Origin of the sequence: Thiomicrorhabdus xiamenensis, assembly GCF_013282625.1 — a bacterium.
GTDB classification, from domain to species: domain Bacteria; phylum Pseudomonadota; class Gammaproteobacteria; order Thiomicrospirales; family Thiomicrospiraceae; genus Thiomicrorhabdus; species Thiomicrorhabdus xiamenensis.
Genome location: NZ_CP054020.1, coordinates 1 through 115,343 on the forward strand (window position 1 = coordinate 1; position 115,343 = coordinate 115,343).

A 115,343-nucleotide genomic window follows, 5' to 3' on the forward strand; every position below is an offset into this window, starting at 1 on the left:
AAAACAGGTCGGCGAAAATCGCACAACCGCCTCCCGACCCGCTTAACGAATCTTAACCACTTTAAGGCCGCTCAATCACCTCCGTGTTTTTGAGCGTTCTGCACTTGTAAGGAACCTAACATTGTCTTCACTTTGGGCTCAGAGTCTTAAAATTCTTGAAGATGATCTTAACGATCAACAATTTCATACCTGGATTTTGCCGCTACGGGCAATCGAAGAGGCTGACACAATTCGCCTGATCGCGCCTTCCAGCTTTATTCTGGATTGGGTAAATAAGCGCCTGATGGAAAATGTTCGCCAGGCAGTCAGTCGCGTTGCTCCGATCAACACCCCGCAGGTGGTGATCGAAATGGGCGATTACGCAATGAACGATATCGAAGACGACGATCAACCAACCGTTCCTCAACCGCTGAAAAACAAAACCGAGAAAAGCAAACCGGCGCCGGTCAAAAAAGAAGGCGGGAAATCGAAAATTCAGCATAACCTGAACACGAACTTTACCTTCGACACCTTCGTACAGGGTAAAGCCAACCAGCTGGCCGCCGCTGCGGCGCGTCAGGTTGCGGAAAATCCGGGCGGCAGCTATAACCCGTTCTTTATCTATGGCGGCGTCGGACTTGGTAAAACCCACTTGATGCACGCCATCGGTAATCAGCTTCTGGCCGACAATCCGGATGCCCGCGTCGTTTACCTGCACTCCGAGCGTTTCGTTCAGGACATGGTTAACGCTTTGCGTCACAATAAAATTGACGACTTCAAACGCTTCTACCGCTCTCTGGACGCTCTGCTGATCGATGATATTCAGTTCTTTGCCAATAAAGAGCAGTCTCAGGAAGAGTTTTTCCATACGTTCAACACCTTGCTGGAAGGCAATAAGCAGGTTATTCTGACTTCTGACCGCTTCCCGAAAGAGGTGGAAGGGCTTGAAGACCGTCTGAAGTCCCGTTTCGGCTGGGGTCTGACGATTGCCGTCGAACCGCCGGAATTTGAAATGCGTGTCGCAATCCTGCTGCGCAAGGCATCTGAATACAATATTACCCTGAGCGAAGAAGTCGCTTTCTTTATTGCCAAGCGCCTGCGCGGTAATGTTCGTGATCTGGAAGGCGCGCTTAAGCGTGTAGATGCCTACGCTCAGTTCAGTAACAGCCGTGCCATTACCGTCGAGACGGTTAAAGAAGCGCTGAAAGATCTGCTGGCACTGCAGCAGAAGATGGTCACCCTCGATAATATCCAGAAAACGGTCGCCGACTTTTACAAAATCCGCGTCGCGGATCTGCACTCCAAACGCCGTTCGCGCAATGTTGCCCGTCCGCGTCAGATCGCCATGGCGATCGCCAAGGAGTTGACCAACCACAGCTTACCGGAAATCGGCGACGCCTTCGGCGGCCGTGACCATACCACCGTTTTGCATGCAGTGCGTAAAGTGAAAGAGCTGCGCGAAACCGAACACCAACTGGACGATGACTACAACAGTTTAGTTCGTATAATTACCAATTAGTTCTGACAAGGAATGAGAAAGGCATTGGCATGAAAATCACCATTACCCGTGAAAACCTTCTAAAAGTTCTGCAAACGGTCGGCAGCGTTGTTGAAAAACGGCATACCATGCCGATCCTAAGCAACTTGCTGTTTCAGGTAAATAATAATGTGCTGACGGTAACGGCTTCCGACTCCGAAATCGAGACCCGTGCCCAGACCGAGCTGGAATCCTGCGATCTGGAGCATTTCGCGATCACACTGCCGGCTTTGAAACTAATCAATATCGTACGTTCCCTGCCGGACGGCCTGACGATCGTTCTGGACTTCGACGAAACCCGATGCAATCTGTCTGCCGGTCGTTCACGTTTTAAACTGTCCACTCTGCCGGCGGAAAACTTCCCCGTGATCGACCTGACGCAAAGCGACCTGAGCTTTTCCCTGTCGCAAAATCAGCTTAAGCAGCTTATTACTCACTCAAGCTTTGCCATGGCAAGTCAGGATGTCCGCTTCTATCTGAACGGTATGTTGTTTGATATCAGTAATCAGACCTTGCGCGTAGTCGCCACCGACGGTCACCGTTTATCGACCTGTTCTACCGAACTGGCGATTCAAGGCCTTCCGGCAACTCAGGCTATCCTGCCGCGCAAAGGGGTTCTGGAAATCTCCAAATTGATTACCGACGAAGACACCTTGATCCAGGTTTCACTGGCGAAAAACTACCTGACCATGGAAATGGACTCGACGGTTTTCACCTGTAAACTGGTCGACGGTCGTTTCCCGGATTACCGTCGCGTTATTCCGCAAGACAACGATCAGATCGTACAGACCGACCGCGAGCTGCTACGCAGCCTGCTGCAACGTGCATCGATTCTATCGAACGACAAGTTCAAAGGGATCCGTCTTAACCTGAGCCAGAATTTGCTGGCAGTTAACGCTTCCAACAACGAGCAGGACGAGTCGCATGAAGATATGGCGATCGACTATGCCGGTGCGGAAATGGAAATCGGTTTTAATGTCAGCTACCTGCTGGATGTGTTGAATTCGATGCACGAAGACTGCGTCAACCTGCAGTTCAAAGACGCCAATAGCAGCTGTCTGATTTCGGCCAATACCGGCAGCTGCAGTTGTCAGCATGTCATTATGCCGATGCGCCTGTAGTGTGCCGACAGAGTGCATCCAAAAGGGGGCTTATGCCCCCTTTTTTATTTGCGCTTGCCCGCATCATTACTGATTGACCCGACGGCTATCCTCACCCAAAGATTTACTATAAAATGATGTTCGTTTTTAAATCTCAATATGCAGTGGTTCAACTATGAGCAATGCACAACTTGTTAGACTGGCAACCCTTGCTTCGGTATCCGTCGCGATCACTCTGCTGATTGTTAAGTTCTATGCCTGGGTACAGACCGATTCGGTCAGTATTCTTGCTTCGTTGCTTGATTCTGCATTCGATATTATCGCTTCGCTGATGATTATGCTCGCTGTCTACATCGCGCAAATACCGGCCGATAGAGAACATCGTTTCGGTCACGGCAAAGCAGAGCCACTGGCGGCTCTGGCGCAAAGTGTTTTTATCGCCGGCTCCGCGCTCTATCTTATTCTATACTCGATAGAACGAATCTGGACCAACGCCGAAGTCGAAAAAGTCAGTATCGGTCTGAGCGTGATGTTGCTCTCACTGTTTTTGACCGTCACACTGGTCTCTTTCCAAAAATACGTCATTCGTAAAACGCACTCGACCGCCATTGCAGCCGATGCTCTACATTATCTTTCCGATATTCTGGCGACTCTGCTGGTTATCGTCAGTCTGATTTTCAGCCACCTGAACTGGGTTGACCCGATTCTGGCCATTGTGATCGCAGTTTGGATTTTGCACAGCGCCTACCAGATTGCCAAGGACGCCATCAACCAACTTCTGGACAGAGAACTCCCGGAAGAGATGCGACAACAAATTGCCGACATCATTTTGCAGACACCGGAAGTCCTCGGATTAAACGACCTGCGAACCTATCAGTCGGGACCGAACCGTTTTGTACAATTCGACCTCGAACTCGACGACCACCTGACATTGCAGGAGGCGCATCATATTGCCGAAGAGGTCACGGATCGATTGCATAAGAATTTTGAAAACCTTGATGTCGTAGTTCATCAGGAGCCTGTCAGCCTGAAAAACGACCACGACCACCACACCTGGGGCAAAGAATAAACACCCATGACCCAGCTTAATCGCCTGCAGCTGCAACATTTTCGCAATGCGGCGCATATCCACTGCCAGCTCAGCCCGGGGCTGAATTTGTTTGTCGGCGACAATGCCGCAGGCAAGACTTCCCTCATTGAAGCGATCTGGCTGCTGGCAACCGGGCGTTCTTTTCGAACCCGGCAAGCCCAACACCTGATTCAGCACAGTCAAACTGAGACAACCATTTTTGCCGAAGTGTGCAGCAGTCTGCACCCGGAAAGGATCAACCGAATCGGAATGCAACGCCAAAACGGTGCTATGAGCCTGCGTCTGAATGGGGAGAGCGTCCGCTCGCAAAGCGAAATTGCCCAGCAGATCCCGGTTCAGCTACTGACGCCGGAGAGCCATCGTTTACTTGAAGAGGGGCCGAAAGCGCGCCGCCAATTTATGGATTGGGGCTGTTTTTATCAGTTTCCGGAATTTATTCAATACTGGCGCCAACACAAACGGATTCTCAAGCAGCGTAATCACGCCTTGAAGAAACGCCTTCCGGCGGATCAGGTACAGCTCTGGGATCAACATCTGGTCGCCACCTCCGAGCATATTGACCAAATGCGTCGCAACTATCTTCAGGCGCTGACGCCTTATCTTGAAGAATTCTGCCTTGCTCTGATGCCAGAACTGAGCGAAAGCGTGCATTGCCATTACCGTTCCGGCTGGCCGAAAGCGACCGAAGACCTGTTACAACTGATGCAGCAGAATTTTGCCAAAGATCTTCAGCTGGGCCATACCCAGTACGGCTCACACCGTGCCGATATCCGTTTTAAATTCGGTACACAGGAAGCAATGCAGATCCTATCCCGCGGCCAACAGAAACTCTTTGTCTGCGCCCTGATGCTGGCGCAAGCCAAACTGCACCAGCAAGTCGCTGAAGAGCCGGTGATTATGTTGATCGACGACCTGCCGGCGGAGTTGGATGAATTTCACCGTCTTAAACTGCTACAGTTACTGCGCGAGCTCGGCATTCAACACCTGGTCACCAGCACCGCACTCGGACTGATTCCGGTTTTGGATAAAAACACCAGCAAAGCGTGGAAAATAGATCAGGGGGCACTCAACGAACTGGAGATATAAGCAATGAATAATACATTTTTATCTCCTACCAATCAGGGTATACTCTTTAGTCATTCCACAGGATTCAAACGACGTAATTTACGCCTGAATCCGCACAAGTGTCCAAACAACCATCATTCAAAAGAGGCCCTGCATGGAAGAGTTACAGCCAACTCCGGAAAACCCCGTTTCCACAACCATTCCAAGTATTATCTACGTCCTTTATCTGCTCAATATTGTCATCCCTTTTACCGGATTGGTCGCGGTCATTATGGCCTACGTCAATAAAGGCGAAAGTAATTTCCTGCAAAGCCATTATCAGTTTCAGATCAGAACTTTCTGGATCGGTTTGCTGTACGGCGTTATAGCGGTTCTCTTAACGACAGTACTTATCGGTTGGGTGCTGTTATTGTTGTTTGTGATCTGGCTGATTGTGCGCTGCGCCATCGGACTGAAACACCTTGGCAAACAGCAGGAAGTTCCCAACCCGACCAGTTGGGGCTTTGGCAGCTAAATTTATCGATTAGCCGCAGCCAAACAGGGGTTTGTCGCGACAAACAAACCCCCAAACCCCTACCCTCTTTCCAGCCACCTGTAACCCGTTGATTTAAAACCCTTTTACCACTCCTTTTCAGCAGGAATTTTGTTGCTACCTTCACCCCTAAAATGTGCTAAAATCAGTGGATAATTTTTGCACTGAAAATAATAATAAAGACGTTGGATTCTATGACTCAAGAAACGCAATACGACTCTTCCTCGATTAAGGTACTCAAAGGGCTTGACGCCGTTCGTAAACGCCCCGGAATGTATATCGGCGACACCGATGACGGAACCGGTCTGCACCACATGGTTTTCGAGGTCGTCGATAACGGTATCGATGAGGCTCTGGCAGGACATTGCGACAAGGTCGTCGTAACCATTCACACTGACGGTTCGGTATCGATCAGCGATAACGGACGCGGGATTCCAGTCGGTCTGCACCCTGAAGAAGGGGTTTCCGCCGCCGAAGTCATTATGACCGTACTGCACGCCGGTGGTAAGTTCGACGATAACTCCTATAAGGTTTCCGGCGGTCTGCACGGGGTTGGTGTTTCGGTTGTAAACGCCCTTTCCGAAAAGCTCTATCTGACCATCAAGCGTGAAGGCAAAGTCTGGAAACAGTCTTATACCCACGGTGTACCGGATGCGCCTTTAGAAGCGGTCGAAGATACCGACGAAACCGGAACGGAAATCCGTTTCCTGCCAAGCAAACTGACGTTCACCAATGTCACCGACTTCGACTTCGACTATCTGCTTAAGCGTCTGCGCGAACTCTCTTTCCTGAACTCCGGCGTTCATATTGAGCTGCTGGATAAGCGTGACGATCGCCATGAAATCTTTGAATTCGAGGGTGGAATTAAGGCGTTTGTTGATTATCTGAACACTAATAAGACCGCAATTCACGAAAAAGTGTTCTATTTTTCGACGGTTAAGGACGACATTACCGTCGAGGTCGCCATGCAATGGTCGGAAGCCTATAAAGAATCCATCTACTGCTTTACCAACAATATTCCGCAGCGTGACGGGGGAACTCACCTTTCCGGTTTCCGCGCCTCTCTGACCCGAACGCTGAACAGCTATGCCGAATCCGAAGGCTTGGCGAAAAAGTATAAGATCAACGTCTCCGGCGATGATGCCCGTGAAGGTTTAGCGGCCGTCATCTCGGTTAAGGTTCCGGATCCTAAATTCTCCTCGCAGACCAAAGACAAACTGGTTTCTTCGGAAGTCAAAGGGGCGGTGGAATCGGCAATGAACGAAAAGTTTGCCGAGTTCCTGCTGGAAAACCCGAAAGATGCCCAATCGGTATTCGCTAAGATCGTCGATGCCGCGCGCGCGCGCGAAGCGGCGCGCAAGGCACGCGAAATGACCCGCCGTAAAGGGGCTCTGGACATTGCCGGACTCCCTGGAAAACTAGCCGACTGTCAGGAAAAAGACCCAGCGCTTTCTGAATTGTATCTGGTGGAGGGTGACTCCGCGGGCGGCTCCGCCAAACAGGGCCGCGACCGCCGTACTCAGGCGATCCTACCGCTGAAAGGTAAGATTCTTAATGTCGAAAAAGCGCGTTTTGACAAAATGCTCTCCTCGGCGGAAGTCGGAACCCTGATCACCGCACTGGGTTGCGGTATCGGCGAAGAAGAATTCAACATCGAGAAACTGCGTTATCACCGCATTATTATCATGACCGATGCCGATGTCGACGGATCGCACATCCGTACCCTGTTGCTGACCTTCTTCTATCGTCAGTACCCTGATCTGGTCGAAAAAGGCTATATCTACATTGCCCAGCCGCCTCTATACAAAGTGAAGAAAGGTAAACAGGAAAACTACCTGAAAGACGATCTGGAGTTGGAAGCCTATCTGCTGCAAAACGCCATTGACGGTGCTCAGCTGAATGTCTCCAAAAACTCGCCGGCTGTGACCGGTGTCGGTCTGGAAAGCCTGGCCAAGGAATACTTTAAAACAACGCATGTTATCAACCGTTTGAGCCGTCGTTACAACAGTACCCTGCTGGAAATGATGATTGACCAGCCGGAAATCGATGGCGCCATGCTGAACGATTTCGATGCGCTTAACGCATGGGTCAATCAGGTCTTGCCGCAGCTGAAAGCCAACGGCGAAATCAATAAGGTTGACTACCAACTGGCCGTTGAGCCGGCCAGCGACATCAGCGGTTCGGCACAGTTCCAGATCCGTCTGACGCAGCGTGAGCACGGTACACCGAGCACTCAGGTTTACGACAGTGATTTCTTTGCTTCCAAGGATTATCAGCAGCTGGTTGCACTCGGTAAACAGCTGCAAGGACTGCTAAGCAACGATGCCTTTATTCAGCGCGGAGAAAAAACGCAGAACGTCAGTAGCTTCAAGGAAGCAATCGAATGGCTGTTAAGCGAAGCCAAACGCGGACAGAACATTCAGCGCTATAAAGGTTTGGGTGAAATGAACCCGGAACAGCTTTGGGAAACGACGATGAATCCGGAAGCGCGCCGCCTGATGCAGGTCACGATTCGTGATGCCATGATGGCCGATCAGATCTTCACAACCCTGATGGGGGATGAGGTGGAACCACGTCGTGATTTCATCGAATCCAACGCATTACAGGTCGAAAATCTGGATGTTTAATGGAGTTTCATTAAACCTTAATAAGCCAGCTAAACCATTAAAAATAGAATTATTTTTTTGAAAATACGAGGCATTTAGTTTCTAATATCCGCCATTAGTCTAAAGCTATAAGAAATTAAAAAGTGAAAAAGCCTCGTTTCCAAACCTGATTTTGGAAATGATTTTGATAAATTAGGAGACATTTATGTCAGTAGAACATCCAATTGTTACGGTTACTGGATCATCTGGTGCCGGTACTTCTTTCGTTAAACGCGCTGTAGAAAAAATCTTTGACCGCGAAAACCTAAACGTAGCTATCGTTGAAGGTGACAGCTACCACAAGTACAACCGCGCAGAAATGAAAGAGAAAGTTGCCGAGTCTAAAGCGAACGGTGGTCCTGTTCTAACTCACTTCTCTGAAAAAGCTAACGAATTCGCTGAGCTAGAAGCACTTTTCAAAGAGTACAAAGAAAGCGCAACCGGTAAACGTCGTTACTACATCCACTCTGACGAAGAAGCGGCTGAGCACAACGCTCGTCTAGGCACTAACTTCTCTTCTGGTGAGTTCACTCCTTGGGAGCCGATTCCTGAAGGAACGGATGTTCTATTCTACGAAGGTCTTCACGGTATGGTTAAGCGTAAAGACCACGGTCCTGAAGAAGGTATGCACGATGTAGCGCAGTATGTTGATCTTGGTATCGGTGTTGCTCCATCTATCAACATCGAGTGGATGCAGAAAATCTACCGTGATACTTCTGAGCGTCCATATTCTGTTCAGCAGGTTCGTGACGTCATTCTAGAGCGTATGCCGGACTACATCGAGACGATCGTACCTCAGTTCCACCGTACACACATCAACTTCCACCGTGTACCGCTGATCGATACATCTGATCCGTTCTCAACTATGTCTCCAGATGCGCCTATGGGTCCAGCTCCTGAAGATTCATTGATCATCTGCCACGTTCGTCATCAAGACATCGATCTTGAAGCGATCAAGGCACAGATTCCAGATGCTTTCCTGCAAAACGATGAAACTTTGGTTTGTAACGGTAAGTATATGGTAGACGCTATGGACCTGATGATGACTCCGATCATCCAGAACCTGATCGCCAAAAAACGTGCAGCACTTGCTGCAATGGGTCAATAATTAAGTCATCGACTTAACTTTACCCAATAAAAAGCCCGCTTAAGCGGGCTTTTTGCTTTTCGGAACACACGTAACAAATCGCGAACGATTTTCGATTCCTTAACGGCTTCCAAACCATAAAGCCTGATAAAATAGTTCGAACAGTAAACAAACAGCTCTGCCTGCCCCATCAAAAGCCGAATTGACAAGCGTTTCGGGATGCGAAATATTGACTTACTCCGAACTTTTGATAGCCTTAGGCACTTATTAAATATTTTAATCTGGGTGCGACTTGCATGAATCTTCTGGCGTTCAACCTTCCTATTGTTGTCCTGCTGCCTTTTATCGCAGCGGCAGCCGCGGCTTATTCCGCGAAATTTAACCGTCTTGCCGCCGCCTGGGTAAGTGGAATCGCCACTATCATCAGTTTAGCTCTGCTTATACCGGCAGCGGCAGCCGTTTTTGGCGGCGAAACCATCATCCAGAGCTGGAACTGGCTGCACCAAGCCGGATTGCAGTTCGCTTTCCGTTTAGACGGGCTGGCGATGCTGTTCTCGTTCCTGATTCTGATTATCGGGCTGCTGGTGATTATTTATGCCCGCTGGTATCTGGCCGCCAAAGACAGTATGGGGCGTTTCTTTGCCTACCTGATGATGTTTATGGGCTCGATGCTGGGTATCGTCATGTCAGAAAACCTGATCCAGCTGGTGGTCTTCTGGGAGCTGACTTCCATTACCTCCTTCCTGCTGATCAGTTACTGGCAGCACCGTAAAGACGCGCGTGAAGGTGCACGTATGGCTCTGGCCATTACCGGTGCCGGCGGTCTCGCTTTGCTCGGTGGCGTTATTCTGCTTGGGCATATCGTCGGCAGCTATCAGCTAAGCGATGTTCTCGCCAGTGGCGACCTGATCCGCAATCATGAACTCTATCTACCCACTCTGATTCTGATTCTGCTTGCAGTCTTTACCAAATCGGCCCAGTTCCCGTTTCATTTCTGGCTGCCGCATGCCATGGCAGCACCGACACCGGTATCAGCGTACCTGCACTCGGCCACCATGGTTAAGGCAGGGATTTTCCTGCTGGCCCGCTTCTTCCCGGCTCTGTCCGGAACCGATGCGTGGATGTGGCTGGTCGGCGGCGCCGGTATGGCGACGCTGCTGATCGGTGCCTATACCGCTCTCTTCAAACATGATTTGAAAGGACTGCTTGCCTACTCGACCATCAGTCATCTGGGGCTGATTACCCTGCTGTTCGGCTTCAGTAGCCAGTTTGCGACGGTGGCGGCGATCTTCCACATTATCAACCATGCGACCTTCAAAGCATCGCTGTTTATGGTGGCGGGGATTATCGACCATGAAACCGGCAGCCGCGATATGCGCAAACTCAACGGCCTGCTGAAATATATGCCGCATACCGCCGCCCTGGCGATTATCGCTTCGCTGGCCATGGCTGGTGTACCGCTATTGAACGGCTTCCTCAGTAAAGAGATGTTCTTTGCCGAAGCGGTTTCTTTCTCGCAGGGGAACAGCTTCGCGTGGATCATTCCGGTACTGGTGACCATCGCAGGCGTTTTCTCGGTCGCTTACTCGCTGCGCTTTGTGCATGACGTCTTCTTCAATGGCGAACCGATTGACCTGCCTCGTACACCGCATGAACCGCCTCGCTTTATGAAAATCCCGGTCGATCTGCTGGTAATCGTCTGTCTCGCGGTCGGGATTCTGCCGATGTATACGGTCGCACCGATCCTCGATATCGCGGTAACCGCAAGTTTGCAATCTACGCCTCCGGAATACAGTCTGGCGCTCTGGCACGGGGTTAACCTGCCGCTGATTATGAGCGCTATCGCTCTCGGTGTCGGTGCGCTGGTGTATTTCCGCCGCAAACCATTAATCGCCAACTATGAGCGCCATGAGCACATTAACGCCAAACAGTATTTCCAGAAGATTCTGGCGGCGGTAATCCGCTTCTCGGAATGGCTCAGCGCCCGTTTTGACAAAGGTTCACTGCAAAATGCCGCCGCCTGGACGCTGTTTGCGACTCTGGTGATTTCCGCTTCCGGATTTATCAGTTTTAACAGTCCACTTCTGGGAGACAGAACCCTATTGCCGATGGAACCGGTCAGTATCATTGCCGCAGCAGTCATTATCGTCGCCAGTATCTTAACGCTGGCCTGGCACCGCCAGCGACTGCAGAGTCTGATTGTCATCGGCGTTGTCGGCCTGATTACCTCGCTGGTATTTGTGAAATTTTCCGCCCCCGATCTGGCGCTTACCCAGCTGTCGGTTGAAGTGGTTACCATTGTCCTGTTACTGCTGGCTCTGTACTTCCTGCCGCAAACCACACCGAAAGAAACCGGTATGTCTCGTCTTGGCCGAGACGCTCTGCTGGCGATCGCTTCCGGTATCGGCGTCTTTCTGTTTACCCTGATGGTTCTCAGTCGAGACTTCAGCAGTATTTCCGAATACTTCCTGGCCAATAGCGTACCGGGCGGTGGCGGAACCAATGTGGTCAACGTCATTCTGGTCGATTTCCGTGGTTTCGATACTCTGGGTGAAATTATCGTACTGGCACTGGCCGGTCTGGGGATTTACGCCATGCTGCAAGGACTGAACATTAACCCGCACAGCCGCTTCAGACTTAATGCCGACGCCCACCCGGTCATACTGCAGACATTCAGCCGCCTGATGCTGCCTCTGATGCTGCTGGTTGCGGTCTTTATCTTCCTGCGCGGACATAACCTCCCCGGCGGTGGTTTTATCGCCGGTCTGATTGCTTCGGTAGCACTGATCGTCGTCTATCTCTCCAACGGCATTGAATGGACGCAATCAAGGCTTCGTGTCGATATGCATATGGTCATCGGCTTCGGTCTGCTGATCGCCACCACGACAGGGCTTGCGGCAATGCTGGTCGGTTATCCGTTCCTGACTTCCGCTTTCAGTCATATCCACTGGCCGGTGGTTGGTGATTTCGAACTCGCCAGCGCCATAGCCTTTGATCTGGGGGTCTTCCTGGTCGTAGTCGGTTCAAGCGTCATCAGTCTGGTTCAACTGGGACAATTGAGCCATAAACCTGAAAATCCGGAGGGTGTGTAATGGAAATTCTGCTGGCATTAAGCATCTCAGTCATGACCGCTGCGGGAGTTTTTCTCACCTTGCGGGCGCGTACCTTTCCTGTGGTTCTCGGATTAACCCTTCTGGCTTATGCGGTTAACCTGTTCCTGTTTTCAATGGGTCGCCTGCAGATCGGCCTGCCTTCGGTGATTGACCCGCAACAGGGCGGTTATACGGATCCATTGCCTCAGGCACTGGTTCTGACCGCAATTGTCATCGCTTTCGGTATGACCGCTTTCCTGATTGTTCTCGCTTTGAAAGCGCGTGCAGAGCTCGGTAACGATCATGTCGACGGACTGCATCTGGCCGCGGACGAAGTTGACGAAAGCGCGGAAAAACCTAAAACCAGACACAGTTCAAACCGAAAAAAATTCACTAAACGAGACAAAAGAAGATGACCCACACTCCTTTTCTGCCACTCATTCTGCCTCTGATTGCGGGGATTCTGATACTGCTGGCAAAACCGGGCGGCATCAAACTTCAGAGAACACTGGCGATAACGGCCACGACTATTCTGGTCGCCGCCAGCCTGTATGTGATGCAGAGTGCATTACAGAACCCTCCGCAGATCTATGCTTTAGGGAACTGGAAAGCACCTTTCGGGATCGTTCTGGTACTGGATCAGTTATCCGCTTTTATGGTCTTGATTACCTCACTTCTGGCCGCTGCGGCACTATGGTTCGCGATTCGCCAGAATACGGATAAAGAAGGTGCGCACTTCCATGTGCTGTTCCAAATCCAGCTGTTCGGGATTAACGGTGCCTTCCTGACCGGCGATTTGTTCAACCTGTTCGTTTTCTTTGAAGTCTTACTGTTAGCCTCCTACGGGCTACTGCTGCACGGAGGCGGTCGTCTGAAAACGCGTGCCGGTCTGCATTATGTCGCCATCAACCTGATCGGATCGACCCTGTTTCTGTTTGCGGTCGGCGCACTGTACGGCATTCTCGGAACCTTGAATATGGCCGATCTGGCACAGAAAATTGCCCTGCTTCCGGCCAGCGAACAGGGTGTAGTCGCAACAGCCGGTTTAATGCTGTTTGTCGTTTTTGGCGTTAAAGCCGCCATGTTCCCACTTTATCTCTGGTTGCCGCAGGCCTATGCCAACACTTCCGCCCCCGTCGCAGCACTGTTCGCCATTATGACCAAAGTCGGTATTTATGCGATTTTACGTGTCCACGGACTGCTGTTCGGCGATACCGCAGGAGATCTGGCCGGATTGCATATTGATTGGCTGCTCTGGCTGGGATTGGTGAGCATGGCTTTCGCAGCCTTCGGCGTGATCGCTGCCAAAAACCTGCGCCAGCAGGTCGCTTATTTGGTTCTGGCCTCGGTCGCAACCTTATTGGTCGCTATCGGCATTAACACCGAACAGGCGCTATCCGCAGCCCTGTTTTATTTGATCCACTCCACCTTTATCGCCGGCGGCCTGTTCCTTCTGGCCGACTATATCCGTCAGGGACGCGGCCATGTCGAAGACGCTTTTGTCCGAGCCCATGCCATGCCGAGCGCTATTCTAATCGGATCGGTGTTTATCTTTGCCGCGCTGGCAATCAGCGGTATGCCGCCGCTTTCCGGTTTTTTAGGTAAATTTCTGATACTTCAATCAGCGCTTGATCATCCGGCCTTCTGGTGGATTCTCGGCGTGGTTCTAACCTCCAGCCTGCTGATTATTATCGCGCTGGCGCGTAGCGGTTCGCTGCTGTTCTACAATATCCTGCCTCAGGAAGAGAGCCATGCGCCCGATAACACCCAGCAAAACAACACCGGCAAGATCAATATGCAAGGCTGCGGTTCGATTATCGGCCTGCTTTCAGTCGGCGCGATTCTGGTACTGTTTGCTCAGCCGATTTACAATGTCACCGATTCGATCGCTCAGCAGCTTAATCAGCCGCAGATATATCTGCAAAATGTACTGCAATTTACGCCGGTGGAGAATACACATAAGGAGCTAGTGGAATGAATAAGACCCGATCAAGCTGGCTGCCACATCCGTTCTTGAGTCTCAGTTTATGGCTGATATGGTTGTTGTTAAATAACACCCTTTCTGCCGGACATATGCTTCTCGGTGCGATTCTCGCACTGGTGATTCCTCTTCTGACACGTGGTTTCTGGCCGGAAACACTGTGTCTGAGCAAGCCTAAGACTCTGTTTAAATTCATACTGGTGGTATTGTGGGACATACTGGTCGCAAACCTGATCGTGGCACGTCTGATTGTCGGCAAACGTGATCATTTGCAACCGTCTTTCCTAGCCATCCCTCTTGAACTGGACAGCCCCTTGGCGATCGGAATCCTCGCCAACACCATTTCACTGACTCCGGGAACCGTCAGCTGCGACCTCAGTACAGATCGTAAAACGCTTCTGGTACACGCACTGGACGCCAAAGAGCCTCAGGCTATCATTGACGAAATTAAAGAGCGCTACGAGCGCCCACTGAAAGAGGTGTTTGAATCATGCTCGAAATAAGTCTGAAAATCGCTCTGCTGCTGGTATCCATCGCCCTGATAATGAGTTTTTTCCGTTTATACGCCGGGCCAAGCGCACCGGATCGGATTCTGGCTCTGGATACCTTATACGTCAACACCATCGGCCTGCTGGTCATCGCCGGTATTCTGCTGGACAGCGCTTTGTTTTTCGAAGCAGCGCTGTTGATTGCGGTGATGGGCTTTGTCGGTACGGTTGCGCTCAGTAAATATCTGCTGCGCGGCGATATTATGGAATAACGAGGAATAATTATGCCTTTCGCCTTTGAGCTAATTTTATCCGCTCTGGTTCTTGCCGGCGCCGTATTGACTTTAATCGGCTCTCTTGGACTGGTTAAGCTGCCGGATTTCTATATGCGTCTGCATGGGCCGACCAAAGCGACCACCCTTGGCGGCGGCGCAATCCTGTTGGTCTCGGTTCTGTATTTCAGCCAGAAAAGCGGCGACATCAGTCTGCATGAGATTCTGATCACCCTGTTTCTGTTTATTACCGCCCCGGTCGGTGCACACTTAATGGCCAAGGCCGCCCTGCACCTGAAAACCAAAAAAGTAAAACGCACCGGTGACTATCGCGGTGAATAATGCAGTTTCCCTTATCGCATACAACAAAAAAGCCCGCAATATGCGGGCTTTTCAGCATTTAAGGCAAGCTATGATCGTTTAAAAACGATAGGTTGCACCCAAACGCAGAATCGGCAACAGATCGTAATCCTTCACCTCATCCTGAAGGTTTTGCTCTTCATCGCGGATAACATTGTTATTATCGTCAGCAAGATCATAGGTGACCAGGCCGCCATTCGTGCTTACCGTCCCGTAACCGTCCAGTCTTACACCGGCCGAACCGGTAAAGACCGCACCGGCTTCAAATAAAAAGCCCCAACCCTGCTCAGGACTGTGCCCCCAACCCAGACTCAACGTCGGCGCGCTATCCCAGTCTAATTTACCGTTCAGACCCGCAGTAGCCGATTCAACCGTATAAGTTGTTCCGTTAACATCAAAACTGTCGCCATTGTTATAGGAAGCAGACGGTTTTATTTTGAAATCACTCAATCCGTAACCGGCCGATACGAAAAAACCGTTCTGAAAAGGATGGATATCCACTGCCAGTCGGTTGATGGCTCCGTCACTCTCGACGTTATAATCGATATCACTGTCCTGAATATCTTCATCGATCGACCAGCCTGTCGACAAGGTTCCGCGCAGGGTCAGATAGCCGTTAAGTGGATAGCTGACTTCCAGCGTCGGGCCGGAAATAATATCGATACCGATCCCGACTGCGACTGGAGACAGAGTTGTCGCACTGTCCTGTGCCAGAACAGCCTGGGAACTGATCGCTGTGAAGCTTAAAGCGACACCACCAATAAGCAATTTTTTCATTACGTATCCTTGTACTTAGATTCAATCGAATAGGAAAAAACGGAAGTATAGAAAATAGTAAAAGCGTTAAATTAAATTTTTTTGAAACCGCACGCTCTTAGTGGGAGAAACTGTCGATCTTGCGACGGTCGCGTTTGGTCGGACGACCGGCACCTTTTTCTCGGTAGCCAAGCAAAGCCATATCCGCACTCGGCTTACGCTGATTTAAAATTTCGCTGTCGATCCGGTAAAGCGTCTGCGCATGTTCTGCATTGCCCCGTTTATCGCTGAGCGCCAATACTGTAATTTCTACCTGACGGTGAGGCTGAGTAATTTTCATTTTATCCCCGACATGCACCGTTTTGCTCGGTTTCGGTTTATGGCCGTTTAACTCGATTTTTCCACCTTTAACAGCCTCTGAGGCCACGCCACGGGTTTTGAAAAAGCGCGCCGCCCACAACCACTTATCAACGCGTAATGTATCCATATTGACCTTTTATTCCGTATTTATTGTCAGTTTAAACAAGCATACAAAATTTATCCAAAAAACCTGTTGCCTCTTTTAAATGACAGACAAGCCATAAAAACAAAAAAGCCCCTATTCGGGGCTTTTCGGAGGATTTTACAATTAAACCCAATCTCGCGGAGAGAGGTAGTCGTAGATACGCGCTTCTTCGCTGCCCGCTTCCGGTTGATAAGCATATTTCCATGTCACTTCCGGTGGCATGGACATCAGAATCGACTCGGTACGTCCACCGGTCTGCAGTCCGAAAATGGTACCGCGGTCGAACGCCAGGTTGAATTCGGCATAACGCCCGCGACGATAAAGCTGGAAATCTTTCTGACGTTCACCGTATTCGGTATCTTTGCGTTTAGCGACAATCGGACGATATGCCTTGATATAACTGTCGCCCACGGCGCGCAGGAACGCAAAACAACGCTCAAAATCCCATCCGAATGTTTCTTCATTCAAGTCGTCGAAAAACAGACCACCGACTCCACGGGTTTCATCGCGGTGTTTCAGGTAAAAGTAGTCATCGCACCACTGTTTATATTTCGGATAAACCTCTTCACCGAAAGGATCGCAGGCGTCTTTGGCCACCTGATGCCAGTGGACGCAGTCTTCGTCGAAAGGGTAATAAGGCGTCAGATCGTAACCGCCGCCAAACCACCACACCGGTTCTTCTCCCTCTTTTTCTGCAACAAACAGACGGATATTGGCGTGCGAAGTCGGAACATAAGGGTTGCGCGGGTGGATAACCAAAGAGACGCCCAGCGCCTGAAAAGAACGACCGGCCAGCTCAGGACGATGAGCGGTCGCCGAAGCGGGCAGGGTTTTGCCGTGAACATGCGAAAAGTTTACGCCGCCTTTCTCAATCACGTCGCCACCTTCCATAACCCGGGTACGACCGCCACCGGTCAGTCCCATTACGCCTTCTTCACCTTCACGCTGCCACTCGTCGATAATGAACTCCATGGAGCCATCCTCTTCGGCTAATTGCGCGCAGATGTCCGCCTGTAGATTGAGTAGATACGCTTTAACTGCTGCAATATCAACTTCCTGACCAGCCATGTTCTGTTCCTTTCGTTTAATTCTTATCGATAAAGGCCATATTCTATCAATCGCAATTTAGAATGACTTAATAATTTGTCATAAGGTTGCTTATTGCCGTTTCGGCCCTTCGGCAGTATGCTTTTAATTCATAACCGAAAACAATACAAAGCAGGTTGATCATGTTGTACAAACACTCAATGCTACTCTTAGCGCTCGGTATCACTTTCAGCACGCCATCTCATGCCGGCAGCGACTGGTGGAATAAAGGAATTGAGTATATTAAAGACGCTCAGGCAGCTTCCAAAGTGCCGGAACCGAGCGAAACCGCGGAAAAAGGATCAACTTCAACAACAACGGCAAGTTTCACATCCACCGAATTGGAAAAAGCTTTCCGTCAGGCACTCAATATCGGCGCTGAAAATGTCGTGTCTCAGTTGGGAGTGACCGACGGTTTTAACCTCGATCCGAAAATCCATATCAATCTGCCGAGCAGTCTGCAAAATGTAGACCGGATTCTCAGCCGCTTCGGCTACGGCAACCTGACCAAAGAACTGGAACTCAAACTGAACCGTGCTGCAGAAGAAGCGACTCCTCAGGCAAAAGCCCTGTTTATTGAAAGCATCAAGCAGATGACGTTTAATGATGTAGAGAAAATTTACAACGGCGGGCAGGACTCGGCAACACAATATCTGAAAAGCAAAACCGAAGATAAAATCCGTGAAAAAATGGCGCCTATCGTGGCCGGTAAGCTGCAGGAAGTCGGGGCCATTCAACTTTACGATAAAATGATGGCGCAATATATGAGTTACCCTCTGGTACCGAATATCAGCGCCAACCTTCAGGAACATGTTTTGGATAAAAGCGTTGACGGCATCTTTTATTATCTGGCCGAAGAAGAGAAAGCGATTCGCCAGGATCCCGTAAAACAGACAACCGAACTATTGAAAAAAGTCTTCCAGCAATGAATTTAAAACTCAGCAAACCCTTACTTTTCAGCCTGGCGATCTTTGTCGGCGCCGGCCAACTGTCCGGATGCGGGACGACGACCACCAAAAAAGGCGAAGTTGGCGTCGAACGCAAACAGATTCTTCTGGTCTCCGAAGAGCAGATGGTCGCCAGCAGTGAAAAAGCCTACAGCAATGTGATCGGCGAGGCGGAAAAAGAACGCAAACTCAACACCAACGCCAAGCTGACGCAACGCGTCCGTTTAATAGCCAACCGCCTGATACCGCAGACGGCTGTATTCAGAGCGGATGCGCCGCGATGGAACTGGGAAGTGAATGTACTGGAGTCGGATCAGCTGAATGCCTGGTGCATGCCGGGCGGCAAGATCGCTTTCTATACCGGTATTATCGAAAAACTGAATCTGACCGATGCCGAAATCGCCGCCATTATGGGCCATGAAATGGCGCATGCCCTGCGCGAACATGGTCGCGAACGCGCTTCGCAACAGGTTTTGCAGAATACCGGATTGAATATTCTCGGTGCCGCAACCGGAATGGGACAGGTCGGAATGGATTTAACCGCTCTGGCTATGCAGGTAACACTGACTTTGCCTAACAGCCGGACGCATGAAACCGAATCGGACCGTATCGGTGTGGAACTGGCCGCCAGAGGCGGTTATGACCCTTACGCGGCAATAACGCTGTGGCAGAAAATGGATAAAGCGACGCAAGGCGGGAAAACACCGGAACTGTTGAGTACCCACCCTTCGCACAGCACGCGAATTCAGGATTTACAGAAATACGCCAAGAAAGTCTATCCACTGTACCTTTCGGCGAAAAAACGTTACCGCTAGAGCGGACTGTCAGCGCAGTCTGCGGCCACTGACAGCTTCAAAGATCTGCGTCGGCTGTGAAAGCTCCCCTAAAGCGCCGTCCAGACAGTCAACGTGGCCGGAAAAAATCTGATCAATCTCCTGACAGGAACGCGCCGGTTCGCCACCGCTGAGATTAGCGCTGGTTGAAATCAACGGCCCGGCAAATTCATTGCACAGTGCCCCTACCAGAGGGTGTGAGGAGACTCTGACCGCCACTGAATCACGCCCACCGGTAATCCATTCCGGCAATTCATTTTTAACCGGCAGCACCCAGGTTACCGGGCCCGGCCAGCTTGCTTCCACCCGTGCTTGCCAAGGCTCATTCTGAAGCTTTACCAAAGGCAAAATCTGCTCGATTTCGGAAGCAATCAGAATAACCCCCTTCTCCAGAGGGCGTTGCTTCACGTGAAGCAGTTTCTCAACCGCCTGCGGATTAAAAGGATCGCACCCCAAACCGAACACCGCCTCGGTCGGATAAGCGATCACCTCGCCGGCCTTTAGCTTCGAAACCGCCTGCTCTAGGGTTAATTTCTGCATAGTGCTTTATGCGTCGCGATGCAGTTTAAGCACCGCCTTAAAGACATCCGGATCTTTAATCTGAGTCATCTCACCTTCTCGAGGCATATGCTTGTCTTTCAGGCGCGAAAGGAAGAAGCGTAACGCCGCCAGACGCAATGCCGCAGGCCAGGCCGCTTCTTCGGCATCGGTCAACGGACGCTGCGAACGATAGGCGTTCAGCATGGCGGTAACTTTTACTTCGTCAAAGCGAATCGCTTCGGCTGTATCGGCATTGATACGGCACCAGTCGTTTACCATTACCGCCAAATCGTATAGGAAAGGCGCATTACACGCATAATACAGATCAATAATGCCGGACAGTTCATTTCCGGAAAACAGCGCATTATCGCAGAAGAGATCGGCATGAATCACGCCCTGCGGCAAATGCGCCCAGTCGATCGCCTTTTGAAAGACCAACTCTTCCTCGATCAAACATTTTTCATCTTTCGGCAGAAAATCGTTAATCAGGTTGATCGTCGACTGCATCCAGTCCAGGCCGCGATCATTCGGACGAAAATCACTGAAGTCTTTGCCTGCGAGATGGAAGCGCGCCAGATTTTCACCCATTACTGCACATTGTGCTTCATTCGGAATCTCTACGCCGCCGCCTTTCAGGCGCTCGACCAATGCGGCCGGTTTACCTAACAACTCTTTCAAATAACCGTTGGAAATCGATTTAACCGGATGGGCTGTCGGAATTTCATGTTCGGCCATAAAAGCCATAATATTCAGAAAATACGGTAATTCGTCAAAACTGTGATGTTCGAAAATGGTCAAAACGAACTGCTGGCGCTGTCCGTCTTTCACGGTATTGACAAAATAATTGGTATTTTCAATCCCCGCACTGATGCCCTCAAAAGACGCCAGTTCACCGACTTCGTAATCCTGTAAAAATTCGACTAAATCGTCCTGTTCCACAACGGTATAGACAGACATAGAGTAATATCTCGTAATTCGCTAAAATGATTCGGCAAATTTTACCATAACGAGTATTTCAATGACTGCTTCCAATGATTTCCCGGTTAATCCGAATAGCCCTTTTATTTTAGTGGATGGTTCTTCGTACCTTTTTCGTGCTTTCCATGCCATGCCGCCCCTCTCCAATTCGAAAGGTCAGGCAACCGGAGCTATTTTCGGCGTTATCAATATGCTGGGAAAACTTCTGGTGCAATACCAGCCGGAAAAAATGGCCGTCATTTTCGATGCCAAAGGCCCGACCTTCCGACATGAGATGTACAAAGAGTATAAATCCCATCGTCCGCCGATGCCGGACGAATTGCGTTCTCAGATCGAGCCGATTCACGAAATCGTCAAAGCGCTCGGATTACCTCTGCTGGTGATCGACGGCGTCGAAGCGGATGACGTTATGGGGACTTTGGCGCGCCAGGCGACCGAAGCCAAACATGATACCCTGATCTCGACCGGAGACAAAGATCTGGCGCAACTGGTCAACGAGCATATCACCCTTATCAACACCATGAACGATACGCTTATGACACCGGAAAGCGTACAGGAAAAATTCGGCGTCCGTGCCGATCAGATCATCGATTATCTGGCTCTGGTCGGCGACAGTGCCGACAATATTCCGGGCATTCCGAAATGCGGTCCGAAAACCGCCGTTAAATGGCTCAATTCCTTCGGCAATATCGATAATCTGATTGCCAATGCGCCAATGATTTCAGGAAAGATCGGCGAAAATCTACGCAATAACCTCGAACAACTCGAACTTTCGCGACAGTTAACCACCATTAAACTCGATTGCGAACTTCCGATAGGGCTTGCGGATATTAATCGCCACGCTCCGGATATGGACAAACTCAAAGAACTGTTTGCCGAATATGAACTTCGCACCTGGCTCGGTCAGGTCGTTAAAGGCGAGATGCCGTTTACTCAGAATAACGGCGCTAAAGCGCATAGCCAGACTCTACAGAAGAAATCGGCGCAGCCACAAACAGAGCAGCAACCAACAACGAACAGCACAGTCTCGGCAGAGCCCTACCAAACCGTCTTTAGCGAAGAAGAATTCACGCAATGGCTAGAATGGATTCAGGAAGCCGATCTGTTCGCCATCGATACCGAAACTACCTCTTTGAATCAGATGCGTGCCGAAGTCGTCGGTATCTGTCTGGCGGTTCAACGCAAAGAGAAAATCCACGCCTGTTATATCCCTCTGGCACATGATTACAAAGGTGCCCCTGAGCAAATTAGTCGAGAAAAAGCATTAAATGCTTTGAAACCTATTCTTGAAGACGAGAAAATCGCTAAAGTTGGTCAAAACTTAAAATACGACTGGCATGTTCTGAAAAATCATTCTATTGAAATGCGCGGTATGCGTTTCGATACCATGCTTGAGTCCTACACCTTAAACAGTGTTGCTACCCGTCACAATATGGATGATCTGGCGCTTAAATACCTAAGCCGCCGTACGATCCATTTTGAAGAACTGGCCGGTAAAGGTAAAAAACAGCTCACTTTCAATCAGATCGAAATCGATAAGGCTGCGGAATACGCCGCCGAAGATGCCGAAATCACGCTACAACTGCATCAGGCTTTATGGCCGCAACTGCAGCAGGAAGCGGACTTGCAGAAGGTTTTCAGCGAAATTGAAATGCCGCTAATGCCAGTATTGGCCAAGATCGAATATAACGGCGTACTGGTCGATACCGATATGCTTGCCAAACAGAGCCAGGAATTGTCGGAAAAACTCGATGACCTTGAACAGAAAGCGCACCTGCTTGCCGGCGAGAAATTCAATCTGAATTCCTCCAAACAGCTGCAAACCATCCTGTTCGAAAATCAGGAGTTGCCAATTATCAAAAAAACCCCGAAAGGCGCCCCTTCTACAGCGGAGCCGGTATTGGTCGAACTGGCCGAACAGGGGCATGAAATGCCGAATCTGATTTTGGAATACCGCAGTCTGGCAAAATTGAAATCGACCTATACCGATTCTCTGCCGAAACAGATCAACCCGGATACAGGACGAATCCATACCTCCTATCAGCAGGCAGTCGCCTCTACCGGCCGCCTCTCATCCACCGAGCCGAACTTGCAGAATATTCCGGTTCGCAGTGCCGAAGGCCGCCGTATCCGTCAAGCCTTTATCGCCAGACCGGGCTACAAGCTAATGGCTGCCGACTACTCGCAGATCGAACTGAGAATTATGGCCCACCTTTCCGGTGACCAGGGGCTTCTTGATGCCTTTGCCCACGGCAAGGACATTCACCGAGCGACTGCAGCAGAAATTTTCGGCGTCTCGCTTGAAGAAGTGACTAACGAACAGCGCCGCAGCGCTAAGGCTGTCAATTTCGGTCTGATTTACGGCATGTCAGCTTTTGGTCTTGCCAAACAACTGAATGTCGCACGCAATATCGCCCAAGATTACATTAATCTGTACTTTGCACGTTATCCGGGCGTATTGCATTACATGGAAAAAACCAAAGAAAACGCCAAACAGCACGGTTTTGTCGAAACACTGGCCGGACGCCGTCTGTATCTTCCGGACATCAACTCCCGTAACGGACAGCTACGCCAATATGCGGAACGTACCGCCATTAATGCACCGATGCAGGGAACCGCGGCGGATATCATCAAAACCGCGATGATTCAGATCGATCAATGGTTGGATAGCTGCGATCTGGATATTCAGATGATTATGCAGGTGCACGATGAACTGGTATTCGAAGTCGCCGAAAAAGACCTTGAAAAAGCGCAACAGCAGATCATAAGCATGATGGAATCGGCTATGACGCTGGAAGTTCCTCTGGTCGTCGAAGCCGGGGTCGGCGATAATTGGGATCAAGCCCATTGATGAGGCTGATAAAAAGAAAAAATATAATCAAAGATTATAATTACAGACTTTTATCGCAACAAAAAAAGATTTAAATCTATGGCAGTGAAGTTTCACTTTATTAATGCCATAAATTAAAAATATAATACGTTGTTATAAATTTCGATATTCTTTGTTAAAAAAAGAAAAATATTCCGTACTGATTTTTTGGGGTTACATTATGTTCGTTCGCAGATTTCTCACACCGGCTGTACTTATCAGCTCTATCTTCAGCGGTAGCGCTTTTGCCGGTGATAATGACATCAACAGCATATCTCTGACCTCACAAAAAGAGTTTTCCAACTTTGCGGAAAGCGTGACGAATGTTTTTGCCTATAAAACCATGCTGCCGGGCGAACCGCTTGGCGTCCTGGGTTTTGATATCGGGATCGGTGCAATTTCTTCGGAATCGCAGTTCAAATTGAATTCCCAGTCGCCGGATAACAACCACCGCGTTAATATCCTCAGCGTACACGCGCAAAAAGGTCTTCCGGGCGGCTTTGACCTCGGACTGCAATACAATATGCTGACCGACAGCGACGCTTCGACCATTAGCGGTGAATTGCGCTATGCGATCGTTGAGGGCGGAACTTTGCACCCTAGCCTGTCGGTAGGCGGACAATACACTAAGGCCTCCGGTATGGATGCTCTGGATTACCAATCTTTCGGTGTCGATCTGGGCGTCTCTAAAGGATTCGCAAACTTTACGCCTTACGCCAATATCGGAATGGTTTCTTCGATTGTCGATCCGACGCTAAATACCGACTTGAAAGAAGAAAAACCGACGCTGGTTAAAGTCTCGGCCGGTTTGAACATCAACCTATTCGCTTTCGACGTTCTGGTCGGTTACGATCAGGTCGGTGATAACAATAACTTTATCCTGAAAGCCGGTTACCGCTTCTAAACTTAAATTATGCACAATAAAAAAGCCGACTTAATGTCGGCTTTTTTTATCAATTTATAAACTTCCTGCAAACTTACTCTTTGGAAACTTCTTCCGGTAACCGATACTCTTTAAATATCTCTTTTCCTATATCAACAATAATCTTATCTCTCTGCGCCAATGTCAGGCGGGTTTGCGTCAGATAAACAGCGATAATCAAAGGCTTCTGCCTATCCCTCCAGATCACCGCTGTAATAGCTCTTGAACCGTTTCCTCCGGCACCGGAGCGATCGGCAATCGAAATATCCGCCGGCAAAATCGAACGCAAAAGGGAGTCGGAAACTCTGTTTTTTAGCATCCAGTTCTTTAGCTTCGCCCTCGAAGCCTTTTCAAGCACACGACCATACAGAAGCCTTCTTAAGGTGCCGACAATTGCGACAGGCGTAGTGGTATCCCTTAAATCACCTTCAAGCGCTTGATTCAGTTCCGGTTCGATTCGATCAAGCCGGGTGGAACGATCGCCATTCTGGCGTAAAAAAGCGGTAACCTCCTGAGGCCCGCCAATAGACTTCAGAACCAGGTTTATCGCAGTATTATCGCTATACACCATAGAAGCCCTACATAGCTTTTCCAAAGTGAGTTTTTTACCGGTATATTGTTCGGTCACCGGGGACCAGGCAAGCAGGTTTGAAGCTTTGACTCTATGCTCCTGTTGCAGATCAACCTTGCCTTTATCCGAATCAAACAGCAGTTTGGCACAGGCAAGCGTTTTAAAAGTACTCATTAAAGGAAAAGGCTCTGAACCGCGATAATCCCATAACTGCTGCGTTGCCGTATCTAATACAGCAACGCCGATTCTACCGCCGCTTTCCTGTTCCAGAAGCTTAATCCGCTCATGCAGAGAAGAGTTCGCGCAGCCAGTGGTCGATAAAAAGGTCAAAAAGACCGCAAAAAACCACTTTGCCACTCTATTCTCCAAGAACGATAACTATCTAGCTTTGATTTTCTTTTGGCTTTTTGACCGGACGTTCATATTCCATCCATTCGTCCAGCTTATTCCAGACTTCAACCAGGCCTTCACGTTTAAGAGAGGAGAAAAGCTGAGCCGTCGCATGCGGATATTCTTCCTTAAGCAGCTTTTTCAACTTAAGCAGATTTGCTTTGGCCGGCCCTTTCTTCAGCTTGTCGGATTTGGTCAAAAGGATATGTACCGGAAGCTCTAAATGCTGAGTCCAATCAAGCATTGTGATATCGATGTCGGTCGGCGGCATGCGCGAGTCCATTAAAAGCACAACACCTTTAAGTTGCGGGCGCTTTTCGATGTATTCGCTTAATCCCGCTTCCCAGGCACGCTTGACCTTAACATTGACCTTGGCAAAACCGTAGCCCGGCAAATCGACCAAAGCACGCTCCTCATCCAGAACAAAGAAATTAATCAACTGGGTACGACCCGGCGTTTTACTGGTGCGAGCCAGACTTTTTTGCGAAGTGATAACATTCAGCGCGCTGGATTTACCGGCGTTGGAACGTCCGGCAAAAGCCACTTCGTATTTCAAATCTTCCGGACAAAGGTCCAGAGTCGGCACACTCTTTAAATATTGGGCTTTCTGATATAGGGGATGCTGCATGGTTAGAGAACTTTAAGACTTTATCAATTGTTTACAAAATTATATACTCTATCCTATTTTGAATTGAATCTATCCATCAGAAAACTGATGTTTACACGATAAAAATGCATGATTAACCCACAAAAACAGTAGGTTATTTTTTAACGCAACAAAGTTAATCAAAATTGAACTTTTAATATTGCGAAAAAGCATTGAATCGAAGCATAGGCGTAAAAGCTTATAACGTAGTTTTGTAGATGGGTTAAGGGCAAACACCGAAACATGAACAGCAAAAATCAAACTGGCGCAAAAGTTATTAAGAAGCCAAGCATATTAATGAATTTTCTGGGTTCGATGAACCTGGCGGTAACACTGTTGGTCATGCTTTCGATCGCTTCGGTGATCGGAACCGTTTTACAGCAGAACCAGGCTTTTCAGGACTATATTATTAAGTTCGGACCTTTCTGGACCGAAGTTTTCAACAGTCTTGGACTGTTCCATGTTTATGGTGCCGCCTGGTTTATTCTGGTGCTGGTTTTTCTGCTGCTCTCAACCTCTGTCTGCGTGGTTCGCAACGGTCCCGGATTCATTAAGGATATGAAGCAGTTCAGCGAAAAACTTTCGCCGACCGCTTTAAAACACCAACCGAATCAAACCACGCTGGAAACCGACATCAGCGCCGAAGACCAGCAGAAAATCGCCTCCGTCGTTCTGCAGAAACACGGTTATAAAACCAAGATTCATCAGCGTGATGACGGCTCTGTCACCATTGCCGGCTTGAAAGGAAAATGGAACCGTCTGGGTTATATCTTTACCCACGTTTCGATCATTATTATCTGCTTCGGCGGACTTCTCGACAGCAACCTGCTGCTTAAATACCGCGAACTGACCGGCGACCTGCTTCCTGAAACCCGTACCGTAAGTCTGGATCAGGTTAATCAAAAATCCTGGGTCGGCACGGAAAACCTCTCTTTCCGTGGTACCGTTAATATTGCCGAAAACCAGAAATCCGACGTGCTTTTCCTACCTTATGAAAACGGTTATCTGGTTCAAAAACTGCCGTTTACCATCGTAAACAAGGATTTCCGTATCCAGTATTACGATACCGGTATGCCAAAAAATTACGAAAGTGATCTGGAACTCTATATTCCGGGTCAGGAAGAGCCGATCCGCCAGACAATCGAAGTGAATAAGCCGCTGTATTATGAAAACTACGCGATTTATCAATCTTCGTTCGGAGACGGCGGTACCGAACTGAAAATTAACGTTTACCCTTTGCTGTCGCCGATGGTTAATCCACTGGCGCTGGAAACGGCCGTCAACAAGGTCGAACCTCTAAAAACGCCGGTCGGCCGATTCCGTGTGGAATTCAACGATTTCCGCAACTTCAATATGGTGCCTCTGAGCGAAGAAGAACAGGAAAAAACCGGGCATAAATTCCATAATAACGGCCCTACCGTCACCTTTAAGGTACGTAACGAACAAGGTAAAGCGTGGGAATACGAAAATTACGTGATTCCTAACGAACAGGAAGGCCGCTGGTTCTTTATGACCGGTGTGCGCAACTCCCCGGCCGAACCTTACCGCTATCTGTTTATTCCGGCGGACGCTAAACGTTCGAAAAAACGTTTCTTCAATTACTTAGCGATTCTTAATGACCCGCAAAAAGTCCGTCGCATTTTCCAGCAGCAGTATCCTATGGCGGAAGGCATGGATCAGCGTACTTATCAGCTGCAAATGCGCCTGATCGAGCAGTTGATGACTTTGTTCCGCCAGACAGGTTTTGCCGGAATTTCCGATTTTGTTAAAAAGAGCGTACCGGAAGCTGAACAGGCAAAAGTTTCCGACTACTATTTCACACAAACAACCTTTGCTTTGCAGAGCGCTTATCTTGAGCTTCTGAAAGAAGAAGGCGTGATTAAATCGCATCAGGAAGATATTCCGGATTTCGATAAAACCTGGTTTGAAGATGCGTTAACCGTTGTTTCCAGTCTGTCGAAATATGGGCCACCGATGTACTTTGATATCACCAGTTTCAGAGAGATTCAGGCGACCGGTCTTCAGATCACCAAATCTCCCGGTAAGGATGTGGTTTACTTCGGAAGCGCCCTGCTGACAATCGGTGTCTTCTTTATGTTCTACGTTCGTCAGAGACGACTGTGGATCAATATCAAACCGGAAAACGAGCGACTTGAACTGACTCTGGCAGGTAAAGACAATAAAAACCTGCCGGAAGCAAAAACCGAATTTGACAAAATTGTCGAACAAATTCAAAACATTAGTAAACAAGCATAAGTAGGTAACGAATATGCAGACTCAAACGATTATGGACTCGCTCCAAGAAGAAGAAAAAAGACCTTACGGAATTAAAGACTTCATCTGGATTGCCTTTGTTATTCTAGGCAGCGTCTACTCCTATATGCAGTACGGCAGCCTGATGGATGTGTATGAAGTAGGAATTCTGGCCGGAACGGCCGTTGCAATGATCTGGCTGGGGCGCTTCTGGCCGAGTCTGATGCAGATGACCTACTGGGTGGCCGGTATGACACTGGTCGCGCTGTGGAGTTACCACAATCACGGCAATGTTATTACCGCGAATGAACAGGCGTTTTTCCTGAAGTTCCTGGTTTCCAGCCAGTCTGCGATTATGTGGATGAGCGCCCTGTTTGTCCTCGCCACCGCGACCTATTTTTTCGCGCTGGTCAATAAGTCGCAATTTACCGCAAAAACCGCTACCACACTGGTCTGGTCCGGTGTGGTTTTCGGTCTGGTCGGCATGATGGTACGTTGGCGTGAATCCTACATTATTAATGTCGATTACGGCCATATCCCGGTCAGTAGTCTGTACGAAGTCTTTATTCTGTTTATCGTACTGACCGGTCTGATCTATCTGTACTACGAGCAGAAATACAAAACCCGTGCTCTGGGTGGTTTTGTCATGTTAGTTATCAGTTCTGCCGTGGCTTTCCTGCTTTGGTACCACTTCGATCGCGGTGCGCATGAAATCCAACCACTGGTGCCAGCCTTGAAGAGTTACTGGATGAAGATCCATGTTCCGGCTAACTTTATCGGTTACGGCGCTTTCTCAATTGCCGCTATGATCGGGATCGCTTACCTGCTTACCAACCGCTCTCTGCAGAAGAACCCGAACAGCTCCTTTGCCGCCAAGATGCCGTCTCTGGAAATGATGGACGACCTGATGTACAAAGTCATCTCGCTTGGTTTCGCTTTCTTCACGATCGCCACGATTCTGGGCGCCATGTGGGCGGCGGAAGCTTGGGGTGGCTACTGGTCATGGGACCCTAAAGAGACCTGGGCACTGATCGTCTGGCTAAACTACGCAGCCTGGCTGCATATTCGTATGAGTAAAGGCTGGCGCGGAACACCGATGGCCTGGTGGGCATTTATCGGTTTGCTGATTACCACCTTCGCTTTCCTCGGTGTAAACATGTTCCTGTCCGGTCTGCATTCTTACGGTGAGCTATAAGGAGATTGGCATGAATCGTCGTCTATTCCTGCAATCAATCGGCCTGAGCGGCCTGGCGCTACTGGCGCCGAACTCCTGGGCACAAACGGAATTAATGACCGGTGTTCACTACAAGGTATTGAAAAAACCGCAGCCAATTGCGCCGGCCAAAAAGAAAGTCGTCGAAGTATTCGGTTACGGTTGCCCGCACTGCTACCATCTGGAAGACAGTCTGAACGAATGGCTTAAAAATAAGCCGGAAGATGTCGAGTTTGAGCGCATGCCGGTGGTATTCAACAACCCGAACTGGATTTTTATGGCGCGAGTCTTCTACACGGCGCAGGAGCTGGGTATTCTGGAACAGTCTCATGAGGCCTTTTTCCATGCCATTCACCGCGACCGTAAGCCGCTGTTCAGTGTTGACGCTCTGGCCGATTTCTATACCCAGTTCGGTGTTGAAAAACAGAAGTTTATCGATACCTACACCGGCTTCAGCGTCGATCAGAAAATTCGCCAGGCCGGAAAACTGACTCGGGATTATGAAGTCGAAGGCGTTCCGGCTCTGATCGTCAACGGTAAATATCTGACCGATGTACCGATGGCCGGCAGCCGTAAAGAGTTATGGCAAGTTGTCGACCAACTGGTCGAAATGTAAATTTACGCAAGCCCCTTCAACGAAGAACCTTATTAAAGAGACTAAAACTTACGCAGATTTTTAGTCTCTTTTTTTGTACTCCTTTACCGATATCCGTGACAAATCAAGAAAACTTCAGGAATATCGCATCCGCCCTAGTCATTTACATTTGAAAACCTGATAATAAAACCTCAATTTCACTGCAACTCGAAATTAATCGAATTAAGCCCTGCGGGCCCGAACCACCTTTCTGGAAGCCATAATGAAAGCCGCTAAACTGTTTGTCGAATGTTTGGAAAATGAAGAAGTCGAATATATTTTCGGAATTCCCGGAGAAGAAAACCTGGATCTGATGGACAGTCTTCTCGACTCCGAAATCGAATTCATTACCACCCGACATGAACAGGGTGCAGCATTTATGGCCGATGTATACGGACGTCTGACCGGAAAGCCCGGAGTCTGTCTGTCAACGCTCGGACCAGGAGCCACCAACCTGGTAACCGGTGTCGCCGACGCCAATATGGATAACGCCCCCTTGGTTGCCATTGCCGGACAGGCGGCTACGACCCGTATGCATAAGGAATCGCACCAGGTAGTCGATCTGGTGAGCATGTTTAAACCGATTACCAAATACGCGACTCAGGTTTTGGAGCCGGAAACCATTCCGGAAGTTGTCCGTAAAGCCTTTAAACTGGCGCAGGCGGAAAAACCGGGGGCGACCTTTATCGACCTTCCGGAAAATATCACCGAAATGGAAACCTCCGAGCGCCCTCTGCCGTTTTCGGAAAACCGCCTGACATTTGCCGACCGAGAACTGCTGGCCAAAGCGGCCGATCTGGTCAAACAGGCAAAATGCCCCCTGATTTTGGTCGGTAACGGCGCGGTACGCGGACAAGCCACCGACGACATCCTGCACTTCGTAGAACGCCATAAGATCCCCGTGGTAAACACTTTCATGGCCAAGGGAGCCATCCCCTTCTATAACCCGATGGCGGTCGGTACCGCCGGCCTGCAGAAAGGCGATTATGAGAACGGCGGATTTGCCAAAGCCGACCTGATTATCTGCGTCGGCTTCGATATGGTCGAATACCACCCGCACCTATGGAACCCAAATCGCTCTCATACCATTATCCATATCGATACCAAAAAGGCTGAGGTCGATAACAGCTATATTCCGGCGGTCGAACTGATTGGAAATGTCGGTGCCAACCTGAAAGCGCTCGGTAATGCGATCAGCGAACCGATCACCGACACCGAAATCAATTTTTCCCTGCGCGAAGCGATGATTGATGAGATGAACCGCTGCTCGCGTAGCGACGCCTGGCCGATGCTGCCACAGAAGATTATCTGGGATCTGCGTACAGCCATGAATTCGGAAGATATCGCCATCAGCGATGTCGGCGCCCATAAAATGTGGATGGCACGTATGTTCCGCTGCGATTTGCCAAATACCTGTATTATTTCCAACGGCTTTGCCGGCATGGGAATCGCCGTTCCTGGCGCAATTGCCGCCAAACTGGCTTACCCGAACCGTGCGGTTGTCGCCGTAACCGGCGATGCCGGTTTTATGATGAATTCACAGGAAATCGAAACCGCGCTACGCTGCCAAACCCCGATCGTTATACTGATCTGGAACGACAGCCAGTATGGCTTGATCGAATGGAAACAGCAGAGACGTTACGGTCGTTCGGCCTATATCGATTTCAAAAACCCGAACTTTGTGGATTATGCAAAATCCTTCGGTGCCGAAGGCGTTCGAATCAATTCCGCCGAAGAGTTACTGCCGAGTCTGAAAAAAGCGCTTAAAACGCCGACAGTGACCGTAATTGACTGTCCGGTAGATTACTCGGAGAATGACCGCTTAACGACCCTGTTGGGTAATGTCCTATCTGAAATCGAAGACTAAAAAATAATAGACTGTCAGGTATTTAAAATTGACGGCAAAGGATAATCTTATGCTCTATGTGAAAAAAGACGCTTCGGGAAATATTACCGATATTGAATTTCATCCAAAAGAAGGGTTTGAGGAGATTAGCCTTAACGACCCGCAGGTCAGTCATTTCATCGCCCAATCCGAGAACTCTCAGGAGCTGATCCAGGAACTTCTGGAAACCCTTGATCTTAAAATGATTCGTTCCATCGAGGATATTATTCAGATTTTGATCGATCGCGATGTAATGCTGATTACCGACTTGCCGGAACCGGTACAGAATATCATGCTGTTCAAAAAGAAATTGCGTCACATGAATCAGAATAATTCACCGGTCTTCGAAGACGAGGACATGATCAAGCTGTAATTCGCCGGTTGGTCAAAAACCGACGCCGATACAGTCATATCACAGTTAAAGGGGACGGCTCTTGATCCAACCTTAAGAGTTTAAACTTTAAGGTAACCAGCGGCTAACCTCTTCAACCGGTTTGCGTTTAGCATTTTGAGTGTTACAGTCCCCTTTCAGGTAACCCATATAGAGCGCACCGATCAATTCCACGTTGTCTCTGGACTCTCCCAACATACGATAAGTGACATCCGACTGTAAAATCGGTCCTGTACTCCACTGTACGCCAATCCCCTGCTGCCAGGCGATCAGCTGCAGATTCTGAATCGCACAGGCGCAGGCCGCGTAATCTTCTTTTCGCCGTACTTCGTCTTCATCCAAAACCTGCCCGACCAGAACGATTCGCGGAAACTTGTGAAATTTTTCAATCGCCGCCTGATAAATCGATTGATGCGCTTCGCTTTGCGGCTGTGCACGCTTGTCCGCTCGTAGCTGCGCATAGACCTCGGCTAATTCTGACTGGCTCTGAGCGCCTAAAACCCAAAAACGCCACGGCTGGGTTAACTTATGATTTGGTGCCCAGATAGCGGCATTTAAACAACGATAAACGGCATCGTCCAGTAACGGCATGGTTTCTTTCGGGTTAAACAGATAACAAGTTCTGCGCGAAGCGATCAAATTCTGTAACTCTTCGGTATCCATACTCATTCCATCTCCTCCAATCCGTTTTAATCTTCTCTAAAAAATTTCTAGCAATTAATGACCGCCCATTCTAATGAATTCGGCCAAAAGTAACAGAAGCAGGCGAATTTTTTACCAGCGGAAATGCAAAAATCCGTCTTTCAAAGTATCATGGCAGGCGAAAACTCACAATTTAGCAACCAACCCTCTGGATAAAATGTGTCTTTTTGTGGATAAATATGAATTTTTTTCAAATTCAAAATTTTATCCCCAATTCACCCACTTTTACTCACAAGGGTTATGAAAAAGGCTTTACACAGCTTAATCACCGGTTAAACCCATGATTAAAAAGCTTTTTTTGTTTTTATCTACAGATATCTTCTTCATAAGAGTAAAGATAATAAGGAATATATATTCAAATCTATCTTTTAATAACACTCTTGGTTTATTCACAAGTTTCCGTCTAGATAGGCTCATATAGGATAAAAATCGGACTTATGACATTAAGCGAATTGAAATACATTATTGCTGTCGCCAAAGAAAAGCATTTTCGTAAAGCATCGGAAACCTGTTTTGTCAGTCAGCCTACTTTAAGCGTCGCTGTTAAGAAGCTTGAAGAAGAATTAGGCGTTACACTTTTTGAAAGACGCAAACAGGATGTCATAGTCACGCCGGTAGGAAAAAAGATTATCAGTCTGGCTGAAGAGATCATCGAACGTACTCAGGATATCAAGACAATTGCTCAGGAATCGCACGGAGATCTTTCAACACAGTTGAAAATCGGGGCAATCTATACAGTGGCACCCTATTTATTGCCTCAGTTCATTCCTGAATTCAGCAAGCAGTTTCCAAGCGTACCTTTGATGATTGAAGAGAACTATACGCACGTATTGGCAGATAAACTTCAATCCGGAGACTTAGACATTGCGATTCTGTCATTGCCGTTTCAGGAACCGAATATTGAAACCATGCCGCTGTATCGTGAACCCTTTAAAGTCGTGGTTCCAAATTCACACCCATTAGCTGAAAAAGAAGGCAAAATCGCAATTCATCAGATTAAAAACGAAACCGTACTGCTGCTTGGTGCTGGTCACTGTTTCAGAGATCAGGTCGTTGAAACCTACCCTAATCTGATGCATATGAATTATCAAAGCGATCGTTTACAGAAAACTTTCGAAGGCAGTTCTCTGGAAACAATCCGCTATATGGTTGCTTCAGGAGCCGGAATTTCCATTTTTCCTTGTACCTCTTTATCCGAAAGAGATGAAAACCTATTTCAGATTCGTGAATTGGCGCATAAAGACCAAGCCAGTCGTGTTGTCGCTCTAGCCTGGCGTAAAACATTTCCGCGTACTCAGGTTTTGGAAGTTTTTAGAAAAATTATTAAAAACATCAGTCTTCCCTGTACCACACCAATTGAATAAAAAAGTATTTTGAATTATGAAAAAAACCATACTTTTTGCATTAATCGCGTTTATTTTCACCTCTAAAGTCTATGCGGATCAAAACCCGTCGCCCGAGGTTTCTGTAACATCCGAACAGCAGCAAGGAACACAGTCCGAAGCTGTGGCGATCAGTTCGTTGGATCCATATGAATCCTTCAACCGCTCCATGTTCGATTTCAATATGGCTTTTCACGATGCTATAGGACGCCCGTTAGCTAATGCCTATAGAGAGATCCCTCAACCAGCGCGTACAGGGGTAGAAAACTTTTTAAATAACCTCAAGGAGCCTCTATCGGCTTTAAATAGCTTTTTACAAGGCAATATAGAGGATGGTCTTGGTGGAATTATGCGTTTTGCCCTCAATAGTACCCTGGGTTTATTCGGGATTCTGGATATTGCGACCGAGGCAGGATTGCCTTCAAAGAATGAGGATTTCGGACAAACGCTTTATGTCTGGGGTGTTTGGGATAATGCCAATTATCTGGTCCTTCCTTTACTGGGACCGACGACGACGAGAAACCTGTTCGGTGATGTGACCGAGAGCGTTACCGATCCGACTCAGGTATATGATGCCGCCGATTTAGAGACTGAAGAAAGAATGGTGATCTTTGCCACTTCCGGTTTCGTCGAATACACCAAAATCGCCCCGCTGCTGGATGATCTGCAAAATCAACCGGATCCATATTATTTTTCCAGAGAGAGTTATATTCAGTACCGTATCGGGCAGATTTATAACGGTAAACCGCCTACACCGGATCTGGACGATTTTGATATCGATTAGAACAATTTCTGTTTAAGCGATCGGAATCATGGCATCACTGACCACTTTTCTCAGGACAAAACTGGTGTGGACGCCGCTGACGCCGGGAATTTGCGTTAATTGGTTGAGCAGAAGTTCCTGATAGGCGTCCAGATCTCTGACCAGCACTTTTAATTGATAGTCGGCGGTCTGGCCGGTTAACAGTAAACATTCGACCACGTTCGGCAGTCTGACGATCGCATCCTCAAACTGCTGAAATCGTTCCGGAGTGTGTTTATCCATCGAAATATGCACCAGCGCCATCAGATCCAAATCCAGTTTTTTACGATCCAGCAGGGTGCGGTATCCCTGAATCACACCCGATTCTTCCAATGCCTTAAAACGGCGCAGGCAGGCTGACGGAGAAAGTCCGATCTGGTCGGCAATTTCCTGGTTGCTCAGACGACCGTTCTTTTGCAGCGCATTTAGAATCTGCTTATCGTATTGATCAAGTTTCATCACGCTTTCCCTGTTTTTAAGAATATTATTCTAATTATAGTTTTAAATTGAAATTTAATTGCATAATTAATTATTTTGTTTGCATAGGTTGCAATAAAAATGCGCGATCTTGGCAGTAAAATATCCTCAACATTAAAAATTAATGAGAATATTGTCATGTCGATCAACGCCGCAATGCAGCCAGAAAAATACCGCCGTAACCCGACTCCGAATTTAGCGGATCGTCAGTGGCCGAATAATCAGCTTGAGAAAGCACCTATCTGGGTCAGTGTCGATTTGCGCGATGGAAATCAGGCTCTGGCCAACCCGATGACGGTGGATCAGAAACTGAAATTGTGGCACGAGTTGGTCGACATCGGTTTTAAAACCATTGAAATCGGTTTTCCATCGGCTTCCCAGCCGGAGTTCGACTTTACCCGTCGTTTAATCGAAGAGAACCGGATTCCTGACGATGTAACGGTTCAGGTTCTGGTTCAGGCTCGCGAACATTTGATCGAGCGCACCTATGAAGCTCTGGAAGGCGTCAAGAAGGCTGTGATTCATGTGTACAACACAACTTCGGTAGTGCAGCGCGAAAACGTTTTCGAGAAATCGAAAGATGAAATTAAAGCTATGGCAGTGCAGGGGGCGAAATGGGTGCAGGAATATGCGCAAAAAGCGTCCATAGCGCATCCAGAGTCGGAATGGGTCTTCCAATACTCGCCGGAGAGTTTTTCGCAGACCGAAACAGATTATGCGGTAGAGGTGTGCAAGGCGGTAATGGATGTCTGGCAGCCAACGGTCGATAATAAATGCATTTTGAACCTTCCGGCGACGGTTGAAAGCAACTCGCCGAACCGTTTTGCCGATCAGGTCGAGTATTTTATTCGCAATTTGCCGAACCGCGAAGCAGCGATTATTTCCATTCATACTCATAACGATCGCGGCTGTGCGGTTGCGGCCGCCGAACTGTCGCTTTTAGCGGGTGCGGATCGCATCGAAGGAACACTTTTAGGAAACGGCGAACGTACCGGGAATATGGATATTGTCACGCTGGCAATGAATCTGTACTCGGAAGGAATCGATCCTGAGTTGGATTTCACCAGTCCGAAAAAATGGATCGAAGTGGTTGAGGAAGTTACCCAGATTACCACGCATCCGCGCCATCCTTGGGTGGGCGATGTGGTTTATACCGCTTATTCGGGAAGTCATCAGGATGCGATCCGTAAATGTCTGCTAAAACAGAAAAACGGCCAGCCATGGAACGTCGCTTATCTGCCGATTGACCCGAAAGATATCGGTCGTGACTATGAAGCGATTATCCGCGTCAACTCGCAATCCGGTAAAGCCGGTTCCGCTTTTGTATTGGCGCAGGAGTATGGATTGAATTTGCCGAAATGGGTACAGTTGGATTTTGCACCGGTCGCACAGAAACTGGCTGAAGAAAAGGGCGGTGTAGTCAGTCATATCGATTTGTTCGAGGCATTTAAAGCGCATTATGCCTTAGGCGAAAATAATGATCAGTTGGAAAACTACAAGGTGGATCGCAATGGGGAGTCCGAGACGGTTCAGCTGGAAATTTCCGGTGAAATCTGGGCAGGACAGGGTCAGGGAACCCTAAGCGCTCTGTGTGATGCTTATCAGAAGAAAACCGGCGCCAGTATCGATGTGATCGACTATTCCGAGCATGCCATGCACCAAAATGCCATGCCGGACGGTAAGGATGCTCAGGCGATCGCTTATGTTTATCTGGATACGCCACAAGGAAAAACCGTAGGCATTGCCATGGCTCAGGATACGGTGTCGGCAATGATTCTAGCGGCTCTGAGCGGACTTCAGCGTTAACGCTATCTTTATTTGATCGGTAATTCAACTGACCGGTAGCCGAATAACGGATACCGGTTTTTTTTGTTGAAAAGAAAAGGGAGTGTGCCGGATCTGTTTTTGGCACAGGATGGAGTTGCCAGTGTGGTTGGCATTATTTCATTGGGCTAAAAAGAATAAGCCGCCAATAGATGGATTCTACTGGCGGTTTTTTTATTGGTGAAAAGTGTCACGGTTTTTGCTGAATTTCCTTTTATAAACAAAATTTAAACGTTTTAGTCTGATAATCGCTTTTAAATAAAGACTCCAATTGCACCAAATTGGTGAAATTTCGAGTTAAATCTCTTTGAAATAAAGATTTATTGAATTAATCAATTAAAAATCCTTTATTTTTTTATGTTTTTTAGGCAATTTAGATAATGGCTTTAGCGTATTTTTAGGTTGGCATTTAGGAGGCTTCTATGGCACAGCAGGCGGATATCGCTTTAATTGGATTAGCGGTTATGGGTCAGAACCTGGTTTTGAATATGACCGATCACGGTTTTAAAGTCGCGGTCTATAACCGTTCGCGCCAGAAGACGGACGAATTTCTGGCGGCTGAGCCGGATAATGCCAACCTGATTGGTTGTTTTTCAATTGAAGAACTGGTGAATTCTCTGAGTTCGCCGCGCAAGATAATGCTGATGGTCAAGGCCGGGGAAGTGGTTGATCTGTTTATCGAACAGCTTCTACCGTATCTGGAAGCGGGTGATATCGTTATTGATGGTGGTAACTCCCTGTATACCGATTCGCAAAGACGCACGGAATCCTTGGCAGAAAAGGGCATTCAGTTTATCGGAACCGGGGTTTCCGGCGGTGAAGAGGGGGCTCGTCACGGTCCGTCGATTATGCCGGGCGGCAATCCATCCGCATGGCCTTCGGTCAAACCGATTTTTCAGGCCATTTCTGCCAAAGCGGACGGCGCTCCATGTTGTGACTGGGTAGGCGATGGCGGTGCCGGGCATTATGTCAAAATGGTGCACAACGGTATTGAATACGGTGATATGCAGTTGATCGCCGAATCCTATCATTTGATGCGTTACGGACTGGGACTGAGTGCCGACGAATGTCAGCAGGTTTTTGCCGAATGGAATCAAGGCGTTCTGGACAGCTACCTGATTGAAATTACCGCCGAAATCCTGAAATTCAAGGATCAGGACGGCGAACCGCTGGTTGATAAAATTCTCGATGCTGCCGGTCAGAAAGGAACCGGTAAATGGACCGGTATCAGTTCTTTGGAGTTGGGTATTCCGGTTACCTTGATTACCGAATCGGTGTATGCGCGCTGCCTTTCCGCGCTTAAAGAGGAACGAATCAAGGCGGAAGCGAATTTTGGCGCATCGGCCGAGCCACCAATCCTGAATGAGTCAGAGAAATCGGAGATGCTGCAGGCGATCCATGATGCCTTATACGCTTCGAAAATCGTCTCTTATGCGCAAGGTTATATGCTGATGCGCGAAGCCGCTAAAGAATTTGGCTGGGAGCTGAATTACGGTGGTATCGCTTTGATGTGGCGCGGCGGCTGTATTATCCGCAGTACTTTCCTTGGAGAGATTAAAAAAGCTTACGAAAACGACCCGGAATTAAGTAATTTATTGCTGGCGGATTTCTTCAGTTCGGCACTTAAAAACAGTGCTGATAACTGGCGCAAAGCGGTGATTTTTGCCATTCAGCAGCAGGTTCCGACCCCGGCTTTGAGTTCCGCTCTGGCATTTTTTGACGGTTACAAGACGGCTAAACTGCCGGCCAATCTTCTCCAGGCGCAACGGGATTATTTCGGAGCCCACACTTATGAACGAGTCGACGCGGCGCGCGGCGAGTTTTTCCATACCGACTGGATCCAGTCCGGCGGTCGAATCAGTTCGACGACCTACGAGGTGTAACTATGCCTGAAGCTTGTACTTATGTGGTTTTCGGTGCGACCGGAAACCTTTCCATGACCAAATTAATGCCGGCGTTTTATCACCTTGAAAAGCACAACCGTTTAACCGATGAAGTGAAGATTCTTGCAATCGGCCGTCGCGACTGGGATCGCGACGAATGGATCGAAACCGTCAAGGAAGCGGTTATGCCCAAAGCGCGTGGCGGGATAACCGACGAGGTCTGCGATCGCTTCTGCAGCCGCCTGGACTATTTCAAAATGGATATTCTCAATGCGCAGGATTATTTGAAACTGAAAGAACATATCGAAGCCAATAACTGGCCGAATAATATGGCTTTTTACCTCTCCTTGGGGCCTGATCAGTTTGCCCCGGCCGTCGAGCATCTCGGAGAAGCCAAATTGCTCAGAGAAGATTCAGGCTGGCGTCGTGTCGTATTGGAAAAACCGTTCGGCTACGATGCCGAAAGCGCCAAGCAGTTGCAGAAACGGCTCAATAAATATCTTGATGAAGAACAAACCTATCGTATCGATCACTATCTCGGTAAAGGAATGGTACAGAATCTGATGGTATTCCGCTTTGCCAACCTGATGATGGAACCTTTATGGAACCGTAATTACATCGATCATATTCAAATTACCCACGCCGAGGACAAGCCGGTCGGAACCCGCGCCGGATACTACGATACCAGCGGTGCCATGCGCGATATGATTCAATCGCATCTGCTACAGCTTCTGGCGTTGGTGGCAATGGAACCGCCTGCATCGATGGAAGCCGAAGCTCTGCGTAATGAGAAAGTTAAGCTGTTGCAGTCGGTCAGACCGATTCTCAAGAAAAATGTCCATAATCAGGCTTATCGGGCGCAGTATGCGGAAGGGTCGGTGAATGGTGAGCAGGTTCCTGCTTATCTGCAAGAACCCGGAGTGGATAAAAACAGTGTTACCGAAACTTATGCCGCTTTGAAACTGTATATCGATAACTGGCGCTGGGCCGGTGTGCCTTTTTACATTCAGACCGGTAAGAATATGCCGAAAAACCGTACCATTGTCGCGATTCGTTTCAAACATCCGCCGAAACAGTTTTTCCGTGATTCCCAGGTCAAGAAAATGGAGCCGAACTGGATTGTTTTCGGCATTCAGCCGGAAGAGTCGATTCGTATCGAATTGACCGCTAAACAGCCCGGTCTGGAAATCATGACCGAGCAAACCAGTCTGGATGCGACTTTGAAAGGGGATGTGGATACTTCCTATGATGCCTACGAAGAATTGTTATTGGATGTCATTAAAGGCGACCGCTCGCTGTTTTTGCGTTATGACGAGGTGAAAGCAGCCTGGACAGTAGTTGATCCGATTCTTCAGGCTTGGAGCTCAGAAACTGCTTATATCGATACTTATCCTTCCGGAAGTTGGGGACCGGAGGGGGCTAAAAAGCTATTTGATCACCCGGAACAGTGTTGGCGTTATCACTATACGCCTGAATGCGCTTAACAGGATCTGAAGCAGGGGGATCGATGGCAAATACGGAAATAGAGTTTATTCAAAGCCCCGAGCAATGGCAGTTATATCAGGAAGCCGACGAACTGGTCGAAGTTGCGACCAGATATATTCTGGATTGTGCTGAGAAGGCCATAGAAGCTCGTGGCGCTTTTAATCTGGTTCTGGCGGGGGGAACAACTCCCTTGGCTATTTATGAGCGCCTACTCCAGTTTAGTGAACAGCAGGCGCAGTTTTCTAAATGGTATCTCTATTTAGGAGACGAAAGGGTGTTGCCAATCGATGATCCGCAGAGAAACAGTGTTGCAATATGTACCCATTGGCTGGATAAATCACCGATACCGCCCGCTCAGGTCTTTATGATGCCTACGGAGTTAGGGCTTGAAGAGTCGGCCAGGGTTTATCAGGATATGATCGACGGCGTTGAATTTGATCTGGTTCTGCTCGGGATGGGAGAAGACGGGCATACAGCCAGTCTGTTTCCGGAACATCATCTGCAAGAGCATAAAGGACTGATCTGTGAATACGACTCCCCTAAGCCGCCGTCCAAACGCTTAAGTCTCTCTTATTCGCGTCTGGCTTCGGCGGTTTGTGTCTTGAAATTGATTACCGGTGCGGCGAAATACGATGTCACTCAGATGTGGTATCAGAGCCTGAAAATGGGAAGAGTTCCTGATCTGCCGATTGCCAAAATATTCGGCCGTAAAGAGACTTTAGTGATGCTGGACCAAAGTGCTTTTAGCATGGGAGAGTAATGAGACGGTAAAGTATTCATTCATTAAACTTCGATGCTTCTACTATGGAAAGCTTTTATAAATAAGAAAACCGGCAAATGAAGTGATTTCATTTAGCCGGTTTTTTATTGAAAAATAAATCGGGAATTATTTTTCCAGGTAAGCGTTTTTGGTATCGATTTTATAAGTCCAGGTATCGACCGGGTTGTTTACTTTCCAACCGGCTTTCATACGCCACTGTTTGTGTTCACCTTTCTTAACTTTACCGCCTTCGAAGCCGTCAGTCATAATGTAAACGTTTTTGTAACCGTATTGGTCAAGCATTTTCGCTGCAGGTTGCGCACGAGTAGCGCCTGAACGGCACATAACGACAAAAGGTGTATTCTTGTCTGCGCCAAGATCAAAAAGTTTTTCTTCAAATTCTGAGATGAATTTTTCATTGATAATTGATTTGTAACGCGGTTTTTTAGTATCTACTTCGTTATATTTAAACAATACCGACGGAATCATAATCTGCGCCATTGGAGTATAACCGACAAACTGCCACTCAGCCGGAGTACGAACGTCAACCAGAATCACGCTATCGTCTTCTTTCATCCATTTGTAGGTATTTTCGGCCGTGATATAAAGACCTTGAGGTGTGTGGCGTTCCGCTTTTGCTGGTGCTTCAGTTGCCCATTTGCTCGCTTCCACAGCAAAAGATGCAGAAGAGAAAGCGAAGGTCGCAGCCAGTGTGCTGGCAAGAAGTAGTGTCTTTTTCATTAAGTAATCTCCATTGATTTAGTTTATATTTCTAAGAAACATGGTAAACAATTTTACATAAGAATTTGCTTAATATTTACTGTTGTCAATATAAAGTTTTTATGAAATGAAAAGAATAATGTATTAACTGCAATTTAAAGTCATAACTATCTATGCTAAATAAATTTCAAACAAAATCAGGTAATAAAGCAATTTTGAGTTTTTTAATTGTTTTTATTTTTCTAGTGGTCTCTTTTAATGCTTTTTCTGCGAATGAGATGGTTGCTGTTGAGCTGCAGAACGGAGTCGAACTTGATTGGTTTCAGATGACGATGGGGCTGGCAGGTGGGCTGGCTCTTTTTCTATACGGCATGGATTTGATGGTTCGCTCCTTGATGATGGTCGCCGGTGACAAGATGAAAGGGCTCCTGGCTAAGCTGACAACCAATCGCGTGATGGGCGCACTGACCGGTGCGGGAATTACCGCTGTCATTCAATCGTCTTCGATTACCACCGTTTTGACGGTTGGTTTTGTTTCCGCCGGTTTAATGACTTTGACGCAGGCGGCCGGAGTCATTATGGGGGCGAATCTCGGGACGACCGTTACCGCTCAGATTGTTGCTTTCAAAGTGACCAATTTTGCATTGCTGATGATCGCTGTTGGTTTTTTAATGAATTTTGCCGGGAAACTCAATAAGACCCGAGCTTTGGGACAACTGATTCTCGGATTGGGTCTGATCTTTTTCGGCATGAATCTGATGAGTCAGGGAATGGCTCCGCTGCGTTCTTACCAGCCATTTCTGGATTTGATGCTGGAGATGCAAAATCCGTTTCTGGCGATTTTGGTCGGTGCGTTTTTTACCGCTTTGATTCAGTCGTCATCGGCTACCATCGGGATTATTATTGTCATGGCCAGCAACGGCTTTCTGACCCTGCCGGCCGGTATCGCTTTGGCGATGGGGGCGCACATAGGTACCACCATTACCGCATTGCTGGCCAGTATCGGAAAATCCCGAGATGCGCTCAGAACGGCCTTGGTGCATACCTTGTTTAATGTTTTAGTGACGCTTATATGGTTGCCTCTGATTCCCGATTTGGCGCAATGGGCGGTGTGGATGTCGTCGCATGACCCTGGCGTTAACGGTTCCATGGCGGTTCTGGCACAAAATGTACCGCGCGAGATCGCGAATGCCAACACCTTGATGGTGGCCATCGCTTTAATTGTTTTGCTGCCTTTTGCGCCGGTTTTTGTCTGGGCGGTCAACCGACTGGTTCCCAAGATAGAAGAAGAAAAGGTTTCGATGGACCTTAAGCCGGATCATCTGGATGAAAGTTTTATTTCCACTCCGAGTGTTGCGATTCAGGCGGTTACTCTGGAGATCCAGTCCTATCAGAAGCAACAGTCGTTGTTCTATAAACGCATGGTTGCACTGATTTCCGATCCGGATATCAATAAACTCAGTAAAGAGATGGTAAATCTGCAGAAATTCAAAAGTTATCAGCAGCAGATTTTAAGTTATCTGGCGCGAACCGCCCAAGGGCCTCTGAGTGACTCGGAACATACTACTTATACCGAATTGATGCTGATCGTACACGGTTTTGAATCAATGCGAACCGCGATGGAGGATCATATCGTTAAGGTAATCGATCGCATGATTTCCGAAGATATCAAACCCAGTGACACCATGCTGAATCTGGTAGGGCAGCTGACGAACGAAGTAGCCAAATCAATCGATAAGTCCTTGAACAGTCTGCTGGAAAACGATCCCGATTCGGCGATTGAAGTCATGGGGGCTGAATCGAAAATTGAACACTTGATTCAGGAAGCGCTCGATCACCAGTTAAAACGTTTTCAGCGTACTGAAAAACGTCTGAGTATTTTCCGTTTTGAAATGGAAATTATTGAAGGTTTCAAACAGTTATATAGCCTATCGAAACGTCTGGCGCGGGCCGAATTGGGTAAAGCCAATGCGGCAACCAAAGCAGCGCACGGAGAGCAGAAATCGTAACCTTCAAAGCGCAAAAAAGTGCTGCCATTGGATAAACAGTTGTCGGCTGTAAGACGAATAATCGGATGAAAGATCGCTTTCCAGACCGATGAATTCACTGCCTCTGCGGCCGATGGGCTCCTGCCAGTTAGTTATGATTAAATCGTTATCGCTGAGCGAAACCTGTAAATTCAAGCTGAGCAGGTGGCTGCCGTCCTGCAGGTTACTGATTAAGGTCGGGTTCAGATTCCATAATGGATTCAGTTCAATTGTCGCCCCCAAAGCGCTATAAAGGCGGTTACTGACAAAGGTTTTACCGCTCGACTGCAGCAATTGTAATTGCGCCGGGAGTTGTTCGATTTTCGGACGGTTTACGGTTGAGCCGTAGCCGTTGTAATAGAGTTCAGCAAAAGCGATCGTCTGCTTGGTGAGTAATTCAAATGAATTCTGCCAGTTTCCCAGGGCACTGTAATAATAACGGTTATGTTCGTTGTCGTAGCTGCATAAGACGTCCACATTCCAGAGTCCGTTATCGCGATTTACCGTTACCTCCCATCCAAACAGCTGTTCACGGGCATCTTTGGCAAGAATCCACTGATAATCGGCATTTTGTCCGAAGTGATACAGTTTGAAACCATAGCTGGAAGCGTCATAGCTCAGTTCTTCCGTTGCCAGTTCTCTACGCGGCAGAATAAACCAGTTGAGTTCGTCACCGTTATTCAGATAACGCTGTCCGCTGAGCATATCCAGGCCTGGTTTGTAACTTTTATCGATTTGGTTCGGCGCAAAAGGGTTGATTCGATCGAGCGGATTGAATACCTGACCGTTCCCCCAACTCATGACCTGTCGGCCGAATTTAATGCTGTAGTTAGCCGCGTTGTAGGTCGCATTTAAACGATCGAGACGCTGATAACTGAACAGGCGGCCGGAATCTTTAATCATGTCAGTCAGATTAAAAAGCTGCGCTCGATCCGGTTGATCGTAATAAGGTGAGAGTGTATTTGCTATTGTGTTGAGGTAGGAATCGGAGCCGCTTAATTGATAGTCGAGTGCAAAAGTCCATTGATCTTTGAACCATTGCTGTTTTAAACGGCTATCAAAACTTCCGCCCAATTGGTCTAACCCGTCTGGATCATTTTGTAAATTTTGTTCGCTATCCTGCCAAAAAACGGCGCCCTTAAAGTGTCCTTCAAGCGCTTTTGACGGTAGGGGGAATGCACTGACCAGGGTGAGGAGCAAAAAACTTCTTAAAACTGCCGATTTTAAGGATTTTGCCGAAAGCGGTCTGTTTTCAGTTTTGAATGGAGTCATCATGGATGATTTTACCGTCAGCCAGTTCAATTCTGCGCTCCGCCGCCTCGATCACCTGAGGATCATGACTGGAAATAATAAAAGTCATACCAAGATCGCGATTCAGTTCGTGCATTAACTCTAATAGTTGTTCGGAGTTTTTTGAATCCAAATTGGCTGTCGGCTCGTCGGCGAGCACAATTTTCGGCTCGGCGACAATTGCCCGGGCGATCGCGACTCTCTGTTGCTGGCCACCTGAAAGTTCCGACGGGCGCCGGTTCAACATTTCTCCCAGCCCCACTTTTTGCAGAATGGCCTGGCTTTTCGACAGGGCTATTTTGCTGTCCACACCCTGCATCTGCATAATAAAAGCGACATTCTCCAATGCGGTAAAGACCGGAATCAGATTGTAAGACTGGAAGATAAAACCGATTTTATGCAAGCGCACATCGGTCAAGGTATCGTCGCTGTAATGACTTAGGGGATGTTTGTCGAGAAATACCTCGCCGCTGCATGGACGGTCCAGTCCACCGATCATATTCAGCAGGGTGGTTTTTCCGGAACCGGAAGCGCCGTAGAGGCAGATGAATTCGCCGGAAAACACTTGCAGGTCGAGTTGATCGACCGCTTTAATGACGCTGTCTCCGTCGGCAAATGTTTTGCACACCTGCTGACATTCAATGACCGGAGCATAATGCATAATGTAAATCCTTTAATGATTATCCAGAGTGTGCTGGCTGGCTTTGAGCCTTGGAATTCGGGTCGCGCGCCAGATCGGAATCATACCGAACAGGAAAAGTCCGAAAAACAGCTGAGCCGTGTTCGTTAACCATAATTCGTAGTCATAGCCTAAAAACAGTTGGTGGCTGATGCCGAGCCATGCCGTACCTTCGGAAAGAAAACTCAAATCAATGCCGTCGCTCAGGGAAGCGACCAGTGCGACCAGGAGCGTCCAACTGATGGCAATACTGATCAGCAGTACCGTGAGGTGCTCCAAAAGCAGCAAACGCCGCAAGTCACGGGGCTTGAGTCCGAGGATAAACAGGCGCTGCAGTTCGTTTCTCCGCTCATACAGCGACATATACAGTGTATTGAGCATGGCAAACAGCATCATTATGCCGATCATCAGCAACCAGACCCAGTTGAAGTTGTACATCATCTCGATGGAAGCGAAAGCGAAGGGTTGAAGTTCGCGCCAGTTGAGAACTTTCTGCTCCTTGAAAAGCGGGGTGATCCGGCGTAACTTTTCCGAAGAGAAATTGGCGTTTTTCACCATTTCCAGAGAGAGCGTTTGCGGACTTTTTACGGCGATTTCACTGATCTCATGCGGCAGCTTAAGCCATTTTTGTGCGCTGGCCAAAGGCATGAAAACCATGCTTTTTTCAATATTCGGATCACTGTGTCGGTAGCTGGCGGTAATGCGCAAACCAATTTCCGCCAGCTTGCCGTCCTTGCCCTGAGTCATCAATACCAGCTTGCGTCCTACCGCAGTTTTTAATCGGTTCAGCAAGGCTTCACCGACAATAATCTGATAGGGTTGTGAGCCCTTATCGAATTTGTCGATCAGTTCGGGATGTGAATGGGTAAAACGGCCAATAAACGAGAGCTGCTGCTCGTTCTGTAAATTGACCGCCATAAAATCCACTCCGGTAGTGTCGTATTCGCTCTTGAGAACGCCGGGAAGGTGAATTCTCTGCGCCCAGTACAGACCACTCTGCTCGAGTGCCTGCTGCTGCTCAGGAGAAAATTCAAAACGGTGTTCGATATCGCGGTTCTGTTGATAGCCGGGGGCATTGATCTGCCACTGTGCGCCAAGGTTATTCAGGGTGTTATCGAGCATAGAGTTGCTCCACGACAGCATTAACGAGTTAAAGAACAGTGTGGTTGCCAGGCCGAGAACCGTGACGGTAATCAGTATTGCAGTCCGCTTCGGATAGCGCCACAGATTGCGCCAGGCAAAAATCATAATCGGCCATTGCTGTTTCATCCCGAGCCTCACAGTTGTCTTCCGGTCAGAGGACGAATGCCGGAGAGTTTAAATCGAATCACCACGCTCATTGCCATCCAGGCCATTAGAAATACCGCCGGTACAAATCCCATGCTCAGAGCACTCAACTCCGGGTAGAGTGTGCCGCTGATGCCGAACTGGGCGTACATCTCTTCCATTCCGGGCAGATTAATACCGACTTGAATAAAGTAGGCACTGATCGCGACGCCGCCGAGCCAGCCGAGCAACAGGCCGAGCAGAATAAGAAACAGGGTTTCCAGCGCCAACATGCGGCTGATCTGATTCGGTTGCATGCCCAGCGCGTGCAGCAAAGCGAATTCGTTGTGGCGTTCCAGAAGACTCATATAAAGCGTGTTGACGACTATCAGAATAACAATCAGCAACAGAGCACTGTACCAGAGAAAAGCGCTGGCAATATCCATCTGAATGGCTTGATAAAGGGCGGGTTGGAGGTCTTTCCAGTCGCGCCAGAGGAGGATTTGCGGATAGTTTGTCTGTTGCAGTTGTGCAAAAAGCGATTTGGCGAACAGATCCATCTGCGGCAGTTTGTCACTTTTCATGACCAGCTGCTGAGCTTGATTTGGGTAAGCAAACAGCGTTTGGAAATCGTTCAGGCGGATCTGCGCCAGTTGTTGATTCAGCTCGGGAATATTCAGGTCGAAGGTTCCAACCAGTGTAAAGAGTTCAACGGCCAAACTGCCGTACGCATCTTGACCTAAAAGCTGAAGTTGATCGCCGATTTTTAACTCCAGATAATCGGCCAATTGTTTACCGAGAACGATCGGCATCTTAACCGACTGATCGGCGAAATAATCGCCGCGGGTAACCTTTTGACTCAAGCTGGACAGCAATTTTTCCTTATCCACCTGCACCCCGATAATCTGTACCGCGCGGTTGCGGCTGTCCGGCAAATTGCTGAGAATGGCAAATGTCTGCGCTCGATAGCCATAAGCGGCGAGCATTTTCTGTTGATCCAGAATTTGTGACCATTTTTCGGGAATTTTAAAGCCGTGTTCCAGGTTTGGCTGTTCTTTGAAATCCGGGTTCTGTACCTGGGCAAAACCGCTGAGTAGACTCAGGTTCTGTTCTTTCATGGTTTCATAGGTACCGAATTGGAAGCTGAGCATAAAGACCAGAAGCAGGGTAGTTATGGCGATGGCGCTGACCGTGAGCCAGCTACGGGTTTTATGCCGCCACAAATTACGCCAGGCCAGTTGTTTTATATTGCTCCGCTTCATGGCTTTTCATCCAGGTCGCTGGCCCGTTCAATGCGCCAAGGGCGCGGCGATTTTAGACTGCTCAGGCTAAAAAGGTTTTTTGGAAGCTGGAGATCGAACCAGATATTGTCGGTGTGTACTTCGGTCCATTCTTCGGTTTTGCTTAAGGTCTGCATGCGCATTACGGTCGGATAGGCACCCAGTATGCTGCTGCGAATCTCAAGGGTGTTCAGTTCCCGAACCGGTTGCATCGCCTGATCGAAGAATGTTTCTTTAAGCAGTACACCGTCTTCGCGAATCAACAGTTCTTCTTTACCCCAGACGACCGGAGCGTTTTCTTTCGGGATTAATTCCAGTCGGTAGACGGGTAGAGGGGAGCCGAATGAATCCGTTTGTTGAGCGGTAATGGTGGCGTGGTAGTAACGTAAAATCTGATCGCTTTTCGCCAAATCGTTATAGGAGAAGTCCGAGCCCATCCAGGATTGGCTGAGCATGGAATTCGGCAGTTTGGTCACCCGTTGAAGTTTCGGGGTAAAGAGCCACATGTCTTCGCCAAGCTTGAGCGTGGCATTCCCCGAGTCTTTCGGCGGATAGGTAAAACGCATTAGTGAATTATCCAGTCCTTCGGTCCAGCCTTCGATGCGCATTTTCCGTTCCCATTGCGGGCGGTGAATAATCATTGTGACCTGACTGTAAGAGTTTTTACCGCGCCAACGTTCCAGAGCGTCGGTGATTAATTGGTCGGCATTCGGCAGGGCTTTTGGCGCGCTCTCTTCGACCTGAACTTGTGGTGAATTCTGCGCATGGAGCGGGGTGGCGATAAGCGCTAAAATAAAAGCGGTAAGAATAGAACCTTGCATGGCGACCTCAATATTGGCTTGTGGTTTGACTGCCGTAAATTTCTACTATAACGGTTCCAGTCGTTTTTCACGTGAAACAGATCAATTTTTATGCACAAGTTTGTAGAAAACGCCGGTCACGATTACTGAAAAGAGAGGAATAAATATGTGCGGTGGGGTCGAATTTCACTGGGGCGAGGATAAGCAAAAAGTTTATTTTCCCTATCCAAATGCTAAATTGCCGGTGATTCGCCGCGACGGCGGTATTGAATTGGTCACCTGGGGGCGACGCAATGAGGAGAATGACTCCGAAGCCTTGCCGTTTCCGGTGAATGGTTGGGTTCGCGAGGACAGTTACGCACGCGGTGACTCCATGTGGAACCGCTATCGCAGTAAACCGGTCAGAATTGCGGTTGACGCTTTTATGGAGAAAGACGATAAAGGTAATTCGCACTGGTTTAGCATGCCGGAAGGACAGTGTCTGCAAGGTTTATTGCTGATCGTCGATGGCAGATGGCGGGTATATGTGATGACTACCACGCCGCCGGAAAATGCGATTCCGAAAATCGAAACCGATAATCATGATCTGTTTGGTGCGCTTGAAACCGAGCCGGTACAAATTCATCAGCGCTGGCCGATGCATACTTCGATTGGGTGATTCAACTCGGTTTAAACCCGTTTAGGATTATTCGCCCTGTAAGGTAATCACCAGTCTTCGGCTGCCGCCGTAGTTACGATGTTCGCACAGATAGATTCCTTGCCAGATGCCTAGATTCAGACGGCCTTTGGTAATTGGGATATTCAGGCTGAAACCGAGTAGAGCGCCTTTCAAATGCGCCGGCATATCATCCGGTCCTTCGTCGGTATGGGTAAAGTAAGGTTCGTTTTCCGGAACGGCCTGGTTGAAAAAGCTTTCGAAGTCGCTTCTTACCGACGGGTCGGCGTTTTCGTTAATCGTCAGGCTGGCCGAAGTGTGCTGAATAAAGACATTCATCATACCGACTTTGAACTCTTTGAGTTCCGGGAGTTGTCGGAGAATTTCGTCGGTTATCAGATGAAACCCGCGCGATTTGGGTTGTAGGTCAATGATACTTTGTCGCCACATTTTGCACTCCTTGGACGGTGGTTTGATTCGGTTTCACGTGAAACACGATACCGATTTTCGGCCATCCTATCACGTTTTGCACGAGCGATTTTTGCCTGCAACCCAGGCAAAGGCTAGAATGGTCGGGTTTTCGATAAATAAAGAGTCAACAGTGGAAAAAGATTTATCTCAGCGCTGGCAGCAGGAGTGGCAGAAAAATCCCAAGAGAAACCTCTGTGTCTGTTACGACGTGCCTAAAGAAGAAGTCATGCAGGCGATTGAAAAGGGTGCCGGCTCTCTTGAGGAAGTCAGTTCTCAGACATACGCCTGTCAGGGAGCCGGGTGCTGCGAGCGACAGGTGGAGCGCCTTCTGGCATTTTATCGTGCGCATCAGCAGTCTGCTGAAGACGAAGAGTCGAATTAACGACTGACGGCGACTTGGAATTTTCGATTTTGCCTCTATTAAAAACCTTATTCCTGAGCTGATACGCATTCACTGAATTTTGAACAGAATTAACACAAGAGAAGATTAAATGAGTAACCCGTTTTTTGATTTGGACGCCTTTCCGAGATTTGACCTATATTCAGTCGAGCATATTCGACCTGCCGTCGAGCAGGTAATTGAAGAGAATCGGGCGGAAATCGAACGCTTGGTTAATTTGCAGGAGACCCCAACCTGGGAGAATTTTATTGAACCTCTCGAAGCCATCGATAACCGTTTTGAACGTGTTTGGGGGCCGGTAGGGCACCTGGATGCGGTGAAGAATTCGGATGAATGGCATCAGGCGTACAGTGACTGTTTGGGATTGGTGACGGCTTATAATACCGGCGTCGGACAGCATGCCGGGTTATATGACAAGTTTAATCAACTGGCGCAAAGCGAAGAGTTTAAAGAGTATTCTTTGGCGCAGAAAAAAGTGATCGAAAACGCTTTGCGTAATTTCCGTCTCAGCGGGATTGCTTTGCAACCGGAAGAGCAGACGCTTTTTAAAGAATATTCGGAAAAACTGTCGCAGTTGAGCAGTCAGTTTGGGAATAACGTTCTTAAAGCGACGCAGAGCTGGTCGAAAATTATTACCGACGAACAGGATTTATCCGGATTGCCCGAGTCGGCGATGGGGCTTCTGGCGCAATTGGCACAACAGAAAGGCGAGGCCGAGGGCCGCTGGTGCGTTACGCTGGATTTTCCGTCCTACCTGGCGGTTATGACTCATGCAGACAACCGCGAATTGCGCGAAGAAGTCTATCGCGCTTTCAGCACCCGTGCATCCGATCAGGGCGAGCACAGTCAGTATGACAACAGTGAAATTATCGAAGAGATCCGTGCCTTGCGTCACAAAAAAGCCCAGCTGCTTGGCTTTGACAACTATGCGGAACTGTCGCTGGCGACCAAAATGGCGGAAAGCAGCGAGCAGGTTTTAGGTTTTTTGCGCGATCTGGCGCAGAAATCCAAACCACAGGCGCAAAAAGAGTTGGCAGCGCTTGAAGCCTATGCAGCGGAAAATCTGGGGCTGCAAAAACTCGAGCCTTGGGATGTCAGCTACGTTTCCGAAAAATACAAAAATGCGACCCTGTCGCTTTCGCAGGAAAAGCTGCGTCCTTATTTCCCTGTGGAAACGGTACTTGAAGGTCTGTTTACCATTACCGAACGACTATTTGGTGTTCGCTTGAAGGAAAAACAGGGTGTGCCGGTATGGCATCAGGACGTGCGTTTCTTCGAGCTTGAAGATGAGGCGCAGAAGGTGGTCGGACATTTCTATCTGGATCTGTATGCGCGTGAAAACAAACGCGGCGGCGCCTGGATGGATTCAGCGATTACCCGCTGGCAGCACTCGGGCGGAAACCTGCAGACGCCGGTCGCCTATCTGGTGTGTAACTTTACCCCGCCGGTCGGCGATAAGCCGGCTTGTCTGACGCATGACGAGGTTACGACGCTGTTCCACGAATTCGGGCATGGTATTCACCATCTGCTGACCAAGATGATTCATCTGGATGTTTCCGGTATCAGCGGTGTGCCTTGGGATGCCGTGGAGTTACCGTCGCAGTTTATGGAAAACTTCTGTTGGGAGCGTGAAAGTCTTGATCTGATGTCGGGTCATCTCGAAACCGGTGAAAAGTTGCCGGAGAGCCTGTTTGTCTCTTTGAAAGAGAGTCGCGGCTTCCAGTCGGCGATGATGATGTTGCGTCAGATCGAGTTTGCCTTGAGCGATTTCGAGTTGCACGCTTTCTATCAGCCGGATGAAGTGGAGGCTTTAAGTGAATTGAGTGCGCGTATCCGTCAGGAAGTTGCGGTTATTATGCCGCCGGAATATAACCGTTTCATGCATAGTTTCAGCCATATTTTTGCCGGAGGTTATGCCGCCGGTTATTTCAGCTATAAGTGGGCTGAAGTGCTTTCTTCGGATGCGTTTAGTCTGTTTGAGGAAAAAGGGATTCTTGATCAGGAAACCGGGGCTAAATTCCGCAATACCATTCTGGCGGCGGGCGGTTCGATTGATCCGATGGAATTGTTTAAATCTTTCCGCGGTCGTGAACCGGAAATCGATGCGCTTTTAAGACATAGCGGTATCGCTGCTTGATTTGCCGTTTTTAAAAAAGATCCGTATCCGAAAACGGGTACGGATCAAGGCAGTCTCAATAGAAACTAGCTAACTTCCGATAAAGGAAAAAGTGAAGTGAGTTGTGGTGTTGGATTAGAAAACAACACTGATCTGTGCAGACACCCGGTCGTCGATTGAGTCCAGGATATCGTGTACCGGTGATGCATCCGACAGATCCGGTGCATCAATCGAACGCATTTCATAGTTGATTCTCAGAGCGGTTTTTTTATTCACAAAATACTGCGCGCCGAGTGTAGTGGTTGTGAATTCGCGATGATTGGCATCGGTTTCGGTACCGCTGTCCAGAAAGTCGTATCGCAGATTCAATTCCAGATTCGGAATGATGCGATAGCCAAGATCGACATAATATCCCTTAGCTTTTTCGTCCGGTTGAACACTGAACGTCGCGCCGTCGTCTGGCGTACCGGCTCCTGTCGTGCCTCCGTAAATCATACCGTCGGCGGTGATGTATTCGGCTGCCAGACGGTACTTACCGTCGAAATAAGTACTCCCCAGTCCAGAACGTTTGCGGTCCACTTCGCCAACGTCATCCAATGTTCTTTTACCATCCTGCATCCAGGCGAACAGTTTGACGCCCTGTCGGCGTGGGCCTTTACTTTCGGCAAAGATTTTTTCCGCCGCAACATACAGGTAATAGTCCTGATTATTGTCATTATCGGTCATCGAGATACCGTTTCCGTTGCCCAGCATGGCTGCGTAGCTGTATTCCCAATCGTCATAACGGAAAGCATCGAAAATCTGTACCCCAGTATCGCGGAAAGCGCCGACGGGTGCATTACGTCCGGTGTTTCCCGTGGCATTATCAAACGAACGCTCCAAAAGTAATCGATCGGTGACATTGGTGAAGTTGATGTAGTTAAAGACCCCTATCGCCTGCAAGCCTTCTTCGGCGCCCGGCGTTTTGAACAGACCGGCGCGGATACGGGCTCCCGGTAGATGATTCAGGGTAATACTGGCATCGGTAAGCTGGCCTCGGGAAGCATCACCGCCGGTGGTAATGCCGTTATTACCGAATTCGGCCAGTAAAAAGTAGTTCACTTTGGAATCCAGTGGCAGGTTGTTTCCGCGCACCCCGATACGCGCTCTGCGGACATTGAATCCCTGTGCGGATTCCAGTTGTGGTGCCATCTGGTTAAAAGCGGCTTCCTCTCCGGCAAAAGGTCCGGCTTTGAGTTTGGTGTTGTCGGTTGCTTGATACTCCGCCTGAATAAAGCCCCAGAGTTTTGCTCTCGGCGCCTGATGTTCGGCTTCTGTCCCCTGTAGCATCAGCCAGTTGGCCGCTTGAGCCGGCTGGCTTAGCGCGATTCCCCCCAAAGCGATAAGCAGTGCGTTTTTTAGAATTTGATTTTTAATAGGCATAGGAATCCCTTTCCTTCTATTTAAGGATTTTTTAAATTAGTTGTTAGTTAACGGTTTCGGGAAGAATTAAGGGCGCAGGTAAAGGTAACCTTTGCTTTGAAGATAGGCGAGTTCGGCAACGCCGCTGGGAACAATATGCGAGGTTTCTACATCATACAGATCGCGTGCGACATCCACTTGACGCCCTTTGACCGTATTGGCACAGACATTAAAGTCGACGCCGAGCATTTTTAACTGGTCGATTTTCTGGATCATGCTTTGATTGGCGTTAGCGGTCTTGAACTTAGGAAGATTTTTAAGCGCTTCCGGTTTGATGAGCATGGACAACCCGTTACCGTGCATGACCACTTTGATATCGAGATTCTCTGCTCCGACGGCATTGATATGGTTTTGAATATTTCGCAGAGTTGATGACTGTTTTTTAGCGTCGTCGTAATTGACGTGGTAGACCACCTTTTGTGTGCCGTATTTGCTGACGGTTTCCGCTGCGGAAGCTGTTGCAGTCGATACAGCGAGGATGGATAAAAACAGCATCAGGATTTGCAGAATAGGGTTCTTCTTCATAGTCGTTATTCCTCTAAGTAAGCTTGTTTTATTAATTTTATTTTTAAGGTTTTAAAATCTGCCATCCGGCAGCGTTCAGTTGCAGGATACGTCCGGCTCCGGCAGGAACTTTTTGTACGCCGTCGATGATTTCCGGTTTCTGGCCGAGAATTTTTGCGAAATTCTGCAAGGTATTCGAGCAGGCACTGAAACGAACTCCCGCATTGATCATGGATTTGATACGCGCGGAATTGGCATTGTCTTTAAGCATCAGACGGACGCCCGGGCCAAAGGCAACAACTTCGATATCCAGATTCGATGGACCGTAATACCGTTGCAGGTTGGCGGCGACATTCAATACCAGAACCTGTTTTTTCGGATCGGCGTCGCTGATTTGCAGTACGACTTTATGTTCGGCAAATGTATCCGGTAGAGGTGCCTCTTCCTGTGCAGCCATGGCTGTGGTCGAAAGCAGGGTGAATAGAAAAGCCAGACTACTTTGGATAAATAAGCGGTAGACGGCGAATGTGTGTGCCTTGATCGGCAGAGGTTTTCTCATGGTCGGTTAGCTCCTTTTTTGAGTTTCCTGTTGGTTAAACGAATGGGAGCAGGAGTTTATTCCAACTTTTTAGACCAGTAATTTTTATTTATCGAGCAGTATTTTTTATTTTATAAATCGTTAATATTTTTATGAAAATTCGCGTAAGCGCCGAATAAAATTTTTGTTGCATTCGTTTTTGTTCTTCCATTACTATCGAAAAACTCACAATTTTGGAAAGCGGATTCACAAAAATGAAATTAGGCAGCAAAGTCGCAAATTTGTTTTGCGCCGCGCGAGACCGCAGAGAGTTTAACGAGGCTTTAAAGAAGCAATATTCAAGTCTTTACCGACTGGCCTACGCCTGGTGCCACCACCCGTCGGTTGCACAGGATCTGGTTCAGGAAACTATGCTGAAAGCGCTTGAAAAACGTGAAGATCTAAACAGTTTGCAGCATTTAAAAGCATGGCTTGCCAAGATCATGCGAAATCAGTTTCTAGACGATATGCGTTTTAAGAAACGCTGGGAGTGGGTCGAAGAGTCGGAAATCGATGTTCATCATTGCCACGAATGCAGCGAAAGCGAGTTGATCAAGAAACAGCGGCACGAGATGCTTTATCGGGCGGTTGCGAGATTGCCTTACGATCAGAGGGAAGCGATTGTACTGGCGGATTTGCAGGGGTTCAGTTATCAGGAAATTGCCGATATTACCGCAACGCCGATCGGCACCGTAATGAGCCGGATTTCACGTGGACGTCAGAGGCTCAAAGAGCTGTTACAGAAACAAGACCTTCACACTAAAGTCGTCGCTTTTAGAGGACACTAGAAATGCACAATAAAATTGAAGATTATCAGCTTCAGGCTTATGTCGATGATCAGCTGTCAACGGAAGAGCGACTTGAAGTCGAACGCTGTATTGAAGCGGATGCTCAGCTTATTGAGAGAGTTGCCGAGTTACGCGCGCTCAAGTCAAGTATCAGACAGGCTTATGGAGATATTTCGGTACCGGAGCCTGTTTTTTCGTTGCCGGCAGCTAAAAAGCCTTTTTGGAATGTACCCAAGGCCGCGGCGGCTGCATTGGTTATGGGGGTTCTGTTAGGTGGTAACGTCGGGTTTTTACAGCATTCGACCGATCTGCAGACTATGCAGGCATCTGCGCTTAACGAAAACGTCGTGACGGATAAATTCATTATCCATATCGATTCGGATGATTTGAGTAAGCAAGTGGCCGCTCTGCATAAAATTAAAAGTTTGTATGCGGAAAAGGGGCCGTCGCTTAAAGTGGATGTGATTACCAATTCCGATGGTGTTCGCTTGTTCGATATTAATAGCCCCAATAACGCTGAATTAAGCGCGCTTCTGGAGCAATACAGCGGCATAGCGCTGTACGCCTGTCAAAGAGCCCTGCAAAGAGCGAGCCTGAAAGGCGAGCCGATCCATCTGATTGATAAGGTCAAACATAATAAACCGGCTGTGGATGAGATGGCTGAACGACTGAATTCCGGCTGGAGCTACATCAAAATATGAGGTTATGAGACCATGCTAGAAGCATTATGGTCTCAGATAAACAAAACCGTTTGCCTGCAGTTTGGCCAATTCGGCCACGCCGCTGGGCACAATGTCTTTCTTTTCCACATCATATAGGTCGTTATTGACGTCGATATGATAGCCCTCGACCGTGTTACGGCAGATATTGAACTTTACGCCGTTAAGTTTCAGTTGGTCGATTTTTTGTTGCATTGTCAGTGTCGCGTTTCCGGCTTTGAAATTATGCAAGTGGTGCAGGGCTTCCGGTTTCAGAAGCAGAGAAAGGCCATCACCATCTAATATGACGCGAAGGTCAATGTTGTCTTCACCGACTTCGTTGAGATGATATTGGATATTTCTTAAGGCTGAGGTCTGCTTTTCATAGTTGTCGTAATTGATATGGTAGACAACTTTGTGACTGTCTTGCCTTTTGGCATAGTCTCCGACGGAGATATTCGGTAAAGCAAAGGTGACGCCTAAAAACAGAGTGAGCAGGGCTAGATTGGTTATTTTCATAGCGTTTTTTTCAATCAACTTACTTAAGTATGTGTACAAAATAAGAGTCGATGGAATTACTCATTTTAGTTTTATTGGCTTCGATTTCGGCATTATTTGATGAGAAGTTCTTTGGAAATCTCAGCCGATAGCAAAATTTTTAGATCAAAGTCTTTTCGATTACATCCATCTGAGAACAAGATACTTTTTGCTCTTTATCGAAATGAGATGAAAAATCAATTCCATTTTAACTCTTGGGTAGATCATTATATTTATTTATGACTTTTTATAAAGTCTATTTTGGTAAAAAGGTAAAAATTTTTTAATTTTTGCTACAACTTTTTCACGCAATCGAGCTTTAAGCAAAAGGTAAACCAAGTTTACTTTTTAGTGAGCCGCGCTGATTGTAAAGCCCTTTTGTTATGGGAATATGAAGCTTTTAAGACAGATGGGCAATGAAATTTCCAATCGCAATGCTTAGAGATACTTATTAGTTTGGTGCATTTAATTTTCATTTTGACTCGGTTATAAACACTAACCATGAATAGAATTTGTTAGCATAAATACCTACTTTAATTAGTCGGTAAAAGAGTGAGATCGACGGTTTATGAGTGATTCTCCATTTAAGTTGCATAAAAACGCCAATGAAAAAGAGGGAGGAGCTTTGTATCGGCGTCAATTGCTGAAATTAGCTTCAATCCTTCCTGTAACCGGTGTGATCGGTCCGGTTTATGCGCGTAACTCTGTCTCTAAGCACTCGGATGTCGGCGCCGAGAGCCCTCTGCAAGACCCGTGGTTGAGTCTTGATGCCGTGCAAAATCACCTTTTTCCGGCATCCGAGAGCGGTTTGAGCGCTAAACAGTTTAAAGCTTTGGACTATCTGCAAAGCAAATTCGAAAGACCTTTGGCCGATCATGAGGAGCAACAGTTCTTATTTCAAGGTGTGGGGTGGTTAAACGACCTGTCGATCAGTGATTATCGTCGACGTTTTGCTGCTTTGGACTACGCCGAAAAAGAAGCGCTATTGCAGAAAATCGTCAAAAGCCGTGCCGGAGAGAACTGGCTGTCGTTAATCATTGATAATCTGATAGAAGCGCTGGTCACGGATCCGGTATACAGCGGTAATCCTGACGGAGCCGGCTGGAAATCGGTCGGGCAGATTCCAGGATTTCCGCGTCCGCAGGCTCAGGATCGCTATTATGAGCTCGGTTACCAAAAGCGTCAGCGGCTCTATCGCCAGAATGACGAAAAACGTCTGACTAAAGGATAGAGTTAATGAGTGCACATACCCCTGAATTTGATGTCTGTGTGATCGGTAGCGGTGCCGGCGGCGGTCCAGTGGCTTTTCGGTTGGCTCAGGCCGGTTATCAGGTTTTAGTCTTGGAAAAAGGGCCGTGGCTTAAGGAAGAACATTTTTTCAAAGATGAATTGAGCTGCTGCCGACATTCTATTTTTACCCCCGATCTGGCTGACGAGCAACATGTTCTGGAAACCCGCAACGAATACGGAAACTGGTATTCCGAAGCGACTTCGCAGTCGGGATGGAATTTCTGGAACGGTAATATGGTCGGCGGTTCGAGTAATCTGATGAGTGGTTTTTTCTATCGTCTCAAACCGCAGGATTTCCGTCTTAAATCGGAGTTTGGCGCAATTGAAGGAGCCAATATAGAAGACTGGCCGATCTCTTACGACGATCTTGAACCTTATTATACGTTGGTGGAGAGTGAGGTTGGCGTATCCGGTCATGCAGTTGCGCATGCGTTTGCTGAGCCGCGTTCGACGAAAGACTTTCCCCAGAAACCGACGGCTGAACATCCGATCGTCAAGCGGATCGAGAGTGCCTGTGATGCGCTCGGTTATCAGCCGTTGCCGACGCCGCGGGCGATTCTTTCCTCGCCGGATAAGGGGCGCCGAAGCTGTGAATACTCCGGTTTTTGCGGCAGTTACGGCTGTGCTTCGGGCGCTAAGGGTAGTTCGCGTGCCGCGTTACTGGATCGTGCCGTCGAGAGCGGTAAATGCCATATCTGGGATAACTGCAAAGTGAATCGACTGATTTCCGGAGCCGACGGTAAAGTGGTCGAAGCGGAGTTTGTGAATGCCGAAGAGCAGGTACAGAGAGTGTCGGCAAAGATTTTCGTGGTTGCTTGTCAGGCCGTGGAAACCAGTCGATTGCTGCTTGCTTCCGTTGGCCCGAAACACCTCAAAGGGCTCGGTAATAATCACGATCAGGTCGGTAAGAATCTGCTGTTTTCCGCCGGTGGTGCCGGAAGCGGGGATCTGCCGTATGCCGATTTGGACCCTGAAAGCGTTAAAGCGCTGCAAACGCGTGGTCCGTTTGTTAACCGGAATCTTCAGGAGTGGTATGTCATCGACGACGAAGCCTTGGGCGGGCGCGTTAAAGGCGGGACGATCGATTTTCTGCTGCGCCACCCTAACGCCTTGCCACAGGCGCTGCCGCAGAAATGGGACGACGACGGTAATCTGTTGTGGGGTGAGACGCTGCAAAAACGCATAAAATCGGCGATTAGCGGCCAGCAGACTCTGAACTTCGAGGTTTTTAACGATTGGCTGCCGACTGATAACTGTTTTGTTTCGCTGGACACTTCAGTGAAAGATCGTTGGAATCAGCCGGTGGCGAAAGTGCGACTCGGTTACCACGAACATGACCTGAAAATCGGAAACTATCTGGCTGACAAGGCGGCCGGCGTTTTGCAGCAGATGGGGGCGAAAAACATCAACTGGTCGGTCAGCGGATCGCCTCCTGCCAATCTGATGGCCGGTGGCTGCCGTTTCGGCACCGATATCGAAACTTCGGTACTGGACCCAGATTGCCGCATGCACGACTGCGAAAACCTGTATGTGACCGATGGCAGCTTTATGCCGACCGGCGGCAGCGTGACCTATACCTGGACCATCTACGCCAACGCATTCCGCGTTGCCGACAAGATTATCGCCGCGCTTTAAGGTGTCTTAATGTAAATCCGAAAATAAAAAAGGGCTTTTCAGCCCCTTTTTTATTAATGATGCTTTGTCAATTAACGAAGGATATGCAGGAAGTGCATATGCTTGTGGTAGTGGTCAATCACATCATTAATAATCGCCAATTTCGACCAGCCCATGACATCATAATCCTGGCCGCCTTCGCTCAGGTGAATCTCGGCGCGATAGTAGCCCGCTTGATACATATCTCCTGGCTAGAAGTTAGATGTTTTCCAGCCGAAAGGAACCTGGTTTTTTCCGATGATGACCTTATGGCTGTCGTTCAAATCCAGGCCGATTCAGGCTTCGTGCAGGGATATTTCGTCGCCTGTGGCATTATTATCAACATCGGTAAAGCTGCCCGGTCCGATGCGCAGTTCGGCCGAGTAGGACCAGATACCATGACCCGGTTCTGTATTGCCGTCCATATAAAAAATGACCGCTTCATTGCCGAATTCACCGTTTTTGGTGTAGGCATCGGTCGGCAGGTTATCGTTTTCTTCGGCGAAGTTGTACCAGGCTCCCAGAGTAAAGGTGTGGTCGGCTTGTGCCGAAAGCGGTGTTAAGGCAGTCGTCAAAACTAAGCTACCTATAAAGGCTCCGTAGCGCGCGTTATGTTTGAAAATTTTCTGCTGAGTAAAAGTGCAAAGATTTTTGCTTTGTTTTGAAAAGAGATGAGGCTTCAAAGATTGAAGTTTCATATGCATAAAAAGGCTCCTTTGACCTGATTTATCATGTCCAGGATGAGAAGAGAGGACTGTCGTCGCGGATTAGGTTGCTTTTTTATGCTAACAACTTGAATTTAAGGCTGCAAACCGGGAGCGGACCTTATGGGGCTTTGTGACAGCAGGAGTCCGGTTAATTGATGCATTTAATGTCAATTAACCTTTGAAAGCTTCCGGTGAGTTGAGATAGTCGATTTCGGCTGGCGAGTTTTGCCGGCCAAGGGCTTTATTGCGGTGCGGGAAGCGACCGAATTTGCGCACGATTTCGCGGTGATGTCGGGCAAAACGGGTGTTGTTTTCCAAGCCGGCGTTTTCGAAAAGACGCACCGATTCATTCTGGTCTTCAAGATTTTCACTGTGCATTAGAGGCATATACAGAAATGCTCGTTGTTCGAGCGGCAGCTCAAGATCAAAAGCGTTTGCCACGGCCAGTTTACAGACGGCTACGGCCTGTTGCTCAGTCGAAAAGCTTTTGGCTTCGCCGCGGAACATATTCAGCGGAAACTGATCCAACACGATACACAGCGCCAAACACCCTTCGGCACTCTGCTTCCAGTGCTCCAATTCATTGTCGGCGGCCTGTTGCCATAAAGATTCGAATCTCCGACGAATTTCCATATCGATTTCCGGGGTGGAATTAAACCAGTGCTCCGATATCGGCGGGGTGTACCAGAATTGCAGAATTTCAGACGGGGTTGTCACACAAAGACTCCAAACAAAAAGGGTTGCATAAAATCTTACCTGAATAAGCGGTTTTCTGGTGTTTTTTGGCTGTGTTCCTGTTGTGGCGTTAAAAGGGGAAATCCATATCGCTTGCATCGCCTAGGGTCGTTGAATAATGCCTAAATCATTTTCAACTAATTGAATTTAAAAGATATTAGTGTTTTGTAATGCTTGTTGCCTCCGGTGAAATTTACGCTATAAATAAGCAAAGTCTTTCAATAAATACATGTGGTATCTGGAGGGATTATGGCTCGTAAGTTTTTATCAATTTCCTGGATCTATCTATTGGCGGGGCTGCTTTTAGGAATCTATATGGCAGCCTCTAAAGATCATGGTCAGCTTCCGACCCACGCGCATATTATGCTGGTCGGTTTTTTGTTGAATTTTGCCTATGGTTTAACCTACAAACTTTGTCTGGCAGATGGGATACAAGCCGGTAAGCTGGCTCAAGGCCAGTTCATTTTGCATCAAATCGGTGCTCTGGTTATGGTAGCGGGGCTTTTCCTGCTGTATGGCGGCAGCGCTCCTGAAGCGACTCTTGGGCCGATTCTGGGGGTTTCTTCTATTCTTGTCTTACTGTCTGCTGTGATTATGGCGTATCAATATTTCAAGCATGGGCAGCGTTAATGAAATTGAGCGAATCAAAAAAGCCGACGTGATGTCGGCTTTTTATCAGCTGGCCAGCTAGATAACGTTTATTCACATGCCTGTTGTTCTGACTGAGTTCAGGCGTTTCACGTGAAAAGTTATTGCGGCTGGTAAGTTCTTTCCGGGGGCGGGAATCCGCAACTGGTTCCATCGGTAACCTGTATTTTATCTTCCCAAGGCAGTTTGTATTTGCCCTGAGCCAGATCGGTCATATAGGTATAGGGGCAATCCATTGCACCGCCCTTGACCGCAACATAGCCGCGATGTCCGAATTGATAAATGTTGTTTTCAACGCCCCAGGTATTGCGAGCTTCGTCAACGAGATCCGGACGCACTTCTGCGGTAATGATTTCGTCGGCAAGTCCGTTTCCTTCAGCAATGGGAACACCGTCAAAGTTTATGATCGACCCTTCGCCCATCGAATTAAAGGTTCCATCACTTCCTGCCAGGCAGACATTGGCAGTTACCATAAGATTACAGAAGGCGTTGGCCTGGTTGGTGATTTTCCAGCTGTGGCGAATAGGGGCGGTATAGCCCGCGGTACGCAACATAATATTGGCGCCTTTGTAAGCGCACTCTCTAGCCATTTCCGGGAACATTCCGTCGTGACAGATAATCAATGCCAGTTTGGAACCGCGAGGGCCGTCGCAGACTGGAATACCCATGTCGCCAGGTTCCCATGGCTCAACCGGAACCCAGGGGTGAAGTTTGCGATAGAAAAGTTGAATTTCCCCCTGATCATCAATGATGATCCCGGTGTTGTAGGGGTTGCCGTTCGGGTTGAATTCCATAATCGAAAAGCAGCCCCAGATTTGATTCTCTTTGCACACGGCCTGAAAAGCTTGCACTTCGGGGCCGTCACGATGGCACATTATCTCCGGGTTGGTATCCATGGACAGGCCATGCAGGCAGTATTCGGGAAAAACGACCAGATCCATGGTCGGCATTTGCCGCCGCGCCTTACGGACCAGATCGCATACCTTCTGGGTTTCACTTGCTAGATCTTCCGGGGTTTTGACGTTTGGAAGCTGTTTTTGGACCATCCCGATGACGACGCCGTTAGGGGATTTATTAAGTCCTCCGAGTCCACTCATAGAGTCTTCTCCTTATAAATAATTTGGATTTTGCTGTGAGGAATGAAAAGGGCGATCGAATGATCGCCCTTGTAGTGGCTTAGCTGGCAAGCAGCTCTTTCAGTGCGTCATCAATGAAAGTGACGTCGACAGGGTTTAAGCCAGGCCCACCGGCGAAATGCCCCCAAACAGATGGAATTGGACGGAATTCCGCATTCGGCATATTGCTGACTTCGTATTCGTTGTCTTCTGGAGGGAAATACAGGTCGGTTGCGCCCGGCATAACAATCGCTTTAGCCGTGATGGAACCCAGTGCTTTTTCAAAGTCGCCGTTGTAGATCGGGTTGGCACTGATATCACCGTTCTGCCAAGTCCACAGCATTGCTAGAAGGTTATTGGCGTCACGCTCAAGGAAGAAGCCTTCCCAGAATGCTACCAAGAAGTCTTCAAGTGATGAATAACCCAGTTCTCTGAATAGTTCCTGGCGATAGAACGGCTGAGAAAAGCCCCAGCCGGCATACACGCGGGCCATTGCTCGTAGACCTTTTGTTGGTGGCTTTTCATACCAGCCGTGTTCAAAAGCAACGTCTGCAGTCAGAGCGGCTTTGACACTTTCCAGGAAAACGAAGTTATGCACCGAGGTTTTCGCCGATCCGCAGAACGGAGCGATACGTTCAACCATATCCGGATATTGCGCACCCCATTGATACGTTTGCTGTGCGCCCATAGACCAGCCGACAACCAAGGCAATTTTTTCGATACCGAACACTTCTGTGACAAGGCGGTGTTGCGCCGATACATTGTCATAAAGTGTGGTACCCGGAAAACGCGCCTGATCATATGGTGCAGGGGTGTTGCTTGGAGAGGAAGAAAGTCCATTCCCCAGCATGTTCGGGATAATAATGAAATATTTTTCCGGATCCAGAGCCATGCCTTCACCGACTAGCCATTCATTATCGTAATGCTGACCGGAATACCAGGTTGGGTAGACAATCACATTGTCTTTGGCTTCGTTTAATGTTCCGAACGTTTTGTAAGCCAGTTTTGCGTCTCGAATAGTGGCTCCGCCTTGTGTAACGAAATCACCCAGTTCAAAAATTTGATAATCTTTCACGTTATTAAAATCTCCAAAATTAAATCTAAATTACTTGGCTTCGGCTGATTTGCTGCTTGACATGATTACCCAGTAAGCCAAACCACCGATGATGAATGAAGAAACCGCTGTTGACAGTCCAGGGAAAGACTTTTCAACAATGAAAGCAGCAACAGAACCGATAGCCCAAGCGATAAAGGCTTTCGGACGCCAGTCGGTGTCGATTTCAGAGTCTTTTCTCATCAGGTACTGGTCAATCAAGATAATTGCACCGATTGGTGGAACAAGAATTCCTAGCAGGCTTAGCCATTCGATGAAGAACGCCCAAACGTTGGTTGCGGCAATAACGATACCGATCGCACCTAGAATGACGGCTAGAAGACGCATGTGGCTTCCTACGATGCGCGACCAACCGGTTGCAGCGTTATATAGGCAGTGAGAACAAACGGAACCTAGGTTAAGCAGTAAGAATACAAAAGCGACTACAGCCAACCAGCCGATGTTTTGCGAGATCATGTAACCAAACATGTTGTCGGCACCGAAAGGATTTGCATCCGGAACAGCAAGAGCGGCGGTCATGATTCCACCGACAAGCATCGCGATCATGTTTGCAAACGGGAATGCGCTGAATGTCGCAACCAGAGAGCTTTTAGAATCTTTTGCCCAGCGGTTGAAGTCACCGGTTACGGTTCCGGCATCGATGAATAGTGCGATTACCATGGTTAAACCGATACCGAAGGCCATTGGAACTTCAGGGTTGTTACCCGGATAGGCAGCGATTTCTGCCCAAGTTGTGGTGCTGGCAGCATCGAAAGCAACCCATAAGCCCAGGATCACGAAAAGCGGGGCAGAGATCATACCGATCCAGTGCAAGCCGCGAACACCGAGGAAGGTGATAGCGATATATAGGATACCGGCGATAATCGCCATCATCGTATAGTTGATATCAAAGGCGCTATTGATCAAAGCACCGGTAATCCCGGTTTGCACCGCGAACCAGCCCAGTAACAGGGTGGCTAAGAGTCCGGAGGCTAAAACGTAGCCTTTACGCCCGAAAACGACACTGGCGATCAGTGCAAAGTTGTACCCTTTTTTGGTTCCAAGAAGTCCTAATCCGCCAACGTAGGCGAACATTAATACGTTACCGATGATCATTGCCCATAAGGCATCGATGAATCCCATCCCCATTACCAGCAGAGAGCCGGTCATGGCGCCGGTGATGATCATCGGGAAGCCGATCCATACCATACTGACCGAAAACATGCTTCTTCTGGCATTTGCCGGCACGGCACAGTGTTCATACTCTTCACCGAGTACGTGATCGACTTCTTCTTCGAGGTGTTCTATTTTTGCTTCGTATTCATCTATTTTTGATGGAACACTCTGCTTCGTATTCTCCAATCCTGACATGGTTGGCTGCTCCTTGTAAATTTGCGTTATTACATTGAAAGTGAAACTAAAGTTAAGGAAAGTTGTTAAAAAAATGGCCAATGTTTAACTTTGTTCAAAGTTAAGAGTTTCTTTGACTCAGAAAAACTTAATAAACTTTATTGATTAAGAATAATTTTGGCCTAAATACTTTTTAATTAATTAAAACAATGTGTTACGCGTAAACATGCATTTTTATAAAAGTTTAAATTGTTTTTTTGGTGCTAAATTTCCATTTTGTTTATATAAGTTGGTGCATTTGGATAGGTAATAAAATATTGATTTTTAAGGGAAATTTTAAGTAAATGTTGTTAAATGTATGTTTTTGGTAGATAGAATGAATCAGTTTGTATGTTTTTGTTTGTTTGCTTTTTTGGAGAAAAATAAATTCCGTAAACCTAAATTCAGGGTTTGAATTCATTAAGTGAATGGATAGGGTTCTAGAAGAGTTTAAAGTGTATGCGGGCTGATACAAAAAACCCCCGAATAGACATTCCTATTCGGGGGTTTTTCTTATAAAAGTGTTCGATTAATTAACTTGGCTTTTTGCGAAGAATGCTTTTATTTTCGCTTAAACCGGCAATCAATTTAAAGAACATAGGAACAAACAGCGGAGCTAAGAGGGTCGCTGCGATCATGCCGCCGACCAGTCCTGTTCCGACCGATACACGAGCCGCCGCACCTGCACCTTCCGAAAGCATGAGCGGGATGGCTGCAATGGTAAAGGCCAGCGAGGTCATAACAATCGGACGGAAACGGGTTTTTGCCGCCAGCTCGGCCGCTTCACTCAGTGACATGCCTGCACGGCGTTTCTGCATGGCAACCTCAACGATCAGAATCGCGTTTTTCGCCGACAGACCGATCAGCGTCAGAAGACCGAGTTCGAAGTAAATATCGTTGCTCAGTCCGCTGAACATGACCATCAGCGAAGCCCCCAGTACCGCAAAGGGCACTGCAGTAATTACCGCCAGCGGGATTGACCAGCGTTCATACTGAGCTGCCAGAATCAGGAATACAAACAGCAACCCGAAAAGGAAAGCTTGCGATCCGGAATCCGAAGAGGCTTTCTGTTGATAAGCTTCGCCGACCCAACCAAGCTGGAAACCATCCGGCAAGACTTCCGCAGCCACTTCCTCAAAAGCGGCCAGAGCCTGTCCGGACGAGTAACCTGGTGCCGGATCGCCCATCATTTTAGCTGATGCGAACAGGTTGAAGCGATCCACGGTATCGGCACCGGTTTTCCGTTCGACCGTTACCAATGCGCTTAACGGAATCATATTGCCGTCTTGCGAACGGACAAAGACCTGTGACAGTTTATCCGGCGTGTCGCGATAGTCGGCTTCAGCCTGCAGGTTCACTTTGAAGGTGCGTCCGAACAGAGTGAAGTCGTTGACGTACAAACTTCCGAATGTCGCCTGCATTGCCGCAAAAATCTCGTAAGCCGACACATTCAACAGCTGTGCTTTTTCACGATCTACCAGTGCTTCATATTGTGGTACACGGGTATTGAATGTGGTGCGAACCTGCTGCAGTTCAGGGCGTTGAGACGCCTTGGCCACCAATTCCTGCGCGACTTTATTCAAGGCTTCGGAACCGGTTCCGTTACGGTTTTGCAGGTAGGCTTCAAAGCCACCGGTCATACTCATCCCCATAATGGTTGGCATACCGATCGGGATACTGAAGGCATTCGGGATGGCATTCAGTTGACCAAACAGCTGGCCGACAATCGCGTTGGACGGCAAGCCTTGTTCCAGACGTTGATCCCAGTGTTCGAGTTTTACGAAAGAGACACCGGAGTCGGTACGGTTAGTAAAGGTTTGCAGGTCAAAACCGGCAAAGCTGACCGAGTGCTTGACCCCCGGGTGAGCCAGTAAGGTTTCGCTGACCTGATCACGTACGTCTTCCATCTGTGCCAGCGACGAAGCTGGAGGCAGGTAGCTCAGAACAAACAGGGTTCCCTTATCCTCTTGCGGTACCAGGCTTTTCGGCAGGCTTTGCAAAGTGTCGTAAGTGACATAAACCAGCCCGCCGAACAGCAGGATGCTGACCAAGCTGTAGCGCATAACGGTGCGAACACCGGCACTGAAACCTTTGGTCAAGCCTTCAAACCCACGGTTAAAGCCGCGGAACAGGAAGTTTGCCTGCTGATGTCCTTCTTTGAGCATATTCGCGCACAGTGCCGGAGTCAGCGTCAGAGCGACAATACCGGAAATGGTTACCGAAATAACAATGGTGATGGCGAACTGTTTATACATTTCGCCGCTCAGACCTTCGATAAAGGCCACCGGAATAAAGACCGCACCGAGAACCAGAACGATGGCGATAATCGGTCCGGTAATTTCGTTCATTGCCTGAATGGTCGCTTCTCTTGGTCCTTTATGTTCCGTGCGCATAATCCGTTCGACGTTTTCGACCACGATAATGGCATCGTCGACCACGATCCCGATGGCCAGAATCATGCCGAACAGTGTCAGCTGGTTGATCGAAAAGTCGAGCAGATACATACCGACGAAAGTACCGACAATCGATACCGGAATCGCCAGGACAGGAATCAAGGTGGCACGCCAGTTCTGTAGGAAAAGGAAGACCACCAGTACCACCAGAATCAGCGCTTCAACAAGTGTATACAGAACCTTATCGATCGAAATCTTAACGAATTCGTTGGTGTCATACGGAATGGAGTAGTCCAGCCCCTGTGGGAAACGCTCGGCTAATTCGGCCATTACAGCGTCAACTCTCTCGCCGGTTTCCAGAGCGTTGGCACCAGGTTGCAGGAAAACGCCCATCGGAACGGTCGGTTTGCCGTCAAAAGTGGCGTTGAAGTTGTACGCCTGAGCGCCGAGTTCGACACGGGCTACGTCTTTCAGACGCAATAGGGCGCCGTTCGGTTCTGAACGCAGAATAATGTTTTCGAACTCTTCCGGATTATTCAGGCGTCCTGCCGTGGTAACCGTATAGGTAAAGGCCTGTCCGGTTTCGTTCGGTTCGGCACCGAATTTCCCGGCGGCAAACTGAGAGTTCTGCTGACGGATAGCCGCTTGGACATCGGCCGGCGTCAGGTCAAACTTCTTCAATTTGTTCGGGTTGAGCCAGATGCGCATTGAGTAGTCTTTGGAACCGAACTGGCGAACTTCGCCGACGCCCGGAATACGCGCTAATTCGTCAACTACGTTAATCAGACCGTAGTTAGCGATAAAGACCGTATCAAGACTTTCGTCACCCGAATACAGGGAGATGACTTTCAAAATACTCGGGGAGCGTTTATTGACCTTAACTCCCAGTTGCTGGACTTCGGCCGGCAGTTTGTTCAAAGCGCCTTGCACTTTGTTATTGACGTTGATGTTCGCCTGATCGATATCGGTACCGATCTGGAAGGTCACGGTCAGAGTCAGAACCCCGGAGGATGAGGATACACTGTTGATATACAGCATATTATCAACCCCGTTAATCGCCTGCTCCAGAGGCGCGGCGACGGTTTCAGCCAGAGTTTCGGCACTGGCGCCCGGATAGGTTGCCTGCACCTGAACCTGAGGCGGCACAATTTGCGGATACTCCGAGATCGGCAGGGATTTCATCCCCATGTAACCGGCGATAACGATTATCAGCGAAAATACTGATGCGAAAACCGGCCGATCGATAAAGAATTTCGACAGCATTATTTACCTCCCGCGTTCTTATCGGCGGATTGTGGCGGCAGAACGGTGACTGGAGTTTTAGGGCGCAACTTGATCAGGTTCCCGGTAATGACTTCATCACCGGCCTTAAGACCGCCCTTAACCAGCCAGCGTCCCTGATAAAGACCGGCAAGCTGAATCGGCAGCATTTGTGCCATGCCGTCTTTTGCCACATAAACAAACGCCTGAGCGCCGACTTGCATTACCGAGGATTCCGGAATACTCGGCATGTTTTGCCATTCTCCAAGAGTTGCTTCGAGGCGAACGAACTGACCGGGAAGAAGTCGGTTGTCCTGATTGGCAAAGGTTGCTCGAACCGGTTGACTGGCGGTCGCTGCATCCAATTGCGTATCGATAAAATCAACCTGACTTTCTTGAATCGTGGAACCACTGGCGCTGATTAACGCGACTTTCGGCGTGTCGAAAGGCTTGACCAAACCGGCATCCACTTGTTCCAAAAATGTCTGACGATCATTATCGGAAATCGAGAAATGCGCATAAACCGGATCGGTTTGAGTAATGCTGTTCAGTAAGCTGACACCGGCTTCCGGATTGATCAGATCGCCGACATCCATCTGACGTTGCCCGATGACACCGCTGATTTCCGCTTCGATTGTCGTGTCGTCCAGTTCGATCTGAGCACTGTGCAGTTTGGCTTGCGCTGCATCACGATCCGCCAGGGCAACCTGCCATGCGGTATAGGCGTCATCGACATCCTGAATACTGACAGACTGTTTCTCGCGCAGCTTTTTGACACGGTCATAATTGATCTTGCTTTGCGTTACCTGAACCTTGGCGCTTTGCAGAAGCGCTGCTGCCTGTTCTTTTGCCGCCACATAGCGACGGTCATCAATTTGATACAGCTTGTCGCCGGCTTTGACCAGCTGGCCTTCCTGATAGAACTGCTTTTCGATAATACCTGTGACACGGGCATGTACTTCAACCGATTTACTGGCTGCCAGCTGTGCAGGGTAGTTCGCCTTGTATGGGAAATTCTGCAGGCTGACTTTTTCAACCTGAACCGGCATAGGCGGTCTTTCCTGTTTGCCTGCAGCATTGCCGTCGGCAGCAATGACTTTATTGCTGTGTACAAGACCCAGCATTAAAAAGGAGCAGATTACCAAAGGTAAAAACGATTTGCGGTGTGATGTTGCGAGAGAGTATTTCATATAGAGCCAGCCTTAAAGAGTGATTAAGTCTTTAATTATTAAACGAAAAGAATATTTTATACATAAAAGTGTAATTGTCACTACATTTATTTTAAAAAAATCGTATGATTCTTTTATCAATGCCGCTTTAAAAGCATTTTCGGGGATTATGTATATAATATGTGGTGTAAAAATTTGAGCTGTTTAAGGGAATCTATGACGCAAAATCCTGCCAATCAATCCACTGATAAAGAAACTGTTGCACAGGCTAAACCGGAAGTTTCGACCAATAAACGAGGTCTGGAGCGCCGAAGAAAATTGCTTGAGGTGGCGGAAAAACATTTCTTTTCATTTGGTTATGCGGGTACCAGCGTCAATGAGATCGTCAAGGAAGCCGGAGGTTCCCTGAATACGCTCTATCGCTATTTCGGCAATAAACTCGGGCTTTTCGAAGCGGTCTTCCGGCTGAAAACCGATGAGCTGTTTACGCCTTTTGCCCATATGGATTTCTGGCAGGACGATATCGAAACCAACCTTTTTCGGTTTGGTGAATGTCTGCAAAGAGTGACTTCAACCCCGGATGGAATTGCTGTTTATCGCTTGGTCGTGACCGAAAATAACTTTGAGCAGAGCGAGATACAGCGTATTTTTTATCAACTCGGTCCGCAGACGGGGATTCGAATCCTTGGCGATTATCTGCAGCGCATGAAAGACAAGGGAAAACTCGAGCTCGAAGATCCTTATCTGGCGGCTTCTCAGTTTATCGAAATGATTAAAGGGCCTTTCCTTTATCCGCGACTGTTCGGTGAAACGATTGAAGAGCAACAGCTGCATCAGGCGCTTAAACAGGCGATTCATATTTTTCTCAATGGCTGCCTGCAAAAATAGCCGTCGTTTCACGTGAAAAGAAACCGAGGAAAGGGTACCCTTTCCTCGGCAAGACTTACTTACGAACCCCTTCGATATCCAGAGTCAGAAAGACCTCGGTTGAGGCCGGTCCTAAATCATAGGTAATTCCGTAATCGGCCATTTTGAAGCTGGTTGTACCGCTGAAACCGGAGCGGTAGCCGCCCCATGGATCTTTTCCTTCACCGATTTTATGAGCGTCGATGGTTAGAGGTTTGGTCACGCCGTTCAGGGTGAAATCGCCGGTAATCGTCAATTTATCGCCTTTGGCCTGGACATTGGTACTGACGAACTTTGCCTGCGGGTATTTACTGACATTCAGGAAATCCTTGCTGCGCAGGTGTTTGTCGCGCTCCGCATGGTTGCTGTTCAGGCTGGTGGTGTCAATGGTGACCTGTACCTTACTCTGACCCGGTTTACTGCTGTCGTAGCTGTAATTGCCGGAAAATTTTTCGAAACGCCCGTTCAGCCAGCTGTAGCCGAGATGTTTAATCTTGAACTGAATTGCGGCGTGCATGCCTTGAGTGTCGATCTGGTATTCGGCAGCCTGAGCACTGTGTACCGGCGCCGCCAGTAGAGCCGGGGTTAAAAGCAGTGCGCCTAAAGTCGCTTTAATCTTCATAATATGTCTCCTTTGCTGATTGTCAGCATACGTTTTAAAGTTTTGTCTTGGTTGATGAAATGGTGTTTCAATGCAGCTGCCAGGTGCAGTAGCACCAGAGCGATCAATGTCCATGCGATAATCTCATGGACTTCACCGGCAATATCCGCCTGTTGCTCGAATTGCCAAGGTAAAGCGGGTATCGAGAAGAGCCCGAAGACACTGATCGCTTCTCCTTCTGCACTGGATATGAAATAACCGCTAAGACCGAGTAGAATCACCAACAGATAGAATGTCAGGTGAGCGCTTTCGGCCAGAAAATTCTGCATTGGGCTTTTGCCCAGTGCGGCCGGTTTCGGATTGCTCCAACGCCATAGCAGGCGCAGCAGCATTAAACCGACGACAAGTACGCCGATACTCTTATGCAGGCTCGGAGCTTCGTGGTACCAGTTGTGGTAATAGCCGAGATCGACCATCCAGGTTCCCAGCCAAAATAGCCCGAGCAGAGCTGCTGCCAGTAGCCAATGTAAAGTGATCGCTACCAGCCCGTAGCCTTTTGTATCGTTGCGCCATTGCATTGCATTTCTCCATAATGGGGAACGGATAACTCTGTTCCTTGATCCATGTTTAATAATTTAAATTTTTTCCAATCAATAGAGAATATGCTGATAATAAAAAGACTTTTTCCATTTAAGTGGTAATGACTGAGATAAATTACTGAGGGTAACTATGCAACCGGATGTTTTTGAGGGAATGAGTGTTTTTGTGAGTGTCGTTGAGGCGGGCAGTTTCAGTTCTGCAGCGCAGAACCTCGGCGTGTCGGTCTCATTTGTCAGCAAACAGGTAAACCGCCTGGAAGAGCGGTTGAATGCCCGACTTCTGCAGCGTTCGACCCGTAGTTTGAGTCTCACCGAAGTTGGCCAGATGTATTACACCAAAGCGCGCGATATTGTGCGTTCCGCGCAGGAGATGGAAAACAATATTCACTCCTTGCAGCAAAATCCGGTCGGTACCATCAAGGTCAGTGTGCCCTTGAGTTTCGGACATTTACACCTGCAGTCTGTGATCACCGACTATATGCGTCTGTACCCCCAGGTGGAATTGCAGGTTGATTTCAGCAGCCGTCTGGTTGATTTGGCTGGAGAGGGGTTTGATGTCGCTCTGCGTTTGGGCGAATCGAAAGATTCCAGTCTGATCAGTCGTAAAGTCACGGAATTTAATTTAGTCACCTGCGCAACTCCGGCGTTCTGGCAGAAGTATCCGCAAATTACCCATCCCAGCCAGCTTCGGCAGCTACCGGCAATCAAATACCACTATCAGCAGGCCCCCTTGATGATGGAGTATTTTGTCAACGGCCAGAGTCTGCATATTGATGTCCCGGCCAAGGCGCAGACCAATCACTTGCCTCAGCAACTGGAGCTGATACTGGCCGGAATCGGCTTCGGCCGCCTGCCGACTTTCATTGCCGACGATTATTTGAACAGCGGTCGTTTACAGGCCGTATTGCAATCCTATGAAATGCCGGTTCAGGGGATTTATATCGTCTATCCGCACCGGCATCATCTCTCTGCAAAAGTAAGAGCTTTTGTGGATCTGGTTTGCGATGCCTTCAAGAAAGAGATTGGAAAGTAGGCCGGTAAATAATTTTGAGTTTTGCCGCTTGAGTCATTAAGCTTGCAGACATCCCGCAGTGTAAAGGACAAGTCTATGTGGCCGGTGTTCCGTTTCCCCGCTTTCAGGGCATTTTTCGGCATTCAGTTTCTCGGTGCCTTTAACGACAACCTCTATAAAAACGCTCTGGTGATCCTGATTACCTTTAAATTAAGCCAGTCCGAAGAGCAGACCGGTCTTCTGGTGACGCTGGCTGCCGGACTTTTTATTCTGCCGTTTCTGCTTTTTTCCCCTTTGGCGGGGCAGCTTGCCGATGCCTACGATAAACGCTGGCTGATCCGTAAAATCAATCTTGCCGAAGTTGGTGTGATGCTGCTCGGTGCTATCTCTCTTATTCAACAGTCGATCGAACTGCTGCTGTTTACACTGTTTCTGATGGGAACCCAGTCGGCTTTTTTCGGCCCGATCAAATACGCGTTTCTGCCGGAGATTCTGCCGGAAAAACAGCTCATCAAAGGGAATGCGCTTTTTAGCGGTTCGACCTTTGTCGCTATTTTGCTGGGAACGATTCTCGGCGGTCTGGGGGTAATGCCGGATGACGGCGTTTACCTTATGGGAGCGGCGGTGATTGTCGTCGCTTCATTAGGTTATCTGGCCAGTTTCGCCGTCGGAGAAGTTCGGCCGCATCCGGGCTACCCCGAAAAAATCCGTTTTTGGGGTAACACCCGGTCCATTTTTCAGCAGGCGCTCCGCCATAGGGAAGCCTTTTTTGCGGTGCTGGGCATCTCCTGGTTCTGGTTTTTCGGTGCGGTGATTCTGAGTCAGATTCCGACTCTGGTGAAATACGGCCTGCAGGCCGATGATCAGGTTGTGGTCTGGTTTCTGACTCTTTTTTCGATTGGCATCGCTCTCGGATCGGCAGGCATAGCACAGCTTTTCAAAGGGCAGGTTCATCTGCGCTGGCATCCGCTTCTACTGATTTTGATGAGTACCAGCCTGCTGATGGCGGTCTGGCTGATTCATCTGCATACGCCGGTCGGCGGAAATTTCGCTCTGACAACGCTGAGCGAGTTTCTTTCCAGTACTTACGGCTTGGCATTAAGTGTCAGTTTTGCGTTGATGGCCTTCTTTGGCGGTGCTTATATTGTGCCTCTGTACACCCTGATGCAGTGCAAGACACCTGCCGAGCAACGGGGGCAGATGATAGCCGTCAATAACCTGATCAATTCAGCGCTGATGGTGCTGTCGTCACTGCTGCTTATGTTCGGATTCGGAGTGGGTCTTTCATTACTTGCCATGCTGGTTATTTTGGCGGTTGCGAACATTTTGGTAATCGTATTGTTTAAAATGGGTGCAAATTAGCAAATTTTGTGTACTTTTTTAACTTTTTTCTTTTAGGGTGTCATGTAAATGAAGTGGTTGTTCAAATCTTTGGCAAAGCTGATTTTTAAACTGTTGTATCGGGTTGAAGTCAGAGGCTTGGAACACTACCGGGCGGTTAAGCAGGAAAAACAGCCGCTGCTGATTATTGCGAATCACGTATCCCTGCTGGACGGTCCGCTTCTGGATCTTTTTGTACCGGGCGAAACCACGTTCATGGTCGACAAAAGCCACACCAACAAATGGCATGAACGCTGGATTCTGGCGATGAGTCACTATTTCAGTGTCGATATGCACAGTCCGTATGCGGCCAAGCATATGATCGAAGAGCTGCGAACCGGTAAGCAGTGCATGATTTTTCCGGAAGGACGGATTACCACCACCGGCGCCATGATGAAAATTTATGACGGAACCGGGATGGTTGCGGCCAAAAGCGGTGCGATACTGCTGCCGATTCACATTGATGGTGCGGTTCTGAGTCGTTTTTCTTATCTGGATGGTAGTCGCTTCGGTTTTATAAAACGTTTCTGGTTTCCGAAAATCACCCTGACGATTTCTCCGGCTCAGCAACTCTCCGTTCCTAAGGGCGTCAAAGGGCATGACCGTCACCGGCTGCTAACCGAGCAGGTGGCCAAGATCATGCGCGACAGTGCCTATCTGGGCGCCATTCAGAAAAAATCCCTGTTTACTGCTTTATTGCAGGCCAAGTCGAAATTCCGTGCCGGTGATATCTGTGTCGAGGATATTAACCATCAGGAACTGACGCTGAAAAAGATTGTGCTTGCGGCCAAAGTTTTGGGCAAGGCTTTGCACAAAGAACTTAAGGATGAGAAGCGTGTCGGTTTAATGCTGCCGAATGTCAGCGGTATGCCGGCCAGCTTTTTTGCGTTGCAGGCCTACGGTTATGTTCCGGCGATGATTAACTTTACCGCCGGAAAAAACGTGATTCGCTCCGCCTGCCAAACAGCGGAATTGAAAACCATTATTACCTCGCAGCGTTTTATCGATGCGTTCGGATTGCAGGAACTGGTCGAAGAACTGTCGTCGGACGTGCGTTTTATTGTTCTCGAAGAGGTTCGGGAAAGCATCGGCACTCTTGATAAGCTCGGGGGCATGCTGGCGTCGGCGAAATCTCTGCCGGGCAATCGCCTTGATCCCGAGTCGGAAGCGGTGGTGCTGTTCACATCCGGCTCAGAAGGTGCGCCCAAAGGGGTGGTGCTGTCGCATAACAATATTGTCAGCAATATCGAGCAGATCAGCGCCATGCTGAACCTGATGCCGAACGAGCAGCTGTTCAATGCGCTGCCTACCTTTCACTGTTTCGGTCTGACCGCCGGGATGCTGTGGCCGATTTTGAAAGGGGCAAGAGTTTTCTTCTATCCGTCGCCGGTTCATTACCATCAGGTTCCGGAACTGGTGTATCAGAAAAATGCCCGCCTGATTTTCGGAACCGATACCTTCTTTACGGGCTATGCGCGCAAGGCGAATCCGTATGATTTTTACAGCATGCGTGCTCTGGTAGCCGGTGCCGAACGTCTGCGTCCGGAAACCCGTCAGGTCTATGCGGAGAAATTCCATCAGCCGATCTATGAGGGTTACGGCGTTACCGAAACCACTCCGGTTTTGAGTGTTAATATTCCCACCAGCTTCAAACATGGTTCGGTGGGAATGTTTGTGCCGATGATCGAGCATCGTCTTGAGCCGATTCCGGGGATTAAAGAGGGTGGTCGCCTGTTTGTCAAAGGGCCGAATGTGATGCTCGGTTATCTGATGCCGGATAAACCGGGTGTGCTTCAGCCTCCAAGCGGAGGCTGGCATGATACCGGCGATATCGTTGATATCGATCAGGACGGTTTTGTGTGGATTAAAGGGCGCGCCAAGCGTTTCGCCAAGATCGGCGGGGAAATGGTTTCCTTAACGGCGGTGGAAGCCTATATCAATCAGGCCAGCCCGGAAAGCCATCATGCGGTCGTTGCGATCGAGGATAAACGCAAGGGCGAACAATTGGTTCTGGTGACCGACGATCATACCTTAAGTCGTAAAACGGTGATTGATGCTGCCAGAGCGAATCAAGTGTCCGAATTGATGATTCCGAAAACCGTGGTACTGGTTGAACAGGTTCCGGTTCTCGGTACCGGTAAGGTTGACTATCCTGCGGTTCAGCAGCTGGTTGAGCAGCAGTCAAAAGTCTGATTGCATCACTGTTGCGGCCTGGAGCCGGCGGATATCCAGTTTTTGTCGAATATCCACCGTTTGCTGCATAACAGAGCATAAAGCCGTAAAAAGCTTTAACTTCGCTGCCTATGGAAGCTTTTACAGCTTTTTCTCGACCAGAATAATGCCTTTATCCTCGGTACAAGGACTGAGCTGGAAACCGAATTGCTCGGCCAGAGCCAGCATCCCTTGATTCTGTTTCAACACTTCGCCATTGAGTTTATCCAACCCTTTTCGGCGAGCATCTTCAATCAGGCATTCCAGTAATTGTGTACCGATCCCTTGGTGCTGGTAACCGTCATGCACGACCAAGGCGAATTCAGCAGTTTTACCGTCGGGGTTAATACTGTAGCGAGTTACCCCAAGCTCTTTAGGATGGCCGTCCTCTTCGCAATAGGCGATAAAGGCCATTTCCTGGTCATAGTCAATCTGGGTAAAACGTACCAGCATCTCCTGACTTAGCGATTTCACACTTTGCATAAAGCGCAGGAATTTGGTCTTTTCCGAAAGGTGATCGACAAATTCGCTCTCCATCTGAGCGTCTTCGGCACGAATCGGACGGATACAGAATTCCATGCCGGATGAGGTCGTACTGTGCTTTTCCAGATGCAGAGGGTAAGGATGGATTGCCATATGGGCATAAGGCACCATGCTTTTCGATGCGCGTTCGACACGGATACGTGCATCAACCGCGAGAACCTGCTGATGGTTGGCTAAAATCGGGTTCAGGTCGAGTTCGGCCACTTCCGGCAGCTCGCTGACCATTGTTGACAGGTTAGTCAGAATTTCGACCAGCTTATCGACCTGTACCGCGGGCAGATTGCGGTAATTTCCGAGCATTTTGCTGACCTTGGTTGAGGCGATCATCCGTTTGGCGATAAATTCGTTGATCGGCGGCAGGGCACTGCTGCTGTCTTTGAGAATTTCCACCATGGTTCCACCGGAACCGAAAGAGATAGCCGGGCCGAAAACCGGATCGCGGCTGACGCCGATAATCAATTCACGCGCGAAAGGCATATTGAGCATGGACTCGACGCTGACGCTACGAATGTCTTCGTTTGGGAAGTGTTCTTTAACCGAAGCGACCAGGCGGTCATAGGCATGATGCAGTTCGGCAGGCGTTTGAATATTGAGTTCAACACCGCCGCTGTCCGATTTATGGGTGATTTTGTCCGAATTCACTTTTAGAGCGACCGGGAAGCCGATGTTTTCCGCTGCGACCAGCGCTTCGGTAGCGGAGTTGGCAATCATCGCCTGGGTAACAGGGATATGGAAAGCTTTTAGAAGCGCCTTGGTTTCCAGCGTATTAAGCAGCGTACGACCTTCCCGCAGAGCGTTGTGAATAATCTGTCTGGCACCGTCGATATCGCAATGACTGGTTTCGTTCGGTTCCGGAATCTGTTTTAACAGGGTCTGGTTGTGATGATATTCGGTAATGAAGTGCATCGCTTCGACGGCAGCTTCCGGTGTCCGGAAGGTTGGGATATGAGCTTTATAGAACGCTTCCCGTGCCGGTCCAACCAGATTTTCACCCAACCACGCCGTCAGAAGCGGCTTTTTATGGTTGGAGGTTTTCTGCATTTCGATCAGGCTGTGGGCAATTGCCACCGGGTCAGTCATCGCTTGCGGGGTCAGCAGGACCAGTACGGCGTCAATTTCCGGGTCGTCCATGCAGATCTCGATCGCTTTGCGATAACGTTCCGGCGTCGCGTCTCCCAGAATATCGACAGGGTTGTTATGCGACCAGTGTGCCGGCAGTATTTCGTTTAGGGCTTTGAGCGTCGTTTCACTCACCTTCGGCATCTGAATGCCCAGCTCCGCAGCCAGATCCGTAGCCATAACACCCGGACCGCCGCCGTTGGTGACGATCATTAAACGATTCTGTTTAATGGTTAAATCGTAGGTCAGTGTTTTCGCCGCCGAGAATAGCTGACTGATGGTCTTCGCGCGCACCACACCGGTACGTTCGATCGCCGCATTGAAGATATCGTCCGATCCGACCAGAGCGCCGGTGTGTGAGATAGCCGCTTGAGTTCCGGCTGGCATGCGACCGGATTTGAGCAGAATAACCGGCTTGACGCGCGCGGCTTTGCGCAGGCCGCTCAGGAAGCGGCGGGCATTGGTAATCCCTTCGATATACAACAGAATACTGTGGGTCTGGGCGTCGCTGGCGAGATAATCGAGGATTTCGCCGAAATCCAGATCGGCGGCGTCACCGGTGGATGCGACCAGCGAGAAGCCGATTTCATTGGTTTCCGCCCAGTCCAGTACACCGGTACAGAGTGCACCGCTTTGCGAGACCAGTGCCAGTTTTCCGCTTTGAGCCTGATTCTTGCTGAAGGTGGCGTTAAGACCGATTTTAGGACGGATAATACCGAGACAGTTAGGGCCGAGCAGGCGAATACCGAGTTGGCGTGCGGTTTTGAGCAAAGTCTTCTGCAACAGTTTGCCTTCTTCGCTTTCAAAGCCGGCGGAAAGGACGATGGCAAAGGGGATATTGGCTTGGCCGCAGGCTTTGATAATCGGCATAATCGTATGTGCCGGCGTAGCGATTACGGCCAGATCGATTGATTCTCCGACATCTTCCAGAGACGCGAAGCATGCTTGACCTTGGACTTCCTTGTGCTTAGGATTGATAGCATAGATTTTTCCTTGAAAGCCGGCAGTCAGTAAATTGTTAAAGGCGGTACCGCCCACTGAGTCCTCTCTGTCACTGGCACCGAAGACAGCCACCGACTTGGGATTAAAAAGCTGAGTTAGGTAATGTGGTTGCATCGACCTGATTCCTTCAATAAGAATAAGTAAACTCTCTTAGGTTATACATGTTTCTCTATATTAGCCACTCTGAATGTAAAAAACATGACAATGGATATGGTCATCCGGAAAATTCGCAAAGAATCGGTGCTATAGAAGATCAGTTAATTTCCCAGCGTCTGATGGATTATCTACTGGTCGAGGACGCCAGAAAGGCGGATAAAGAGGATATTCTGCGGGTGCATACTGAGCATTACTGGGACGTGATGCAAAAAAACCTCCCGCAGGAAGGTCGGGTGCAGATTGATGAAGATACCGCTTTGGTCCCGGATTCTATTTCTGCGGCACTGCATGCCTGCGGTGCGGTATTGGACGGCATTGACGCCTTAATGGCAAACCGCGCCAGCGGTGTCTTTTGCAATGTCCGTCCGCCGGGCCACCATGCCGAAGTTCATCAGCCGATGGGCTTTTGTCTGTTCAACAATATTGCGGTCGGGGCTGCTTATGCGTTTGAAAAGTACGGCTTGGAGAGAATTTCCGTTCTCGACTTCGACGTTCATCATGGTAATGGAACAGAAACCTATGCCGAAACGGAACCCAGATTGCAGCTGATCTCCAGTTATCAGAAAGGTATTTTCCCTTTTACCAAAGACGAAAGCGTATACGAGAATATCGTCAAGATTCCGCTCGAATCGGGGACGGGGGGACAGGCGTTTATCGAAGCCTGGGAAGATAAGGCATGGCCAGCTCTGAAAGCGTTTCAACCGCAATTGATTCTGGTTTCAGCCGGTTTCGACGCGCATAGAGGTGATCCCTTAGCTCAGCTGAATCTGATTGAATCGGATTTTGCTTTGTGGGCCGAATCGCTACACCGGGTTCTTCCGGATATCGGAAATCCCAAAGTCTTGTCCGTCCTCGAAGGCGGTTATAACTTGCAGGCGCTCGCCTTGAGCGCGGCTATTTATATCAAGGCGATGTCCGGTTTTTAACGTTTCCGTTTAGCGCTTCTGGCTGGTTTGCGGATAGAGCGTCTGTAACTGGGTGTTTCTTGTCGAGCTCTGTGTGCTGGCGGTTTTAGGTTTGATCTGACCCAATAGCGCGCAGATTTCGGCCTTTAATTTTTCCGTATCGATTGCTTCTGATTGTGGAGCAAACAGCTGTTTTTCAAACAGATGGATTTTCTGCTGCAGAGATTCGGCATCCAGTTTGATGAGTTCGCTCGTTCGGGTTATGTGCAGTTGTTTTTGCAAATGCTGGCGAAGGTGACGATAGAAGGTTTTGTCGTCCGCCTGACACCACTGTCGAAAATTCAAGTCAGGCCGATGGTCGTCATGCGCAATTTCTGTTTGCTGTTCAGCCGATTTTTGTTTTCTGGCAAGCCACCACAAAAGCAGTGTTATCAACCAGGCAATAGCAAATAAAGCAGTCAAAAGCGGCCAAATTGACCATTCAAGTCGGTTTTTGCTTTGATTCTCCGTTAAGTTGTTGCCAGAGTTGTTTACATCCGCAGGGTTTTTCTGTGATGAAATTTGCTGATAATCCGGTTGATTCTCTGTCGGTAAGACCGAAAAGACCTTCCCTTCCAGTGTCACTGTTTCAAAGTGTTGCGTTTCGGTATTGAACCACTTGAGTCGGTAGCTTGGAATACGGATCTCGCCGGGGGCGGTCGGTACGATATTCTGTGTAACTTTGATGCGGCTGACCAGTCCGGAATCGAGCTTGTCTTCTTCGCTTTGCGGTGGCTGGCTATAGACTTTATAAGTGGCTCCGTCCGGCGTTTCGATAGGCGGCAGCTGGCTTGCCTTAAGCCCGAATGCCTGCAGAGTGATAACGCGACTCAGGCTGTCGCCGACGCGGATTTCTTGCGGTGTTTGCTGCCAGTTCTGTTGAATCAGCATGGATTTTGCCGGCAGCCATGGTTGTTGCTTCGAATAAGGCTGTCCGCCATCGGCTGCGGGAAGGATTTGCACAGTGATGTTGTTGGCCCGCTCGTCGATCGCTTTCTGGCGGCCTTCGACTCTGGCGATTCCGCTGACTTGGGTCCCGGCAATGGTCAGCTCTCCACTCTGTTGCGGAAACAGAGCGTACAGCCATTCGTGCACCGTATAGGTATTGCCGTCAATTATGGTGTTGTAGATCGACTCGTCTTTAAGTACTTCATTTAGTGTGTTGCCAAAGTCAATCGGGCGGATGTTTCCGGTTCCCGGTAGCAGTTTGCCACGGTAATAGAAACGCAGTTTATACAAGAATTGTTGCTGGACATATCCCGTTTGATGGTCGATTTCCGCACGTAAAAAGAAATTCTTTTCTGCGCTGCTGTCGCTGTGCTGGCTTTTTTGCACGAAAAGTTTCAGAGGTTCGCTGTGGATCTTGCCGAGTTTCAGGGATGGTACCAGCAACTCGCCACTTTTTTTAGGCAGCAAGCGCAGATGCCAGCGTGTTTTGGCATTCTGCTGGCCGTTTATGAATTCGTAAAAGTTACTTCTCTGGCGGGAGAGCACCTGAAAGTCCTGATCCAGAGCGGAGTAGTCCAGATTATTACCAAGGGTCTGAAAATCCGCTTCGACCCACAAGGAAATAATATCGCCCTGTTCGATCTGTTGGCGCTCGGTTTTTACGCTGAGGGTATCAGCGTATGCCGTCAGAGTGAGTCCGGTTAGGAAAACGGCTATAAGAAAACCCAGTAAATGTCTGATAGGGGAACTTACCATTTTTTCTCCATTTGCTTCTCTTCAGGCGGACGTCGCTGGTACTGGTATTCGAATTTGCGTTTTAAGAACAGGCCAGGTTGATCCGGAATTTGCTGTAACCAGGCTTCGGTTGCCTGCTGTTCTTCCCAGTTCTGTTTTTCGCTTGGCGTGCCTTTTGTGGATTCGTCAATTAAGCGCGACGATCCGGCTGTTTGAGAAGGTTGCTGGTCTTCCGCAGATTGCTGTTCTTCTGCGGCTGTTGCATTGGGTGATTTTTGCTCACCGTTTTCCTGTGCATTTTCGCTTTGCCCGTTGTTACCGTCGGCATCGGAGGAGGTCTGATCGGCGTTTTGTCCGCCAGAGTTGCGATTGTTATCTTGTTGTGAAGATTCTTGATCTTGGTTGTTTTCGGCTTTACTGGTATCGTTTTGCTCCGATCCTGTCTGTTTTTGTTCTTTTTGGGTTTGTGTTCCTTGATTCTGACGGTTCTGCTTTTCAGACGGAGTTTCTTGCTCAGGAGCGTTTTGTGAGTTGGCGTTCTGTTGCTCTTGCTGATCCTTCGCTTGGTTTTGTTGCTGCTGTTGCTGTTCTTGTAACAGGCGGTTGATCAGTTGCAGATTTTCTTTGGCGTCCTGCATATTGGGGTCTGTTTTCAAAGCCTGCTGATACGCTTTTTGCGCGCCTTTCAGGTCACCGCTTTTAGCCAGGGCATTGCCCAGGTTATATCTGCCGCGGGCGCTCTCATCCTGTTCGAAAAATTTGGCCGCTTCCTTATAACGTCCTAAACGGTACAGGCTTGCCGCGCGCCATTGTTTATCTTCGAAAAGGGCTTCCGCGGACTCGAAATTATTACGGTTGAAGGCTTTATAAGCTTGTTGGTTATGCGACTGAAACATATTGGCCAGATCGTCCAGTTGACTTTCTGCATAGGCCGGGTCGGGCATGCTGAGAGAGAAGGTCAATATTAGCGGAGCCAAGGCAAAAAGCAGGCCGCGACGGAACAGAAAAGCGATCAGCGGAACGAGCAGCAGTAAAATAGCGGCGCCTTCATCCAAAGGATGCACCACCTCTTTGTTATTTTCCTTATCTGCGGCGGCAGCCTGAAGCCGACTGGGCAGGAGCCAGTCGAGATCATTTTGCTCTACCTTCAGTGACTGAATCGGAGCTTGCAGTTTCTGGCTCAAATTGGCAAAACGTTGCACAGGAACGGAGGCTAATACAACTTGTCCCTGGTCGTCTTTGAGCAGTCCGTAGTTCGGCAGGTTTATCGCCGCGCCCTGAGCGGTTCCTACGGTCATGATGCGCAAAGAGTAGCGGTTTTGCGCGAACCATTTTTCGATCGCTATAGCCTGATCCGGTTCGATATCATCGGTTATCCAGATAAGATGTCCTTGGGTGATATGCGCTCCTTCGAGCAAGGCTTTGGCCTGCTCCAGACCGCTTAGCGGGTCAGAACCGTACTGTGGCATAATCAGCGGGTTCAATGGCGGAATCAGGCTAAGCAGTGTCTGGTTATCTTCGGAAATCGGGCTGATGGTATGGGCGCTACCGGCATATACAACCATACCGACCGGCATTTCCGGGTGTTGAGTCAGCAGGTCGGTGAGTTTATATTTGACCCGGTTCAGGCGTGTCGGCGTTAAATCGTCGGCAAGCATCGACAGGGACAGGTCAAGCACAATCACGGTGCCCTGTTGTGATTTCTGTGCGGGAATATCAACCGATTTCAGACTCGGCCCCGCCAGAATGACGCTCATAAGCAACCAGACAAGGCCTAGGGCGATGAGCCAGAGTTTATGAAAAATACCGCTTTCGTTGTGCGGCTGAGAAAGCAGAAGCTGGCGGAATTTAGGAGCAATCACTTGATGCCAGGCTCCCTGTTTGGCTTTGACCTGCCAGGCGCGCCAAAGCAGCCAGGCAACCGGCAGTAGCATCAGAAACCACCATGGACGCAGAAAGTTAACCTCAAAACCGAGCATTTAGCCTCCTAACCTGCGCAGGTGTAGCCATGCCAGCAGCAGACTTAACAGCATTGCCGCGCCGAGCGGCCAGAAGTACAGCTCGCTACGCAACCGATAGCTGAAAACTTCATGCTGAACCGATTCAAGCTGGTTGATGTACTGATAGATCTGTTGCAACTGTTCGGTGTCGTTGGCGCGAAAAAACTGCCCGCCGGTCATCTCGGCGATTTTGCTCAGGGTGGTGACATCCATATCGGTTTTACTCGGGATCAGGCCGTTGAAACCGCTGCGTTCCTTGCCGACGCCGACGGTATAGATCTTAAGGTGCATTTTCTGAGCTTGTTCGGCGGCTTTGAGGGGATCGATTCCGCTGGTATTGGAGCCGTCGGTCAATAGAATCAGCACGGCATCGGTTTGTTTGGTTTTCCGTAGGTGTTTCAACGTCAGGCCAATAGCGTCTCCGATGGCAGTATTATTACCGGCCATACCGATCTGGCTTTCATCCAGCAGCGTTTTAACCGTGTTCAGATCATAGGTCAGGGGACTTTGCAAAAAAGCCTGTGAGCCGAAGACGATCAGCCCCATGCGGTCGCCCTGTCGTTGGGCGATAAAGTTGGCAACCACCGATTTGACGGCAATCAGGCGGTTGACGTTATCGCCGCCGAGATACATATCCGCTTTCTGCATGGAACCGGACAGATCCACCGCCAGCATCATCTCTTTACCGCTCTGCTGGAAAGGCGTCGGGGTTAAAAACCAGACCGGGCGGGCGGCTGCGGTTACCAGCAGAAACCATAGTAAGGCGTAGCCGAAGGGGACGCGGAACTTAGGGTGCTGCGGTTCAATCAGATTTTCGCTCGGCAGGCTGTGACCGACGCGGGCAACGATTTCCGGCGCAAAGAGGGTGCTCTGATTTTGTGCTACCGGCCTTAAAAGGATACGAATTATCCAGGGCAACGGAAGAAGAGCAAACATCCATGGCCAGATAAATTCGAAGTTTGCCAGAAGACTCGACCAGTTCATTGATGGTGTCCTTTTATCCAGCGTGTGGCATAGTCGTGCCATTGTTCGAGCAATTGACGGCTGTTTTCGTTTTCAGGTGCATAGGCCGCCTGCTGGATCTGTTCAATCTGCGGAGGTTGGGCAATATAACCGGCATTCTCCTTCAAGAAATCAATCCATTGTTGCTGATGCAATGCCGCGACTCTACGCCGACCATAGGCGGTAATGGCGACCTGCTTCAGCAGCGCATTGATGTGCATGATTTTCTGGTTGCTGCTCTGTTCGCTGTGCATGATGGATTGCAGAGTATCCTGTGCCTGACGTCGATAAACATTACGGCGTTTCAGATCGGTAAAGTACCAGATGACACCGATGATAATCGAGGTAATCGACAGAAGCAGAATCCACCAGGCAAAAGCCAGGGGCCACCAGCCGATCGGATCGGGTAGGTGAATGTCGTGCAGTTGCTGTAATACTTCGGGGTTCATCTTTGCCTCAGTGAATCAAATGCGTTTGCAGAGCCGCTTTGACCGGGTGATCCTGATTGCTGATCTCAACCAGCGGGATGCGCAGACCGTAAAAAGCGTGCTGAACGTTATTCCATTGCTGCTGATACAGTTCGCGGTAGTTTTCGCGTGTTTGTTTTCGGAAACTGTCCAGCCGCATGGTTTGTCCCTGAAATCCTTGAATATTCAGCCAGCCGAGTTCAGGAATTTCCCGGTCGAGCGGATCGAAAATATGTACCGCGACAATTTCGGCATGGCGGCGCAGCTGTTTCAATGGAGTCAGTAGGTTTTCGTCAAATTGCAGCATATCGCCAATCAGAAACACTTTTGAGCCCGGTTTGAGGTTTTTTTGAAGCAATTGTAACGCCTGTTGCCAATAATGATGGCTGCCGACGCCCGGTTTTTGATTCTGTTGTTGTAACTGGATGGCTTGTTGCAGAAAACTAAGCAGGTTCTGCTGCGGCTTTTTCGGGGCGTTCCAGATTTGTTGCCGGTGATTGAAACAGACGCCGCCGACCCGCTCGTGCTGTTGCAGTGAGACCCAGCCGAGAATGGCGGCAATATTCAGTACCTGATCGGTTTTAAGTCGAACCTGTGATCCGAAAAAGAGCGCGGGCGTTTGTTCGGCAAGAATTAACGTCGGCCGTTCGTGTTCTTCGACAAAAATTTTGGTATGTGTTTTCTGGGTTCTTGCCATGACTCGCCAGTCGATATGGCGGATATCGTCCCCCGGTTGATACTGGCGAACTTCACTGAAAGTCATGCCGCGTCCCTTGCGAACCGCATGGTGGTCGCCGTGGCTGCTGGCAAGCAGTTTTTGCTGCTGAACAAGCTTTTTTTGTTTCACGTGAAATCGCCAGGACAGCAGATCATCGAGTCGGGTGTAAATAGAGTCCTGAACTTCGTTCATGTATATGTACCTAAGCTACAGGAACCAGTTCGAGTATTTTATCTGTGATGTCGTCGGCATTCAGGTTTTGCGCCTGAGCCTCAAAGTTCAACAGCAGGCGATGACGGAAGACATCATGGATAACCGCTTGCACATTATCCGGACTGACAAATTCCTGTCCGTTTAACCAGGCATGCGCTCGGGCGCATCTGGAAAGGGCGATCGTAGCTCTGGGACTGACCCCGACGTCGATCCAGTCGGCCAGCTCCTGGCTGTACTGTTCGGCTTGGCGTGTCGCGATGACCAGTTGCACTATATAGTCTTTGATGCTGTCTGCAACATGCAGATTGAGCACTTCACGACGTGCCTGAAATAGCTGCTCCTGAGTCATTAGCGCATTTTCGAGCTTCTCTTCCGTACGCGCTTCGCTCTCGACCAGTTCAAGGATTTTCAATTCCGAATCGGCATCGGGGTAATCGACATTCAGATGCAGCATAAAGCGATCCAGCTGCGCTTCCGGTAGCGGGTAAGTTCCTTCCTGTTCCAGTGGATTCTGCGTTGCCATAACCATAAACAAAGCGGCCATCGGCAAGGAGCGTTTGCCGACGCTGACCTGTCCTTCAGCCATGGCTTCCAGTAGCGCGGCTTGAACTTTCGCCGGGGCGCGGTTGATTTCGTCAGCCAGAAGCAAATTATGGAAAATCGGCCCGCTTTGAAATTCGAAAACCCCTGTTTCCGGGCGGTAGATTTCAGTTCCGGTAATATCGGACGGAAGAAGATCCGGTGTGAATTGAATGCGGTGGAAACTCCCTTCAATCAGCTCGGCCAGCGTTTTGATCGCTTTGGTTTTGGCCAGTCCCGGAGGCCCTTCAACCAGAATGTGTCCGTCGGCCAAGAGCGCGATCAGCATACGTTCGGTCAGTTTCGGCTGGCCGATAATCTGTTGGTTAATCTGCTTTTGCAGGCGTTGGAATCCGTTTAAGAGCTGTAAATCGATGCTAGACACAGGCTATCCGTTTATTAAATTTTTTTGGCTATTATACGCAATGGCTACCGGAGCTAAAGCCTTGTGATCTGTTAAAAAGCGTAATCGTCATTCTTTCGAATCGCTTTTGTCTTCGCGGGCAAACAGGGTATAAAAGTTATTTATAAGCACAATTAATTTACCTTGATAATGTCTTTTAATTGGGTTAAAAATTCTCGCGCTTAATTCATAAAGGAGCCTTGTCATGAAAAAGCTATTAACCGCTCTGTTTACTGCAGCGGCAATTACAACTGCCTCATGGGCACCAACTGCAATGGCGGCTGACGTTAAGGAAGTTACTCAGCAGCAACACGGACTGACGTTGAATGCCAATTTACTTATGGCTGACGGCAAAGGGTTCTCCGACGAGATGGTGTTATTAACCCATGGAACTCTGACGCATAAAGAGCGTTCGACTTACGCGGCGCTTCAGAAAAATCTGGCTGCACAGGGCGTTAGCTCCTTGTCCATCAACCTTTCTCTAGGCTTGGATAATCGTCATGGAGAGTATGATTGCGCTGTTCCGCATACTCATAAACATACGGATGCTCTACAAGAGATCGGTTACTGGATGGATTGGTTGAAGCAGCAGGGCACGGAAAAAGTGGTTCTTATGGGGCACTCGCGCGGCGGTAACCAAACGGCCTGGTACGCGGCTGAGCACGACAGCGATATGATTGATAAGGTTATTTTGATTGCTCCGGCAACCGGTGCACAGCAATCGGCGGATGAGTATGCGCAGAAAGCAGGTACCTCTTTGCAGCCGATTCTGGACAAAGCGCAAAAGCTGGTTGCAGAAGGCAAGGGTGATCAGATGTTGGATAAGACCTATTTTATCTATTGTAAAGACGCTCAGGTGACGGCTGCCGCCTTTGCCGATTACTACACGGTGAAGCCGCAGTTCGATACGCCGACTCTGTTACAGAATCCGCATAAACCGACTCTGGTTGTGATGGGTAGCGATGATGATGTGGTTCCCGACCTGCCGCAGGCGATTCAACCTTTGGTTGAGGCCGGTAAAGTTTCTTCGGTAACGGTTGAAGACGCCGGTCACTTCTTTATGGATTTCGCCAATGAAGATCTGGCGACCGCAGCCGCGGAATTCATTGCCGAATAGTTTTCTATAAAGCAAGATAGTCGGAAGAGTGCGGCGCCTGCTTCAGCGGTGCGTCGTAGTTTTCCGGCTCATCGCTGAACACTCTGACATTCCAATCTGCCGCCAGACCATCTTCGGCCAGACAATACTTCTCGAAAAAATTCACGATCTCTTTTCTCTGGCAGTGTGCCTCAAAGGCCACCATATCCTGCCATATCTCGTTAAAAACAATCGGAAAACCGCTGCCTTCGGCAAACGGGCTGCTAATCTGACGGGTGACTCGGTACTGCAGACAGCCATCTTCTCTTAAGGTATTCGGTTCAAGCGACTGCAGGATTTCAAACAGTGCTTCAGATTGTCCGGGTTTCGGTTGAAATTCTGCGATGCAGTAGACTTTTTTAGACATGCAAAAACCCCTGATAGGTGGATGATAATCGAGGTCAACAATCTATCATTTATGGGGAAGAAAGTCCTTTTTAATTGCAGCCCGGTTGGACGCAATTAAAAAGGCAAACAAGGACGGGAAGAAATCAATTTGCTTTATTTTTTTGGGGGAGAGTTATTTGATTTCGGTTTTAGGGTCGATTTCAATCAGGTCATTAAAAGCATGCCATGAAGCGTAACCTAAAAGCGGCATGACGATCAGCATAGCGATCCCGAAAGTGACGATACCTATCGTAATCAGCGAGCCGATAATCAGAGCCCAAAGCGCCATAACGCCTTTGTTTTCCATTACGACTTCAAAACTCAGGATCATTGCCTGGACGACACCGATATTGCTGTCGCGAAGCAGTAGTGGGATCGTGACGACGCTAAGAGCAAAGACCAATGCTGCAACAAACACTCCGGCGACTAAAAAGTAGGTCATAAAGGTTTGTCCTGCATCGGAAGTCAGGAAGCCCATAACACCTGCATCCGGATCGACAATCAGCAGACTGTTCGATTTCACTACGGCTGCGATTAGAGGAACCACACGACTCCAGATCGCGATAATGACCCCTAGTGCCAGAGCGAAAAGCGCGAACTCTGAGATATTATGACGCCAGGCAAACATCGACGCCGCCAGATTAGGTTTTTCGCCATCTTGCAATTGTCTGGAGATAGCATAGAGACCGGTTGCAAGAAACGGCGATAACATCACGAAGAAGGTTGCGACCTGGAACATCATGATCGGCTGATCCCGGAAACTGGCGTAAACCAGCAGCACGGACAGAGTCATGACAGCACCATAAAACAGCGAAGCAGCCGGAGCGTGTGCCATGTCCATCCAGCCTTTTTTCAGCCAGTGGCCAATGTCACCGTAACGGCAATCTTTCGAAACGATATGTTCGCCTTTTTCCGTGATGTGCTCATGAATTCCATGATGGTGTATTGTTTGTGGCATAGTTCCCTCCATTTCGATCTCTATCGAAATTTATTAATTTGCATTTGAATGCAGACAGGCTCAACTTGATTTGCCGTTGAGTGTTGGTGTGCGGGATAGCCCGATTGGCCGGGGTGTTTGTGGTTAAGAAGTTCTTTGTAAAAGCTCGAAATAAATCCCGCTCGCGCTTTTTTAAAGAAAGACAATCTAATAATGAACCTTATCTTGCCTTAACTCTATTTAACACTTTTTAAACATTTTTAATAAAATCAAATATTTAAATTAAATCTTACGGTTTTTTTATATTAGAAATTAATGAATTGTACGTATGGCCCTTAAGGAGCGCTTGCCGATGTGCTCTCGTAAACGCAGGCTTTGTCTTACAATAAGGTTTTTATCAGATCCGCGAGCATCGCTCGATTTTTGTGACAGGACATCATCCCTTGAGCCAGAGTAAAACCACCTTGAAAGATAGAAATTTCGATAAATTGGTCGATAAATTCGAGAAAAAAGTCTATGACACCGTCAAGGGTGAATGGCGCCTGAAACTGTTAAAAGAGGATCTGGCGGACTTGCGCGACCAACCTGGCATGACGTTTTGGGACGCGGGCTGCGGTTTCGCGCAGATCAGTCAGTGGTTAGCTGAAGCGGGGCATCAGCCGGTTCTATGCGATCTTTCGCATCAGATGCTGCTGCGTGCGCAAAATAACTTTTCTGCGGCCGGTTTAAGTGCGGAGTTTATCGAAGGTCCGGCACAGGAGGTGGCCAAGCAGCTTGAAGCCAAAGACCTGGTACTGTTTCATGCGGTTCTGGAGTGGTTGGCCGAACCGAAAACGACTTTGCAGAGTGTAGCGGACAGGGTTAAACCCGGCGGCTACTTTTCCCTGCTGTTTTATAACCGCAACTCGGTGGTGATTCGCAATACGTTGCGCGGCGGCTGGCGACTGCCTTATCTGATGAATGATGAATATATCGGAAAGGGTAAAAAGCTGACGCCGCCTAATCCGCAGATTCCCGAAGAGGTTTGTCGCTGGCTGGAAGAGTGGGGCTTTGAAATCGAAGTGCATACCGGAATTCGCGTTTTCCACGATTACATGACGCATGAAGTGCTTGCCGAAAGCGATCTCGATGATCTGCTGGCATTGGAGTACCGCTATTGCCGCGAACCGACCTACCGCAATATGGCGCGCTATATTCACCTGCTGGCGAAGCGCGTCGATTAGGCTTTATCGACTTTCGTGTTGGTGCCGATTGGATCATCGACGGCTTACTTGGACAGAGTGGCAAGTTTCAAACATATTTGATGAGCCTTATGCGCGTGATAATATGGAAATTCTGGAAACCTAACTGGCTCGTCCCGGAGATTCCGAATGTCCAAAAAGATTGCAATTATTCAGGGTCATCCCGACCCGAGCGAAAGTCATCTGAATTTTTCTCTGGCAGAGGCGTACAAGGCCGGCGCGGAAGCGGCCGGTCATGAGGTCAAGGTGATTACCGTCGCCAAATTGAGTTTCGCTCTGCTGACCAGCGAGGAAGAGTTCGACAAGCATCCTCCGGTAACCGATATTCAAGGGGCGCAGGACGTCATTAAATGGGCCGAGCATATTGTAATCTTTTATCCGCTCTGGCTTGGAACCATGCCGGCCATTCTGAAAGGTTTTTGGGAACAGGTTTTGCGCCCGGGCTATGCGCTTTCGACGGGCGATAGAAATCAATGGCCGAAAAAACTCCTGTCCGGTCGGAGCGCGCGAATTGTGGTCACGATGGGGATGCCCGCTTTTGTCTACCGCTGGTTTTATCGTGCGCACAGCCTGAAGAATCTGGAGCGTAATATTCTCAGTTTTTCCGGTTTTGCACCCATTCGCTCGACTCTGATCGGCGCTGTACAGAATCTAAGCGAGCGCCAGAGAAAAGTCTGGCTGGATAAGGTCTATCGGCTCGGTCAGAAAGGCCAGTAGCCGGATTGCTCTATACGGTATGCGAAAACCCTTGACCGATCCGCGGATTCTGGTCGAAGTCGAGGAAAAACTCTTATAATATCCGCCAATTTCGTTGAATAGCTGTTTTAACCTCTTATGAAAACCTCCTCTCTGCTGCGTACTTTAATCCGTCCACTGTTTCGCTTCTTGCTTCGCCGCCCGAAGTTTCTGCTTCTGGTACCGATCGCTTTTGGTGTCTGGTATGCCTATGAAACTCAAGTCGCGCGCCCGAATATGGCCTATATGGGGGTCCCGAAAGTCGAAATGGCTCTGCCGGGAAGCGGTTTCTCGCATATTCTGCGCTACGACGGTTTTATGCTCGAGTATTCGGAGGGGTTGAAAAACCCTTTGTGGGTGACCTATAAGGTGACCGAGCAGAAATATAAATCCGGCAAACGTCCGAGCCGTTTCAGCAGAGAGTGGTTGACGCTTTCACGTGTCACTCATGAAGATTACACCGGTTCGGGGTACGACCGCGGGCATATGGCACCGAATTATGTGATTGCCAGCCGTTACGGGCGTTCGGCACAGCAAGATACTTTTACCATGACCAATATTACGCCGCAGGCGCCGAAATTGAATCAGAAATCCTGGCAGCGTCTGGAAGAAGTCATCGCGAATGACTTTTCCGAGAAATACGGTGATTTCTGGGTAGTGACGGGACCGATCTTCGCAGATCAGCCTAAGCGGATACAAAAATCGAATGTCGCGATTCCGGATGCGTTTTACAAGATTCTGATTCGTCCGGGTACGAATGAACAGCCGGCGAATGCGTTGGCGTTTATTTTTCCGCAGAATGCCAAGCCGAACGCCAGTTTAATGCGCTTTGTTGTCTCGGTTGACGAAGTTGAAGACCGTACCGGCATCGATTTCTTTGCCGATTTGGATGACGGCTTTGAAAACCTGCTTGAATCGAGTAAAACACCGGATGCCTGGAATTTGCGGGCGGTTGCGAATCGTCCGTCGCGTTACTAGGGCCTGAATTCGATAGGATATGAGATGAAACTACCCAGTCAGAAAGATACGATTTACAGTCAGCAGCACGAAGCGGTCGGCGCATTCCAGTTTGATGAGTCGGTGGTGGCAGTTTTTCCGGATATGATTCAACGATCGGTTCCGGGGTATCAGACGATTCTGACCGGTATCGGCGAACTGACCAAAATCCATGCCCAGCCGAATACCCGTCTTTACGATCTCGGTTGTTCGCTCGGAGCGGCGACTCTGACCATGCGTCGCGCTCTGGATGAAAATTCCGGCTGTTCGATCGTTGCGCTGGATACCTCTACGGCGATGGTCGAGCGCGCTCAGGAGTATTTACTCGCTTTTCATTCAGAGGTACCGGTCGAACTGCATTGCGCCGATATGTGTGATTTCGATATTCAGAATGCATCGGTAGTGGTGATTAACTTCACCTTGCAGTTTATCGATCCGCAGGAGCGTTTGACCTTGCTCGAACGTATCTATCAGGGGTTGGTTCCCGGGGGGATTCTGATTCTGTCGGAAAAGATTCATTTTGAAGATCCGGCCCTGCAAAAGAGCATCGAACATCTGCATCTCCAGTTCAAGCGTGCCAACGGTTATTCGGAATTGGAAATCAGTCAGAAGCGCTCTTCGCTGGAAAACGTGTTGATTTCCGATAGCGAAGCGACACATTTGGATCGTTTGCAGCAGGCGGGATTCGAATCGGCAGGCATTTGGTTCCAGGCGTATAACTTCGCTTCATTTCTGGCGATCAAGGCAAAATAAGCGCCGTTCAAAGTTCTAGTGTTCGGCAATGACCTGATTTTTGCCGCTGTTTTTGGCGATATACAGAGCCTGATCGGCGCGGCGAATCAGGTCGCCGAGCACATCTCTGTGCATTTCCAGCTGGCTGACGCCGATACTGACGGTAAATTCGATTTTCTGGTTATCCCGAGTAATGACATGCGACGCGGCCACCGCATGGCGCAGCTTTTCACAGACCTCTTCGGCCGTTTCAAGCGAACTTTGCGTTAAAACACCGGCGAACTCCTCACCACCGTAACGGCAGAAAAGATCCGTTTCGCGCAAAAAACCGGCGCAGAGCGTGGCGACTCTTTTTATCACCAAATCGCCGACATCGTGTCCGTAGGTGTCGTTAATCTTTTTAAAGTCGTCGATATCCATAATAAACAGACTCAGTGGGATGGAATAACGCTGCGCGCGTGCTATATCCCTGCCGGCCTCTTTCATAAAGTGACGGCGATTGCCGATGCCGGTCAGATAGTCGGTGATAACGAGTTTATTGATTTTCTCCTGCAGGCGTTTTTCTCTGGTAACGTCGAAATTGACACCAATCATGCGCTCGGGTTCACCTTGGGCGTTGTGGATGATTTTGCCGTAAGCATGCAGGTGGCGGATTTCACCGTTTGGCCAGATGATACGAAACTCGCGATTGTATTTTTTGCCGTTGATGATTGACTCTTTCACCGCCTTGTCGGCCTTTTCCAAGTCAGCCGGATATACGGTTTTGCTCCAGGATTCATAGCCGTTGGTAAAGGTCTCGGGGTCAACTTTGTACAGCTGGAACATTCGTTCATCCCAGTGCAGCTCTTGAGTTTTAATATTGAGATCCCAGACACCGATTTGTGCCGAGTCAACCGCGACTTCGAAGCGTTGGCTCAGACTGCTCAGATCTTCCAGCGCCTGCATCTGTTGAGTGATGTCATGGTGCACGCCAAGCATTCGAGTCGGACGATTATTCTCATCTCTGATTGCCATGCCGCGGCAGCGAACCCAGACGGTGTGGCCATCCGCATGCCGGTAGCGTAAAACCTGGTCATAGGGAGTATCCGGGGTTTGCAGGTGTTCATTCAGCTGTTCTTCGGCACGTTTTAGATCTTCGGGAAAAATGAGCGCTTGCCATTCCGATATCGAATGCCGTTTTTCCTTTGGGTCATATCCCAGGGTCTGCCAGAATTGGGGATTCATCCACTCGTTTTCCGGGTGCTCCATATCCCAGTACCACATACCGTCGCTGGCACCTTTCTGAATAAACTCGAAAATGGTCGAGTCTGTCTGCACGAGCCTATAGAGCTCTTTTTTAAGGTAATTTTCTGACATCGGTTGCAGGTGTGATTGAAAGTCGAACTTAGTTTCATCATACCCATAATTTTGTCGGGCGTGCACTCTTAGTTATAGCTAAAAACCGAAAACTGAAAGCTTTCTTAGTCGGAATTAATTAAATGCGAGAGGGCAGACGAAGCCTTATAATTGCCGCCATCGATTCATTTATTGGAGTTTTCACGTGAAGCAGCATTACGATACTTTCTGGTCGCATCTAGGTGACTCGCGCTTTGAAATTTGGAAAGAGGTGTTACCGCCCTTAATCGAAGAAGCGTTGAATCCGGAAGGTAACGGCAATTTGCCGCGCTGGCTGGATGCTCTGCAAAAAATTAAAGGCTACCCGCAGGCAGACGATTACGATCTCAATGTCGATGCTGTTTCTGTTACCAATAAGACGCCGTTAAGCGGCGAAGAGAAAGCGGAACTTGAGCGGACACTGCGCGCTTTTCATCCGTGGCGCAAAGGGCCTTTTTCGATCCACGATATTTTTATCGACACCGAATGGCATTCGGATTGGAAATGGCAGCGAGTGCGTCCGCATCTGGCACCGCTGGAAGATCGTCGAGTGCTCGATATCGGTTGCGGTAGCGGTTACCATCTTTGGCGTATGCTTGGTGAGAAACCGAAGCTGGCGGTCGGAGTTGATCCGAGTCTGCTGTTTATGAATCAGTTTCTGGTATTGAAGCACTTTATCGGCGAGCAGGAGCCCGGCTTTTTCCTGCCGTTGACGCTTGAGCAGTTGCCGGTGTCGCAGAAGGGCGGCGCTTTTGATACGGTTTTTTCAATGGGGGTGTTGTACCACCGCCGTTCACCGATCGACCATATTCTTGAGTTGAAAAACCAGATGCGGCCGGGAGGCGAACTGGTTTTGGAAACGCTAGTGGTTCCGGAATCTTTCGGTCAGCTGCTGGTGCCGGAAGACCGTTATGCGCAAATGCGTAATGTGTGGTTTCTGCCATCGGTTCCCGAGCTGGAAATCTGGTTACGCCGCTGCGGCTTTAAGAATGTCCGTTGTGTTGATCTGGATCAGACTTCGACCAAGGAACAGCGTACGACGGATTGGATGGAATGGAACTCTCTGGAGAGTTTTCTTGACCCGCAGGATCCGAATAAAACCATCGAAGGTTATCCGGCGCCTTTGCGAGCCGTAATGGTGTGCAATAAGCCGCAATGATAGGATCTACAGGTTGCACTATGCGCTCGGTAAACCGGGAGGCTTAGAAGCGCAGCTGCGTACCGGCTTGGAAGACAAAAGCCCGTTGCGGGTAGCGGCTTAAAAAACGCGCGATAACTTTCGGGCCGGTACAGTGCGAAAGGCCGATATTGGGTACATCCTGTAGGATTTCTTCTGTTGCCAGCAACCGTTCTTCGGTCGCTTTCGCCAGATGCGTTCCGCCCATTACTGCGTGAATCTTATCGTCAGGGAACTGTCTCTTAATCAGATTCAGCGTGTTGATCACCCCTGCGTGGCAACAGCCTAGGAGAACGATCAACCCAAGGTCGCTTTTCACCACCAGACTCATATCGTCTTTGATCGGGTCCTTGATTAAGCTTTTGCCGTCCTCGGCATAAATTTTTAGACGCTCGTCGCCGTGATCTTCAAGAGGGTTTTCTTTTGGCACTTCGCCGGTGGTGAAAATCCCCGGCGCAACTTCGATTGGTTTGTCTGAAAGCTGCCAGAAGGGCTCTTTGTGGTATTCGACAGGTGCGGAAACCGGTTTGAGCTTGCCGTCGGGCGTTTCGCTGAAGCGTTCGCGGAACATATCCAAGTGGGCGTGAACTGGACGCGTGCCGATTTTATCAAACAGTATTCTCAGCCCGCCGGTGTGATCATAATGCCCGTGACTGAGCACAATCTGGTCGATTTTCTGCGGATCGATTTGCATTTCCTGCAGGTTATGCAACAGAACCGTGCCGGATTGCCCGGTATCGAAAAGCACCGTAGCGTGCGGTGTTTCAATCAGCACTGACATACCGTGCTCGCCCCATAAACGGGAGCTGAGCTTAACGGAGTTTTCGACCAGACAGGTAATGGTAATCATGGGGCAATCCATCGCTTTTCCAATGAAATAGAGCGTTATTGCAACCGATTGCTTCTATTTAAGCAAATACGAAAAACTGATCGATCCGGATACAGCCGGGTGATAAAGTCCGATTTGCGCTCATTTGTAAGGCATTAATTTCGCTTCGCCCGCCTGACGAATCATATGTCGGGTAATCGCCGGTCCGATCAGTTCAAAGATCACCGTTACCCCGAGAATTACCGCCAGTAGATGCCGTTCGTGTTCCGGAAAGTGCTGCGCTGCCAGCAAAGTCATCCCGATTGGCACCCCGGCATGCGGCAGCATCGCCAGTCCCATCCAGTGGTAGTTCGGGTTTTTACAGCCCGCCCAGGTCGCGCCGATCCATGAACCTGAAAGACGGCCGACTATTCTCAGGACAAGATAGGCCAGTCCGATCAAGCCCGCCTGCCACAAGGATTGCAGATGCAGTGAAGAGCCCGCTAAAAGGAAAAACAAAATTAGTAAGGGCCACTGAATCGCCTCAAGCTCTTCAAATGGCCGCTCCTGATGATTCTGACTGAAATTCGCTACGATTGTGCCCATCACCATGGCCGAAAGAATATAGGATACTTCCAGGTAGAGCGCGGCTCCCGCACACAGCAGAACGATGCCCAAAGCTTCTGCCTGAGTCGCTTTTCCCGGATAGATATGACTGCTGATAAAGGCCATCGGAAAGCCGAGAAGCAGACCGAGCAGAACAGCGCCGAAGATTTCCCATAAACCGTCATGCAAACTGTTGTAAGCGTCGCCGTTGCCGGTCGAAATCGCCGCCGCAACCAGGAGAAGACTGAATAACAGCATGCCCCAGGCATCGTCAATGGCGACAATTCCCAGCAACGTATCCGTATAACTGCCTTTGGCATTCAGTTCGCTGACGACATCCACTACAGGAGCCGGAGCGGTTGCCGGGGCGATTCCTGCCAGAATCAGGGCAATTTCTATCGGAACACCCAAAAGATACAGGCCGGAAAACATCAGCAGTGCGGTCATAAACATGACGGAGAGCGAGATGCCTAAAATGGGTCTGCCCATGGTTGTCAGTTTCTGTTTTGTCAGGTTTTTCCCGAGCTCAAAACCGATAATCGACAGGGCGATATTGGTCAGAATCGGAAACCAGTCCTGAATAAAGGGCGGTAACCAGTTCAAAACCGAAGGTCCGATTATAAATCCGGTCAGGATTAGTAGCGTCACCCTTGGTAAAGGCGTATGCCGTCCTAGCAGGTCGGCAATCAGGCCGATAATAAACAGCCCGCCGAAAGTTAACAGAATCAGCGCGATTGAATCGTTTCCCTGATGCAATGCCTTCCTCCCCGCGTACCATGGCAATTTTTGCTCAGTTTACTGCAAGCCAAAACACCTGTGTGAACAAGTTGTGAATAGCTTGGATTATTTTTACAGACGATCGAATAAGAACGTTCTGCATAATAAAAAGGTGATTTTTTATTGGTAATTTTTAGTATTACTGGTATAAAAATACTCATTTGCATCAAAAATAGGTGTCAAATAAAGGTATGAATAAGTCGGATCGTTGTCAGGCGATAAAAGTTCAGTTACGAAACCGCAGGCGTCCGACGCCAATAGAATGGCTTGCGATGCAGTATGAATGTTCAGAAAAGACGATTCGCAGGGATATTGAATACCTCAATGACAGGCAACAACTTCCCTGTTATATCCATCAGAATCAGGTCTATCTTGATGAACAGCGCATGCAACAACTGGAATTAGACGGTTACTGGCTTTCCGCCGACGAGTTGCAAGCGTTATTCGCCCTGAATATTACCATTGAACAACTTTCGCAAGGTGCACTTGCACAGCAACTTGAACCAATTAAAAACCGTCTTAAAAAACTGTTTATGGATAGCGGTTCAGCCAATGAATTGGTACGAAAAATCAAAATTGTCGAGATTGGGCAAAGAAACATTTCCACCAAAATATTCAACCAGATTGTTGATGCGCTCACGCAGTGTGAACAGTTGGAAATTCAATATTGGAAACGTAATGTCGATCAAACTGGACGCCGAGTCGTTTCCCCTCAACAGCTGGTTCGATATAAAGATAATTGGTATCTCGATGCTTTCTGTCATCGAAGTAATGATATTCGCAGTTTTTCAATTGATGCAATTAGAGAGTGTCGAAGCCTTTATCAGAAAGCGCACTGCATTGATAGCGACACCTTAAAAAATCACTTTTCGGACAGTTATGGCATTTTTGGTGGTGAGGCAAAATGCTCGGCGGTTTTACACTTCAATGAATACATCAGCCGCTGGATACAAAACGAAACCTGGCATCCCGAGCAGATTATTGAAAAACAAACTGACGGCAGCTTGATTATGCATTTGCCTTACCAGCACGATATCGAACTAATCCAGGACATTCTCAAATATGGCGCGAACGTTAAAGTCATCGCACCTCCGGAATTACAAGAAAAGGTTAGGCAACAACTCCTACAGGCAAGCGAGCTTTATCTAGAAGAATAGATAGATGAATTCCAGGGACAAGGATTGTCCTTCATGGTTGCTAGAATGAGATTTATTTTGTTCAGAATTTGGAAGTTATGGAACAACTGACTGATTTAAAAGCGATTTTGCATTCCAAGCGAGCAAATATTTATTATTTGGAAAAATGTCGTGTTATGCAAAAAGACGGTCGCGTACTGTATTTAACAGAAGATCAAGCCGAGAAGCGCTATTGGAATATACCGATTGCCAATACCACGGTGATTTTATTGGGAACTGGTACTTCGATCACTCAGGCGGCTGTCCGGATGCTAAGTTCAGCGGGCGTTTTAATCGGTTTTTGTGGTGGCGGAGGAACCCCTTTGCTTTCAGCAACCGAGGTTGAATGGCTGTCACCGCAAAGTGAATATCGACCGACCGAGTATCTTCAAGGTTGGATGCAGTTTTGGTTTGACGACGACAAAAGGTTAGAGGTTGCAAAGTATTTTCAACAACGTCGTTTGGCCTTTATGCAAAAGGTTTGGTCATCGGATCGGGATCTTCAAGCAGAAGGTTTTTATCCCGATGATATGGCAATGGAAAAGGCGATTGATCAATTCCATTCCAAAATAGACTCCGCTCTAAATGTTACTGAGTTGCTGACCGGCGAAGCGCGATTTACCAAACAGCTCTACGCTTATGCGGCGCAAAAAACCAAACATAAAGAATTTATTCGCAATTCGGATGCCGAAGATTTGGCTAATGAATTTTTGAATCATGGTAATTATCTCGCTTACGGCTTAGCGGCAACGACGCTCTGGGTTTTGGGTATTCCCCACGGTTTTGCGGTGATGCACGGAAAAACGCGCCGTGGTGCTTTGGTGTTTGATGTGGCTGACTTAATCAAAGACACGCTTATTTTGCCGTGGGCGTTTATCTCTGCCAGAGAACAAGCGACCGAACAGGAATTTCGGCAGCAGTGTTTGCAGAGCTTCACGAAGCATAAGGCATTGGACTTTATGTTCGACACAGTTAAGCAGATGAGTTTGGAGGGAGTCCATCTATGATGGTGACGTTTGTCTCTCAATGCGAGAAAAAAGCGCTCAATAAAACGCGCCGTGTTCTAGACAGTTTTGCTGACCGAATTGGTGATCGAACTTGGCAGACGATTATTACCGAAGAAGGCTTGCAAGCGGTTAAAAAGCTTTTAAGGCAGAGTGCTACTAAAAATACCGCCGTTGCCTGCCATTGGATGCGCAGTCGTATCCGTTCGGAGCTGATTTGGATTATCGGTAACCGCAATAAGTTTAATGAACAAGGTATCGTTCCGGTTAACTCGACACGTCAAAACATTATTAATACCCAGCGGGAAAATGATTGGCATTTACTGCCTTTAATTAAATCGCTGGTTGCCGTTGCAGCCTTGTTTCACGATTGGGGTAAAGCATCGGAATGGTTTCAATCGAAACTCACCACCAAATCTAATCAAGTGATTGGTGATCCTTTACGACATGAATGGATTTCCGTTTTGTTTCTTAATGCCTTCGTAAATGGCGAAAGTGATGAGTTATGGTTAGCAAGATTAGCCAATGGTGAGTTTGATAAAGAGATATTAATCAAACGCGTTGTTGAAAATACTGCTGCGCCTTTGCATCAGTTACCGCCTGCGGCCTTATCGGTTGCATGGCTGATCTTAACGCATCATCGTATGCCGCAGGTGAAGAAATATTATGGCACTGAATTGGATGATTTTGGGACGCTGTTTAAAGTTCTCAAGGCGAATTGGCAGTATCAAAATAAATTTGATGACGACGAGTATCGGCAGAATGAACCGCGCTGTTTTGACTATCCGCGAGGTCTGCCGAGTGACTCAAATCTATGGTTAAAACCTGCCAAGAAATGGGCTTCGAAATTGAGTGCCCAAATTGAACATTTACACTCGATTATCAAAACTGACACTTGGCGTTGGGTTATGCAACAAGCTCGTATGAGCCTCATGCTGGGTGATCATGCCTACTCTTCTCAAGTTTCAGATTCTAAATTTCAACCTCAGCTTAAACTTTATGCAAATACCAAAAAAGAGGGTAAGAAGCGTAAATTGGACCAAAGTTTGGAGGAGCATCTTTTAGGTGTAATGAAAGCGGCATTGCACCGTGTGCATCATTTTCCGATGTTCGAAGCGCTTTCGAATGAATTGGGTTATGTACAAGATAACCGGGTTTTGAAAAAGAAAAGTCCGGCGGCATTTCGTTGGCAGGACAAAGCGGTTGAAAAGCTCACTCAGTGGCGTACAGAGCAAAGCCGATTCAAATCATTTGAGGTTGCACAATACGGTTTTTTTGCGGTCAACATGGCCAGTACCGGAAAGGGAAAAACTTTTGCTAATGCTAAAATTATGCGAGCGCTCTCTTATGATCAAAAAAGTCTCCGTTATATATTGGCGCTTGGTTTGAGAACGCTGACTTTGCAGACTGGCGACGAATATCGCCAACGCATTGGATTGCAAGATGACGAGTTGGCCGTATTAATTGGTTCTCGTGCCGTTCAGGTGCTGCACCAACAGGCGCAAAATCAAACTTCTGAAGCCGAAACGTTCTCCGGTTCTGAGTCCGGAGAGTCGCTATTTGATGATGAAATTATTTATGACAGTCCGATTCCGGACGGGATTCTACAAACGGTTCTGACCAATGCTAAACAGCAAGCTATGCTTTATGCACCAGTATTGGTTTGTACCATAGACCATATTATGGGAGCGACCGAAACCGCACGCGGCGGGCGCTATATTTTGCCAAGTTTGCGATTGATGTCTTCGGATTTGGTCATCGATGAAATTGACGATTTTACTGGTAAGGACTTAATTGCTATTGGACGTCTAGTTCATTTAGCAGGAATGTCCGGCAGAAAAGTGATGATTTCTTCGGCAACCATACCACCGGATTTAGCCAAGGGGTTATTTAATGCCTATCAGGCTGGCTGGCAAGTCTTTGCGCAAGCTCGGCAAAAAAGTCAAAAGGTCGGCTGTGCTTGGATCGATGAGTTTGCGAGTCAAGTGGAAACTTTGCCGGACTCCAATGAGAGCCTTGCAACTTATGGAGAGTTGCATCAAAAGTTTACCCAAAAACGCTTAGCGAAATTAAACCAGCAGCCTGCGAAGCGTAAAGTAAACTTGGTTAAGTGTTCTTTAGAGCAATTTCACGAACAGGTCAAAACGAGTGGCCTCAGTGCCGAAACGTTCTATTTTCAGCAGATTCAAAACGAAATTTTGCGCAAGCATCAACAGCATTCGCAAGTTGAGGAAAAAAGCCAGAAGCGCATTAGTTTTGGTGTAGTCAGAGTTGCCAATATCAATCCCTGTATCTCGCTAAGTCGCTATTTATTACAGAGCGATATCGAAGATACCGAAATCCGTGTCATGGCCTATCACTCACGCCAACTTCTGTTGATGCGTAATGCACAAGAAAAGCATTTAGATGAGCTGTTAAAGCGTGATCCGGATCATCCGCAGACAATTTTTAAGAATTCCATCATCCAAAATCATATCCAAAATAGCACTGCCAAAAATGTGATTTTTGTTTTGGTCGCCACGCCTGTAGAAGAAGTAGGTCGCGATCACGATCTAGATTGGGCGGTAATCGAACCTTCCTCCATTCGTTCAATAGTACAAATGGCAGGGCGTGTATTACGGCATCGTTCAATTGAGAACCTTGAACATCCAAATATTGGAATTCTGCAATACAACCTGAAAGGTTTTCAGCAGGCATTGAAAAATCCGGACAATCCTTGGCCGGTCTTTAACCATCCCGGATATGAAAATGCAGAACATCTTTTGCATAGTCATGATCTGACTGAGTTAATTGATTTTAAGCAGTTAGAGCAGAATTTAGATGCAAGTTTAAGGATAACTAAAAACGAAAATTTACAGCCTAAAAACAATCTGGCGGATTTGGAGCACGTGGTGACTGAGCAATGCTTATTAGAGAAAAAAGCTGGCCCGGAATCCTTAAAAGGTTGGTTGCAGGGCTATTGGTGGTTGACGGCGATTCCGCAGTCTTATGTGCGCTTTCGTGAAGGCGTCCAACAAGTTGAGCTGTATTTAATGCCGGATAGCAATAAAGAATGGGTGTTTAAGCAGAGAAACGATGCATCTGAATTAGTCGAAATTGAAAAGCGTTATGGCATAAGACACGAGCAACAGTTGAGCGACAAAGAGAATAACAGCCTTTGGTTGTATCGGGATTACCAACAGCTGCTAAAAGACTCGCCGGAACACTATATGCCCTTGGCAGCAGCCATTTTTGGTGAGATTTCATTGGATGAATATCTACTGGATTCAGAGCTAATTTATAACCCGCAACTAGGATTGGAAAAAAAATAAAAGCTACTCAATAAAGGTAGCTATTAACAGGCTGCCTAGGCGGCAGAGAAGGGTATTTTATTTAATCTATTTTCTTAGCTGCTTATACAGCAGAGACAAAAATGATACCAAAATTTAGCAAAACTCGCTTAAGTCAAAAAAAAACATATTTAATTTAATTTATTCTATGGTTGATTTTATTGGTTGGTGTGACTATTATTACAAGCAAGCCATCGCTTCGCTTGCCAAATAAGCAGCCAGACACCTGCTATATCAAGGTCTTGTAAGCCTCTTTTGGACGACGCAAAGGATAGGTATCAAAAACAGTCGTGGCATGTGAAGGGCTGAGTGATGGCCCTTTTATTTATACATTAGGAGGCAGATTGAATGCTTGATCCTGCAATACAAGAGTTCTTAGCCGAGCGTAAAGAAGGTTGGCTAAAGAAAAAGATTAAACCGAGTTTGAGTGAAGCTGAACAGGCTGAGTTTGAGCAAGAAGCAAATCAACTGTTTTCATTAGCGGAATGGCTGCCGAATGCGGCCAAGCGCGCCAAACAGTTAAATCTGGTTTCGCATCCGTCTAAGTTCTCTCATCCGGGCGCAAAAACTTCATCGGTGATTGCACAGGCTCGACCTGAAAATGATGGTTTTTTGCGATTTGGCAATGTAGAAAAAGTCGAAATGGATGTGCTTGGGAATGCTGCGGCCATTGACGTTTATAAATTTCTCTCGTTGAAATTGCAAGATGATCAAACGGTTCTGGAGCATTTAGAGCAACAGAGCAAAACCATTCAGCAGCAGTTCGCCATCTCAAGCGAATCTTTTGAGTCTCTGCATCAAGGATTTATGGAGATTAAATCGGATGGCTTTAGTCGAGTTTCTACCAGCGGCAGTGTGAAACAGGTCTATTTTCCTGTTGAGGAAGAAGAAAATGGCTATCACTTGTTATCCATTTTGACCTCCTCCGGCATGATGTATGAATTAAAGAAGCGTATTAACTACATTCGTTTTTCGGATGCGGCGAAACAGGCCAGAGAAGACCGTAAAGGTGGCGAATACAATGTCGATGGTGTTCGTGAGATCTATGATTTAACCGCGATCGGTTTTGGTGGTACCAAACCGCAGAATATCAGCATTCTTAATAATGCCAATGGTGGTGTGGCTTACCTTTTGAAGTCAGTACCGCCAGATCTTTCTCGACGCAATGTCCGTTTACCCAAAAAAGATTTCTTTAATCAAACACTGTGGACAAAAGAATTCGAGTGGATTTTTTCCGCGTTAAATAGTGTCTTAATTGAGGATGCACGTAATAACATCGATATTCGTTTAAAGCGTGATGAACTCTTTGCTCACGCCGTTGAGAATACATCGAGAATCTTATGGAAAGTTCGAACGATTGAGGCGGGGTGGTCAAATTCCGATACCTACGATTCATTGCCGCAATGGCAAAAGCATTGGCTGGATGCTGCTTATGAATGCAAACGCGCTGAAAATGACGATTATATTGACCAAGCCGTTACAGCCTTCAGCCGTTGGTTTATTACCGCTTTTGAAGCTTATCTGAAAGTGGAAAAAGTGATGTTTGACGATGTTGATATTCGTCACTTTATTGGACAAGCCGATTTGTTTGATTCCGCAATGCAATTGCAAATTAAGGAGGCATTTCGTTAATGGCTCAACATCTTTTATTGATTCCCCGAGTAAAAATTCACAATGCCAATGCGCTGTCCAGCAGCTACACCATCGGCTTTCCTGCAATGACTGCTTGGATGGGGGCGGTGCATTTTCTGGAAAGGCAGTTGGCAAATACCGACTTTTCCGATATTCGTTTTTCGGCTATGGCGGTTTCCTGCCACTCGATTGATCTGCAAACCTATAAAGAATCCGGCGGTTATGTGAATTCGATCATCGGTACCGGAAATCCGTTAGATAAAAGCGGTAATCGTCCTTCGTTTATTGAAGAGGCACGCTGTCATCTAGAAGCTTCATTGGTAATCGAGTGTGAAAATTTCGGATTTACTGACCGTGAAGAATTTACTGCTTTGATTGACCAATTAGTAAAGGGGAAATGGAAATTGGCAGGGGGCGATATTTTATCTGCCCGTGCTAGTCTGCTATTTGAAGTCCATTCTAAGGAAACGTTTATCCCTTTACGAAATCGGCTCATGCCGGGTCACTGTTTAGTAGAAAGGCGTGATCTGATGATTGAGGCGATGAAAGAAGGGAAGGACGCTTTAGATGCACTTTTGGAGAGCCAGTTACTGCATTCTGAATGCGAAAAAACCGAGGAAGGAATTGTCACCTGGCATAAGCAGAAACGTAAGCAACCAGGTTGGATTGTGCCAATCTCAACCGGTTATCAAGGACTCAGTGATTTAGGGGTTGCTCAACATCAACGTGATCAATCCACGCCGCATCGTTTCGCGGAAAATATTGTGACGCTAGGCGAATTCAAAATGCCGTTTCGTTTTCAAAGTTGGGACGAAATGCGTTGGGAATATCATACAGATTTACAAAAAGACCTCTACTTATGTCAGCAGGCATCCGCACAAAATAATTGATATTGGAGAATACACATGGCAAAGAAAATTACGGCATCCGTTTTAGCTTTTGAAAAGAAACTTGTTCCATCTGACGCTTTTATGTATGGCACAAATTGGGCACAAAAAAATGACTCTAAAATTAAACATCCCTTAGCGCTTAAAGAAAAATCGGTAAGAGGAACCATTTCGAATCGTTTAAAAAAGGCTTTGCAATCTGATCCGGCAAAACTGGATGCTGAGGTGGAGAAGGCAAACCTGCAGCGAGTGGATAGTTGCTCCTTGAATACCGAGCAAGATACCTTGGCTCTAACGTTTACGTTAAAAATTCTAAGTGGTGTTGAGCAGCCGTCAGCCTGTAATAGTGAAGAATTTCTGCAAACCTATCAACAGGCGGCAAAAGACTATATTGATGAATTCGGTTTTAAAGAACTGGCTCGTCGTTATGCAACCAATTTGGCAAATGCCCGCTTTTTATGGCGTAACCGAATCGGAGCAGAGCAGATCGAAGTGCAAGTTAAGGTGCTTAACCAGGGATCGGACGCACAATGGACGTTTAATGCTTTAGATTTTAGTACTCGAAGTTTTGATTCTGAGGACAGACAAGTCGAAGAACTGGCGACACAAATTGCCCAAGCTCTAGCCGGTGAAACGGATTTTTTGCTACTAGAAGTCAATACATTTGCATTAGTCGGTATGGCACAGGATGTTTATCCAAGTGAGGAGTTGGTATTAGATAAATCGAGCGCTAAGGGCCAAAAGAGCAAGATTCTTTATGCCGTTGATGGGCAGGCAGCAATGCATTCACAAAAAATCGGTAATGCTCTGCGCTGTGTCGATACTTGGTATCCGGATTATGAAGAGGTCAATACCGGGCCGATTGCCGTTGAACCTTATGGTGCGGTGACTAATTTAGGTAAAGCCTATAGAGCGCCGAAACAAAAAGCGGACTTCTTTACCTTATTTGACCGTTTTGCTTTAGGTGAAGAGTTAGACAATGCAGATGAGCAACACTATGTCATGGCAGTATTGGTTCGAGGTGGTGTTTTCGGTGAAAGCGGAAAGGACTAATCCATGAAATATTATCAAGAGATTACGTTATTGCCAACGCCGGAAATATCGCAATATTTTTTGTGGCAAAAGATTTATCAGCCTCTGCATATGCTGATGGTTGAGACAAAATCAAAACCTAAAGACCGTTGGGTGAGTGTTTCTTTTCCCAAATATTCAAAGAAAGCATTGGGGGATAAGTTAAGGGTTTTTGCTTTGAGTGAGCAGGCTCTGGAAGAATTTGCACTTAAAAAGACATTGCGAAAGTTCGAAGACTACGTTCATATTACGGGGATTCGTCCTGTTCCGGCTTCGATAGAAGCCAAAACGCTTTTCAAGCGAGTACAGCCGAAGCAAAACAATCTTAGTTATGCCAGACGTTACGCTAAATATCGTCAGATGGATATTGAAGAAGCTTTTGCGCAGCTAAATCAGAAACCCTCTAAAAGCTTGCCATTTATTAATTTAAAGAGTCTCAGTACTAAGCAAAATTTGCGTTTGATTCTTCGGCAAGAAAAAGTGCCTTTAGACGAAGACAGGGAATTGATCTTTAATGCTTATGGCTTAAATAACCCTGTACCGGATTTTTAACCCAAGTTTTTAACCGCTCTTTAAAAATTTGGAAAATCAATGGTTTACGATTTTGGCAGAATTTTTTGGCAAAACCAGAAAAAAGTCGTAAGTCACTATTTTTATTCATTTTCTTTAAAATAATGAATAGCTCGCTGCCGCCAAGGCAGCTAAGAAATTGCTATCGGCTTCAACATAACCGGCGAAATCGCTCGCTGCCGCCAAGGCAGCTAAGAAAATTCAAAGCGGCACCTATATCCAGGCGCAATGGCTCGCTGCCGCCAAGGCAGCTAAGAAAAGCTCCATAATCGCGCCTTGCAACATTTCCACGCTCGCTGCCGCCAAGGCAGCTAAGAAAAAGCAAAGCCGCATCGCTAAACATAAGCGGCAGCTCGCTGCCGCCAAGGCAGCTAAGAAATGAAACGTCGTCACCTGTCGAAATTGTTTCCTGCTCGCTGCCGCCAAGGCAGCTAAGAAAAAGCGGATTGATGGGCCAGTTACCGTTTGCCCGCTCGCTGCCGCCAAGGCAGCTAAGAAAGTTTAAAGTTCGTAGCGCGGCCATTCGCAATGGCTCGCTGCCGCCAAGGCAGCTAAGAAAAGCAATGGTTATGAACGCCTTGGCGAAATTAGGCTCGCTGCCGCCAAGGCAGCTAAGAAAAAACGGAAACCCTCGTTACGTGGTGGCTTATCGCTCGCTGCCGCCAAGGCAGCTAAGAAATGATCTGTGGCGACCAGACATTTCCCTATGCTGCTCGCTGCCGCCAAGGCAGCTAAGAAATCTACCGGACTGAATCAAGCCAGTTTTTCAGCGCTCGCTGCCGCCAAGGCAGCTAAGAAATAGCTTTTTAGCCGCCATAATGCGGCAATGCCCGCTCGCTGCCGCCAAGGCAGCTAAGAAATCTCGGCTCTCTCTGAAAGCTTTTTTCATATCGCTCGCTGCCGCCAAGGCAGCTAAGAAATAAACTTATCTTCCATCGCTTCACCTGACACGGCTCGCTGCCGCCAAGGCAGCTAAGAAATTGGATCTGGATTCGGCCATTCAGTTAAAGAGGCTCGCTGCCGCCAAGGCAGCTAAGAAAAAAGAGCAATCCATACGCATCAGGCTTGGCCCGCTCGCTGCCGCCAAGGCAGCTAAGAAAACATTATTTGCTTGTCCGCCGCCACCGCCAAGGCTCGCTGCCGCCAAGGCAGCTAAGAAAAAAAAAATGCCTGCGATTGTTGATAAAGAAAGCTCGCTGCCGCCAAGGCAGCTAAGAAAGAACTGAAGCGCAAGGAGTCGCGCGCGCATTTGCTCGCTGCCGCCAAGGCAGCTAAGAAATGAACTCATTGCAACTTGATATAGGCGCTTGCGCTCGCTGCCGCCAAGGCAGCTAAGAAAAGCATTACATCTTTTTCGATGTAGTCGATGATGCTCGCTGCCGCCAAGGCAGCTAAGAAAAGCGCAAAGGTGATCTTGGTATTGCGGATCTCGCTCGCTGCCGCCAAGGCAGCTAAGAAATGTTGCGTAGCTTGTTGCATAGGCAACGCATGGCTCGCTGCCGCCAAGGCAGCTAAGAAAGTTAAATACCCGCTAAGTTTTTGCTGATCGGGTGCTCGCTGCCGCCAAGGCAGCTAAGAAAGTACACGTTGACGGATGAAAAATCCGCTATGCGCTCGCTGCCGCCAAGGCAGCTAAGAAAATGTCCTCTTCGTCGTTATCCAGCAGCGCGTGGCTCGCTGCCGCCAAGGCAGCTAAGAAATCATGCTGGATCTTCTTAGCCCATGCGTATGAGCTCGCTGCCGCCAAGGCAGCTAAGAAATCCAAATAACGACTTTTGTTCAATTGATCCCCGCTCGCTGCCGCCAAGGCAGCTAAGAAATTTGCTTGCCTGCTGTTGTCCGTAAGCAGGATGCTCGCTGCCGCCAAGGCAGCTAAGAAAAAGTAAGCACGGTTCTCGGCAAATAAATAAAAGCTCGCTGCCGCCAAGGCAGCTAAGAAATATTAGCGGAAGCTCTTTTTGCAGGTGTGTTTGCTCGCTGCCGCCAAGGCAGCTAAGAAAGTTCAGTATTTGCGCCAGGTATGCGGCATTCTGCTCGCTGCCGCCAAGGCAGCTAAGAAAAACTAAATAACCGCCGGCGGCGCTTGGCTTATGCTCGCTGCCGCCAAGGCAGCTAAGAAACGAAAGCGAAGCCAACAGGGATCTCTGATCGAGCTCGCTGCCGCCAAGGCAGCTAAGAAAAAAAAAATCACCCTCAAACGAAAGGCCATGAAGCTCGCTGCCGCCAAGGCAGCTAAGAAAAGCCTGCAAGACAAAGGATTAATCGAATCAACGCTCGCTGCCGCCAAGGCAGCTAAGAAAGAAACGGCCACCGGTACCGGTAACAAAGAAACCGCTCGCTGCCGCCAAGGCAGCTAAGAAATGTCCTTCGCCGATCCAGTGATACACCGATGTGCTCGCTGCCGCCAAGGCAGCTAAGAAAAACAGGTGTACGGCGGGGTGGTCGGTACCGTTGCTCGCTGCCGCCAAGGCAGCTAAGAAAAAGTCCATACCATTAAGCAGGCCAAGCAGCTTGCTCGCTGCCGCCAAGGCAGCTAAGAAAAAATACCACCAGGCTGGCAAACCGGCGTTCGAGCTCGCTGCCGCCAAGGCAGCTAAGAAAAAAACAATATCTACCTCGCTAACCGAAACGGTGCTCGCTGCCGCCAAGGCAGCTAAGAAAAACCTCGGCCTAAGTTCATGGCTTCCTCAATTGCTCGCTGCCGCCAAGGCAGCTAAGAAAGGAACCCTCGCCCCCAGGTGTGTTAAGACGGAGCTCGCTGCCGCCAAGGCAGCTAAGAAAGATGGGGTGATTATCGCAGGGCATGGCCGCCTGCTCGCTGCCGCCAAGGCAGCTAAGAAAACAAAACGCCGGAACTCTACAACGTCATGATCGCTCGCTGCCGCCAAGGCAGCTAAGAAATCGCGCATTTTCGACAGCCAATCATTACCAACGCTCGCTGCCGCCAAGGCAGCTAAGAAACAAGACGAACACAAGCCCCAAGAACCCTGTCTGCTCGCTGCCGCCAAGGCAGCTAAGAAAGTAGGAACCCAGGTCTTTTTCGGCCTGTATCCGCTCGCTGCCGCCAAGGCAGCTAAGAAACGATATATCTTCTAATGATGATAAATCGCTCAGCTCGCTGCCGCCAAGGCAGCTAAGAAACACCATATAAAAGCGGTCTGGTAACATATCTAGCTCGCTGCCGCCAAGGCAGCTAAGAAATGCAGCGAATTCGCTTCGACATTGATAAATGAGCTCGCTGCCGCCAAGGCAGCTAAGAAAATTCGTCGATGACGGTGGATAGCCAGACGGATGCTCGCTGCCGCCAAGGCAGCTAAGAAACTCAATATAGACCTTTGACCCCTTGTTAAGATGCTCGCTGCCGCCAAGGCAGCTAAGAAAAACCTTTAATTTCCCGTCAACGTATTTTTTAGGCTCGCTGCCGCCAAGGCAGCTAAGAAACGCCAGAGAACCCCGACCTGGTTGATTTTTTGGCTCGCTGCCGCCAAGGCAGCTAAGAAAAATGCTAGATGCTCTGATCACAAGCCCGAATAGCTCGCTGCCGCCAAGGCAGCTAAGAAAAGCAGACGGAATCGCTCGTTTAACACGAGTACGCTCGCTGCCGCCAAGGCAGCTAAGAAAATGAACAGCGCTTGATGGTTGATCTATCGCCTGCTCGCTGCCGCCAAGGCAGCTAAGAAAATGCAACCGGCATATTCGCACGACACCAGCCCGCTCGCTGCCGCCAAGGCAGCTAAGAAAACGCCGATGTTGGATGCGCTAATCGCAAGCCCGCTCGCTGCCGCCAAGGCAGCTAAGAAAAGACGAAAGTTTTCCATGTGGATCATGTAAGAGCTCGCTGCCGCCAAGGCAGCTAAGAAATTTGAGAAAATCGGTGTGACCAAAGAAATGCTGCTCGCTGCCGCCAAGGCAGCTAAGAAATTTGAGAAAATCGGTGTGACCAAAGAAATGCTGCTCGCTGCCGCCAAGGCAGCTAAGAAACTTTAAATGCGGAATAACTTCGCGCACTTTGTGCTCGCTGCCGCCAAGGCAGCTAAGAAAGGCGCTTCTTATACGCTCGATTGGGTAGTTGAGCTCGCTGCCGCCAAGGCAGCTAAGAAAATTTAGAGCAATGGTTACGACCACCCCAAACAGCTCGCTGCCGCCAAGGCAGCTAAGAAAAGGGAACGGTTGTTGCGCTTGTGTACGAGATAGCTCGCTGCCGCCAAGGCAGCTAAGAAATGCAACGGCAGTCAATGCCCCGGAATTGTCCAGCTCGCTGCCGCCAAGGCAGCTAAGAAAGATCAGGTTATTCACCATTACACGCCTTTGCGGCTCGCTGCCGCCAAGGCAGCTAAGAAAAATTTTCCAAACGGTGCGAACTACTACTCGCCGCTCGCTGCCGCCAAGGCAGCTAAGAAATCAAATCATCATGTACAAACCGTTTTTGAGCAGCTCGCTGCCGCCAAGGCAGCTAAGAAATCTCGTTTTAATCAGCGCATTAAGCTGATGCAGCTCGCTGCCGCCAAGGCAGCTAAGAAAGGAAGCGTGGCGGCCAAACCTTTTTTGTTATTGCTCGCTGCCGCCAAGGCAGCTAAGAAAATTGTCAGTGGTAATCACTTCTGATTTCTTAAGCTCGCTGCCGCCAAGGCAGCTAAGAAATTTTCTCACAATGATTCCATGCACCGGAGTCCGCTCGCTGCCGCCAAGGCAGCTAAGAAAAGTATGCCACCTATTGAAATAGCAGACGGTCAGCTCGCTGCCGCCAAGGCAGCTAAGAAAATTTTCTTAATCCACGCCGGACGACTTGAAGCGCTCGCTGCCGCCAAGGCAGCTAAGAAAAGATTTAAGCGCGAGAGTTGAAGTTGCTTTAAGCTCGCTGCCGCCAAGGCAGCTAAGAAATTTGAAAGCCGTGCCGTACTTCGCTCAATAACGCTCGCTGCCGCCAAGGCAGCTAAGAAATCTGGTGCTTGCTTCCCCCAGTAGGTCGTTAGGCTCGCTGCCGCCAAGGCAGCTAAGAAATTATAACCAGATGACTGCTTCTCAAGCATTATGCTCGCTGCCGCCAAGGCAGCTAAGAAAAAAATAAGGCGGTAGGGCTGCTTATTTATTTTGCTCGCTGCCGCCAAGGCAGCTAAGAAATTGCGGAAAAGGAACTTCCAAGCTAGGCCAACGCTCGCTGCCGCCAAGGCAGCTAAGAAAGAGATCAATACGGGCAACGCCAATAAATATTTGCTCGCTGCCGCCAAGGCAGCTAAGAAAGCGTTAGGACGGACTGTTAAAGATGTATTAAGGCTCGCTGCCGCCAAGGCAGCTAAGAAAATGATTTACGTCAGCGAAAACGTTGTGAAACCGCTCGCTGCCGCCAAGGCAGCTAAGAAAAAAGCAGGTGCATGTGTCCGGGTTTACCCCTTGCTCGCTGCCGCCAAGGCAGCTAAGAAAGAAAACCTGAAAGCCAATACGACCGAGGCGACGCTCGCTGCCGCCAAGGCAGCTAAGAAAGGAATGTCTTTCGCCCCGACGGCAAAAAGTGCGCTCGCTGCCGCCAAGGCAGCTAAGAAATTGCGTTG

General features: G+C 48.5%; 97 protein-coding genes and 1 CRISPR repeat array (1 of these 98 running past the window's edge). Of the genes, 55 read left to right on the top strand and 42 right to left on the bottom strand.

The window, feature by feature from the left end; genetic code table 11:
• Positions 1-121 precede the first annotated feature (121 nt).
• The 13 genes from dnaA to HQN79_RS00065 all read left to right on the top strand — a co-directional run bounded on the left by dnaA (position 122) and on the right by HQN79_RS00065 (position 15,210).
• Positions 122-1,498 carry a chromosomal replication initiator protein DnaA gene (gene dnaA / locus HQN79_RS00005; protein WP_173283646.1) on the top strand — a complete coding sequence of 459 codons (1,377 nt, stop codon included), beginning with the start codon at positions 122-124 and terminating at the stop codon, positions 1,496-1,498.
• A 29-nt stretch (positions 1,499-1,527) separates the two neighbouring features.
• Positions 1,528-2,637, top strand: coding sequence for a DNA polymerase III subunit beta (gene dnaN, locus HQN79_RS00010; protein WP_173283648.1), 1,110 nt, complete (start codon positions 1,528-1,530; stop codon positions 2,635-2,637).
• Between the two features lie 154 nt (positions 2,638-2,791).
• On the top strand, positions 2,792-3,685 hold the full coding sequence (locus HQN79_RS00015) for a cation diffusion facilitator family transporter (RefSeq protein WP_173283650.1): 894 nt from the start codon (positions 2,792-2,794) through the stop codon (positions 3,683-3,685).
• A 6-nt stretch (positions 3,686-3,691) separates the two neighbouring features.
• Complete coding sequence (gene recF, locus HQN79_RS00020; protein WP_173283652.1) at positions 3,692-4,792, top strand: DNA replication/repair protein RecF; 1,101 nt, start codon at positions 3,692-3,694, stop codon at positions 4,790-4,792.
• A 133-nt stretch (positions 4,793-4,925) separates the two neighbouring features.
• The gene (locus HQN79_RS00025) at positions 4,926-5,285 is read left to right on the top strand and encodes a DUF4870 family protein (RefSeq protein WP_173283654.1); all 360 of its coding nucleotides are present in this window, start codon (positions 4,926-4,928) and stop codon (positions 5,283-5,285) included.
• A 212-nt stretch (positions 5,286-5,497) separates the two neighbouring features.
• Complete coding sequence (gene gyrB / locus HQN79_RS00030; protein WP_173283656.1) at positions 5,498-7,930, top strand: DNA topoisomerase (ATP-hydrolyzing) subunit B; 2,433 nt, start codon at positions 5,498-5,500, stop codon at positions 7,928-7,930.
• A gap of 184 nt (positions 7,931-8,114) precedes the next feature.
• Positions 8,115-9,056, top strand: a complete 942-nt coding sequence (locus HQN79_RS00035) for a phosphoribulokinase (protein ID WP_173283658.1) — start codon at positions 8,115-8,117, stop codon at positions 9,054-9,056.
• A 275-nt stretch (positions 9,057-9,331) separates the two neighbouring features.
• On the top strand, positions 9,332-12,127 hold the full coding sequence (locus HQN79_RS00040; RefSeq protein ID WP_173283660.1) for a monovalent cation/H+ antiporter subunit A: 2,796 nt from the start codon (positions 9,332-9,334) through the stop codon (positions 12,125-12,127).
• A complete protein-coding gene (locus tag HQN79_RS00045) occupies positions 12,127-12,543 on the top strand; it encodes a Na+/H+ antiporter subunit C (protein WP_173283661.1) in 417 nt (138 codons plus the stop codon). Before HQN79_RS00040 ends, HQN79_RS00045 begins: the two co-directional genes overlap by 1 nt.
• Positions 12,540-14,105, top strand: a complete 1,566-nt coding sequence (locus HQN79_RS00050; protein ID WP_173283662.1) for a monovalent cation/H+ antiporter subunit D — start codon at positions 12,540-12,542, stop codon at positions 14,103-14,105. Before HQN79_RS00045 ends, HQN79_RS00050 begins: the two co-directional genes overlap by 4 nt.
• The gene (locus HQN79_RS00055; RefSeq protein ID WP_173283663.1) at positions 14,102-14,611 is read left to right on the top strand and encodes a Na+/H+ antiporter subunit E; all 510 of its coding nucleotides are present in this window, start codon (positions 14,102-14,104) and stop codon (positions 14,609-14,611) included. Before HQN79_RS00050 ends, HQN79_RS00055 begins: the two co-directional genes overlap by 4 nt.
• A complete protein-coding gene (locus HQN79_RS00060; protein WP_173283664.1) occupies positions 14,599-14,868 on the top strand; it encodes a K+/H+ antiporter subunit F in 270 nt (89 codons plus the stop codon). Before HQN79_RS00055 ends, HQN79_RS00060 begins: the two co-directional genes overlap by 13 nt.
• A gap of 12 nt (positions 14,869-14,880) precedes the next feature.
• On the top strand, positions 14,881-15,210 hold the full coding sequence (locus HQN79_RS00065) for a Na+/H+ antiporter subunit G (protein WP_173283665.1): 330 nt from the start codon (positions 14,881-14,883) through the stop codon (positions 15,208-15,210).
• 78 nt (positions 15,211-15,288) lie between these two features.
• On the opposite strand, the gene HQN79_RS00070 is transcribed toward HQN79_RS00065, so the two are convergent.
• The 3 genes from HQN79_RS00070 to hemF form a co-directional block, all read right to left on the bottom strand.
• Positions 15,289-16,005: a hypothetical protein gene (locus HQN79_RS00070; RefSeq protein WP_173283666.1), complete on the bottom strand. Its 717-nt coding sequence runs from the start codon at positions 16,003-16,005 to the stop codon at positions 15,289-15,291.
• Between the two features lie 97 nt (positions 16,006-16,102).
• Positions 16,103-16,471, bottom strand: a complete 369-nt coding sequence (locus HQN79_RS00075; RefSeq protein ID WP_173283667.1) for an RNA-binding S4 domain-containing protein — start codon at positions 16,469-16,471, stop codon at positions 16,103-16,105.
• A 141-nt stretch (positions 16,472-16,612) separates the two neighbouring features.
• Positions 16,613-17,557, bottom strand: a complete 945-nt coding sequence (gene hemF, locus HQN79_RS00080) for an oxygen-dependent coproporphyrinogen oxidase (RefSeq protein ID WP_173283668.1) — start codon at positions 17,555-17,557, stop codon at positions 16,613-16,615.
• A gap of 161 nt (positions 17,558-17,718) precedes the next feature.
• On the opposite strand from hemF, the gene HQN79_RS00085 reads away from it, so the two are divergent.
• Positions 17,719-18,504, top strand: coding sequence for a DUF4197 domain-containing protein (locus HQN79_RS00085; RefSeq protein ID WP_173283669.1), 786 nt, complete (start codon positions 17,719-17,721; stop codon positions 18,502-18,504).
• A complete protein-coding gene (locus tag HQN79_RS00090) occupies positions 18,501-19,337 on the top strand; it encodes a M48 family metallopeptidase (protein WP_173283670.1) in 837 nt (278 codons plus the stop codon). The genes HQN79_RS00085 and HQN79_RS00090 overlap by 4 nt, the downstream gene beginning before the upstream one ends.
• A gap of 9 nt (positions 19,338-19,346) precedes the next feature.
• Here HQN79_RS00090 and tsaC read toward each other — a convergent pair whose 3' ends face one another.
• Positions 19,347-19,895: an L-threonylcarbamoyladenylate synthase type 1 TsaC gene (gene tsaC / locus HQN79_RS00095; RefSeq protein WP_173283671.1), complete on the bottom strand. Its 549-nt coding sequence runs from the start codon at positions 19,893-19,895 to the stop codon at positions 19,347-19,349.
• Positions 19,896-19,901: 6 nt separating this feature from the next.
• Positions 19,902-20,852: a homoserine kinase gene (locus HQN79_RS00100; RefSeq protein ID WP_173283672.1), complete on the bottom strand. Its 951-nt coding sequence runs from the start codon at positions 20,850-20,852 to the stop codon at positions 19,902-19,904.
• Positions 20,853-20,913: 61 nt separating this feature from the next.
• Here HQN79_RS00100 and polA point away from each other — a divergent pair, with 61 nt between their 5' ends.
• Both polA and HQN79_RS00110 read left to right on the top strand, forming a co-directional pair.
• Positions 20,914-23,724 (top strand): DNA polymerase I, encoded by a 2,811-nt coding sequence (gene polA, locus HQN79_RS00105; RefSeq protein WP_173283673.1) that lies wholly within the window; start codon positions 20,914-20,916, stop codon positions 23,722-23,724.
• Between the two features lie 199 nt (positions 23,725-23,923).
• Positions 23,924-24,646 (top strand): hypothetical protein, encoded by a 723-nt coding sequence (locus tag HQN79_RS00110; protein WP_173283674.1) that lies wholly within the window; start codon positions 23,924-23,926, stop codon positions 24,644-24,646.
• A gap of 73 nt (positions 24,647-24,719) precedes the next feature.
• Here HQN79_RS00110 and bla read toward each other — a convergent pair whose 3' ends face one another.
• Both bla and yihA read right to left on the bottom strand, forming a co-directional pair.
• On the bottom strand, positions 24,720-25,592 hold the full coding sequence (bla, locus tag HQN79_RS00115; protein ID WP_173283675.1) for a class A beta-lactamase: 873 nt from the start codon (positions 25,590-25,592) through the stop codon (positions 24,720-24,722).
• 25 nt (positions 25,593-25,617) lie between these two features.
• Positions 25,618-26,253, bottom strand: coding sequence for a ribosome biogenesis GTP-binding protein YihA/YsxC (gene yihA / locus HQN79_RS00120; protein WP_173283676.1), 636 nt, complete (start codon positions 26,251-26,253; stop codon positions 25,618-25,620).
• Positions 26,254-26,568: 315 nt separating this feature from the next.
• On the opposite strand from yihA, the gene HQN79_RS00125 reads away from it, so the two are divergent.
• From HQN79_RS00125 to HQN79_RS00145, 5 genes are all read left to right on the top strand, one after another.
• Positions 26,569-28,527, top strand: coding sequence for a cytochrome c biogenesis protein ResB (locus HQN79_RS00125; RefSeq protein ID WP_238843384.1), 1,959 nt, complete (start codon positions 26,569-26,571; stop codon positions 28,525-28,527).
• A 13-nt stretch (positions 28,528-28,540) separates the two neighbouring features.
• Positions 28,541-29,719 (top strand): c-type cytochrome biogenesis protein CcsB, encoded by a 1,179-nt coding sequence (ccsB, locus tag HQN79_RS00130; protein ID WP_173283677.1) that lies wholly within the window; start codon positions 28,541-28,543, stop codon positions 29,717-29,719.
• A 10-nt stretch (positions 29,720-29,729) separates the two neighbouring features.
• On the top strand, positions 29,730-30,353 hold the full coding sequence (locus HQN79_RS00135; RefSeq protein WP_173283678.1) for a thiol:disulfide interchange protein DsbA/DsbL: 624 nt from the start codon (positions 29,730-29,732) through the stop codon (positions 30,351-30,353).
• A 241-nt stretch (positions 30,354-30,594) separates the two neighbouring features.
• Positions 30,595-32,238, top strand: a complete 1,644-nt coding sequence (locus HQN79_RS00140) for an acetolactate synthase large subunit (protein WP_173283679.1) — start codon at positions 30,595-30,597, stop codon at positions 32,236-32,238.
• 49 nt (positions 32,239-32,287) lie between these two features.
• Complete coding sequence (locus tag HQN79_RS00145; RefSeq protein WP_173283680.1) at positions 32,288-32,629, top strand: hypothetical protein; 342 nt, start codon at positions 32,288-32,290, stop codon at positions 32,627-32,629.
• A gap of 87 nt (positions 32,630-32,716) precedes the next feature.
• Here the strand turns inward: HQN79_RS00145 and HQN79_RS00150 are convergent, their stop codons facing one another.
• Positions 32,717-33,316 (bottom strand): nitroreductase family protein, encoded by a 600-nt coding sequence (locus HQN79_RS00150; RefSeq protein WP_173283681.1) that lies wholly within the window; start codon positions 33,314-33,316, stop codon positions 32,717-32,719.
• Positions 33,317-33,786: 470 nt separating this feature from the next.
• On the opposite strand from HQN79_RS00150, the gene HQN79_RS00155 reads away from it, so the two are divergent.
• Both HQN79_RS00155 and HQN79_RS00160 read left to right on the top strand, forming a co-directional pair.
• The gene (locus tag HQN79_RS00155; RefSeq protein WP_173283682.1) at positions 33,787-34,713 is read left to right on the top strand and encodes a hydrogen peroxide-inducible genes activator; all 927 of its coding nucleotides are present in this window, start codon (positions 33,787-33,789) and stop codon (positions 34,711-34,713) included.
• Between the two features lie 16 nt (positions 34,714-34,729).
• Positions 34,730-35,515 carry an MlaA family lipoprotein gene (locus tag HQN79_RS00160; protein ID WP_173283683.1) on the top strand — a complete coding sequence of 262 codons (786 nt, stop codon included), beginning with the start codon at positions 34,730-34,732 and terminating at the stop codon, positions 35,513-35,515.
• 12 nt (positions 35,516-35,527) lie between these two features.
• Here HQN79_RS00160 and HQN79_RS00165 read toward each other — a convergent pair whose 3' ends face one another.
• Positions 35,528-35,992 (bottom strand): Lrp/AsnC family transcriptional regulator, encoded by a 465-nt coding sequence (locus HQN79_RS00165; RefSeq protein WP_173283684.1) that lies wholly within the window; start codon positions 35,990-35,992, stop codon positions 35,528-35,530.
• Between the two features lie 156 nt (positions 35,993-36,148).
• Here HQN79_RS00165 and HQN79_RS00170 point away from each other — a divergent pair, with 156 nt between their 5' ends.
• The 4 genes from HQN79_RS00170 to pgl all read left to right on the top strand — a co-directional run bounded on the left by HQN79_RS00170 (position 36,149) and on the right by pgl (position 41,962).
• Positions 36,149-37,816, top strand: a complete 1,668-nt coding sequence (locus HQN79_RS00170) for a 2-isopropylmalate synthase (protein WP_238843385.1) — start codon at positions 36,149-36,151, stop codon at positions 37,814-37,816.
• 440 nt (positions 37,817-38,256) lie between these two features.
• A complete protein-coding gene (gnd, locus tag HQN79_RS00175) occupies positions 38,257-39,717 on the top strand; it encodes a decarboxylating NADP(+)-dependent phosphogluconate dehydrogenase (protein ID WP_173283685.1) in 1,461 nt (486 codons plus the stop codon).
• A 2-nt stretch (positions 39,718-39,719) separates the two neighbouring features.
• Positions 39,720-41,201, top strand: coding sequence for a glucose-6-phosphate dehydrogenase (gene zwf, locus HQN79_RS00180; protein WP_173283686.1), 1,482 nt, complete (start codon positions 39,720-39,722; stop codon positions 41,199-41,201).
• Between the two features lie 23 nt (positions 41,202-41,224).
• Positions 41,225-41,962, top strand: a complete 738-nt coding sequence (pgl, locus tag HQN79_RS00185) for a 6-phosphogluconolactonase (protein ID WP_173283687.1) — start codon at positions 41,225-41,227, stop codon at positions 41,960-41,962.
• A 126-nt stretch (positions 41,963-42,088) separates the two neighbouring features.
• Here pgl and HQN79_RS00190 read toward each other — a convergent pair whose 3' ends face one another.
• Entirely contained in the window at positions 42,089-42,703 is a 615-nt protein-coding gene (locus HQN79_RS00190; RefSeq protein ID WP_173283688.1) for a rhodanese-like domain-containing protein, read from the bottom strand.
• A 194-nt stretch (positions 42,704-42,897) separates the two neighbouring features.
• Between HQN79_RS00190 and HQN79_RS00195 the strand changes: the two genes are divergently transcribed.
• A complete protein-coding gene (locus HQN79_RS00195) occupies positions 42,898-44,691 on the top strand; it encodes a Na/Pi cotransporter family protein (protein WP_238843386.1) in 1,794 nt (597 codons plus the stop codon).
• A 3-nt stretch (positions 44,692-44,694) separates the two neighbouring features.
• Here the strand turns inward: HQN79_RS00195 and HQN79_RS00200 are convergent, their stop codons facing one another.
• The 5 genes from HQN79_RS00200 to HQN79_RS00220 all read right to left on the bottom strand — a co-directional run bounded on the left by HQN79_RS00200 (position 44,695) and on the right by HQN79_RS00220 (position 50,045).
• Positions 44,695-45,783, bottom strand: coding sequence for a hypothetical protein (locus HQN79_RS00200; RefSeq protein WP_173283689.1), 1,089 nt, complete (start codon positions 45,781-45,783; stop codon positions 44,695-44,697).
• Between the two features lie 178 nt (positions 45,784-45,961).
• A complete protein-coding gene (locus HQN79_RS00205) occupies positions 45,962-46,660 on the bottom strand; it encodes an ABC transporter ATP-binding protein (RefSeq protein ID WP_173283690.1) in 699 nt (232 codons plus the stop codon).
• Between the two features lie 12 nt (positions 46,661-46,672).
• Entirely contained in the window at positions 46,673-47,947 is a 1,275-nt protein-coding gene (locus tag HQN79_RS00210; RefSeq protein ID WP_173283691.1) for an ABC transporter permease, read from the bottom strand.
• Positions 47,948-47,955: 8 nt separating this feature from the next.
• Positions 47,956-49,206 carry an ABC transporter permease gene (locus HQN79_RS00215; RefSeq protein ID WP_173283692.1) on the bottom strand — a complete coding sequence of 417 codons (1,251 nt, stop codon included), beginning with the start codon at positions 49,204-49,206 and terminating at the stop codon, positions 47,956-47,958.
• Positions 49,203-50,045, bottom strand: coding sequence for an outer membrane lipoprotein-sorting protein (locus HQN79_RS00220; protein ID WP_173283693.1), 843 nt, complete (start codon positions 50,043-50,045; stop codon positions 49,203-49,205). The genes HQN79_RS00215 and HQN79_RS00220 overlap by 4 nt, the downstream gene beginning before the upstream one ends.
• Positions 50,046-50,190: 145 nt before the next feature.
• Between HQN79_RS00220 and HQN79_RS00225 the strand changes: the two genes are divergently transcribed.
• Positions 50,191-50,682: a hypothetical protein gene (locus HQN79_RS00225; RefSeq protein ID WP_173283694.1), complete on the top strand. Its 492-nt coding sequence runs from the start codon at positions 50,191-50,193 to the stop codon at positions 50,680-50,682.
• 27 nt (positions 50,683-50,709) lie between these two features.
• Here HQN79_RS00225 and HQN79_RS00230 read toward each other — a convergent pair whose 3' ends face one another.
• Entirely contained in the window at positions 50,710-51,129 is a 420-nt protein-coding gene (locus HQN79_RS00230; protein WP_173283695.1) for a secondary thiamine-phosphate synthase enzyme YjbQ, read from the bottom strand.
• A gap of 151 nt (positions 51,130-51,280) precedes the next feature.
• On the opposite strand from HQN79_RS00230, the gene HQN79_RS00235 reads away from it, so the two are divergent.
• A complete protein-coding gene (locus tag HQN79_RS00235; RefSeq protein WP_238843387.1) occupies positions 51,281-51,532 on the top strand; it encodes a (2Fe-2S)-binding protein in 252 nt (83 codons plus the stop codon).
• A 109-nt stretch (positions 51,533-51,641) separates the two neighbouring features.
• Positions 51,642-53,687, top strand: a complete 2,046-nt coding sequence (locus tag HQN79_RS00240; protein ID WP_173283696.1) for a M3 family metallopeptidase — start codon at positions 51,642-51,644, stop codon at positions 53,685-53,687.
• 114 nt (positions 53,688-53,801) lie between these two features.
• Here HQN79_RS00240 and HQN79_RS00245 read toward each other — a convergent pair whose 3' ends face one another.
• The 3 genes from HQN79_RS00245 to HQN79_RS00255 all read right to left on the bottom strand — a co-directional run bounded on the left by HQN79_RS00245 (position 53,802) and on the right by HQN79_RS00255 (position 56,190).
• Positions 53,802-55,088 carry a porin gene (locus tag HQN79_RS00245; RefSeq protein ID WP_173283697.1) on the bottom strand — a complete coding sequence of 429 codons (1,287 nt, stop codon included), beginning with the start codon at positions 55,086-55,088 and terminating at the stop codon, positions 53,802-53,804.
• Positions 55,089-55,154: 66 nt separating this feature from the next.
• Complete coding sequence (locus HQN79_RS00250) at positions 55,155-55,652, bottom strand: DsrE family protein (RefSeq protein ID WP_173283698.1); 498 nt, start codon at positions 55,650-55,652, stop codon at positions 55,155-55,157.
• A gap of 43 nt (positions 55,653-55,695) precedes the next feature.
• Positions 55,696-56,190 (bottom strand): DsrE family protein, encoded by a 495-nt coding sequence (locus tag HQN79_RS00255; RefSeq protein WP_173283699.1) that lies wholly within the window; start codon positions 56,188-56,190, stop codon positions 55,696-55,698.
• A 233-nt stretch (positions 56,191-56,423) separates the two neighbouring features.
• Here HQN79_RS00255 and HQN79_RS00260 point away from each other — a divergent pair, with 233 nt between their 5' ends.
• On the top strand, positions 56,424-56,996 hold the full coding sequence (locus HQN79_RS00260; RefSeq protein ID WP_173283700.1) for an RNA polymerase sigma factor: 573 nt from the start codon (positions 56,424-56,426) through the stop codon (positions 56,994-56,996).
• Between the two features lie 2 nt (positions 56,997-56,998).
• Positions 56,999-57,697 (top strand): hypothetical protein, encoded by a 699-nt coding sequence (locus HQN79_RS00265; RefSeq protein ID WP_173283701.1) that lies wholly within the window; start codon positions 56,999-57,001, stop codon positions 57,695-57,697.
• A gap of 24 nt (positions 57,698-57,721) precedes the next feature.
• Here HQN79_RS00265 and HQN79_RS00270 read toward each other — a convergent pair whose 3' ends face one another.
• Positions 57,722-58,213, bottom strand: a complete 492-nt coding sequence (locus tag HQN79_RS00270) for a DsrE family protein (protein WP_173283702.1) — start codon at positions 58,211-58,213, stop codon at positions 57,722-57,724.
• Positions 58,214-58,799: 586 nt separating this feature from the next.
• Between HQN79_RS00270 and HQN79_RS00275 the strand changes: the two genes are divergently transcribed.
• Positions 58,800-59,462, top strand: coding sequence for a gluconate 2-dehydrogenase subunit 3 family protein (locus HQN79_RS00275; RefSeq protein WP_173283703.1), 663 nt, complete (start codon positions 58,800-58,802; stop codon positions 59,460-59,462).
• A 5-nt stretch (positions 59,463-59,467) separates the two neighbouring features.
• Entirely contained in the window at positions 59,468-61,156 is a 1,689-nt protein-coding gene (locus HQN79_RS00280; protein WP_173283704.1) for a GMC family oxidoreductase, read from the top strand.
• A gap of 71 nt (positions 61,157-61,227) precedes the next feature.
• Here the strand turns inward: HQN79_RS00280 and HQN79_RS00285 are convergent, their stop codons facing one another.
• The 3 genes from HQN79_RS00285 to HQN79_RS00295 all read right to left on the bottom strand — a co-directional run bounded on the left by HQN79_RS00285 (position 61,228) and on the right by HQN79_RS00295 (position 62,598).
• Positions 61,228-61,377, bottom strand: a complete 150-nt coding sequence (locus HQN79_RS00285) for a hypothetical protein (protein WP_173283644.1) — start codon at positions 61,375-61,377, stop codon at positions 61,228-61,230.
• A 93-nt stretch (positions 61,378-61,470) separates the two neighbouring features.
• Positions 61,471-61,749 (bottom strand): hypothetical protein, encoded by a 279-nt coding sequence (locus HQN79_RS00290; RefSeq protein ID WP_173283705.1) that lies wholly within the window; start codon positions 61,747-61,749, stop codon positions 61,471-61,473.
• A gap of 303 nt (positions 61,750-62,052) precedes the next feature.
• Entirely contained in the window at positions 62,053-62,598 is a 546-nt protein-coding gene (locus tag HQN79_RS00295) for a DUF924 family protein (protein WP_238843388.1), read from the bottom strand.
• Between the two features lie 267 nt (positions 62,599-62,865).
• Between HQN79_RS00295 and HQN79_RS00300 the strand changes: the two genes are divergently transcribed.
• Positions 62,866-63,246, top strand: coding sequence for a TonB-dependent receptor (locus tag HQN79_RS00300; RefSeq protein WP_173283707.1), 381 nt, complete (start codon positions 62,866-62,868; stop codon positions 63,244-63,246).
• A gap of 119 nt (positions 63,247-63,365) precedes the next feature.
• Here HQN79_RS00300 and HQN79_RS00305 read toward each other — a convergent pair whose 3' ends face one another.
• From HQN79_RS00305 to HQN79_RS00325, 5 genes are all read right to left on the bottom strand, one after another.
• The gene (locus HQN79_RS00305) at positions 63,366-64,361 is read right to left on the bottom strand and encodes a formamidase (RefSeq protein WP_173283708.1); all 996 of its coding nucleotides are present in this window, start codon (positions 64,359-64,361) and stop codon (positions 63,366-63,368) included.
• 79 nt (positions 64,362-64,440) lie between these two features.
• Positions 64,441-65,454, bottom strand: a complete 1,014-nt coding sequence (locus HQN79_RS00310; RefSeq protein WP_173283709.1) for an alpha/beta fold hydrolase — start codon at positions 65,452-65,454, stop codon at positions 64,441-64,443.
• 30 nt (positions 65,455-65,484) lie between these two features.
• The gene (locus HQN79_RS00315; protein ID WP_173283710.1) at positions 65,485-66,843 is read right to left on the bottom strand and encodes a purine-cytosine permease family protein; all 1,359 of its coding nucleotides are present in this window, start codon (positions 66,841-66,843) and stop codon (positions 65,485-65,487) included.
• 551 nt (positions 66,844-67,394) lie between these two features.
• Positions 67,395-70,517: an efflux RND transporter permease subunit gene (locus HQN79_RS00320; RefSeq protein WP_173283711.1), complete on the bottom strand. Its 3,123-nt coding sequence runs from the start codon at positions 70,515-70,517 to the stop codon at positions 67,395-67,397.
• A complete protein-coding gene (locus HQN79_RS00325) occupies positions 70,517-71,704 on the bottom strand; it encodes an efflux RND transporter periplasmic adaptor subunit (protein WP_173283712.1) in 1,188 nt (395 codons plus the stop codon). The genes HQN79_RS00320 and HQN79_RS00325 overlap by 1 nt, the downstream gene beginning before the upstream one ends.
• Before the next feature lie 195 nt (positions 71,705-71,899).
• Here HQN79_RS00325 and HQN79_RS00330 point away from each other — a divergent pair, with 195 nt between their 5' ends.
• On the top strand, positions 71,900-72,571 hold the full coding sequence (locus HQN79_RS00330) for a TetR/AcrR family transcriptional regulator (protein ID WP_173283713.1): 672 nt from the start codon (positions 71,900-71,902) through the stop codon (positions 72,569-72,571).
• Positions 72,572-72,626: 55 nt separating this feature from the next.
• On the opposite strand, the gene HQN79_RS00335 is transcribed toward HQN79_RS00330, so the two are convergent.
• Together HQN79_RS00335 and HQN79_RS00340 are read right to left on the bottom strand one after the other, a co-directional pair.
• On the bottom strand, positions 72,627-73,211 hold the full coding sequence (locus tag HQN79_RS00335; protein WP_173283714.1) for a YceI family protein: 585 nt from the start codon (positions 73,209-73,211) through the stop codon (positions 72,627-72,629).
• A complete protein-coding gene (locus HQN79_RS00340) occupies positions 73,208-73,768 on the bottom strand; it encodes a cytochrome b (RefSeq protein WP_173283715.1) in 561 nt (186 codons plus the stop codon). The genes HQN79_RS00335 and HQN79_RS00340 overlap by 4 nt, the downstream gene beginning before the upstream one ends.
• A gap of 175 nt (positions 73,769-73,943) precedes the next feature.
• Here HQN79_RS00340 and HQN79_RS00345 point away from each other — a divergent pair, with 175 nt between their 5' ends.
• The 3 genes from HQN79_RS00345 (at position 73,944) to HQN79_RS00355 (ending at position 78,374) form a co-directional block, all read left to right on the top strand.
• Complete coding sequence (locus HQN79_RS00345; RefSeq protein WP_173283716.1) at positions 73,944-74,822, top strand: LysR family transcriptional regulator; 879 nt, start codon at positions 73,944-73,946, stop codon at positions 74,820-74,822.
• Between the two features lie 75 nt (positions 74,823-74,897).
• Positions 74,898-76,163, top strand: a complete 1,266-nt coding sequence (locus HQN79_RS00350; RefSeq protein ID WP_173283717.1) for an MFS transporter — start codon at positions 74,898-74,900, stop codon at positions 76,161-76,163.
• A 48-nt stretch (positions 76,164-76,211) separates the two neighbouring features.
• Positions 76,212-78,374 carry an AMP-binding protein gene (locus HQN79_RS00355; protein ID WP_173283718.1) on the top strand — a complete coding sequence of 721 codons (2,163 nt, stop codon included), beginning with the start codon at positions 76,212-76,214 and terminating at the stop codon, positions 78,372-78,374.
• Between the two features lie 120 nt (positions 78,375-78,494).
• On the opposite strand, the gene HQN79_RS00360 is transcribed toward HQN79_RS00355, so the two are convergent.
• Positions 78,495-81,170 carry a bifunctional acetate--CoA ligase family protein/GNAT family N-acetyltransferase gene (locus HQN79_RS00360; RefSeq protein WP_173283719.1) on the bottom strand — a complete coding sequence of 892 codons (2,676 nt, stop codon included), beginning with the start codon at positions 81,168-81,170 and terminating at the stop codon, positions 78,495-78,497.
• 47 nt (positions 81,171-81,217) lie between these two features.
• Here HQN79_RS00360 and HQN79_RS00365 point away from each other — a divergent pair, with 47 nt between their 5' ends.
• A complete protein-coding gene (locus HQN79_RS00365; RefSeq protein ID WP_173283720.1) occupies positions 81,218-82,138 on the top strand; it encodes a histone deacetylase family protein in 921 nt (306 codons plus the stop codon).
• Between the two features lie 9 nt (positions 82,139-82,147).
• Here the strand turns inward: HQN79_RS00365 and HQN79_RS00370 are convergent, their stop codons facing one another.
• The 6 genes from HQN79_RS00370 to HQN79_RS00395 form a co-directional block, all read right to left on the bottom strand.
• Positions 82,148-83,860, bottom strand: coding sequence for a BatD family protein (locus HQN79_RS00370; RefSeq protein WP_173283721.1), 1,713 nt, complete (start codon positions 83,858-83,860; stop codon positions 82,148-82,150).
• On the bottom strand, positions 83,854-85,818 hold the full coding sequence (locus tag HQN79_RS00375) for a VWA domain-containing protein (protein WP_173283722.1): 1,965 nt from the start codon (positions 85,816-85,818) through the stop codon (positions 83,854-83,856). The genes HQN79_RS00370 and HQN79_RS00375 overlap by 7 nt, the downstream gene beginning before the upstream one ends.
• Positions 85,819-86,823: a VWA domain-containing protein gene (locus tag HQN79_RS00380; protein WP_173283723.1), complete on the bottom strand. Its 1,005-nt coding sequence runs from the start codon at positions 86,821-86,823 to the stop codon at positions 85,819-85,821.
• The gene (locus HQN79_RS00385) at positions 86,820-87,290 is read right to left on the bottom strand and encodes a DUF4381 domain-containing protein (protein ID WP_173283724.1); all 471 of its coding nucleotides are present in this window, start codon (positions 87,288-87,290) and stop codon (positions 86,820-86,822) included. The genes HQN79_RS00380 and HQN79_RS00385 overlap by 4 nt, the downstream gene beginning before the upstream one ends.
• A gap of 7 nt (positions 87,291-87,297) precedes the next feature.
• Positions 87,298-88,155, bottom strand: coding sequence for a DUF58 domain-containing protein (locus HQN79_RS00390; protein WP_173283725.1), 858 nt, complete (start codon positions 88,153-88,155; stop codon positions 87,298-87,300).
• Positions 88,156-88,228: 73 nt separating this feature from the next.
• Positions 88,229-89,203, bottom strand: a complete 975-nt coding sequence (locus tag HQN79_RS00395; protein WP_173283726.1) for an AAA family ATPase — start codon at positions 89,201-89,203, stop codon at positions 88,229-88,231.
• A 223-nt stretch (positions 89,204-89,426) separates the two neighbouring features.
• Between HQN79_RS00395 and HQN79_RS00400 the strand changes: the two genes are divergently transcribed.
• Positions 89,427-90,338, top strand: coding sequence for an alpha/beta hydrolase (locus HQN79_RS00400; protein ID WP_173283727.1), 912 nt, complete (start codon positions 89,427-89,429; stop codon positions 90,336-90,338).
• A 4-nt stretch (positions 90,339-90,342) separates the two neighbouring features.
• Here the strand turns inward: HQN79_RS00400 and HQN79_RS00405 are convergent, their stop codons facing one another.
• On the bottom strand, positions 90,343-90,723 hold the full coding sequence (locus HQN79_RS00405) for a putative quinol monooxygenase (protein ID WP_173283728.1): 381 nt from the start codon (positions 90,721-90,723) through the stop codon (positions 90,343-90,345).
• Between the two features lie 153 nt (positions 90,724-90,876).
• Positions 90,877-91,701, bottom strand: a complete 825-nt coding sequence (locus tag HQN79_RS00410; protein ID WP_173283729.1) for a DUF2189 domain-containing protein — start codon at positions 91,699-91,701, stop codon at positions 90,877-90,879.
• Between the two features lie 422 nt (positions 91,702-92,123).
• On the opposite strand from HQN79_RS00410, the gene HQN79_RS00415 reads away from it, so the two are divergent.
• From HQN79_RS00415 to cmoA, 4 genes are all read left to right on the top strand, one after another.
• A complete protein-coding gene (locus HQN79_RS00415) occupies positions 92,124-92,903 on the top strand; it encodes a methyltransferase domain-containing protein (RefSeq protein ID WP_238843389.1) in 780 nt (259 codons plus the stop codon).
• Positions 92,904-93,050: 147 nt separating this feature from the next.
• Positions 93,051-93,638, top strand: coding sequence for an NAD(P)H-dependent oxidoreductase (locus HQN79_RS00420; RefSeq protein WP_173283730.1), 588 nt, complete (start codon positions 93,051-93,053; stop codon positions 93,636-93,638).
• A 117-nt stretch (positions 93,639-93,755) separates the two neighbouring features.
• The gene (locus tag HQN79_RS00425; protein WP_173283731.1) at positions 93,756-94,634 is read left to right on the top strand and encodes a DNA/RNA non-specific endonuclease; all 879 of its coding nucleotides are present in this window, start codon (positions 93,756-93,758) and stop codon (positions 94,632-94,634) included.
• Between the two features lie 24 nt (positions 94,635-94,658).
• Positions 94,659-95,405, top strand: coding sequence for a carboxy-S-adenosyl-L-methionine synthase CmoA (gene cmoA / locus HQN79_RS00430; protein ID WP_173283732.1), 747 nt, complete (start codon positions 94,659-94,661; stop codon positions 95,403-95,405).
• A 15-nt stretch (positions 95,406-95,420) separates the two neighbouring features.
• Here the strand turns inward: cmoA and HQN79_RS00435 are convergent, their stop codons facing one another.
• On the bottom strand, positions 95,421-96,701 hold the full coding sequence (locus HQN79_RS00435; RefSeq protein WP_173283733.1) for a GGDEF domain-containing protein: 1,281 nt from the start codon (positions 96,699-96,701) through the stop codon (positions 95,421-95,423).
• 223 nt (positions 96,702-96,924) lie between these two features.
• Between HQN79_RS00435 and cmoB the strand changes: the two genes are divergently transcribed.
• Positions 96,925-97,917, top strand: coding sequence for a tRNA 5-methoxyuridine(34)/uridine 5-oxyacetic acid(34) synthase CmoB (gene cmoB, locus HQN79_RS00440; protein WP_173283734.1), 993 nt, complete (start codon positions 96,925-96,927; stop codon positions 97,915-97,917).
• Positions 97,918-97,960: 43 nt separating this feature from the next.
• On the opposite strand, the gene HQN79_RS00445 is transcribed toward cmoB, so the two are convergent.
• Both HQN79_RS00445 and HQN79_RS00450 read right to left on the bottom strand, forming a co-directional pair.
• Positions 97,961-98,785 (bottom strand): MBL fold metallo-hydrolase, encoded by an 825-nt coding sequence (locus HQN79_RS00445; protein WP_173283735.1) that lies wholly within the window; start codon positions 98,783-98,785, stop codon positions 97,961-97,963.
• Positions 98,786-98,905: 120 nt separating this feature from the next.
• The gene (locus HQN79_RS00450) at positions 98,906-100,105 is read right to left on the bottom strand and encodes a cation:proton antiporter (RefSeq protein WP_173283736.1); all 1,200 of its coding nucleotides are present in this window, start codon (positions 100,103-100,105) and stop codon (positions 98,906-98,908) included.
• 212 nt (positions 100,106-100,317) lie between these two features.
• Here HQN79_RS00450 and HQN79_RS00455 point away from each other — a divergent pair, with 212 nt between their 5' ends.
• The 7 genes from HQN79_RS00455 (at position 100,318) to cas6f (ending at position 109,776) form a co-directional block, all read left to right on the top strand.
• On the top strand, positions 100,318-101,283 hold the full coding sequence (locus tag HQN79_RS00455; protein ID WP_173283737.1) for a helix-turn-helix transcriptional regulator: 966 nt from the start codon (positions 100,318-100,320) through the stop codon (positions 101,281-101,283).
• 77 nt (positions 101,284-101,360) lie between these two features.
• Complete coding sequence (gene cas1f, locus HQN79_RS00460) at positions 101,361-102,308, top strand: type I-F CRISPR-associated endonuclease Cas1f (RefSeq protein WP_173283738.1); 948 nt, start codon at positions 101,361-101,363, stop codon at positions 102,306-102,308.
• Positions 102,305-105,616 (top strand): type I-F CRISPR-associated helicase Cas3f, encoded by a 3,312-nt coding sequence (gene cas3f / locus HQN79_RS00465; protein WP_173283739.1) that lies wholly within the window; start codon positions 102,305-102,307, stop codon positions 105,614-105,616. The genes cas1f and cas3f overlap by 4 nt, the downstream gene beginning before the upstream one ends.
• A 366-nt stretch (positions 105,617-105,982) precedes the next feature.
• The gene (gene csy1 / locus HQN79_RS00470) at positions 105,983-107,266 is read left to right on the top strand and encodes a type I-F CRISPR-associated protein Csy1 (protein ID WP_173283740.1); all 1,284 of its coding nucleotides are present in this window, start codon (positions 105,983-105,985) and stop codon (positions 107,264-107,266) included.
• Positions 107,266-108,156, top strand: coding sequence for a type I-F CRISPR-associated protein Csy2 (gene csy2, locus HQN79_RS00475; RefSeq protein ID WP_173283741.1), 891 nt, complete (start codon positions 107,266-107,268; stop codon positions 108,154-108,156). The genes csy1 and csy2 overlap by 1 nt, the downstream gene beginning before the upstream one ends.
• Positions 108,157-108,171: 15 nt before the next feature.
• Positions 108,172-109,206, top strand: a complete 1,035-nt coding sequence (csy3, locus tag HQN79_RS00480) for a type I-F CRISPR-associated protein Csy3 (RefSeq protein ID WP_173283742.1) — start codon at positions 108,172-108,174, stop codon at positions 109,204-109,206.
• A 3-nt stretch (positions 109,207-109,209) separates the two neighbouring features.
• On the top strand, positions 109,210-109,776 hold the full coding sequence (gene cas6f, locus HQN79_RS00485) for a type I-F CRISPR-associated endoribonuclease Cas6/Csy4 (RefSeq protein ID WP_173283743.1): 567 nt from the start codon (positions 109,210-109,212) through the stop codon (positions 109,774-109,776).
• Between the two features lie 129 nt (positions 109,777-109,905).
• Positions 109,906-115,343: a CRISPR direct-repeat array (repeat unit 28 nt; unit sequence GCTCGCTGCCGCCAAGGCAGCTAAGAAA) (it continues 413 nt past the right edge of the window).

What these genes read in the sequence shown, in the direction of transcription:
- dnaN (WP_173283648.1), top strand. Translation starts at nt 1,528, where the DNA reads ATGAAAATCACCATTACCCGTGAAAACCTTCTAAAAGTTCTGCAAACG.
- HQN79_RS00015 (WP_173283650.1), top strand. Translation starts at nt 2,792, where the DNA reads ATGAGCAATGCACAACTTGTTAGACTGGCAACCCTTGCTTCGGTATCC.
- recF (WP_173283652.1), top strand. Translation starts at nt 3,692, where the DNA reads ATGACCCAGCTTAATCGCCTGCAGCTGCAACATTTTCGCAATGCGGCG.
- HQN79_RS00025 (WP_173283654.1), top strand. Translation starts at nt 4,926, where the DNA reads ATGGAAGAGTTACAGCCAACTCCGGAAAACCCCGTTTCCACAACCATT.
- gyrB (WP_173283656.1), top strand. Translation starts at nt 5,498, where the DNA reads ATGACTCAAGAAACGCAATACGACTCTTCCTCGATTAAGGTACTCAAA.
- HQN79_RS00035 (WP_173283658.1), top strand. Translation starts at nt 8,115, where the DNA reads ATGTCAGTAGAACATCCAATTGTTACGGTTACTGGATCATCTGGTGCC.
- HQN79_RS00040 (WP_173283660.1), top strand. Translation starts at nt 9,332, where the DNA reads ATGAATCTTCTGGCGTTCAACCTTCCTATTGTTGTCCTGCTGCCTTTT.
- HQN79_RS00045 (WP_173283661.1), top strand. Translation starts at nt 12,127, where the DNA reads ATGGAAATTCTGCTGGCATTAAGCATCTCAGTCATGACCGCTGCGGGA.
- HQN79_RS00050 (WP_173283662.1), top strand. Translation starts at nt 12,540, where the DNA reads ATGACCCACACTCCTTTTCTGCCACTCATTCTGCCTCTGATTGCGGGG.
- HQN79_RS00055 (WP_173283663.1), top strand. Translation starts at nt 14,102, where the DNA reads ATGAATAAGACCCGATCAAGCTGGCTGCCACATCCGTTCTTGAGTCTC.
- HQN79_RS00060 (WP_173283664.1), top strand. Translation starts at nt 14,599, where the DNA reads ATGCTCGAAATAAGTCTGAAAATCGCTCTGCTGCTGGTATCCATCGCC.
- HQN79_RS00065 (WP_173283665.1), top strand. Translation starts at nt 14,881, where the DNA reads ATGCCTTTCGCCTTTGAGCTAATTTTATCCGCTCTGGTTCTTGCCGGC.
- HQN79_RS00070 (WP_173283666.1), bottom strand. Translation starts at nt 16,005, where the DNA reads ATGAAAAAATTGCTTATTGGTGGTGTCGCTTTAAGCTTCACAGCGATC.
- HQN79_RS00075 (WP_173283667.1), bottom strand. Translation starts at nt 16,471, where the DNA reads ATGGATACATTACGCGTTGATAAGTGGTTGTGGGCGGCGCGCTTTTTC.
- hemF (WP_173283668.1), bottom strand. Translation starts at nt 17,557, where the DNA reads ATGGCTGGTCAGGAAGTTGATATTGCAGCAGTTAAAGCGTATCTACTC.
- HQN79_RS00085 (WP_173283669.1), top strand. Translation starts at nt 17,719, where the DNA reads ATGTTGTACAAACACTCAATGCTACTCTTAGCGCTCGGTATCACTTTC.
- HQN79_RS00090 (WP_173283670.1), top strand. Translation starts at nt 18,501, where the DNA reads ATGAATTTAAAACTCAGCAAACCCTTACTTTTCAGCCTGGCGATCTTT.
- tsaC (WP_173283671.1), bottom strand. Translation starts at nt 19,895, where the DNA reads ATGCAGAAATTAACCCTAGAGCAGGCGGTTTCGAAGCTAAAGGCCGGC.
- HQN79_RS00100 (WP_173283672.1), bottom strand. Translation starts at nt 20,852, where the DNA reads ATGTCTGTCTATACCGTTGTGGAACAGGACGATTTAGTCGAATTTTTA.
- polA (WP_173283673.1), top strand. Translation starts at nt 20,914, where the DNA reads ATGACTGCTTCCAATGATTTCCCGGTTAATCCGAATAGCCCTTTTATT.
- HQN79_RS00110 (WP_173283674.1), top strand. Translation starts at nt 23,924, where the DNA reads ATGTTCGTTCGCAGATTTCTCACACCGGCTGTACTTATCAGCTCTATC.
- yihA (WP_173283676.1), bottom strand. Translation starts at nt 26,253, where the DNA reads ATGCAGCATCCCCTATATCAGAAAGCCCAATATTTAAAGAGTGTGCCG.
- HQN79_RS00125 (WP_238843384.1), top strand. Translation starts at nt 26,569, where the DNA reads ATGAATTTTCTGGGTTCGATGAACCTGGCGGTAACACTGTTGGTCATG.
- ccsB (WP_173283677.1), top strand. Translation starts at nt 28,541, where the DNA reads ATGCAGACTCAAACGATTATGGACTCGCTCCAAGAAGAAGAAAAAAGA.
- HQN79_RS00135 (WP_173283678.1), top strand. Translation starts at nt 29,730, where the DNA reads ATGAATCGTCGTCTATTCCTGCAATCAATCGGCCTGAGCGGCCTGGCG.
- HQN79_RS00140 (WP_173283679.1), top strand. Translation starts at nt 30,595, where the DNA reads ATGAAAGCCGCTAAACTGTTTGTCGAATGTTTGGAAAATGAAGAAGTC.
- HQN79_RS00145 (WP_173283680.1), top strand. Translation starts at nt 32,288, where the DNA reads ATGCTCTATGTGAAAAAAGACGCTTCGGGAAATATTACCGATATTGAA.
- HQN79_RS00150 (WP_173283681.1), bottom strand. Translation starts at nt 33,316, where the DNA reads ATGAGTATGGATACCGAAGAGTTACAGAATTTGATCGCTTCGCGCAGA.
- HQN79_RS00155 (WP_173283682.1), top strand. Translation starts at nt 33,787, where the DNA reads ATGACATTAAGCGAATTGAAATACATTATTGCTGTCGCCAAAGAAAAG.
- HQN79_RS00160 (WP_173283683.1), top strand. Translation starts at nt 34,730, where the DNA reads ATGAAAAAAACCATACTTTTTGCATTAATCGCGTTTATTTTCACCTCT.
- HQN79_RS00165 (WP_173283684.1), bottom strand. Translation starts at nt 35,992, where the DNA reads ATGAAACTTGATCAATACGATAAGCAGATTCTAAATGCGCTGCAAAAG.
- HQN79_RS00170 (WP_238843385.1), top strand. Translation starts at nt 36,149, where the DNA reads ATGTCGATCAACGCCGCAATGCAGCCAGAAAAATACCGCCGTAACCCG.
- gnd (WP_173283685.1), top strand. Translation starts at nt 38,257, where the DNA reads ATGGCACAGCAGGCGGATATCGCTTTAATTGGATTAGCGGTTATGGGT.
- zwf (WP_173283686.1), top strand. Translation starts at nt 39,720, where the DNA reads ATGCCTGAAGCTTGTACTTATGTGGTTTTCGGTGCGACCGGAAACCTT.
- pgl (WP_173283687.1), top strand. Translation starts at nt 41,225, where the DNA reads ATGGCAAATACGGAAATAGAGTTTATTCAAAGCCCCGAGCAATGGCAG.
- HQN79_RS00190 (WP_173283688.1), bottom strand. Translation starts at nt 42,703, where the DNA reads ATGAAAAAGACACTACTTCTTGCCAGCACACTGGCTGCGACCTTCGCT.
- HQN79_RS00205 (WP_173283690.1), bottom strand. Translation starts at nt 46,660, where the DNA reads ATGCATTATGCTCCGGTCATTGAATGTCAGCAGGTGTGCAAAACATTT.
- HQN79_RS00210 (WP_173283691.1), bottom strand. Translation starts at nt 47,947, where the DNA reads ATGAAACAGCAATGGCCGATTATGATTTTTGCCTGGCGCAATCTGTGG.
- HQN79_RS00215 (WP_173283692.1), bottom strand. Translation starts at nt 49,206, where the DNA reads ATGAAGCGGAGCAATATAAAACAACTGGCCTGGCGTAATTTGTGGCGG.
- HQN79_RS00220 (WP_173283693.1), bottom strand. Translation starts at nt 50,045, where the DNA reads ATGCAAGGTTCTATTCTTACCGCTTTTATTTTAGCGCTTATCGCCACC.
- HQN79_RS00225 (WP_173283694.1), top strand. Translation starts at nt 50,191, where the DNA reads ATGTGCGGTGGGGTCGAATTTCACTGGGGCGAGGATAAGCAAAAAGTT.
- HQN79_RS00230 (WP_173283695.1), bottom strand. Translation starts at nt 51,129, where the DNA reads ATGTGGCGACAAAGTATCATTGACCTACAACCCAAATCGCGCGGGTTT.
- HQN79_RS00240 (WP_173283696.1), top strand. Translation starts at nt 51,642, where the DNA reads ATGAGTAACCCGTTTTTTGATTTGGACGCCTTTCCGAGATTTGACCTA.
- HQN79_RS00245 (WP_173283697.1), bottom strand. Translation starts at nt 55,088, where the DNA reads ATGCCTATTAAAAATCAAATTCTAAAAAACGCACTGCTTATCGCTTTG.
- HQN79_RS00250 (WP_173283698.1), bottom strand. Translation starts at nt 55,652, where the DNA reads ATGAAGAAGAACCCTATTCTGCAAATCCTGATGCTGTTTTTATCCATC.
- HQN79_RS00255 (WP_173283699.1), bottom strand. Translation starts at nt 56,190, where the DNA reads ATGAGAAAACCTCTGCCGATCAAGGCACACACATTCGCCGTCTACCGC.
- HQN79_RS00260 (WP_173283700.1), top strand. Translation starts at nt 56,424, where the DNA reads ATGAAATTAGGCAGCAAAGTCGCAAATTTGTTTTGCGCCGCGCGAGAC.
- HQN79_RS00265 (WP_173283701.1), top strand. Translation starts at nt 56,999, where the DNA reads ATGCACAATAAAATTGAAGATTATCAGCTTCAGGCTTATGTCGATGAT.
- HQN79_RS00270 (WP_173283702.1), bottom strand. Translation starts at nt 58,213, where the DNA reads ATGAAAATAACCAATCTAGCCCTGCTCACTCTGTTTTTAGGCGTCACC.
- HQN79_RS00275 (WP_173283703.1), top strand. Translation starts at nt 58,800, where the DNA reads ATGAGTGATTCTCCATTTAAGTTGCATAAAAACGCCAATGAAAAAGAG.
- HQN79_RS00280 (WP_173283704.1), top strand. Translation starts at nt 59,468, where the DNA reads ATGAGTGCACATACCCCTGAATTTGATGTCTGTGTGATCGGTAGCGGT.
- HQN79_RS00285 (WP_173283644.1), bottom strand. Translation starts at nt 61,377, where the DNA reads ATGTATCAAGCGGGCTACTATCGCGCCGAGATTCACCTGAGCGAAGGC.
- HQN79_RS00300 (WP_173283707.1), top strand. Translation starts at nt 62,866, where the DNA reads ATGGCTCGTAAGTTTTTATCAATTTCCTGGATCTATCTATTGGCGGGG.
- HQN79_RS00305 (WP_173283708.1), bottom strand. Translation starts at nt 64,361, where the DNA reads ATGAGTGGACTCGGAGGACTTAATAAATCCCCTAACGGCGTCGTCATC.
- HQN79_RS00315 (WP_173283710.1), bottom strand. Translation starts at nt 66,843, where the DNA reads ATGTCAGGATTGGAGAATACGAAGCAGAGTGTTCCATCAAAAATAGAT.
- HQN79_RS00320 (WP_173283711.1), bottom strand. Translation starts at nt 70,517, where the DNA reads ATGCTGTCGAAATTCTTTATCGATCGGCCGGTTTTCGCATCAGTATTT.
- HQN79_RS00325 (WP_173283712.1), bottom strand. Translation starts at nt 71,704, where the DNA reads ATGAAATACTCTCTCGCAACATCACACCGCAAATCGTTTTTACCTTTG.
- HQN79_RS00330 (WP_173283713.1), top strand. Translation starts at nt 71,900, where the DNA reads ATGACGCAAAATCCTGCCAATCAATCCACTGATAAAGAAACTGTTGCA.
- HQN79_RS00335 (WP_173283714.1), bottom strand. Translation starts at nt 73,211, where the DNA reads ATGAAGATTAAAGCGACTTTAGGCGCACTGCTTTTAACCCCGGCTCTA.
- HQN79_RS00340 (WP_173283715.1), bottom strand. Translation starts at nt 73,768, where the DNA reads ATGCAATGGCGCAACGATACAAAAGGCTACGGGCTGGTAGCGATCACT.
- HQN79_RS00345 (WP_173283716.1), top strand. Translation starts at nt 73,944, where the DNA reads ATGAGTGTTTTTGTGAGTGTCGTTGAGGCGGGCAGTTTCAGTTCTGCA.
- HQN79_RS00350 (WP_173283717.1), top strand. Translation starts at nt 74,898, where the DNA reads ATGTGGCCGGTGTTCCGTTTCCCCGCTTTCAGGGCATTTTTCGGCATT.
- HQN79_RS00355 (WP_173283718.1), top strand. Translation starts at nt 76,212, where the DNA reads ATGAAGTGGTTGTTCAAATCTTTGGCAAAGCTGATTTTTAAACTGTTG.
- HQN79_RS00360 (WP_173283719.1), bottom strand. Translation starts at nt 81,170, where the DNA reads ATGCAACCACATTACCTAACTCAGCTTTTTAATCCCAAGTCGGTGGCT.
- HQN79_RS00365 (WP_173283720.1), top strand. Translation starts at nt 81,218, where the DNA reads ATGTTTCTCTATATTAGCCACTCTGAATGTAAAAAACATGACAATGGA.
- HQN79_RS00370 (WP_173283721.1), bottom strand. Translation starts at nt 83,860, where the DNA reads ATGGTAAGTTCCCCTATCAGACATTTACTGGGTTTTCTTATAGCCGTT.
- HQN79_RS00375 (WP_173283722.1), bottom strand. Translation starts at nt 85,818, where the DNA reads ATGCTCGGTTTTGAGGTTAACTTTCTGCGTCCATGGTGGTTTCTGATG.
- HQN79_RS00380 (WP_173283723.1), bottom strand. Translation starts at nt 86,823, where the DNA reads ATGAACTGGTCGAGTCTTCTGGCAAACTTCGAATTTATCTGGCCATGG.
- HQN79_RS00385 (WP_173283724.1), bottom strand. Translation starts at nt 87,290, where the DNA reads ATGAACCCCGAAGTATTACAGCAACTGCACGACATTCACCTACCCGAT.
- HQN79_RS00400 (WP_173283727.1), top strand. Translation starts at nt 89,427, where the DNA reads ATGAAAAAGCTATTAACCGCTCTGTTTACTGCAGCGGCAATTACAACT.
- HQN79_RS00405 (WP_173283728.1), bottom strand. Translation starts at nt 90,723, where the DNA reads ATGTCTAAAAAAGTCTACTGCATCGCAGAATTTCAACCGAAACCCGGA.
- HQN79_RS00410 (WP_173283729.1), bottom strand. Translation starts at nt 91,701, where the DNA reads ATGCCACAAACAATACACCATCATGGAATTCATGAGCACATCACGGAA.
- HQN79_RS00420 (WP_173283730.1), top strand. Translation starts at nt 93,051, where the DNA reads ATGTCCAAAAAGATTGCAATTATTCAGGGTCATCCCGACCCGAGCGAA.
- HQN79_RS00425 (WP_173283731.1), top strand. Translation starts at nt 93,756, where the DNA reads ATGAAAACCTCCTCTCTGCTGCGTACTTTAATCCGTCCACTGTTTCGC.
- cmoA (WP_173283732.1), top strand. Translation starts at nt 94,659, where the DNA reads ATGAAACTACCCAGTCAGAAAGATACGATTTACAGTCAGCAGCACGAA.
- HQN79_RS00445 (WP_173283735.1), bottom strand. Translation starts at nt 98,785, where the DNA reads ATGATTACCATTACCTGTCTGGTCGAAAACTCCGTTAAGCTCAGCTCC.
- HQN79_RS00455 (WP_173283737.1), top strand. Translation starts at nt 100,318, where the DNA reads ATGAATAAGTCGGATCGTTGTCAGGCGATAAAAGTTCAGTTACGAAAC.
- cas1f (WP_173283738.1), top strand. Translation starts at nt 101,361, where the DNA reads ATGGAACAACTGACTGATTTAAAAGCGATTTTGCATTCCAAGCGAGCA.
- cas3f (WP_173283739.1), top strand. Translation starts at nt 102,305, where the DNA reads ATGATGGTGACGTTTGTCTCTCAATGCGAGAAAAAAGCGCTCAATAAA.
- csy1 (WP_173283740.1), top strand. Translation starts at nt 105,983, where the DNA reads ATGCTTGATCCTGCAATACAAGAGTTCTTAGCCGAGCGTAAAGAAGGT.
- csy2 (WP_173283741.1), top strand. Translation starts at nt 107,266, where the DNA reads ATGGCTCAACATCTTTTATTGATTCCCCGAGTAAAAATTCACAATGCC.
- csy3 (WP_173283742.1), top strand. Translation starts at nt 108,172, where the DNA reads ATGGCAAAGAAAATTACGGCATCCGTTTTAGCTTTTGAAAAGAAACTT.
- cas6f (WP_173283743.1), top strand. Translation starts at nt 109,210, where the DNA reads ATGAAATATTATCAAGAGATTACGTTATTGCCAACGCCGGAAATATCG.